We start from the raw sequence: 111,103 nt of genomic DNA on the forward strand, positions 1-111,103 counted from the left end.
CGACGACAGTGGGGATCGACGCTGTGCGCGTCATGAGGCACCTCTCAGGATCTTCTGCGGCTCAGTTACTGAACCGTCCAGATGGTATAGTAACAGATATGCCCCGACCTCCTCTCGCCCGAGAACGCGTCCTGGACGCGTTCGAGTCGATCCTCATCGCCGACGGAGAGCGGGCGGCGACCCTCGATGCGACAGCGAAAGCGGCTGGAGTGTCGAAGGGCGGCCTGCTCTACCACTTCGGCTCGAAGGAAGAGCTCGCGGCGGGACTCCTCGAGCGGCTCGATGCGCTCACGACGGCGGATCTGGAGCGGATGACGGCGGCGGAGGAGGGTCCGGTGGCCTACTACGTCCGTACCTCGGTCATGGAGGACGATGCGCTGGACCGCGCTCTCATCGCCGCCACGCGCCTGGCCCAGGGCGGATCAGCAGCGGCAGCGGACATGCTGCGCCACACCCGTCTCCGCTGGGAGGACACGATCCGCCCTCACGTCCGCGACAGGGCGAGCCTCGACCTCGTCATGCTGCTCAGCGACGGGCTCTACTTCAACAACTCCCTCGACGTGCACGGCCCCGAGCGCCTGGTGCCGCGCAGCGAGGAGCTCGCCGAGCTGATCGCGCTCGTGCTGAGCGCCACGTCACGCTAGTCCCCAGAGACGCGATGCGCCTCTCCAGGTGACGCCGCACCACCGGGTCAGCGATCCGCACATGCGAGAGGCGGGAGAGGCATCGCGCCTCCCCCGCCTCTCGTGGGCCCGGGTCAGACCTCGGTGAGCTCGATCTGACGGAACAGGTCGGCGTCGATCGCCGTGCGGACGTCGTCGAGGAGCTCCTCGGACACGGGCGAGTCGAGGGTCAGCACGCTGAGCGCCTGGTCGCCCGCCGCGAGGCGGCCGATCTGCATACCGGCGATGTTGATACCGGCCTCGCCGAACTTCTGTCCGTAGACCGCGACGATGCCGGGTCGGTCGGTGTAGAGCATCACGACGTGGTGCTTCTCGATCGGGAGCTCGAGCGCGTGGTCGTTGATCCCGACCAGCTTCTCGGTCTGCTTCGGGCCGGTCAGCGTGCCGGAGACCGAGAGCTGCGTCCCGTCGGAGAGCGCACCGCGCAGCGTGATGACGTTGCGGTACTCGTCACTGACGTCATCCTTCAGCAGGCGCACCGCGATGCCGCGCTGGTCGGCGAGCAGCGGAGCGTTCACGTACGACACGGTCTCGCTGACGATGTTGGTGAAGACGCCCTTGAGCGCGGCGAGCTTCAGCACGCTCACGTCGTAGTCGTTCAGCTCGCCGTGCACCTCGACGTCGAGGCTGGTGAGGGGCGAGGTCGCGAGCGCCGAGAAGATCTGGCCGAGCTTCTCGACCAGGGAGATGCCGGGGCGCACATAGGGATCGATCACGCCGCCGGCGACGTTCACGGCGTCGGGGACGAGGTCGCCGCCGAGGGCCAGGCGCACGGAGCGGGCGACCGAGACGCCCGCCTTCTCCTGCGCCTCGTCGGTGCTGGCTCCGAGGTGCGGGGTGACGACGACGTTCGGCAGCGCGGTGAGGGCGCGCGCGGAGCTGCCCTCCGCCGGGGGCTCCGAGGTGAAGACGTCGAGTCCGGCGCCGGCGATCTCGCCGGCGTTGAGCGCCTCGATGAGCGCCGCCTCGTCGATCAGGCCGCCGCGGGCGACGTTGACGACGTAGGCGGTCTTCTTCATGGCCTGGAACTGCTCGGTGCTGAGCATGCCCGTGGTCTCGGGCGTCTTGGGCATGTGGATCGTGATGAAGTCGGACTCGGCGATCAGCTCGTCGAGCGACAGGAGCTGCACGCCCAGCTGCTGGGCGCGCGCCGACGTGACATAGGGGTCGTAGGCGACCACGCGCATGTCGAAGGCCGCGAGACGCGCGGCGACGAGAGCCCCGATGCGCCCGAGGCCGATGATGCCGACCGTCTTCTCGAAGAGCTCTGCGCCGGTGTAGGAGCTGCGCTTCCACTGCCCCGCGGAGAGCGAGGCGTGCGCCGCGGGGATGCGACGGGCGAGGCTGAGGATGTGCCCGATCGTGAGCTCGGCGGCGGAGACGATGTTCGACGTCGGCGCATTGACGACCATCACGCCCGCGGCCGTCGCCGCCTTGATGTCGACGTTGTCGAGGCCGACGCCCGCGCGGGCGACCACCTTGAGCTGCGGCGCGTGCGACAGCGCCTCCTCGTCGATGCGGGTCGCCGAGCGGATGAGAACGGCGTCCGCCTCCGCGAGCGAGGCGAAAAGAGCCTCACGGTCGGTGCCGTCGACGTTGCGGACGTCGAAGTCGGGGCCCAGAGCCTCGATCGTGGCGGGAGACAGTTCTTCGGCGATGAGCACAACAGGCTTCGGCACAGTGGATCCTTCGGGGCAGCGCGACATGCGGGAGAGGGCCGATGCGCCGCACACCATCGGGGGCGCGATCACGTCAACTGTACCGGAGCAGGATCGCTGCCCCGTGCCGTGTGACGGCAGGATCAGGCAGCCACCAGCTGAGACATGTTGAGGATGCTGTAGCCGAGCAGGCTCAGCCAGAACACCGCCACGACGCCCAGACCGGCGAGCAGCACGAGGCTGAGCTCACCCACGCGGCGCCGACGGCCGATCACGAGGGCGAACACGAAGACGAGGGCAGGGAACACGACCCCGAAGAGCAGCGTCGCCCACCCCGTCGCCGTCAGGCCGCTCTGCGCCATGGACACCAGGTGCGCCACGGCGTTCCACACCGCATAGGCGTAGAAGAGGCCGCTGAGACCGATGACCAGCCAGACGATCCACCGCGGAGAACCCGCCGAGATCGAGGGCGTCGTCGTGGATGCGGTCATGATCCGATCACCCCCACGGTGACGAAGGGCCAGGGAACGAGGAGCACCACGCCCAGGAGGAGAACGAGCACGCGGATCCACGCGGCCCTGCCGCGCGTCAGCACCCACGTCGCGAGGAACCACAGGGCGGGGGCCGCGACGGCCAGCACGAACCAGGGCACGTACATGCTGTCGGCGACGATCAGGTTCGCCAGCGGCTTGAGACGGAGCCCGCCGACGACCCAGCCCACGGTGTACAGCAGGTAGACCCCGCCGACCACTCCCAGGGTGAGGAGCATCCCGGTGCCCAGTGCGGCGGGCGCCTCGTCAGCCTCGGTCGGATCGTCGGATGCCGCGGCATCCGACTCCCCACCCTCCTCGACGACCCTGTCGCTGCCCTTGCCGACGGCGTTCCAGCCCGCGGGCAGCGCGGGTTCCTTCGGCGACGTGCCGTCGTCGCCCTCCCATGTCAGGGCGTCATCGGGATCGGTGCTCATGTCCTCCAGCGTAGGACACCGCGTCCACTAGGCTCAGGGGTGCAAATCGGCTGGGCACGCGGGTGCGCAGGGGGAAAGGGTGTTGATCGTGGCAGAGAGCAAGAGCGGCGAGTCCGTCGAACCGGCGGCGAACTGGAAGCCGACGGCCGAAGCCAAGTCTAAGGCGACCACCTTCCGCTGGATCGCCGCCGTGCTGTGGGCGGTCGCCATCGCGAGCGAGGCCGTCGCGATCTTCTGGCTGCTGCGCCAGCGCGACTACGTCGGCGAAGACGGCGTGCTCGTCCGTGATCCCGACACGGGGCTGCTCTCCGACCCCGGCGTGACCGCGCAGTTCCCGCAGTGGGCCTTCATCACCCTCCTCGTGATGCTCGTCGTCATCGCCGCGCTGTCGATCACCGGTTCCCTCCTCTGGAAGAAGGCGAACCGCCTCGACCCCGCGCGCAAGTCGGAGACCCTCCGCTTCTTCGTGCAGAACCAGCTCGGCGCGATCATCGCGATCGTCGCCTTCCTCCCGCTGATCATCCTCATCTTCCTGAACAAGGACATGGACAAGGGCCAGAAGGCCACGGCGGGCATCGTGGGCATCGCGCTCGCGGTCCTGGCGACCGTGATCGGCGTCGACTTCAACCCGCCGTCCGTCGAGCAGTACACGGCCGATCAGTCGGCCGTCATCCAGCTGCTCGGCAAGGACGAGGTCGTGTGGGTCGACGGCGGCTCGGTGTACCACGTGTGCGACCAGGTCTCCGACATCCAGACCGGCAGCGAGAAGCGCACCGGCACCACCGCTCAGGCGATCGAGGCAGGCAAGATCCGCCTCACCCTGAAGTTCGCCTCCGAGCTGAAGACCTGCGGCCTCGCCGTGCCCGACAACGCCGACGCGATCACCGAGGCGCTGCGGTCCATCCAGGCCGGCCAGGTCGACACGCCGCTGCCGGCCCCGGTCTGGGCCGACCCGACCGACGCCCCCATCGAGATCGAGGACGCCGCGCCCGCGAACTGAGCGCTCACCGGGCGCCGAGCGCCTCCACGAGCCGCTGCTCCGCGGCGGAGAGATGGGCGTGGAGCAGCTCGGCGGCCCGTTCTCCGTCTCCCTCGGCGACGGCGTCGAGAATTCCCGCGTGCTGCTCGGCGATCGCCGAGGCGTCCAGCAGCTGCCTCCCCTGCACCTGCGCCATGCACAGCCGCACCTCGTCGATCACGCTGCGGTACATGCGCCCTGTGCGTTCGCTCTCCAGCGCGTCGATCAACGCCGTGTGGAATCGCAGATCGGGATCGACGGTCGCTGCGTCCGGTCCCGGCGGCATCGCCGCGATCTCCTCGTTCGCGGCGACCGCAGACGCGGGGACCGTCCGGGAGAGCGCGAGCTCCCGAAGCGCGGCGCTCTCCAATCTCGCCCTGGTGCGGTAGACGTCGCGCACGGTCTCCGGGTCGATGCCGACGACCCGGGCGCTGCGATGCGCAGTCCTGGCGAGGAGGCCGGAGGCCACGAGCTGCTCGATCGCGGCCTTCGCGCTCGGACGCGCGACCCCGTAGGCCATCGACACCGCGGCCTCGGTGAGCGGCGCCCCCGGGCGGATGTCTCCGCTGAGGATGCGGGAGCGCAGTCGCGCCGTCACGGCATCCACTACGCCGATCACTCCGAGGTCGGCATCCGTCGTCGTCATGCGGCCATGCTATCGAGACCTGCGCCTCTCGGTACACTTGTCAGACAATCCGTCCCGCACTGTCGAGGAGCACCGTGCCCACCACGCTCGCCGAACCCCTGAATCCGGAACTGCTCGGCCCGTCGACGGCGGTGCACCTCCGCTCGATCGACCGCTTCGCCCGCGCGCACGACGCCTCCCACTACCTGCTGGTGCCGGATGCGGTCCTGTCCCCCGTCGATGCCGCCGGGGTCGCTCGCGCCTTCGATGCCGTACGAGCGGCCGGGCGGACGCTCACGTTCCGCTCCGGCGGCACGAGCCTGTCGGGCCAGGGCGGGAGCGGCGACATCCTCGTCGACACGCGCAGCGGCTTCCGCACCATCGCGATCGAGGACGAGGGGCGCTCGGTCCGGGTCGAACCAGGGGCGACCGTGCGTCAGGTCAACACCCGACTGGCACGGTACGGCCGCAAGCTCGGCCCCGACCCCGCGAGCGAGATCGCCTGCACCATCGGCGGAGTCGTCGCGAACAACTCCAGCGGCATGGCCTGCGGCATCGTCGAGAACTCGTACCGGACGATCGAGTCCCTGCTGCTGGTCCTGCCCAGCGGCACGATCCTCGACACCGCCGCCCCCGATGCCGAGGACCGGCTGCGCGCGGCCGAGCCCGAGATCGCCGACGGTCTTCTCGCCCTGCGTCGACGACTCCTCGACTCGCGGGAGAACGTCGAGATCGTGCGTCGGCAGTTCTCCATGAAGAACACGATGGGCTACGGGCTCAACGCGCTGCTCGACTTCGACGACCCCGTGCGGATCCTCGAGCACCTGGTCATCGGCTCGGAGGGCACGCTCGCCTTCGTCGCCGAAGCACGGTTCCGGACGATCGAGATCAAGCCGGCGATCGCGACGGGACTCCTCGTCTTCGACACGCTCTCCGACGCGATGGCCACCCTGCCCGGGCTCACCGCGCTCGGCCTCGCCACGATCGAGCTGCTGGATGCCGCGTCCCTCCGCGTCGCACAGGGGCTCAGCGATGTGCCGCCCGCGATCGCGTCGATCGAGGTGCGCGACCACGCCGCCCTCCTCGTCGAGGTGCACGCGCAGGACGCGGAGGCGCTGGCCGTGGACACGACGACGGCCCTCGGACGCTTCGCCGCGCTCCCGCTCGCGATCGACGCGACCCTCACCACCGACGCGGCCGAGCGCGCCGCCCTGTGGCACGTGCGCAAGGGCCTCTACACCGCGATCGCCGGGGCCCGCCCTTCGGGCACGACCGCCCTGCTCGAAGACATCGTCGTCCCCGTGGAGCGTCTCCTCGTCACCTGCGAGCGGCTCATCGAGCTCTTCGCCGCACACGGCTACGAGGACTCCGTCATCTTCGGGCACGCCAAGGACGGCAACGTGCACTTCCTGCTCAACGAGCGCTTCGACGATCCGGAGAGCCTCGCCCGCTACCGCCGCTTCACCGACGATCTCGTCGAGCTGGTGCTGGAGCAGCAGGGCTCCCTGAAGGCGGAGCACGGCACCGGTCGCATCATGGCGCCCTTCGTGCGCCGCCAGTACGGCGACGAGCTCACCGACCTCATGTGGGACGTCAAGCGGCTGCTCGACCCCTCCGGCATCCTCAATCCCGGCGTCGTGCTCTCCGACGACCCCGATTCCTACCTGCACGATCTGAAGCGCGTGCCGACGGTGGAGAAGGAGGTCGACCGCTGCGTGGAGTGCGGGTACTGCGAGCCGTCATGCCCGAGCAAGAGCATCACGCTCACACCGCGGCAGCGCATCGTCCTCCGCCGCGACATGGCCTGGGCGGAGGAGCGCGGCGATGACGAGCTCCTGGCCGAGCTGCGCGCCGACTACGACTACGAGGGCGTGCAGACGTGCGCGGTCGACGGCATGTGCGGCGTCGCCTGCCCCGTCGACATCAACACGGGCGATCTCGTACGGCGCCTGCGCGCCGAGCAGGCCTCGACGATCGAGGACGGCCTGTGGGACGTCGCCGCGAAGAGCTGGGGCACGGTCACGAAGGTCGGCGCCGTCGCCCTCACGGTGGCCGATGCCCTGCCCGCGCCTCTCGTGACGGCCGCGACCCGAGTCGGCCGCGCGGTGCTCGGCGCCGACACCGTGCCGCTGTACGACGCCGGGCTCCCCCGAGGCGGCTCGACGCCTCCGCGTCCGGACTCGCCCGCCGATGCCAGGGCGGTCTTCTTCGGGGCGTGCATCGGCACGATGTTCGGCGCCGAGGGGCACGGGGAAGGATCGAGGGATGCCGTATCGGCGCTGCTCGACCGTGCGGGCATCCCCGTCGTGATCCCCGACGACGCCGGGGGCCTGTGCTGCGGAACGCCGTGGAAGTCGAAGGGGCATCTCGCCGGATACGACCGCATGACCGAGCGCGTGCTCGCATCGCTGTGGGCCGCGAGCCGGCAGGGCGCCCTTCCCGTCGTGTGCGACGCCGCCTCCTGCACGGAGGGCCTGCACGTCATGCTCGCGAAGGGCGTGGACGCGCACCCCGAGTACGCCGGACTCGTCATCGAGGACGCGACGACCTTCGTCGCCCGCGAGGTGCTGCCCCGCCTGGACGTGCGGAGGAAGCTCGACCGGATCGCGGTGCATCCGACCTGCTCCACCACCGCGCTCGGTGCGACGGGGGCGCTGACCGCGCTCGCATCCGCCGTCGCCGAGGACGTCTACGTTCCCGACGGCTGGGGATGCTGCGCGTTCGCCGGCGACCGCGGCATGCTCCATCCCGAGCTCACCGCCAGCGCCACGGCGGCCGAGGCCGCAGAGCTGCGCGACGCCGAGAGGGAGCGCGGTTTCGACGCCTTCGTGTCGGCGAACCGCACGTGCGAGATCGGGATGACCCGTGCCACCGGCCGCGGGTATCGACACGTGGTCGAGGTGCTCGAGGAGCTCACGCGCCCCTGAGACGCGGCGATCGGCGCCGAACGTCCCCGCCCGACGCGGGCAGCGCGGCCGGCGCCGACCGCGAGATCAGCGTTCCGCGTGGAGGGCGGCCGCAGCGCGCGCGACGATCCCGCCGTCTGTGATGTCGAAGCCGGTGCCTCCACCGCCGGGACCGCTGGGCGCGAGGTCTCCGGACGACGTCTTGGCGGAGAGGTGGACCGCGTGCACACCGCACGCGCGCAGGGCGGCGATGTCCTCCACCCGCACTCCTCCGCCCGCCATGATCTGCAGGCGTCCGGCGGCCTCGTCGACGAGGCCGGCGAGGACTCCGGCGCCGTCGATGCTGCGTACGGCTCCCCCGCTGGTGAGGATGCGATCCACGCCGCAGTCGACGAGCTCTCCGATCACCGATCTCGGGTCGCTCAGGGTGTCGATCGCCCGATGGAACACGAACTCGGCGGTGCCCGCGGCGCTCTTCCACAGATCGAGCGCGCGACGGTCCACGCCGCCGTCGCGAGTCAGCGCGCCGACGACCACCGCACCGGCACCCCGGCGCACGACCTCGGCGACATCCGCCGCGACGAGCGCCACGTCCTCGTCGTCGTAGACGAACCCTCCGGTGCGCGGACGGACGAGCACCGCGAGCCGATCAGAGCGACCGACGGCGGCGAGGACGGCATCCACGGTCGCAGGCGACGGCGTCAGCCCGCCCGTCGCGCTCAGCGCCTGGCACAGCTCGACGCGATCGGCGCCCGCCGCCCGCGCGACCCGTGCGCCCGCGGCATCCTGCACGGCGATCTCGAGGGCGGGAACGGACATCATGGCGTCACGGTGACCGTGGCCACCGGGGACTCGCGCAGGGCGTCGGGGATGCGCACGCTCGTGGAGCCGTCCGCCGCACGGATCACCTCCGCGTGGGGCCCGTCGGCCCACCGCGCCTCGCCCGCGGACAGCTCGGACGGGAGCGGCAGCTCGCCGGCGCTCGGATCGAGCGCGTGCACATGGACACCCGCATCCGACCGCGTGTAACGGACGGGCGCGCCTGCGGCCTCGCCGAAGCGCACCCACGGACGCGTGCCGTAGATCGCCGAGCCGTTGACCCGGAGCCAGGCGCCGAGCTGCTGCATGGTCTGGCGCTGCAGCTCGGGGATCCGTCCTGCCGCGTCGGGTCCGACGTTGATGAGGAGGTTGCCGTTCTTCGACACCACGTCGACGAGCATCCGGATGAGGTCGGGACCCGACAGCGTGTGGCGCGTGTCCTCCGCGCTGTTGTAGCCGAAGGAGTAGCCGAGTCCCCTGGTCGACTCCCACGGCTGCGGGATGATCTCGTCGATGTGGGTGTACTCGCGGGTGAGGAAGCCGTGGTAAGGGACGCCCCACCGGTCGTTGACGACGCCGCCGGGGACCGCGGCGAAGTACCGCGACAGCGTCTCGGCGACGCCGTAGTCCTCACGGCCCTTGCCGCCGTCCGGCCACTCGATGTCGTTCCACAGGAGGTCGGGCGAGAAGCGCTCGACGAGCTCGTCCAGCTGCGCGGTGGCGTAGCGGGCGAAGTGCTCGTCGTTGCGACGGTAGCGGAAGAGGTCGGTGTCGGACTCGATGGCCGGGAAGTCGCTCACGTGCCAGTCCAGCGCCCCCGAGTAGTACACGCCGAACTTCGCCCCCGCCCTGCGGGTCGCGTCGTGGAACTCCGCGATCAGGTCGCGGCGGGGCCCGCGTGCGACCGCGTTGAATCCCGTCGTCCCTGTCCCCCAGAGGCAGAACCCCTCGTGGTGCTTGGTGGTCGGGACGACGTACTTCGCCCCCGCGTCGACGAGCTCGCCGACGAACGCATCCGCGTCGAAGGCGGAGGCGTCCCACAGGTCGGCCAGGTCCTCGTAGGACGTGCCCGGTCCGTAGAGCCGCTGATGCCGCTCCCAGGTCGGGCTGCCCGCGATGCGCACGGTGTTGCCGTACCACTCCGCGTACTGGTGCCAGGCGTAGGCGTCCTCGGTGGGGATGTCCACTCCCTCGCCGTGCTGCACGGCCCATGCGGGCACCGAGTACAGACCCCAGTGCACGAAGAAGCCGAGCTTCGCGTCGCGATACCAGTCGGGAACGCCGTTGGTCGGGTAGACGGGGGCCTCGGCGCCGAAGTCGGGTCCGGTGCGCTTCTCGAAGTTCATCATCAGCGGATCTCCTCGCCGCGTCGCACGACGACGGCGGTCAGGTCGGGGGCTCCCGACGTGTCGAAGGGGAAGACCCCCGGCGCGAGTCGGTGGTGGCCGAGGCGCAGCAGGTCCTGGTCCACGCCGCCGGGGGTCAGCGCGAGGGTCCAGTCGGCGGCGAGGTCGTACAGCTCTGGCTCCAGGTAGCCGATCTTCACGACGACGATGTCCGCCGTGGTCGGCTCCAGACCGAGCATGCGGAAGTCGTCGAGGTGATGGAACGGCTTGCGGCGCTCCGTGATGATCGCGTGGAGTCCGCCGACCGCGATCACGACCTGCGTCCCCGCATCGTGGTCGTCCTCGGTGATCGAGAAGACGGAGCCGGTGATCTCGACGGGACCGTGGGGGCCGTCATCCACCCGCGCACCCGCCGAGAGGGTGACGGTGGCGCCGACTCCCGCCGCGACGGCTTGCGCGACCGCGTCCCTGTCGAAGATCGAGGCCACGAGGGTCGTGCGAGAACCGTCGGTCAGCTCTGCACGGCTGAGCAGCTGCGCGAGCGTCCAGGTCACGTCGCCCGCTCCCCCTGCCGTCGGGTTGTCTCCGGAGTCGGAGATCAGATAGGGATGCCGGGCCTCCGGCGCGAGCGCCTTCGCGAGGGCCTCGTCGAGCGAACCGGTCTCCGCGACGAAGACGAAGTCCTCGCGTGCATCCCAGAACGAACGCGCGACGCGCTCGGCCTCGCGCGCGATGAGGTCCCGGTCGTCGCCCGTGACCACCACGTAGGCCTGGCAGCGCGGCTCATCAGCCCAGGCGTAGCCGATCCACACCGAGGCGTCCACGACGCCGTCGAGGGCCTCGATGCCGGGCAGCTCCGCGTAGATGCCGCGGGCGGGCTCGAGGCGTGTGCTCGTCTTCTCGCCGGGGAGCAGGACCGGAACGGGGACCCAGGCGCTGAACGGGCGACGACGCAACGGGTCGGCGCCGTGCTCGCCGCGGAGTCGCGCCAGCAGATTCCAGACCGCGCGCTCCTTCGTGTTCAGCCAGTCCTCGTGGGGGGCCATGCGGTAGCAGGTGAGGAGGTCGACCGCATCGCGGAGCGTCTCGGACACGTTCCCGTGGAGATCCATCGAGGTGGACACGAGCGTGTCGGGTCCGAGGGCCTCGCGCACGGCCAGGGCCAGGTCGCCCTCGGCGTCGTCCATGCCCACGACGCTCATCGCGCCGTGGATGTCGAAGAAGAAGCCGTCGAACGGCCCCTGCTCGCGGATGCCCGCGACGATCGCCTCCTTCATGCGCCGATACGTCGCCGCATCGACCGCGCCTCCTGGCAGTGAGCGCCCGTGGGTGAGGGGGATCCACTCCGCGGCCTCCGCGAGCTCGCGCCCCGCATCGAGGAACGGGTAGTACGCGCGCAGATTCTCGCCCGTGCGGATCGTGAACGCCTCGTCGCCGGAGACGTGCGGGGAGAAGGTGCTCGATTCGATCGAGATCCCGCCGATGCCGATGCGCGGCGTCGCGAGACCTCCGTCGGCGACGGGCGGGAGGGCGCCCATCCAGATGTCCCTGGCTTCGGGGCGTTCGGTCACGTGCTGCTCCTTGGTCTGTGTCGTCGTCTTCAGTGTGCGTCGGCGGGGACGAGGGCGCGACGCACGGCCTCGATGGCACCGAGTGCCACGGCATCCCCGCCCAGTGTCGCGGGGACGATGCGCAGAGGCAGCCCGGACACGGGGGCGTCGGTCCGCAGGGTCTCCGCGATCGTCGGCGCCAGGAGGTCCCAGGCTTCTGCGACTCCCCCGCCGACGATCGCGCACGGGAGGTCGAGAAGGGTGGCCGCGCTCGCGCAGGCGAGAGCGAGCGCGCGGCCCGCCGCCCGGAACACCGCAATGGCGTCGGGATCGCCGCCGCGCGCACGGTCGGCGACCGGGCGGGCGTCCAGCGGCGTCGCGCCGATCCGCTCGGCGTAGCGCCGCCCGATCGACGTCCCCGACGCGAGGGTCTCGAGATGGCCGATCTGGCCGCACGTGCACATCAGATCGCTGTACCCGGGCGTGTGACCGATCTCCCCCGCGGCGCCGTGCGGTCCGTGGCGCAGTGCGCCGTCGATGATGACCGCTCCGCCCACGCCGGTGCCGAGCATCACGCCGAGCACATCACGTTCGCCCGGGGCCGTGCGCGCCGCTTCGCCGAGGAGGAACGCGTTGACGTCGTTCTCGACGCGCACCGGCACGGAGAGTCGCGCGGAGAGCTCGTCTCCGAGCGGGAACCCGGCCCAGTCGACGAAGGTCGCGGAAGCGGCGCGCACGACACCGGTCTCGTGATCGATGACTCCCGCTGCGCCCACGCCCACCGCGGTCAGCGGAGAGCCGGAGCGGGCGGCGATGTCGAGGGCGAGGGCGGCGGCGGCATCCGCCATCGCTGCCCCGCCGACGCTCGCCGGCGCAGGCACGCTGCCCCGCGCCAGCACGGAGCCGTCCTCTGCCACGGCGATGCCGGCGATCTTCGTGCCGCCGATGTCGATGCCGATCACGCCGTCGGCCGACGCGATGGGCAGGGCTGTCCCCTCTACCTGCACGCGCATGGTCAACGGCCGCCGAGCCCGGCCATGGCGATGCCCTTGACCAGATGCTTCTGCAGCACGATCACGAGCACGGTCGTCGGGACCATCGAGATGATCGCCGCGGCCATCTGGAGATCCCACCGCGTGCCGGTGAGTCCGGAGAAGCTCGCGAGCCCGACCGGCAGCGTGCCGTGGGCGTTGTAGTCCACGGTCACGATCAGCGGCCACAGATAGCTGTTCCAGAACGACAGGAACGTGAACACCGACAGCACGGCCACGGCGGACTTCGCCAGCGGAAGGATGATCTGCACGAAGGTGCGGACCGGACCCGCACCGTCGACGCGTGCGGCCTCCTCCAGCTCGTAGGGGATGCCGCGGAAGAACTGCCGCATGAGGAAGGTGCCGAACGCGGTGAAGGCGAACGGGAAGATCAGCGCCTGATAGGTGTCGACCCAGTTGAACCACTGCATGACCTGGAACATCGGGATGACGAGGACCTCCGCCGGCACCATGAGGGTGGCGAGGAAGAGCACGAACACGGCGTCCCTCCCCTTCCAGCGCAGGCGCCCGAACGCGTACCCGGCCGTCGTCGAGACGAACAGCACCACCAGGGTGCCGGCGATCGCCACGAAGAACGAGTTCCCGATGTAGGTGAGGAACGGTCCGTAGGCGAACACGTCGAGGAAGTTCGTCCACCGCACCTCGGACGCGATCAGCGACGGAGGCATCGTGAACATCTCGGAGTTGGGCTTGAGCGCCGAGAAGAACGCGTACACGATGGGCGACACGAAGATCGCGGCGGCCAGATACACGAGCACGTGCGCGATGACCAGGCGCACGCGCTCCGGCCCGCTCAGCGGCGCCTTGGTGCGTCCGGTGCGCTCGGTCTCGACGTGGTCGTCGTCGAGGACGACGGATGCCGTCGACAGGTCAGTGCTCATAGTGCACCCACTTCTTCTGCGCGCCGAACTGGAGCGCAGTGATCACGATGATGAGGGCGAAGAGGATCCAGGCGCCGGCTGCGGCGAGTCCCAGCTCCTGGAACTTGAAGCCCTGGTTGTAGATGAACTGCACGAGCGGCTGGGTCGCGTTGCCCGGGCCGCCGCCGGTGAGCAGCTGCGGCTGCACGAAGACCTGGAGTGCGGTGATCATGGTCATGATGGTCGCGAAGAAGATCGCCGGGGAGATCATCGGGATGACCACGCTGAGCTGCATGCGCAGTCCGCTCGCACCGTCGATCCGGGCCGCCTCCATGACAGACTCGGGGAGCTGCTCGAGCGCAGCCGAGAAGATCAGCATGTTGTAGCCGACTCCCTGCCACACGCTCATCACGACGACCATGATCATGGCCCACTGCGGGTCGGCGAGGAAGTTCGGGAGCGTCACGCCGAACCAGGTCTCGGAGACGCCGTTGAAGAGACCCTGCGGCTGCAGGAGCATCTTCCACACCAGCACGTTCGCGACCATGGGGGTCACGACCGGGATGAAGAAGAGTACCCGGAGCGCCCCGCGTCCGCGGATGCGCGGACCGAGCGCCATCGCGAGGACGAGCGAGAGTGCCACGTTCAGCGGGACGTAGAGGATCGTGAACACCGCGGTGTTCCGCAGCGCCGGCCAGAAGTCCGGGCTGGAGGTGAACAGTCGGATGTAGTTGTCGATACCGATGAAGGTCTTCTCGCCGAACGTCGGCCAGTCGAAGAAGCTCATCACGATGGAGAGCACGACGGGCACGACGGTGAACACGGCGAGGCCCGCCAGGGCCGGGGTTGCGAACCCCAGCGCCTGACGGCCCTCAGCCTTGGCGAGAGACCCCCGACGTCGCGCGTTGGTGGTCATCACTCGTCTTCCTGGATTGCTTACTTGCCGAACTGCTGCTGAGCGGAGTCGAGGACGTTCGCCATCGTCTCCTGCCCGTTGTACACGCTGACCAGCTGCGGCTGGACGTACGTGCCGACCTTCGCCCAGTTGTCACTGACGTACTGGCCCTGGACGTTCTCGAAGGCCGCGGTGAAGACCTCCTTCACCTGCTCGCGGTACTTCTCGTCGATCGAGTCGAAGTAGAGCGGCTGGCTCTCGGCGCGTGCCGGGTAGCTGCGGCCGGAGGAGGCGATGTAGTCCTGCGCGTCCTTGCTCAGCAGGGAGCCGAGCACCTTGAGCGCGGCGTCCTTGTTGTCGCAGGTCTTGGAGATGCCGAAGCCCGAGCCGAGGATGAGGCTCAGCGAGGTGCCGCCCTCGGACGGGAGCGGGGCCATGCCCGCCGTGAAGCCGGACTCGTTGTTGAGGTAGCTGACCGCGTTCCAGGTGCCGTCGACGGCCATGGCCGCGTTGCCGCTGGAGTACTGGTTCTCGCCCCAGCCGGTGTCGGATGCCGATGCGACCGGGAGAGCGACCTTCTGATCGGTGACGAGGCCGGCGTACCAGGTCGACGCCTCGACGAACTTCTTGTCGGTGAGCTGCAGGGTGCCGTCCTCCGTCACCGGCTGCAGGCCGGACTTGGCGATCGGCAGCGCCTGCCACTGGAAGTCGCCCATGCCCACGGCGAACCCGGACTTGCCCCCGGTGGTCGCTGCCTTGGCCGTCTTCTCGAAGTCCTCGAAGGTCCAGCCCGCGGCGGGGGTCTCAGCGCCGGCGGCGGTCAGCTGATCGGCGTTGTAGTAGACGAGCATCGTCGCGACGTCGAACGGCAGGCCGTAGAGCTCGCCCTTGTTCTTCAGGATCTCGGTCGCACCGGGTGCGAAGTCGCTCTCGGCGAGGCCGGCCGCCTTGAGGTCGGCGGCGGTGAGCGTGGCGAAGCCGTCGGTGTAGCTGGAGAGCATCCCGCTGTTCATGCCGGTGATGCAGGCCATGTTGCCGGACGCCATGTTGGTGGTGAGCTTCGTGAAGAAGTCACCCCAGGGCGCCGTGCGCAGCTCGATCTTGAGGTCGGGGTTCTGCTCCTGCGCGACCTTGATCTGCGCCTCGAGCGCCTTGGTGTCATCGGCGGAACCTGCCCACATGTCGACGACGATCGTGTCGTCCGAACCGGAGCCGGTCGAGCCGGTCGTTCCGGCGCAGCCCGTCATGGCGACTGCGACGCCGGCGACGGCGACGACGGCTCCCATACGCATCTTCTTCATTGAATGACTCCTAGCGGATCGGGAAGGTTGCTTCGCGGGTCGAAGCAACCTAGTAGGATTTCGTATGAAGTTACCGTGTCATACTTCACGGGCCGCCGCAAGCGGAACATCCGATGTTTATAGATCCTTGACCTTCCGCGTCATGACCGAGATCACGACCCGACACCGGTAGCCTGACGAGATTCGCCGACGAAGGAACGACATGCCCCGTACCGCCGATCGCTCTGCCGAGGATCTCCACTCGCGACGCATTCTCGACCTCGTCGCCCGCGGGGAGGCGCGCTCCCGCAGCGAGCTCGCCGCTCGACTCGGCATCGCCGCCTCCACCATCGGCCTCCGCGTCCAGGCGCTGCTGGATGCCGGGATGCTCGAGGAGGCGGGAGACGGCGTCTCCCGCGGCGGCCGACGACCTCGTGTGCTCCGTGTGGCCGAAGAGGGTGGGATCGTGCTGTCCGCCGACCTCGGCGGCGGGCACGCGCGCATCGGGCGCCACGGTCTCGACGGCCACCTCCAGGAGGTGCGGACGACACGCATCGACCTGACGGACGGACCGCAGGCGACGCTCGCGACGGTAGCCGCGGTCTTCCGGGAGCTTGCGGACGGCTCGACCCTCCGCGCGATCGGGGTGAGCCTTCCCGGTCCGGTCGACATCGAGTCTGGATCCGTCGAACAGCCGTCCCGGATGCCGGGATGGCCGGGGTTCCGGGTCGGCGAGCATCTGCGGGAGGCCTTCGGCGTGCCGGTCGCCGTCGACAACGACGCCAATCTGGCGGCGCTCGGCGAGCATCGCCTGCAGCTCGGCTACACGCAGCACAGCATCACTGTGAAGGCGGGCACCGCGATCGGCAGCGGGGTGATCGTCGAGGGGCACGTGCACCGCGGCGCCACCGGCGCGGCAGGAGACATCACCCACACGCGCATCGACGGGAGCGGGGACATCCCCTGCTCGTGCGGGAACACGGGGTGCCTCGAGACGGTGGCGAGCGGCGCCAGCCTGGTCAGGCAGATGCGAGAGCGCGGACGCACCGAGGTGACCACGACGGCCGACGTGCTCGCGCTGGCGCGCGACTCCGACCCGGAGGCGACCATGCTGGTGCGGACGGCGGGCACGCACCTCGGGCAGGCTCTGTCCGGCGTCGTCAACTTCTTCAACCCGAACGCGGTGTTCCTCACCGGGAGCATGAGCGCATCGGAGCCGTTCATCGCCGCCGTGCGCAGCCGCGTCTACGAGGCCTGCCACCCGCTCGCGACGCAGCGCCTGCGCATCGAGGCAGCCGCGACCGGCGCCGACGCGATCCTGCACGGAGCGGCCAGGCTCGCCCTCGACGACCTCGAGCTGCCGGTCGCCTGAGCGGCGCTATTCCCCCGTCAGAACCAACTCGATCACGGGGAGCACCACGTCCGGCCTGCGGACCGGGAGGTGCACGGTGAGCGTTCCCTCCGCCTCCCCCGCCGGAGTCATGTGCGAGGCGCGCTGGTCGGGATCCGAGACGGACGTGCGCAGCCAGGATCCGTCGCTCAGCAGGCGCGCATAGGAGACCTTCCCCGCGAGTCCGGGGAGATGCACGAAGCCGAGCGGCCAGGCGAGCAGATGCAGATACAGGCGGTCCCCTCGCTGCGTGTACACGCCCTCACGGGGCGGGGCGAACGGGGCGTGCCCGGCGCCGACCACGGAGCCACGGTGCAGGCGCATCCACTCCCCGATCTCCGACAGGGTCGCCGCATCCCGCGGTACGACGGCGCCGCGGCCGTCAGGACCGATATTGAGGAGCATGTTTCCGTCCATCGACACCGAGTCGACGAGCATCTGCACGAGCAGCTGCGCGGACTTCTGATCGGTGTTGTCGCGGTCGTAGCCCCATGAGCCGTTCAGGGTCTGACACGCCTCCCACACCACGGGCCGGTCGTCCCTCATGAGGGGCGAGGTGGGTTGGTACTGCTCGGGCGTGACGAAGTCCGCGGGGATGCCGAGTCGGTCGTTCACCAGCATCCCCGGCTGGAGCTCGCGGCACATCGCGAGCAGCGCCTCGGCGTCCCAGTCCTGAGGGCCCTTGCCCAGCCACCCCTGCTTCTCCTCCGGATACGTGAAGTCGAAGAACAGGTAGTCGATGTCGCCGTAGCCGGTGAGCAGCTCGCGGATCTGCCCATGCAGATGGTCGCGGTACCTCGACATGTCGCGGCCCGCGTTGAGGGCCGCTGCATCGGGGTCATCCCGACGGGGATGGTTCCAGTCGATCGTGAAGTCGGGGTGATGCCAGTCGATCAGCGAGTGGTAGAGCCCGACCTTGAGCCCCTCGCCCCGCATGGCGTCGACGAACTCCCGCACGAGATCGCGCGAGACGGCGGTGGCCGAGGTGAAGTCGGTCAGTGCAGAGTCCCACAGGCAGAATCCGTCGTGGTGCTTGGTGGTCAGAACGACGTACCCCATCCCCGTCTCCTTCGCCCGCCGGGCGATCGCGCGCGCGTCGAAGAGATCGGGGTCGAAGTGGTCGAAGTAGGTCCGGTACTCGGCATCCGTCAGCCGTTCGCGATTCTGCACCCATTCGTGTCGCGCGGCAGCGCTGTAGAGGCCGAAATGCACGAACATCCCGAAACGGGCGTGGTCGAACCAGTCCTGTCGCATACCCTCATCTTAGCGTCAGACATCGGATGTCTAAGGCTCTGAGCACGAAAAAGGGCGCCCCCGAAGGGGCGCCCTCTCACGATGCTCGTCGTCAGCGCGCAGCGCTGCCGTCGACGTAGTCCTCGTCCTGCTGCTTCCAGGCGAAGAGAGCGCGAAGCTCCTTGCCGGTCGCCTCGATGGGGTGCGTCTCCTCCTTGGCGCGAAGCGCAAGGAACTCCTGACCGCCGTTGTCCTGGTCGTCGATGAAGCGCTTCGCGAAGGCACCCGACTGGATGTCCGCGAGCACGGCCTTCATCGACTCCTTGACCTCGGGGGTCACGATGCGCGGGCCGGAGACGTAGTCGCCGTACTCCGCCGTGTCGGAGACCGACCAGCGCTGCTTGGCGATGCCGCCCTCCCACATGAGGTCGACGATCAGCTTCAGCTCGTGGAGCACCTCGAAGTAGGCGATCTGCGGCTGGTAGCCCGCCTCGGTGAGGGTCTCGAAGCCGGCCTGCACGAGGTGGCTGACGCCACCGCAGAGCACGGCCTGCTCGCCGAACAGGTCGGTCTCGGTCTCCTCGGTGAAGGTCGTCTTGATGACACCGGCGCGGGTGCCTCCGATCGCCTTCGCGTACGAGAGAGCCGTGGCCCACGCGGTGCCGGAGGCGTCGCGCTCGACGGCGATGATGTCCGGGATGCCGCGGCCGGCGACGAACTCGCGACGGACCGTGTGACCGGGCGCCTTCGGGGCGACCAGGATCACATCGACGCCCTCGGGCGCCTCGATGTAGCCGAAGCGGATGTTGAAGCCGTGCGCGAAGGCGAGGGTCTTGCCCGCGGCGAGGTTCGGCGCGATCGACTCGCTGTAGATGCCGCGCTGGTGCTGGTCGGGAGCGAGGATCATGATCAGGTCGGCCCACTGGGTCGCCTCAGCAACGGACTTGACCGCGAAGCCGGCCTCCTCAGCCTTGGGCGCGGACTTCGAGCCCTCCTTGAGGGCGATCGCGACCTCGACACCCGAGTCGCGCAGGTTCTGCGCATGGGCGTGACCCTGCGAGCCGTAGCCGACGATCGCGACCTTCTTGCCCTGGATGATGGACAGGTCGGCGTCTGCGTCGTAGAAGATCTCGGTGCTCACTTGTTTCTTTCTCCTTGATAGTTGCGTTTCGTCTCGCTTCGCTCGCTCAACGAACGGCGAAGGTCTTGTAGGTGCTCAGCCGCGCAGGACGCGCTCGGTGATGCTCTTGCCGCCCCGGCCGATGGCGAGGAGACCGGACTGCGCGATCTCCTTGATGCCGAAGGGCTCGAGCGCCCGCAGCATCGCATCGACCTTGCCCTTGTCGCCCGTGACCTCGATCACCAGCGCGTCGGCGGCGTAGTCGACGACCGAGGCGCGGAAGAGGTTCACGACCTCGATCACGTTCGATCGGGTGGTGTTGTCCGTGCGCACCTTCACGAGCATGTGCTCGCGCTGCACGGAGGTGGCGAAATCGAGCTCGACGATCTTGATCACGTTGATCAGCTTGTTGAGCTGCTTGGTGACCTGCTCGAGCGGGAGCTCGTCCACGTCGACGACGACCGTGATGCGGGAGATCCCCGGCACCTCGGTCACCCCCACCGCGAGCGAGTCGATGTTGAAGCCGCGTCGGGCGAAGAGCCCCGCGACACGGGTCAGCAGGCCGGGGGTGTTCTCCACCAGCAGGCTCAGCACGTGAGTCGACATGGTCAGATCTCCTCGTCGAAGGAAGGCGCGTGTTCGCGGGCGTACTGGACGTAGCTGTTGCTCACGCCCTGCGGAACCATCGGCCACACCATCGCGTCAGCCGACACCACGAAGTCGATCACCACGGGGCGGTCGTTCGTGTCGAGGGCGAGCTGGATGGCGGCATCCACGTCCTCCTCCTTCTCCACTCGGATGCCGAGGCAGCCGTACGCCTCGGCGAGCTTGACGAAGTCGGGGATGCGGACGGTGCCGTGGCCCGTGTTCAGGTCGGTGTTGGAGTGGCGTCCGTCGTAGAACAGCGTCTGCCACTGGCGCACCATGCCGAGCGAGGAGTTGTTGATGATCGCGACCTTGATCGGGATGTTGTTGATCGCGCAGGTGGCGAGCTCCTGGTTCGTCATCTGGAAGCATCCGTCGCCGTCGATCGACCACACCACCCGGTGCGGCTCGGCGACCTTCGCGCCCATCGCGGCGGGCACCGAGTAGCCCATGGTGCCTGCGCCTCCCGAGTTCAGCCAGGAGTTCGGACGCTCGTACTTGATGAACTGCGCCGCCCACATCTGGTGCTGGCCGACGCCGGCCGCGTACACGGCCTCGGGGCCGGTGAGCTCGCCGATCCGCTGGATCACGTGCTGCGGCGAGAGGTGTCCGTCGGTCGTCGGCTGGAACCCGAGCGGGAACTCCTTGCGGAGGCCGTCGAGGTAGGACCACCACTCCTCGATGTCGGGCGTGGTCTGCGCCGTCGCACCGCGGAAGGCGGTCTCGAGGTCGACGAGCACGTCGCGCACATCGCCGACGATCGGCACATCGGCCGTGCGGATCTTCGAGATCTCGGCGGGGTCGATGTCGACGTGCACGACCTTCGCGTTGGGCGCGAAGAGCGCGGCCTTGCCGGTCACGCGGTCGTCGAAGCGCGCGCCGAGCGCGACGATGAGGTCGGACTCCTGCAGCGCGAGCACGGCCGGCACGGTGCCGTGCATGCCGGGCATCCCGAGGTGCTGCGGGTGCGAGTCGGGGAACGCCCCTCGCGCCATCAGCGTGGTCACGACGGGGGCGCCCGTGAGCTCGGCGAGACTCTTCAGCTCCGCCGAGGCGCGGCCGCGGATGACGCCGCCGCCCACGTACAGCACGGGCTTCTTGGACTCGGCCAGCATCGCGGCCGCGGCCTGGATCTGCTTGCCGTGGGCCTTCGTCACCGGGCGGTATCCGGGCAGGTCGATCTTCGGCGGCCAGATGAACGGCGCCTTGGCCTGCTGAGCGTCCTTGGTGATGTCGACCAGCACGGGACCGGGGCGACCGGTCGAGGCGATCTCGAACGCGGCGGCGACCGCGCCGGGGATCTCGGCGACGTCCTTCACGAGGATCGAGTGCTTGGTCACCGGCATCGTGATGCCGACGATGTCGGCCTCCTGGAAGGCGTCGGTGCCCATGAGAGTGGAGAACACCTGTCCCGTGATCGCGACGATCGGGATCGAGTCCATGTAGGCGTCGGCGATCGCGGTGACGAGGTTCGTCGCTCCGGGGCCGGAGGTGGCGATCGTGACGCCGACGCGCCCCGACGCGGTCGCGTAGCCCTCGGCGGCGTGCCCGCCGCCCTGCTCGTGACGCACGAGGATGTGGCGCAGCTCGGTGGAGTCGAGCAGGGGGTCGTATACCTCCATGATCGCCCCGCCGGGGATGCCGAACACATCGGTCACGCCGATGAGCTCGAGCGAGCGGACGAGCGCCTGCGCTCCGGTGAGCACGGGAGCCGCAGTGTTCTGGGCCGGAGGCCTCGGCACGGCCGAGACGGAGTCAGTGGTCATGGGACTTCCTTCTGGTGGTCTGTGGGCGACGTCGGATGCCGGGGGCAGCCGACGCGATTCAGCCGGTCGTCGCGCCCTCGGCGGCGGACCGCACGAGACGCGAATACTTGGCAAGTACGCCACGGGTATAGCGCGGGGGAAGCGGCTCCCAGCCAGAGCGGCGGGAGGCGAGCTCCGCCTCGTCGACGAGTAGGTCGAGAGAGCGAGCTGCGATATCGACCCGTATCAGATCACCATCGCGCACGAAGGCGATGGGACCTGCGTCCACCGCTTCGGGTGCTATGTGGCCGATGCACAGGCCGGTTGTGCCGCCTGAGAATCGTCCGTCCGTCAAGAGTAGTACATCTTTTCCGAGCCCCGCGCCCTTGATGGCCGCGGTGATCGCGAGCATCTCGCGCATCCCGGGTCCGCCCTTGGGGCCTTCGTAGCGGATCACGATGACGGTGTTCTTCTCGATCTCGCCGTTCGCCACGGCATCCATCGCCGCCCGCTCACGTTCGAAGACGCGCGCGGTGCCCTCGAAGACTGCGGCGTCGAAGCCGGCCGTCTTCACGACGGCGCCCTCGGGTGCGAGCGATCCGTGCAGGATCGTCAGGCCGCCGGTCGCGTGGATCGGGTTGTCGAAGGTGTGGATGACCTCGCCGTCGATCGGCATGGGATCGAGCTCCGCGAGGTTCTCGGCCAGCGTCTTGCCGGTCACGGTGAGCGCGTCGCCGTGCAGCAGCCCCTCGTCGAGCATCGCCTTCATGATCACGGGGATACCGCCGTGCCGGTCGACGTCGTTCATGACGTACTTGCCGAAGGGCTTCATGTCGGCCACGTGCGGGACGCGGTCGCCGATGCGGTTGAAGTCGTGCAGGCTCAGCTCGACCTCCGCCTCGCGCGCGATGGCGAGCAGGTGCAGCACCACGTTGGTCGAGCCGCCGAGGGCCATCGCCAGCGCGATCGCGTTCTCGAACGCCTCCTTGGTGAGGATGTCGCGGGTCGTGATGCCCTGACGGAGCAGGTTCACGACGGCCTCCCCCGAGCGGTGGGCGAAGTAGTCGCGGCGGCGGTCAGCCGCGGGCGGAGCGGCCGAACCGGGAAGGCTGAGACCGAGGGCCTCGGCGACCGACGCCATCGTGTTCGCGGTGTACATGCCGCCGCACGCGCCCTCACCGGGGGCGATCGCGCATTCGATGCGCTTGAGGTCCTCTTCGCTCATGAGCCCCGCACGGCACGCGCCGACGGCCTCGAACGAGTCGATGATCGTGACGTCCTTCTCGGTGCCGTCCGACAGCTTCACCCAGCCCGGCGCGATGGAGCCGGCGTAGAGGAAGACGCTGGAGAGGTCGAGACGGGCGCTGGCCATCAGCATGCCGGGGATCGACTTGTCGCAGCCGGCGAGCAGCACGGAGCCGTCGAGGCGCTCCGCCATCATGACGGTCTCGACCGAATCGGCGATGACCTCACGCGACACGAGCGAGAAGTGCATGCCCTCGTGCCCCATCGAGATGCCGTCGGACACCGAGATCGTGCCGAACTGGAGCGGATAGCCGCCCCCGGAGTGCACGCCCTCCTTGGCGCCCTGCGCCAGGCGGTCGAGGCTCAGGTTGCAGGGGGTGATCTCGTTCCAGCTGGACGCGATGCCGATCTGCGGCTTGTCCCAGTCGGCGTCGCCCATGCCGACGGCACGGAGCATGCCTCGGGAGGTCGTGGCCTCGATGCCGTCGGTGACGACACGGCTGCGGGGTTTGATGTCGATGGGCGCGGGAGACTCGGGATCAAGCGAGGTCATGACGGAAGTCTATTCCCGTCGCGCCGCGCGTTCGTCCGCCAGTGCCTCCAGAAGCTGGGCGATCTCTTGTGGGTTGCGCACACGGAGCCCGGCTGCTGTCTCACCCTCGCCCACTCGCACGCCGAGATCGCCGTCGACGAGCACGCGCATGGCGTCCTCGTCGGTGACGTCATCGCCGGCGAAGAGGATGCCGGTGGCGTCGTAGCGCTCGCGCAGAGCAGTCATCGCGGCGTCCTTGCCCTCGAGGCGCGACGAGAACTCGAGCACGTGGTGGCCCTTGCGGCGCCTCCAGTGCGGGAACCGCTCCGCGACGAGAGCGTCGATCTCGGCGAACAGCTCGCGCTCCACCTCGGGCGTCGCGGCTCTGGTGTGCACGCCCATCCCGAAGGTCTTGGGCTCGAGCTCGGCGCCGTCGAACCGATCGATGATCGGACGCGCGGCCTCCCACAGCTCCTCCTTCGTGCCGTCCTCCTCCGCGGCCGCGGACTCGACATCGGACTCGCCCGAGCCGGGGTACCAGTACTGGGCGCCGTGCGACCCGGCGAGGGCGACCGGGGACTCGTCGGTGTGCTCGGTGATCTCGCGGAGATCGTGCATGCTGCGCCCGGAGACGTACGCCACCACCGTGTCGGGCATCGCGCTCAGACGCTCCATCTGCGCGGCGACCTCCGGAATCGCGCGCGCGGCCATCGGGTCGAGCACGAACGGCGACGCCGTGCCGTCGAAGTCGAGGGCGACCACGAGTCGAGGGGTGGCTGCGATCGCGCTGAGCGCGGCATCCGTCGTTCCTGGCGTCCAGCTGCGGGTCACGAGATCTCCGATCGGGGGGAAGGGTGCCCTTCCAGTATGGCCGCCGGTCTCAGCGCCCATGCACCTCGGCGAGGGCCCGGAGGAACGACGACGACCACGCGTTCACGTCGTTCTCCAGAACACGGCGACGCAGCGCCCGCATCCGTCTCCCCTGTTCGCGCGGCGTCATCTCCACCGCCTGCATGATCGCGTCCTTCAGTCCCTCGATGTCGTGGGGGTTCACCCGCACCGCCTGGCGAAGCTCGTCGGCAGCGCCGGTGAACTCGCTCAGCACGAGCACGCCCCGGTTGTCGGCCCTCGTCGCGATGTACTCCTTCGCCACGAGGTTCATCCCGTCTCGCAGCGCGGTGACCAGCATGACGTCGGCGGCGAGGTACAGCGCGACCATCTCCTCCCTGGGGTAGCCCTGGTGGAGGTAGCGGATCGCCGTGTGGCCCATCGTGTCGGTGTCGCCGTTGATGCGGCTCACCGCGAGCTCGATCTCATCCCTGAGGTGGACGTAGGCGTCCACGCGCTCGCGGCTGGGGCTCGCGACCTGGACCAGCGTCACGTCCTCGACGTGCAGCCGACCCTCGGCGAGGAGCTCGCCGTACGCCTTGATCCGGTGTCTGATGCCCTTGGTGTAGTCGAGGCGGTCGACCCCGAGGAAGATGCGCGCCGGATTGCCGAGGCTCTCCCTGATCTCGGCGGCCCGCGCCTGCACGTCAGGACGCGCGGCGAGCTCGAGGTAGGGCGTCGTGTCGATCGAGATGGGGAACGCCTTCGCGACCGCTGTGCGCGTCTCCCCCGGCGCACTGGGCACGGCCACGGCGGAGCCCTTGACCTCGTACCGCAGGCGGCGCCGCACGGCGGTGAGGAAGTACGTCGCGTCCTGCGCGCGCTGGAACCCGATCACATCGGCGCCCAGCAGCCCGCGGAGCACCTGATCCCGCCAGGGCAGCTGCGCGTACAGCCCGTGAGCCGGGAACGGGATGTGATGGAAGTAGCCGATCGTCACATCGGGGCGCAGCTCACGCACGAACTGCGGAACGAGCTGCAGCTGGTAGTCGTGCACCCAGACCGTCCCGTTCTCCGACACGGCGGATGCCGCGGCCTCGGCGAAGCGGCGATTCACCGTGACGTAGGCGTCCCACCACTCGCGGTGGTACTGGGGCGGGGCGATCACGTCGTGGTACAGCGGCCAGATCGTGTCGTTCGAGAACCCCTCGTAGTACTCGGCGACCTCCTGGGCGCTCAGCGTGACGGGGATCAGGTCGATGCCGCCGATCTCGAAGGGTGCGAGCTCGAGGTCGGCCTGTCCCGGCCAGCCCACCCACGCTCCGTGGGCGCTGCGCATCATCGGCTCCAGAGCGGCGACGAGGCCGCCGGGCGAGGTCCGCCATTCCTCCTCGCCGTCGGGTCCCTCGATCCGGTCGACCGGAAGGCGGTTGGCGACGACGACGAAATCTGCGACGGCCATGATGGGTCTCCTCACACGAGCGGTTCGGTGTCCCCAGGCTATCGAGGTCGACTACGCCGTGGCGGCAGCGGCGGGTCGGATCGCGCTGAGCCGCCAGTTGAGCAGGCCCGCCGCGAACGTGACGAGAGCGGCGACGATCGGCAGCACCAGCGCCGCGGACGTGCCGACGCTCTCCGCGAGCTCCCCGGCGACCGCCGCGCCGATCGACTGTCCGACCACCACTCCTGAGCCGAGCATCGTCATGACGGTGGCCGAACGGCCGAGCGGGCTGCGCGCCGCGCCGAAGCTGTACTGCGTCACGAGCGTGGGGCCGATGCCGACGCCCATGATCGCGAGGGCGACCATCATCGCCGCTGGCGAGTCGACGAACGGCAGCAGCAGGGTCCCCGCCAGCAGGATGCCGGCGAAGACCAGCCACCGCGCGCGCATCGAGAAGCGCGGGGGCAGCCAGGCGACGCCGAGCGCGAGCACGGCGGAGCCGACGCCCATGACGCCGTAGAGCAGACCGGCCTGCTCCGGCGCGTCGCGGTCGGCCATGAACGACGTGAGCGCGGTCAGCATGGTGCCGAAGAAGATGCCGACGCCGAGGATGCCCAGCACGACGATGAGGAGCTGCGGCCGGAAGAGCTCGGACACGGCAGACGGCGCTCTGCCGTCGGCGTCGCGGTGCAGGGAGACCGCGCGTGCGCTCGGATGCAGGGCGAACGCGCCGACGAAGAGCACGGTGAGTCCGGCGGCGACGACCAGAGGCGCCCACGGGGCGATGGCGGAGGCCAGGATGCCGACGAGGAAGGGACCGAACACGAACACGGTCTCGTCGGCGGCGGACTCGTACGCCATCGTCCCTGAGATCGTGCGGGAGCGGCCGACCTCCGGCATCCGATCGGTGATCATGGTGACGAGACGCGAGCGTGACAGCGGCGCGACCTGCGGTGCCGTCGCGCCGATGCCGAAGGCGCTCAGGAGCACGAACGGGTCGGCGGCGGCCCCGTAGACGACGACGGTGAACAGCACCAGCATCGCCGCGTTCGCGACCGCGAGCAGCGTGAGCACCGCGCGCTGACCGAATCGGTCGGCCGCGGCGCCCAGGAGCGGGCCGAAGCACGCGGTGCCGAGGCCGACGGCCGCGGAGGTGAGGCCGCCGAGCGACAGCGATCCGCGCGCGGAGACGACGACGGTCAGGACGCCGACCACCATCATCGCGAACGGGAGACGCGCGATGAACGCGATGAGGAAGTAGGGAAGACCGGCGATGCGGAGCAGGGTGGGCTCTGCGGAGGAGTGCGTGTGTGTCATGGCTCTCGCGCGCCCAGAGGACGCGGGGTGGGGTGCCGCCGCTGTCCGTCGGAGAGCCGACGGCCGGTAGATACACGGGTGCGACTGCGGCGGACCGCAGCCCCTCCAGGATACCGCGTCATGGAGAATCCGGCAGATCCCGCGGCGCAGTAGGGTGGTCGTCACCCGCGCACCCAGGAGGTCCCATGCCCCGTCCAGAGACGCTCGTCGCGCTGCCCCGCCGCTCCGAGCGCGCCGGATCCGCGAAGACCTCCCCTGTCCGGGATCTGCTCGCGCTCACCGAACGCCCCGAGGTCATCTCCTTCGCCGGGGGGCTGCCCGCACCGGAGCTCTTCGACCTCGACGGCATCCGCGCGTCCTTCGACGAGGCCCTCGGCGCACCGACTGTGCTGCAGTACTCGACGTCGGAGGGCAATCACGCTCTGCGCGAGATCGTCGCCGGGCAGTACACGGCCGACGGTCTCCCGACGGATGCCGGTGACCTGATCATCACGACCGGTTCTCAGCAGGGCCTCGGACTCCTCTCCACGGCTCTGCTCGACCCGGGCGACGTGATCCTCGTCGAGGAGCCCTGCTATCTCGCCGCGCTGCAGACCTTCGCTCTCGCGGGAGCACGCGTGGTCGGCGTCCCCTATCTCGGAGACGAGCTCGACCTCGACGCCCTCGATGCCCTCGCCTCGGCGCATGCCCCGAAGTTCTTCTACACGGTGCCGACGTTCCAGAACCCCACGGGGCGGACCCACGGCCTCGCCGCCAGACAGCGGATCGCGGATGCCGCGATCCGCCACGGATTCCGCATCATCGAGGACGAGCCGTACCGGCAGCTGCGGTACTCCGGAGACCCGCTCCCCTCGCTCGCGACCTTCGCACCCGATCATGTGCTGAGCCTCGGCAGCTTCTCGAAGGTCATCGCACCCGGACTGCGCATCGGCTGGGTTCGCACGACCGCTGACATCCGCCCCACCGTGACGATCGCGAAGCAGGCCGCGGATCTGCACACGTCGACCATCGATCAGGCCGCCGCGGCGCACTACCTGGCGTCGGGTCGAAGCGATGCCGCCCTCGCGCGGATCCGCGCGGCCTACGCCGATCGACGGGACGCGATGCTCGACGCTCTCGCGACAGCGCTCCCGGCGGGCAGTTCCTGGAACAGCCCAGACGGGGGCATGTTCGTGTGGGCGCGACTCCCCGAGGGAATGGACGCCACCGCAGCCCTCGCGCACGCCCTCCGTCATGACGTGGCTTTCGTCCCCGGAGCGCCGTTCTACGCCGGGCCTGCCGACGCCCGGGCGATGCGGCTGTCGTTCACGACGTATGCTCCCGATCGCATACGCGAGGGCATCGCTCGCCTCGGCATGGGTCTCGCGGGGGTAGCGTAGAGGTATGCGCTACCTGTTCAGCACGGGACTGTTCGCCGCGATCTCCGCGGGGATCTCGCTGCTCCGCGGCACTCGAGAGGCGCCGATCACCTGGCGCGCGGTGCTCGCGTGGGTGAGCTGGGGCATCACCCTGGCCTTGGCCATCGGCGCCGTGATCGACACCAGACGCGACGAGCGCGGCGACATCGTCGCCCCCGACTCGCCGCTGGCGTCGACGCAGGCGAAGCGCGCCAAGAAGGCGGAGAAGGCCGCGGCGAAGGCGCTCAAGCGCTGATCGACCGCACGGCCCTCGCCGACCGACGAGACGACGAGGCCGGAACGTCCCTCACCTCGTGAGGATGAGGGCTTCTCCCTGTCCCCCGCCTCCGCACAGCCCGACCGCGGCCGTGCCGTGCCCACGCCGGGCGAGTTCATGCGCGGCGTGCACGACCAGGCGTGTACCCGAGGCGCCGATCGGGTGACCGATCGCGATGCCCCCGCCGTGAATGTTCACGATGTCGCTGTCGAGGCCCAGCTCCTGCTGCGAGCGGGCGACGACCGCTCCGAAGGCCTCGTTGATCTCCACGAGATCGAGCTCCGACGGCGTGATCCCCTGCTTCTCGCAGGCGCGCTCGATCGCGCGCGCCGGCTGCGCCTGCAGCGAGTTGTCCGGCCCTGCGGTCTGACCGCTCGCCCCGACGGTGACCAGCACGTGCCAGCCCTTGGACTCGGCGTTGGCGCGGGTGGTCACCACGACCGCCGACGCACCGTCGGAGATCTGCGACGAGTTTCCCGCGGTGATCGAGCCGCCCTCGGCGAAGGCGGGGCGAAGACCCGCGAGGGATTCGACGGTGGTGTCGGGGCGGATGCCCTCATCCGCCGTCACCTGCACGGCAGGTCCACGGCGCTGAGGCACCTCGACGGCGACGATCTCCGCGTCGAACACACCAGCGCCCTGCGCGGCGGCGGCCCTCTGGTGAGACAGCGCGGCCACGGTGTCCTGCGCCTCTCTCGTGAGCTCGTACCTCGCGTTGTGCCGCTCGGTGGAGGCGCCCATGCTCTCCCTGTCGTAGGCATCGGTGAGTCCGTCGAACGCCATGTGATCGAGCACCTCGACGCTGCCGTAGGTCCAGCCGTCACGCGAGCCCATCAGCATGTGCGGGGCGCGGGTCATGGACTCCATCCCGGCGGCGACGACGACCTCCGCGTCACCGGTGCGGATCATCCTCGCGGCATCGATGATCGCGGTCAGCCCCGAGAGACAGACCTTGTTCACGGAGTGCGCGGGCACATCCCAGCCGATCCCGGCCCCGATCGCCGCCTGACGGGCGGCGTTCTGCCCTGACCCGGCCGCGAGGACCTGGCCGACGATGACCGCGTCCACCTCGGCCGGGTCGATCCGGGCCTGCTCCAGAGCGCCGCGAATCGCGAACGATCCGAGCTGCGGAGCCGTGAACGACGCGAGCTGACCTTTCAGGCGCCCCTGGGGCGTACGGGCGGCGGCGACGATGACGATGTCGGTCATGGGTTCACTCCTTCGTGAGGATCAAAACGGGTTCGGTGGCGGCGATGACGTCGGCGGCGGTGACTCCCGGCGCGGTCTCGACCAGGACCAGGCCCGCATCCGTCACGTCGATCACCGCCAGGTCGGTGATGATCCGGTCGACGACGCCGCGGCCGGTGAGCGGCAGAGAGCAGTCGTTCACGAGCTTCGCCGAGCCGTCCTTGGCGACGTGCTCCATCAGCACGATCACGCGGGCGGCTCCGTGCACCAGGTCCATCGCGCCGCCCGGGCCCTTCACCATCTTGCCCGGGATCATCCAGTTCGCGAGATCTCCCGACGCCGACACCTGCATGGCGCCGAGGATCGCCGCGTCGATCTTGCCACCGCGGATCATCCCGAAGCTCGCGGCCGAGTCGAAGAACGCCGCGCCGGGAAGCGTGGTGACCGTCTCCTTGCCCGCGTTGATCAGGTCGGGGTCGACCTCCTCCTCGCGCGGATACGGCCCCACGCCGAGGATCCCGTTCTCGGACTGCAGGACGACGATGACGCCCTCGGGGACGAAGTTGGGGACCAGCGTCGGCAGGCCGATGCCGAGGTTCACGTAGGAGCCGTCCTGCAGCTCGGCGGCGGCGCGCGCGGCCATCTGCTCTCTGCTGAGTGCCATGTCAGGCTCCTTCCGCGGCGACCGTGCGTCGCTCGATGCGCTTGGGGATGTCGGTGCCGACCTCGACGACGCGGTGCACGTACACCCCGGGGAGATGGATGCGATCGGGGTCCAGCTCGCCCGGCTCGACCAGTCGCTCGACCTGGGCGATGCACACCCGCCCCGCCATCGCGGCGAGCGGGTTGAAGTTGCGGGCGGCCTTGTTGAAGACCAGATTGCCGTGACGGTCGCCCGCCGCGGCGTGCACCAGCGAGAAGTCAGTCCTGATCGCCTCTTCGAGCACGAACTCGCGGGGCGCGCCGTCGATCTCGAAGGTCCGCACGTCCTTGACCGGCGAAGCGACGGCGATCGACCCGTCCGAGGCGTAGAGGCGGGGCAATCCGCCCTCGGCGACCTGAGTGCCGACGCCCGTCTGCGTGTAGAACGCGGCGATGCCCGAACCGCCCGCGCGCAGCTTCTCGGCGAGCGTGCCCTGCGGGGTGAGCTCGAGCTCCAGCTCCCCGGAGAGGAACTGCCGTTCGAACTCCCGGTTCTCCCCGACGTACGAGGAGGTCATCTTGCGGATGCGCCGCGCCGCCAGGAGGACGCCGAGGCCCCAGTCGTCGACGCCGCAGTTGTTGCTCACGACGCTGAGCTCCTTCGTACCCTGCGCGAGCAGCGCCTCGATGAGCGCGATCGGGTTGCCGGAGAGTCCGAAGCCGCCGACCGCGATCGAGGCCCCGTCGGGGATGTCGGCGACGGCCTCGGCGGCTGTGGCCCAGTTCTTGTCGATCACGCGTGCTCCTTCGAAGACGTGTACCTCTCCAGCATCCGCCCGCCGACCACGAGGCGACAGCAGGCTCTTGCGATGTGGGCGAACTCGGCGATAGCGTCCACATTATGGAATCCTCCCGCAGCGTTCCGGGCGCGCAGGCGATCGCCCGCGCAGCCCGCCTGCTGCGCCTGGTGACAGCGGGCGGGTCCGACGGCGCGACCCTGCAGGATCTCGCCCGGAGCGCGGATCTCTCACGTTCGACGACCCACCGGCTGCTCAGCGCACTCAAAGCCGAAGGACTCGTCGATCGCGACGGTGAGAGCACGAGATGGATGCCTGGGCCCGAGCTCTTCCTCATGGGAACCGTGGCAGCCGCGCGCTACGACGTGACCGCGCTCGCCCGAGACATCGTCCGATCCTTGGCCGTGAAGACGGAGGAGAGCGCGTTCTTCTCCGTGCGCAGGGCCGACGAGACCGTGTGCCTGCTGAGAGAGGAGGGGTCGTTCCCGATCCGCTCCTTCGTGCTCAGCGAAGGGGTCAGATTCCCGCTCGGCGTCGCGAGCGCAGGGCTGGCCATCCTGGCCTTCCTTCCTGACCACGATGTGGATGCCTATCTCGACCGGCATCCCGAGCTCGCACAGGAGTGGGGGCGGCAGCACGCTCCCGACCCGCTGCGGGCACGGCTCGCCGACACGAAGGAGCGCGGCTACGCGGTGAACCCCGGTCTCATCGTGGAGGGCAGCTGGGGGCTCGGCGCCGCGGTCTTCGACCGCAGCGGACGGCCGGAATGGGCGCTGAGCCTCACGGGGGTCGAGTTCCGCTTCGGTCCTGAGCGCCTCGCAGACCTCGGACGCACGCTGCTGGCGCACGCCCATCAGCTCTCCGCGCGCATCGCGAACGGTCGCCGCTGACATTTACATACCATCGGGTATATACTCATTGGTATGCAACGCGTGGATGTCATCCCCTCCCTCGTCCTCTCCGGGTACGCCCTGGGCAGAATCGCCGCACAGGATGCCGGAAACGACGCCCCGGCGGCGCAGTGGCGCGTGCTCAGCCTCCTCGATCAGAACGGCTCTCGCCGGGTCGGGGAGCTCGCAGCGGCGTCACGCACCACGCAGCCGGGGATGACCCGCCTCATCGGAGGCCTGGAGCGAGAAGGACTCGTGCTCCGCTCCCCCGATCCGGAGGATTCCCGAGCGATCGTCGTCGACATCACCCCTCAGGGCTCCCAGGAGCTGAGCGCCTGGCGCGAGGAGTTCCGCGACACGCTCGCCCCCCGCTTCGCCGATCTCGTCGACGAGGACTGGGCCGCCCTGACCCGCGCCGCGGAGATCCTCGCCGCGCACACCGCCACCGAACCGACAGGAGCACTACGTTGAACACCGCCGCACCATCCGTGTGGAAGCAGCCCGCACAGGTCTGGGCCGTCGCCTTCGCGTGTGTCGTCGCCTTCATGGGCATCGGCCTCGTCGACCCGATCCTCCCCGCCATCGCCGAATCGCTCGAGGCGACCCCGGTGCAGACCGAGCTGCTCTTCACGAGCTACCTCGCGGTCACGGGCATCGCGATGCTGGTCACGAGCTGGATCTCGAGCCGCATCGGCGCGAAGAAGACGCTCCTGATCGGCCTCGCGCTCATCGTGGTGTTCGCGCTCCTGTGCGCCCTCAGCGGCAGTGTCGATGCTGTGATCGGCTTCCGCGCCGGCTGGGGCCTCGGCAACGCCCTCTTCATCTCGACCGCGCTCGCGACGATCGTCGGCGCCGCCTCCGGAGGCAGTGGAGCGGCGATCGTGCTGTACGAGGCCGCCCTCGGACTCGGCATCGCGATCGGCCCGCTCCTGGGCGGGCTGCTCGGAGAGCAGAGCTGGCGCGCCCCGTTCTTCGGCGTCGTCGTGCTGATGGCCATCGCTTTCGTCGCCATCCTCGCGCTGCTGCGCGGTCCGAGCGAGAAGCGCGAACCCGTGCCCTTCTCCGCCCCCTTCACGGCGCTCCGGCGGCCGGCACTCGCCGTTCTCGCCGTCGCGGCCCTCTTCTACAACATCGGCTTCTTCGTGCTCCTGGCGTTCTCGCCGTTCCCCCTCGGGTTCGGCGCCATGGGGATCGGCTTCACGTTCTTCGGGTGGGGCGTCGCGCTCGCGGTCACGAGCGTCTGGGTCGCTCCGCTTCTGATGCGCCGCATGAAGCGCACGCACATCATCCTCGTTGTGCTGCCGCTGCTGGCTCTGGATCTGGTCGCGGCGGGTCTGCTGGTGTCCTCCGCCACCGCCCTGGTCGTGTGCATCATCGTGGGCGGACTGCTGCTCGGCGTGATGAACACCGTGCTCACCGAGGCCGTGATGGAGGCGACCGACCTGCCGCGCTCCGTAGCGTCCTCGGCGTACTCGGCGGTGCGTTTCCTCGGTGGAGCCATGGCGCCGCCGATCGCGGCGGCACTGTGGCACGCGTTCAACGCGACGGTCCCGTACCTCTTCGCCGCCGTGTCCGTGCTCGTCGCGGCGCTCACGATCCTCCTCGGTCGAAAGGCTCTCGCGCACATCGACGACGAGTCTGAGGGCGGTGCCGCCGAGGACGCGGAGGCGATCCTCCTCGGGGACGCCGCGTAGCACGTCGCCTCCTGTCACACGAGCCTGCCGCGTTCGATACGGTGGGGCGATGACCGCCCTCGACCTCCCTGAACGCAGCAGGCTCGTGCTACGTCACCTCGAGGATGCCGGTGTCGACACCGTCATCCGTGTACTCCCCGACTCCGCTCGCACGGCCGCAGAAGCCGCGGCGGCGATCGGATGCGACGTCGCCGCGATCGCGAACAGCCTCGTGCTCCTCGCCGACGGTGCGCCGATCCTCGTCATGACGAGCGGTGGTCATCGCGTCGACCCGACAGCCCTCGCTCGGAACGTCGGAGCGCAGGAGGTCGTGATGGCTCCCGCCGCTGTCGTCCGGGAGTCCACCGGGCAGGCCATCGGCGGCGTCGCTCCTGTCGGACACCCCGCGCCCCTGCGCACCTACATCGACGCCGACCTGGAGGATCACGGCGAGATCTGGGCGGCCGCCGGCCACCCGCACACTGTGATGCCCCTCACCTTCGACACGCTGAAGGCCCTCACCGGTGGAAAGGTGATCTCCGTCGTCTGAGCGGAACTGCGCTGCGGTCGGAACCACCACCGGCATCCCCGTGACGAGGTGCACGACGGCCCGTTCCCCGCTCGATCTCGGCGATGGGGAACGGGCCGCGCACCTCAACGACGTCGACGGCGCAGAGTCGCACCCGTCGTCATCGCAAGACCGAGCAGCAGGGCCGCAGCGCCTGCCAGGAGAAGCGGAGTCGGCACGTCCGAACCCGTCGATGCGAGCGAGCCGGTCAGCGGCAGCTCCTTCGGCGGCGCGGGCTTCTCCGGCGTCGCCGGGGTGGGCGGGGTCACCGGCGGCGTTGCGGTCGCCGTGTTGGTCAAGGTGATCGACGCCGCAGCGCCCTCCCCGATGGTGAGCTGTGCCTTCCCACCGTCGAGTACGCGCACTCCGGTGCCGCCGAACACGGGCGTGTTCCACACGACACCGTCCACGACAGGAGGAGCCGCCTCCTCGAGCGTCACGACCGTACCGAGGGGAAGCGCGATGCTCTGCACCGGGGTGCCCGGAACGAGCGTGATCGTCTTCGTCACGACGGGGTCGCCGTACGAGTACGTCACCGTGTACGCCGCATCTGCGGGCACCTTTCCGGCGCCGTCTCCGGCCACTGCCTTGACGAGCGTGAAGGCGCCGGTCTCCTTGCCCGTTCCGGCGCCACCACCCGCGGTCGTCCACACCTGGTTGTCGTGCACGGTGATGCCGTTGACCGTGGCGGTGTTCGCGTAGGTCGCGCCCTCCACCGGGTTGGTCGGCTCCGTCGTGTACTTGACCATGTAGTACTTGGTCGCATCGATGGGACCCGGGATCTCGAGATGGAACGCCGTACCCGTGGCGTTCCACTCCCCCGTCCATCCCGGCACGGTGAAGGGCTTGGTGTTCGTCTCGTCCGTGCCCCACACCGTGAGCACGCCGTCGACGTTGTGGTGCTCCGCGGTACCAGCACCCGCCGGGGTGAGCTCGTCGTCGACGGTGATCTTGCCGGCGTCAGCGAAGGCCGAACCGGGAATCGCGACCACCCACGCGATCTTCCCGTCATCGGTCAGCGACGACCACTTCGCCGGAGTCCCCGGCAGCGGCTTGCCCGGGATGATGCCGCCCCCGGGAATGTCGACGGGTGTGATCTTGCCGTCGACCACGAAGTCGACCGTGGTGTCGGTCGTGGCCTTGTCGGTCTTCGCGACGAACCAGAGCGTTCCTTCGATGCCGGTGCGCCCGGTGACGTAGTCGGTCAGCGTGCAGGTCACGACGGGCGCCGCGTCGGATGACACGGTGCAGTTCGCGACGGTCTGACTCGGATCATCCTTCGACGGGATGGAGAACGTGCCGTTGAAGCCGGCGAACTCCTCCGGAAGCGTGAACCCGAACGTCTGTCCTGCGGCGGCGCCGTCGGGCACGGACCAGTCCGCGTCGATCCTGATCTGCTCGCCGACGTTGACCCCGCCGGTGCCGTCGACCGTGGTCACCGTGATCGACCCAGGGTCGATCGCCCCCGGATAGTCGTACTCCGCGGCGGACGCGGGCGCGATTCCGAGCCCGATCGTCGCCCCGAGAGCGATGAGAGCGCCGATCGCGGCGCGCACGCCGAAGCGCTTTCTGTTGCTGAGCATGGTGTTGTCCTCCAGTCACCGTTGCTCCCTCGCGTCCCCACGCGAAGGTCCCCATACGTAAGTAGACCGCAGAAGGCGCGATCCGTTACGCGGAATACCAGCATCTGGTTCAGATCAGGCATTTCTGCCGGTGAAACCCGTCGGTCGGACCTTCACGGACGCGCGCTGAAACCGCCGCGGAGGGTCCTGAACAGACCGCCGCTAGCGCCCTTCGGAGACGAGCACCGCAGCGCGTCGCGTTGAGACCCCGAACTTCCGGTAGATCGCGCGGATGTGGGACTTCACCGTGGGGTAGGCGACTCCGAGGCGCGCGGCGATCTCCTCGGCGGTCATCGTGGTGCGCAGGAACGCCAGCACCTCCCGCTCGCGGTCCGTGAGGATCCCGGCGAGCGCTGCCGCGTGCGCTCCACGCCTCTCAAACACGGCGAGCAGGAAAGACTGCTCACTCGATCCCCAATGGGCATGGGCGCTGAGAAGGTCGGCGATCACCGGGTCGTCCGTGAGGAACGGCGCGAAGACGTTCTCGGACGCGGCGGTCTCCAGTGCTCTCTCGAGCTGCTCGTGGGCATGGGAGCCGCGCCCGGCGACGGAGTGCAGTGCGGCGGAGGTCACCAGCGTGCTCACCCTCGCGTACCGGGGCATCCCCGCAGCGGCGGCGAGCCGGAAGGCCTGGCTCGACATCACCGGCTCACCCATCACCCGATACAGCTCGGCGAGAAGAGCGTGGGCGACGGCGGCGCCGGTCCGCGTGAGCACGGGCGCCGAGAGAGCGCGGGCGCGTTCGTCCTGCCCCTCTGCGTGCGCGAGCCAGGCCGAGACCACGCGACGGAGGGTGTCCCAGGGAATGCCGTGCTTGTCGGCCTTGCTGATCCCCCTGAGAAGGCCCGCCGCCGTGTGATAGCGGTCCTCGCGCTTCGTCGCCACGAGGCTCATCACGTAGTACAGGCGCGCCAGCGCCTCGAAGTTGTTGCCGGGGCTCTCCTCGACGATGACCGATTCGAAGAGCACGATCGCCCGTTCGAAGTCGCCCCGCCAGTAGGCGATGCATCCGCGATTCGTTTCGGGGAGGCCCCCCTCGAAGCGATCCCAGTCAGACGGATGCTCCGACGGCGGGAGCGCATCGAGCACCCTCTCGGCATCCGAGAACAGCCCGGCCTGAGTGAGTGCGAACGCCAGGTTTGACTGGGCGAGCCGATGGGTCTCCGGCCGGTTCCGCAGACGAGCCTCGTCGGCGGCGGAGCGCAGGAGCGCGATGGCCCTGGCGAAATCCCTGCGGAGCCTGACCTCGGTCCATCCAAGCAGGAACAGCGCTGACGGATAGTCATCGTCCGCACCGCATTCGGCGAGCGCGACGTGGGCGCGATCGGCGACGGCGGCCTTGGCTGAGGCGTCCGGGGCGAGCAGGAGGTCGGTGAAGCACGCGACGAAGTCGTCCTGAGCGACGCGCAGGCCCTGACCGCGCAGGTACTCCGCCCCGTACGAGTCGCCGGCGAGGTCGCGGCAGCAGGCTCTGATGAGGAGGATGTGCGGGTCGTGCGGGTCCTGGTGATCCACGCAGAGCTGCTCGAGCTCTGCGGAGTGGGACTCGATGATCAACCGCAGCCAGTTCTTGCGCAGGATGCTCCGGGCAGCCTCGGGGTCCGCGAGCGCCAGTTCCTCGCGAATCGCCTCGATCATGCATCCACGATAGCGGCGTCCGGAATATCGGAGCGGGCCGGCGTCTCATCCGCTGAGGATGAGACGCCGGCCGCAGCCGCCATCCGCACGCCAGGCTGGCAGCGATGAACCGTCTGCTCCCCGGCCTGAGTCGCCGGAACCTCGGCCGAGAGCTGCGCGCCGGGGTCACCCTGATCGCGATCTCCATCCCGATCAACATCGGCTACGCGCAGATCGCCGGTCTGCCCCCGGTCGCTGGCCTGTACGCGCTCGTGCTTCCGACGATCGTGTGGGCGATCGTCACCTCGTCGCGTCAGCTCGTGGCCTCGCCCGATGCCTCGGCGGCGGCGCTGGTCGCATCTTCCATCGGCGGACTCGCGGCGGCCGGGTCACAGGGCTATGCGACGATGGCGCTCGCGCAGGCGATCATCTGCGGAGTGCTCTTCCTCGCGATGTCCGCGTTCAAGCTGGGCTTTCTCGCGAACTTCCTCTCCACGCCCATCCTCGTCGGATTCATCGCGGGCCTCGCCCTCGACGTGCTCGTCTCCCAGGTCGCGAAGATGCTCGGCATCCACATCGACTCCGGCGCCGAGTTCTCGGAGAAGTGCGTGGCACTCGTCACCGGTCTCCTCGGCGCGAACGTCTGGTCGATCCTGATCTCGGCAACCGCTGTCGTCGTGCTCCTCCTGGGGCGAAAGGTGCTCCCCATCGTCCCCTGGGCGCTGGTCGTGCTCGTGGTCGCGACGGCAGTCGTCGCTCTCACGCACGCCGGTGATGCGGGTATCGCGGTCCTCGGCGCCGTGCCCTCAGGGCCGCCGGTGATCACCTGGCCGGTGCTCGACTGGCATCAGTGGATCGCTCTCGTTCCTTCGGCCCTCGCCCTCACGGCCGTGGCGACGACGGAGGGGCTGCTCGTCTCCCGCTCCTACGGGGAGCAGCACCGCTATCCGACACGACCGAACCGCGACCTCCTGGCGTTCGGGGTGGCGAACATCGCCGCGGGCGCGAGCGGCTCCTTCTCCGTCGGCGCATCCACAAGCCGGACGGCGGCGATGGATCAGGCCGGATCGCGGACCCAGCTCCCCTCTCTCGTCCTGGCCGCCGGCACCGTCCTCCTGCTCCTCTTCGGCACGGCTCTGCTCGCGGAGATCCCCTCGCCCGCGATCGGGGCGATCGTCGGCGTCGCCGTGGTCCCGCTGCTCGGCGTCTCGGAGTTCCGCGGGCTCTGGCGCCTGTCGCGCTTCGAGTTCTGGATCGCGGCCGTGTGCCTCCTGGTCACCGTGCTGGTGGGGGCCATCGCCGGGATCGTGGTCGCCTTCGTACTGGCCCTGGTGAACCTCGTCCGTCGCGCCGCGAATCCCGCGATCGATGTGCTCGCCGAGAACGACGACCCCGGTGCGTCCCTGCTGGACGAGGCGCCGACCGGTGTCCTCACCGCAGACGGGGTGATCGTCGTGCGGATGTCCGCTCCCCTGTTCTTCGCCAACGGCACGGTCTTCGCACAGGCCGTCGAGAGAGCCGTCGAGGCCGCAGGCTCCGAGCAGGTGCACAGCCTCGTCGTGGACATGGAGGGCATCACCGATGTCGACGTGACGGCGGCGCACGCCTTCGACGGGCTCCGCACGTGGTTGCGGGACAGGGAGATCGTTCTCGCGTTCAGTCGCACCCGCGTCGGCGCACGTCCTCGCCTCAGCCGCTTCGGGATCATCGGCGACGACGACCCCGTCTACTCGACGAACCGTGCGGCGGTGAGCGCGCTGACCGGCGTCGACCATGGCCCCACCACTACGGAAAGGTCCTGACCATGCTCGCCACCGTCATCGGGGAGATACTGCCCCTCACTCTCGCCATCGCCATCAGTCCGCTCCCGATCGTCGCCGTCATCCTCATGCTGCTCTCGCCGAATGCTCGACGCACGGGGATCGGCTTCCTCCTGGGGTGGGGCATCGGCATCGTGGTGCCCGTGACCGTCTTCGTGCTGGTGGCGGGCACACTGCCCCCGAAGACCGGTTCCGATGGACCGGACCCGATACGGGCGATCATCCAGTTCGTGCTCGCGGCGCTCCTGCTCCTCCTCGCCGTCGTGCAGTGGCGCAGGCGGCCGGAGCCCGGCGCAGAGCCCGCGCTGCCGACGTGGATGTCGGCGATCGATTCCTTCACCTTCGCGCGCGCCCTGGGGCTCGGCCTGCTGCTCTCGATCCCCCGTCCGAAGAATCTGCTGATCGCCGCCAGCGCGGGAATGCTCATCGGCGGCGCCGGCCTCTCCTCGGCACCCGCCGCGATCGCGACCGCGGTGTTCGTGCTCTGCGCGGTCTCCACGGTGCTCATCCCGGTCGTCGCCTACCTCCTGGCCGCGGAGCGCCTCCGCGCGCCCATGGAGGCGCTCCGCGAGTGGCTCGCGCGGGAGAACGCGGTGATCACGACCGTTCTGCTCGTCGTCATCGGCGTGCTCATGATCGGCAAGGGCCTCGGCTCGCTCTGACTCATCCATCCGTCGGGCCGCGACCTGCGCGCCCGCTCCTCAACGAAAAAGGGAATCACACATGTACTTCTGGGAAATCCTCAGCTGGATGCTCTGGGCCGTCGTCTTCATCAGCTACCTGTTCGCCCTGTTCGCGATCATCACCGACCTGTTCCGGGACCGCGCGCTCAACGGCTGGTGGAAGGCGGTGTGGATCGTCTTCCTGATCTTCCTGCCCTTCCTCACCGCCCTGGTCTACCTCATCGCCCGCGGAGGGGGCATGGCCGAGCGCGGCCAGCGGGCGGCAGCGGACGCCGAGGACTCGGCACGGGCCTCACTCCGAGAGCTCGCCGGAAAGAGCCCCAGCGACGAGATCGCCGCCGCCTCAGCGCTCCTGCAGGCCGGCACGATCACCCAGGACGAGTTCGCTCTGCTGAAGTCGAAGGCGCTGGCATGAGCGCGGCCTCCGGTCTCGGCCCCGGCACGGCGGGCCCCTCGTCCACCGCGGGCAAGACGTCCCCCATCGAGGTCAACGTCCTGAACTTCGCCAGGGCGGAGACCGATCTCATGTTCTCGCGGCTGGATGCAGGCTCGGGCCTCGGCGTGTGGAACCACACCTACCAGCTGAAGCCGCTCGACGATCAGCCGATCATCCGCCAGAATCGCGACACCCTGTACAGCAGTTCGATCGTAGACGTCCGCGATGGCGTGACGATCACGATCCCGAACACCCGTGGTCGGTACATCTCCGTGTTCGTGATCAATCAGGACCACTACGGCCAGGCGATCCTCCGCGACCCCGGTGAGCACGTGCTGACCCGCGAACTCGTCGGCACGGACTACGCGGGCATCATCGTGCGCATCCTCGTGGACCCTGCGGACGACGAGGATCTCGCCACGGTGAACCGCCTGCAGGACGCCCTCCGCATCGTCGGAGGCGGCACAGGACCGTTCCCGATGCCGGTCTACGATCAGGAATCGCACACCGCGACGCGCGCCGCGATCCTCGACCTCGCGCGCGGCGTCAGCAAGTATGACCATTCCTTCGGCACGGTGGAAGAGGTGGATCCGATCATGCACCTGCTCGGCACGGCATCCGGCTGGGGCGGGCTCCCCGAGTACGAGGCCACCTACATCAGCGTCGATGAGAACCTCCCCGTCGACGAGTACCGACTCCGCCTCGCCGATGTACCCGTCGACGCGTTCTGGTCGGTGTCCCTCTACAACGCAGCGGGCTTCTTCGAGGAGAACGCCCTCGGAGTCAACAGCATCAACAGCCTCACGGCGATTCCGGATGCCGACGGCGGCGTGACCGTGCGCTTCGGCGTGCGGGTGGACGGCGTCGCGAACGCCCTGCCGATCATGCCCGGCTGGAACTACGTGCTGCGCCTGTATCGTCCGCGGCCGTCCGTCCTCGACGGCTCCTGGGTCGCGCCCCGTCCGGAGGTTCTCTGAGAAGGACGGGTGGGGGCGGCCACGCCCCCACCCGTCTTCTTCCCTCCTCTTCTCCCCCATCCCCCGTAAGGACTCGAAGAATGGTCCAGCAGACAGCCGAAGAGCTCACAGAGGAGCTCGCGCGACTCACCGCGGCCAACGCCGAACTCACCCGGGCGCTCGATCAGGAGCGCGAGCGGAGCGCCGCAGCGTCGGAGGAGCCCGCCGAGGCTGTTCCGCTCACCAGGCCACCGCGTCGCTGGGGCCGGACGCTCCTGGCGGCCACGTTGATCGCGGTCGGCGTGCTGTTGTCCCCCGTCGCCGTGGTCTCGACCTGGGCGCACAGACAGCTCACCGACACCGCCTACTTCGTCGACACGTTCGCACCGCTGGCGAAGGATCCGGCCGTGCAGGCCTTGGTCGCCGACCAGGTCATCGCCGCGATCGAGTCCCAGGTCGACATCGACCGCATCGCGGACGACCTCTTCGCCGGTCTCCAGGATCTCGATGTCGGGCCGAGGGCCCAGGAAGCGCTGGCGCTTCTGCAGGCTCCTGCCGTCTCCGGCATCCGATCCCTGATGGAGACGACGGTGACGGGCTTCATCACGTCGGACGCCTTCGCGGCGATCTGGGCCGACGCACTGGAGTTCACGCATCGGCAACTGGTGAACACGGCCACGGGCAGGGAGGACGCGGCGATCACGATCGGCGCCGGTCAGGTCGAACTGCAGCTCGAGCCGATCATCCGGGCGGTGAAGGACGAGCTCGTCGCCGATGGCTTCCCGCTCGCCGACCGTATTCCGACGATCTCCCGGTCGATCGTGATCGCCGAGGGCGATTCCGTCGGCCTCTACCTCGCCGTGTACCACCTCGTCGTCGCGATCGGCGTCTGGGTGCCCTGGCTCATGCTGATCACCCTCGTCGCTGGCGTGCTGTCGGCTCGCAGCCGGGCGCGCGCGGCGGCCTGGGCCTCCGGAGCCGTCCTGGTGATGATGCTGCTGTTGGGGGTCGGCGTCGACGCCGGGCGGAACGTGTTCGCGCTGGCCGTCGCCTCCGCCGTCCCGCACGACGCGGCGCTGGCCGTCTACAGCGAGGTCCTCGGGTTCGTCGCGAGCATGACTCTCGCGCTGGGCACCCTCTCCGCCGCCGTGCTGGTGATCGCGCTCCTCGCCGGTCCGTCGCGCTGGGCTCTCGGTCTCCGACAGCACGCGCGCCGCGCGATCTCCGCGATCAGGAGCAGCGCGGAAGCGCACGGCTACACCACAGGAGTCGTCTGAGAGCGCGTGGAGCGCGGCAAGAGGCCGCTTCGGATACTCATCGGCGCCGCCTGCGCCGCGTTCATCCTGCTCATGCGACCGCTCACGCCTGGGATGATCGTGGGCACCGCGATCATCGGCGTCGGCGCACTCGCGGTCCTCGAGCTCCTCTCGCGTCCGGCACCCGTCCCGACGCGATCAGCACCGTCCACCAGCGAAGACCTCTCGAAGGAGATAAGAGCATGAATGACACCCACGACCGCACGATCCCCCTCGCCAGCGCGCCGAACCTGCGCGATCTCGGTGGGATCCCCACCGAGAACGGGATCGTGAAGCGCGGTCTCCTGTATCGGTCGGCGACGCTCTCCTCGCTGACCGATATCGACCAGCACTGGTTCGCCACGGCCGACGTGCGCACGGTGTACGACCTGCGCACAGCGGACGAGGCCGCCGCATCACCGGATAACCTCCCGGCCGGCACGATGGGCCGCAACCTGGACGTGCTCGCCGACAGCCCGACCAGCGTGGCCGCGGGCCTCGCAGAGCTCGCCGCCGATCCGGGAGCCTTCGCGTCGACTCTCGCGAACGGCCGCGGTGAGGAGCTGTTCGAGGAGACCTATCGCGACCTGGTCCGGATGCCGTCGGCCCTGAGCGCCTACCGCTCGTTCTTCCTGAGCCTGATCGACGGCGACCGTCAGGGTGCTGCCCTGTTCCACTGCACCACCGGCAAGGACCGTACCGGGTGGGCGGCGGCGTCAGTGCTCTCGCTTCTCGGCGCCGACATCGACGACGTGTACGACGACTACCTCCAGACCAACACCGACCTCCTGCCGGCCCTGGAACCGCTGCTGCAGCAGGCGGAGGCACACGGTGTGGAGCGCGAGGTGCTCCTTCCCGTCCTCGGTGTGCGCGAGAGCTACCTCGCCGCGGCCTTCGCGGAGGTCGATGAGCGCTTCGGCGGCATGCGCGCCTATGCGGCGGAAGGGTTGGGGCTGACCGACGAGGAGATTCACGCGCTCTCGGTGCTGCTCACCTGAGCCGCGCGCTCCCGCGCGAATCCAAGCCGTAGAGTGCGCGTCTGCGGGTGCAGAGAATGTAGCTGACCATGTCTTTCCCCCGGGGCACCGATGTTCGGACTTCTTCGGCTCTGCGCGGCACTTGGACGAAGGAAGATCTCACCCAGCACGTGACGTGCTGGGCCCATCTGCAGCCCCTGCGGAGCGCCGGGAAGCTCTTTCCTCCATCGAATGTCCGATATGCCGATAGCATTCGGTCACCGGTCTGAGGCGACCGGACACAGCACCGAGAGGAACTCCCATGACCGATCCGACCCCTGCCCCCGGATGGTACCCAGCGCCGCACGCGAACAACGAGCAGCGCTATTGGGATGGCGCCCAATGGCTCGAATCTGCCCCTCAGGCCACGGCGCTGGGCGAGAAGAAGCTCAACATCTTGGCTCTCGTGAGCATGATCGTGGCCGTGGTCGGGTTCATCTTCGCGTGCATCCCAGGAGCGTTGATCGTCGGGTGGATTCTGCTTCCGATCGCGTTCGTCCTCAGCATCGTCTCCCTCTTCCTAAAGGGCGACAAGAAGTGGTTCGGCATCGTCGGCCTGATCCTCTCCATCGTGGGAACGATCGTCGGCGTCATGGTCTTCATCGGAGTCATCGCGACCGCTGCCGATGAGGCATTCGGTGGCAGCGATACCACGGTCACTGCGCCCTCTGATCAGCCTTCCGGCGATGAAGGCGAGCAGTCCAGCGTTGCTCCCACCGCCGAACAGGGCACCCGAGAAAGCCCCTATCCCGTCGGATCCGAGATCAGCACGAACGACTGGACCGTCGTCATCAACTCCGTGAATCGCGACGGCAACGCGGTGGTTTCAGAAGCCAACCAGTTCAACTCACCCGCTGCGGCCGGCACGCACTACGAGATCGTCAACTACACGGTCACGTACAAGGGCGCCGAGTCTGGCTACTCCGCCGAAGTCGCGCTCGCCGCAGTGACCTCCTCCGGGAATGTGGTCAACTCATACGACTCCCTCGTCTCCCTCACCGACGACATGGGGCTGGATGAGCTCTACGCCGGAGGCACCCTCACAGGCTCGGCTGCATTCGCTATCCCGGACGGTGAGACGTACACACTGCGCGTCCGACCCGGCATCATTGCTGATGAGGTCTTCGTACAGCCCTAGCCACACGACGCCTAACCGACCCCGCCGATCGATGCTCCAGCCCATCCGTCGGCGGGGACGTCTATGCCTGGGCTTCGGCGTGGCGTCGGATCTTCCGTGGAGGGCACGATGATCGTCGCGTAATGCAGAAAAGCCTCGGAGACTGGCGAGAGTCTCCGAGGCTTATCCGTGCACCCCCAGGGACTTGAACCCTGAACCCACTGATTAAGAGTCAGTTGCTCTGCCGATTGAGCTAGAGGTGCGTGGCCCGGTGAATCCCCCGGCCGAGGAATTACATTACCAGCGGATGGGCTCCATGTGAAATCGAGCGCATCCCTTCACTCCCGCCGCGCGTGTCGCACAGCGTCCAACGCGCCGGAGGCCGCTCGCTCCGCCGACTATCCTGGACTGGTGACCGCCTCCCCCAGCGCCGACAGCCTCTCCGCCGACCTCGAACTCGCCCTCCGGCTCGCCGACGCCGCCGATGCGCAGGCGCTGCCACGCTTCGACAGCGCCGACCTCGAGATCTCCACCAAGGCGGACAACTCGCACGTCACCGACGCCGACCTCGCGACGGAGCGCGCGATCCGCGCGATCCTCGAGACCGAGCGCCCGGAGGACGGCATCTTCGGCGAGGAGTTCGGCGCCCAGGGCGACACGCACCGCCAGTGGATCGTCGACCCGATCGACGGCACCGCGAACTTCCTCCGCGGAGTGCCCCTCTGGGGCACCATGATCGCGCTGGCCGTCGACGGCGTGCCGCAGGTCGGCGTGGTCAGCATGCCGGCGCTCGGGCGTCGCTGGTGGGCCTCGACGGGAGCCGGAGCCTGGACGGCGACGGATGCCGGCCCGCGCCGCCTCCGCACGTCCGCCGTGGCCTCCCTCGACGATGCGAGCGTCAGCTTCCAGAGCATCGCGCAGTGGTCGCAAGCGGGCCGCCTCGACACGCTGCTGACCCTGGCCGATCGCGTGTGGCGCGACCGCGCCTACGGCGACGTCTTCGCATACATGCTGCTCGCGGAGGGGCGCCTGGACATGGTCGCGGAGTTCGACGTCAAGGAGTACGACATCGCCGCCGCCGTGCCGATCGTGCGCGAAGCCGGTGGACGCATGACGGCCTTCGACGGAGCCGAGACGATCTCGGCTCGCTCGACACTGGCAACCAACGGCATCCTTCACGATGCCTTCCTGGAACTCCTGCACGACTGACACTCGACGAGGCCACGAGATGACCCCACGCATCCCCATCGCCGCCGCCGTAGCGCTCCTTCTCGCGGCGACGCTGACCGCGTGCTCCGGCGGCCCGGATTCGGACGCCACCCCCACCCCGAAGGGCACGAAGCCTGCTGCGGAGTCGACGGCCGAGCCCGCGGCGACCCATGCTCCGGAGACGCCCGTTGCCGATCCCACGTGCGAGACGATCGTGACAGAGGGAACGGTCGCAGGCCTCACGGACGCGGGATGGACGTCCGAGCGCAAGGACTTCATCATCGGCGACGTGGCGCTCCCCGACGGCATCCTCTGCTTCTGGGCCGACTTCTCGACCGGCACCGATCACGGCCAGCTGTACGGATGGTCGCCGATCTCCTCCGACGATGCCAACACGGCGCAGTCCTCCCTCCTCGCGCAGGGGTGGACGCGCGAAGACGGACCCGAGGGCCGCTACTTCACGGAAGACCCCGAGTTCTCCCTGGGCACCGACGAAGAGGGATACGGCATGACCTATCTCTTCGGCGATGGCTGGGTGAAGCTCGCCGACACGAAGCAGAGTCTGATCCTCATCGACTGGGCGGGCTGACGGCTTTCAGCCATCCAGCATCTTGCCCGGATTGAGGATCCTCCTCGGATCCAGAGCATCCTTGATGGCCCTCATCACGCCGATACCCGAAGGATGCTCCTCGATCAGGTCCTGCATCTTGCCCACGCCGATTCCGTGCTCGCCCGTGCAGGTGCCGCCGACCGCAAGCGCTCTGCGGATCATCCTCGAGGTGAGCGCCGCAGCGCGCTCCCTCTCGTCGTCATCGCCGTTCCTGAGCACGAACGCGAGATGGAAGTTCCCATCTCCCACGTGACCAGCGATCGGCGCCACGAGACCGCTCGCATCGATGTCCGCCTGCGTCTCCGTGATGCAGTCGGCCAGGTGAGAGATCGGCACGCAGACATCGGTCGACCAGGTGTATGAATCCGGTCTCAGCGCCTGCGCGGCCGGAAGAGCATCATGCCGGACCTTCCAGAACCGCTCGGGATCGTCGCCCTCGATCCGTCGACGCTCGAGCATGCCCTGCGCGGCCATGATGACCTCGAGCCGCTCCGCGTGATGCGCGATGATGTGCGGATCGCCGCTCAGCTCGACGAAGAGCGTCGGCGCGGCCCGGAAGTCCGTGTGCGAGTACGAGTTCAGCGCCTCGATCTGCACCGTGTCGAGCAGTTCAGCGCGTCCGAGGTCGATCCCCGCATGCAGCGCCCGCTGCACGACGAGGGCGGCGGCTCTCACCGACGGGAAGGAGTACACGGCGAGCTCATGCGCCGCCGGCACGGGCGTGAGGCGCAGAGTCAGCTCGGTGATGATGCCGAGCGTCCCCTCCGATCCGACGAAGAGATGGGTCAGATCGTAGCCGGCAGCGGACTTCCGCGCCCGGCTGCCGGTACGGACGACCGAGCCGTCCGACATGACGACGGTGAGACCGCGCACGTTGTCGGCCATCGTGCCGTGCTTCACCGCATTCGTCCCGCTCGCACGCGTCGCCGCCATGCCGCCGATGGATGCGTCGACCCCCGGTCCCGCCACGAACTGCAGACCGTGGACGGCGAGCGCCGGATTGAGTTCGCTCCGCCTCACCCCCGCCTCCACGGTCGCGTCGGCCGAATCCGGATCGACATGCAGGACCCGATTCATCCGCATCAGGTCGACGACGACGCTCGCGGATCTCGTCGTGTCGTCGCGATCGCCCATATCCTCGCGCACGGAGAGGGCGTTCGCTCCGCCCTCCAGACCGGTGCCCGCTCCCCTGGCGATCACCGCTACGCCCGCCGTTCCGCAGATCCGCACGGCGGTGGCGACGTCATCCGTCGACTCCGCCAGGACGACGGCCAGCGCGGGCGCCCAACGGTGACGGGACCGGTCATGCGAGTAGGGGCGAACGTCGGAGAGATCCCGCAGCACGCGTCCTGGCAGCGCGAGCTCCAGGTCCCTGATCGTCTTATCGGGATCCTTGTCAGCGAGCACGCCGCCACGGAGTTCGTGCGCGTCCATCGCCGCCCCCGTCACCGCGCACCCCGGGAACGCAGGTACGTGCGTGTGAGCGCGAGCAGGCGGTCGTGCGCCTCGGGAAGCCCGATGGACACGCGGACCCCCTCTCCGGCAAAAGGCCGGACGGCGAGCGCCTGAGCGCTGCACAGAGCCGTGAACTGCTCTGCCCCTGCCCCCAGGGGCAACCAGACGAAGTTCCCCTGCGCATCGGGGACACTCAGGCCGAGAGTCAGAAGCTCGTCCCTGACTCGCGTTCTCTCCCGTACCGTCCACTCGACGCGATCCCGCACCGCCGGCAGTTCGTCGAGTGAGGCGATCGCCGCCATCTGTCCTGCCTGAGACACGGCAAAGGGGACGGCGACCGTCGTGAGGTGGCGGGTGATCTCCTCCCGGGCCACGCAGTACCCCACCCTCAGCGCGGCGAGTCCATGCGCCTTGGAGAAGGTGCGCAGGATGAGCGCATTCGGGAACTCCCGCTGCAGCGCGAGAGAATCGAGCCGGTCCGCGGTCCGAACGTACTCGATATAGGCCTCATCGATCACCACGAGCACGTGCGCGGGCACCCGAGACAGGAACTCGCGCACCTCGGCGTGGCCCAACGCCGGTCCCGTCGGATTGTTGGGCGTGCAGAGGATCACGATCTTCGTCCGCTCCGTGATCGCGGCGAGCATCCCTTCCAGGTCGTGCGTCAGATCCGGTCTCAGCGGCACGGGCACGGCCCGCGCTCCCGTCTCTCCGATCGAGATCGGGTACGACTCGAAGGACCGCCAGGCGTAGACGATCTCATCCCTGCTGCCGTCCGGTCGCCGTCCGGCGAACACGCGCAAGATGTCGTTCAGGACCGCGAGACTTCCCGCCCCCGCGACGATGCAGGACGCCGGCACCTGGAGGACCTGGGAGAGCTTCTCGCGGAGCGGAAGCGCCGTGGGATCCGGATAGACGTTGTGTCGGTCGGCGCGACGAATCGCGTCGACGACCGCGGGCAGCGGCTCGAACGGGTTCTCATTGGACGAGAGCTTGAATCCGCTGAGCCCTGCTCTCTGCTGCGCCGGTACACCCGGGCGGTAGTGGGGCAGCTCTTCGATCTCGGGACGCGGCTGCACCGCTCCCTTCGCGGCTGAGACGGACACGTCAGCTCACAGCGATCTGGCCGGTCTGCGCCGCCGTGTACTCCGGTGGATAGATCATGTCCGCCGGAGGTTTCATCGTCTTCTTCGCCCAGGGATAGTAGACGGCGAACGTGACGACCATCGAGACCGCCCAGGAGATGTCGATTCCGCCGAGGACTCCCGCGAGCGGTCCGTGGAAGTCGCCGAGCATGCTGTAGGTGTCGCTCGTGAGGAAGGGGATCTGCACGAGGATGCCGATGCCGTAGGAGACGATCGCCGTGAGGTTCACGGCGCCGTAGCGGCCGCGACGATCGTAGAGGGCGGGGATGTCGATGCGCTCCTTCGAGATCAGGTAGTAGTCGACGAGGTTGATGATGCTCCACGGGATGAAGACCGCGAGGAGCAGCAGCACGAAGTTCTTGAAGTTGTTGAGGAAGTCGGCGCTGGCGGCGATCGCGATCACCATCGTCAACGCGACGAAGACGATGATGTAGATCGATCGGGCTCGACGCGAGATCCTCGTCTCGGCATTGAAGCTCGTGATCACCGTCACCGTGCTCATGATGCCTCCGTAGGCGTTGAGTGTGTTCGCGGTGAGCTTGCCGACGATGATGACCAGGTAGATCGCGAAGGCCGCGTACGCCGGCCCTGCGAGGTGCCCGACGAAGCCGACGGGCCCCTCCAGCAGCGCGCCACCCGACACGGCGCCGATCAGGATGCCCAGAGTCATCGAGATCTGCGTTCCGGTCACGCTGCCGAGGAAGGTCGACCAGAACGTCGTCGCGACCGACGTGTCGGCCGGGAGGTATCGGGAGTAGTCGGCGACATACGGCGCATAGGTCATCTGCCAGCTCGCCCCGAGCGTGAGGCAGACCATGAAGGTGGCAGGATCCGTGGCCCCGGTGCCGAGCGTCGCGCCGACGTCGTAGTTCGCGAAGAGCTGGATGAACAGGTACGTGAACCCGAGGATGCCCGCTGCCGTGGCGATCCGGCCCAGCACGTGGATCAGCTGATATCCGAAGATCGAGACGATGACCGTCAGCACTCCGAAGATCAGGATGCCGACGATCGGAGCAGATCCTGCGGCGGTCGGGATGCCGAGCAGGTGATTGATCGCGCTTCCGGAGAGAGCCGCACCGGTCGAGGCGAACCCGAGGTACATGCAGATCACGAGGACGAGCGGGAGCGTCGCGCCGAGGACGCCGAACTGCGCTCTGCTGGAGATCATCTGCGGCAGCCCCATACGAGGCCCCTGGCCTGAATGCAGTGCCATGGTCACGCCGCCGATGACATTGCCCACGAGGACCGCCAGGATCGCCGTGAGCGGTTCGGCGTGGAAGATCGCAACGGCGATCAGGCCGGTGACGATCGCCGTGATCTGCATGTTCCCGCCGAACCAGAGCGTGAACTGGTTCAGCGGAGTGCCGTGCCTCTCGTCCTTCGGCACCATGTCGATGGTGCGGCGCTCGACGGCGAGGGTTCCGGTGTTGGTCGTCTGTTGACTCGTCATCGGGTCAACTCCTTTCGTGTGGGGAGAACGGGCGTCCGTCATTCGCGCGGATCCGGATGCGAATCCGCGCGCCGACGCACGGCGGGTCCTCTCTGTCAGATGTTCAGCTGGTGCCTCGACAGAGCCTGGGCAGCCGAGACGGTCGCGGAGACGGCGGTGCGCATGAGGCGGGCCGCCCGCAGCACCGGTGCCATGGTCGCCACGGCGCCGACCACGCCCCCATCCGCGAACACCGGTGCTGCGACCCCCCAGACTCCCTCGTCGACTTCGCCTGCGCTCATCGCGAATCCCCGCTCGCGCACGTCGGGCAGCAGCGACAGGACGCCGGACGCGGTCGACCCCGCGACTCCATTGCGGGCGAGGATGCCGTCGACCTCTCCCCGCGGCGTGTGCGCGAGGATCGCTTTCGCGCTGGCGCCCGCCACGAGCGGCACGACCTCGCCGACGACGAAGGAGCATCGCAGCACGCTGGACCCGTCCGCCGTGTCGACGCACACCATGTCATCTCCGCGACGCACGAGGAGTGCCGCGAACTCCAGCGTCCGACCGGCGAGCGTGTGCAGGACGCGCGACGTCGCATCCCCACTGAGCACGCTGCGCCGGTAGCGCTCAGCAAGAGAGATCGAGACGATGCCCGCGTGGTATCTGCCTCGCGACGGCCCCTCCTCGATGAGGCCGGCCTCGAGAAGAGACGTGATGCAGCGGTAGACCGCGCTCGACGGCAGACCGGTGTGCTCGCTGATCTGGGCGACGCGCGGAGCGTCCATTCGCGACATGGCCAGAAGCACCTGCGCGACGCGATCGAAGCTGCCGCTGGGCGGCCCCGCGGGCAATGCGACCTGAGACATACGTCGGATGCTACAAGGGCGTCATGCTCCCAGAAAAAGGGGATTTGCGCTCAGTGAGAATTCATCGGAGTGCATTTCAGAAGGCATAATCCAGGAAGGCATTCTTTGCATCTCGCATATCCCCATTAGTGACGGAATCCTCGCCGATTCGTTCTTCGGACACGAAGGTCGACGAGCACCGCGTCTCGCGCACCCCATCGCCCGGGCCGTGGACGTCGGCACCGGATCAGCGTCCAGAGACGACAGAAGCCCCCGCGGATCCGGGGATCCACGGGGGCTTCTTCTCGCGACAGCGACCTGGTGGAGCTGGGGGGAATCGAACCCCCGTCCAACGCTGAGTCTCCACGCCTTCTCCGGGCGCAGTCTGTGAAGACGTTCTACTCGGCTCCGACCTTTGTCACAGACACCTAAGTCGACAAGCCCAGCCTGGGAAGAGTCCCACGTGACGTCCAGACGCCGTCACGCAGCAAGATTCCTAGATGACGCCAGGATCCGTATCGGAATCACATACGGCCTGACGGACTATCGGGCTCGCTTATGCAGCGAGGGCGAAGTCGTTGCGCTTGGTTTCGGCAACTATTTTTTTGCAGAGAGCGTTTACGAGATAACTCTGCATCCTCGGCCCGCTTCTCGTGGATTCACAGGCGCTGTCGAAACCGATCAGCCCCGTGGTCCTTCTCTCGAAGGAGCCGCTGTCGCACTGTTGACTTTTCAGTTCGGGAGCCGCAGCACCCAAGCATCACAGACTACAACCATTTCGCCTCGTCCGCCATTCCGGCCCCTGGCGTAGAGTCGGCGCATGAGCGAAGTCACGATCACCGTCCGCGGCGAGCACGAGGCTCGTGTCGCCCCCGAACGCGCCACCATCCACGTCGCCGTCCGTGCCGAGGGTTCGGAGCGGACGGAGGTCGTCGACCGACTCACCCGTCTCGCCGACCCGGTTCGCGCCACGCTCGCGGAGCGAAAAGCCGCAGGCACGCTCGTCGATTGGTCGAGCACTCGTCTCTCGGTGCGTGCCGAGCGCCCGTGGAACAACGAGGGCAAGCGTCTCGCGCCGGTCTACTACGCGAGCGTCGACCTCGCCGCGACGTTCTCCGAGGCATCCGAGCTGTCGATCTGGGTGAGCGACATCTCCCCCTGGGACGGTGTCGAGGTCGGCTGGGTCGACTGGCACCTCACGCCTGACACGCGCTCTCGCGTCGAACAGGAGGTCGCCGCATCCGCGGTCGGCGTCGCCGTCACGCGTGCTCTGGCGTACGCGGGCGCACTCGGGCTGAGCGATGTCGTCCCGACCGCGATCGCCGACAACGGGCTGATCTCCGCGGGCCAACCGGTGTCGTCCGCTCCGATGATGATGAAGGCCGCCGCGGCCGACAGCGGCGGCGCAGCACAGTACGAGCCAGAAGAGATCGTCGTGGCGGCCACGGTGGAGGCGCGCTTCGTGGCGCGCTGAGATCGCAACACCGTCCCGAAGGCGGCGCTGCTAGCGTCGGACCATGTCAACGACGGCTACGAGCGGGATGCCGCTGCGCGATTACCGCATCCACCGCTACGTCAACGCGTTCTGCCCCGAGTGCCATGCGGAAGACCCTGACCGCCCGCTCTCCGAAGTGAAGCGCCTGTCGGGTTGGCTGGCCGATCGAGACGGCACGATCTGGCTGGAACGCGGTTGTCGCACGCACGGACTGCAGCGCACGCTGTACGACGAGTCCGCGGAGATCCTGCGGTATCTGGAACAGTGGACGGCTCCGACGAAGGTGCACGAGGCCGACCTCACCGGCAACTTCGCCCCTGTGCCCGAGGCCTACCTCTACGGGCTCCCCGAGATGCAGACGCAGCACACCTGCATCCTGCTCGCCGACATCACCGACCACTGCAACCTGCGCTGCCCGACCTGCTTCGCGGAGTCCAGCCCCGCGGCGACGGCGGTCGCTCCGCTCGACGAGGTGCTCGCGTCCGTCGACGCGAAGCTCTCGCGGGAGAACAACCGCATCGACGTGCTGATGCTCTCCGGTGGTGAGCCGACCCTGTACCCGTGGCTCGAACAGCTGCTCGAACAGCTCATCGCCCGACCGATCGTCCGCATCCTCATCAACTCGAACGGGTTGCGCATCGCGAACGACGACGAGTTCCTCGCCGTGCTGAAGCGCCACCGCGAGCGCGTGGAGATCTACCTGCAGTACGACGGCGAGGAGCCGGAGACGTCGCGTTTCCACCGAGGCGCCGACATCCGCCACTTCAAGGAGCGGGCGCTCGCCCGACTGTCGGGCGCAGGGATCTTCACGACCCTGACCATGACCGCCGCCCTCGGTGTGAACGACCATGAGATCGGCACCGTCATCCGCCGAGCCATGGTCACTCCCTACGTCGGAGGCGTGACGATCCAGCCCGTCTTCGGATCAGGACGATCGAGCGGGATCGACGTGATGGAGCGTCTGACCCACACGGGCGTGCTCGCCCGTCTCGGACCGCAGACCGAGGGCGAGGTCACCTGGCAGGACCTCACCGCCCTCCCCTGCAGTCACCCGCACTGCTGCTCTGTCGGCTATCTGCTGCGCGACGACTCCGACTCCTGGCGCTCGCTCACCTCGCTCGTCGGTCACGAGCAGCTGAAGCAGTTCCTCGATCTGAACCCCGATCTGATCGCGAACCGGATCGCCGACAGCAACATCAACCAGGCGCTCAAGGACAGCGTGAAGCAGTCGCTTCTCGACCTCCTCAGCGAGCAGTCGTCGCTCTCCCATCCGTCGATCGGGTCGCTGTGGAAGGACATCTGCGCCGGCTGCGATCTCGGGATCGGCACGCTCACGAAGCTCGCCACGGCAGCGCTGCCGGGGCAGCACAAGCGTCTGCGGCAGTTCCTCGGCGAGCGGGTGAAGCGCATCACGGTCAAGCCGTTCATGGACATCAACACCATGATCGAGGAGCGCCTGACGCAGTGCTGCGTGCACGTGGCCACGGTCAACGACGACACCGACGCACACCAGTGCGCACCGTTCTGCGCCGTGCAGGCGTGGAAGCCGCTGTCCGATCAGAAGCTCTCGACCGCGACGGGCCGCACCTCGCTGCCGCTGATCGCGTCTGCCTCGGCGTCATGACCGACTGGCCTCTGAACCAGCGCGACCCGAGCGTCGGAGATCCTCCGAACGCTCGTGATCCGCTGCGGCTGTGCGTCAATGCGACGGTCGCGCTGATCACGTGCATCCTCGGGCCGATCGCCCTGTTGGGCTTCGCGGGCATGGCCATCGTCGCCTACGCCCAAGCCCGCCGTGCAGGCCTCCTGCGCTCACGATGCAAGCTCGGCGACACACGCAACGTGCTCGCCTACCTGATCGTGCTCGCGGTTCTCGCGGCGGTGGCCACCCCGTTCTGGGTGCTCCTGTGGATGCGGATGCTGGGATAGCGCGTGTTCCCGACACTGAACGACCTGTTCGGCTTCGGCCCGCCCATCGAGACCCACGGGTTCTTCGAGGGGATCGGGATGCTCGCCGGCGGCGTCGTCTTCTGGATCGAAGCGCGCCGGCGAGGAGCGAAGGATCCGCGGATCCCCTACCTCGTGCTCGGCGCGCTGGTCGGAGCCGCGATCTTCGCGCGGCTGGGCACCTGGGCACAGCATCTGGACCCGTCGAAGAACCTCAGCCTGGGTGAGCAGTTCCTGTCGGGCAACGCCTCGATCCTGTCGGCGCTGGTCGGCGCGTGGGCCGGAGTGCATGTGACGAAGCGGATCGTCGGCTACCGCGAACGCAGCGGTGATCTGTTCGCCCCTGCCGTCGCGCTCGCACTCGCCATCGGCCGCTTCGGGTGCCTGTTCACCGAGAAGCCCGGAACGCCCACCGGCGGAGACTGGGGCATCGTCCTGACACCCGAGCAGGCGGCGCGAGTGGGCGCGCCGCCCGGAGTGGGGCTGCATCCGAGCTTCGTGTACGAGATCGTGTTCCATGCCGCCGCCTTCGCCGTGCTCTGGTTCTGGCTGCGTCATCTCGGCATCCGCAGCGGAGAGACGCTCACGCTGTACATCGCCGCGTATGCGGTCTTCCGCTTCCTCGTCGAGTTTGTCCGCGGCAACGAGGTCGCCTGGCTCGTCTTCACCCGTCCGCAACTGTTCCTGCTCCTGACCCTGCCGCTGCTCGCCATCAGGCTTGCCTGGCTGTGGCGAAAGGGCGCATTCACCCCTGCCGATCGGAGGATCCAGAATGAGCATCAACCCGCCTGACGGCCTTCCCGAAGACCCCAATCCGATCGTTCCGCCGGAGCCGGTCGTGCCACCCGGGCCGGTCGTCCCACCCGAGCCCGTCGTGCCGCCGGCACCCCCGTCGGCACCGCCCTATCCCGGCCCCGCGCAACCGTACTCGGGAACGCCGGCGCCGTACCCCGGCCCGCCGCCGTACCCTGGCCCTCTGCCACAGCCGGGAACAGCCGGTCAGCCTGCCCAGCCTCCCTACGATCCGTACGCCTACCCGCACCACCCTCAGCAGGAACGAGGGTTGGGAAACGGCGCGAAGGTCGGAATCGGCACCGGGATCGGATGCCTGTCGTACATCGTCGCCTTTGTGCTGTTCCTCAGTGTGATCTCAGCGCTCAGTTTTGCGGGCACCGCCGCGTACTTCGTGATCTTCGGGCTCCCGGTCCTGATCGGAATCGGGCTGCTGTTCTCCCCGAGGTCACGAGGCATCGGGGTCGGGATGCTGATCGTCTCGGCGGCCGCATGGCTCATCGTGATCGGGCCGTGCATCGGCCTGATATCGGGCTAGTCCGTTCAGTCCTCGTCGGCGAACGGCGCGAGATCTGCCGCGAGCCGCTCCGACACCCGCGCGCGCACGGCGGTTCCTGCCTCGCGGTGCTCGACGGAGAGCAGCATCCCGGTCTCATGGATCGCAGCGACGAGGTCTCCCCTGTCGTACGGGATGACGGCGTGCACCTCGATCGCGGGCTGCGGCAGCGCCTCCTCGATGGCGGCGCGCAGCTCCTCGATGCCCTCGCCGGAACGCGACGACACGAAGTGCGCGCGCGGCTCCAGGCCGCGGAGCACGAGTCGGTCGTCCTCGCTGATCAGATCGGCCTTGTTGAAGACGACGATCTCCGGCATGTCGCGCACGCCGACGTCGCCCATCACATCGCGGACGGTCTGCAGCTGTCCTGCCGGGTCGGGGTGCGAACCATCGACCACGTGCAGAACGACATCGGCGTCGCCCACCTCTTCGAGCGTCGAACGGAAGGCCTCGACGAGCTGGTGCGGCAGGTTGCGCACGAAGCCCACGGTGTCGGTGAGCGTGTACACGCGACCGTCCGAGGTCTCCGAGCGTCGCACGGTCGCGTCGAGCGTCGCGAACAGCGCGTTCTCGACGAGCACTCCGGCGCTGGTGAGCGCATTCAGGAGACTGGACTTGCCCGCGTTCGTGTAGCCCGCGATCGCCACGGAGGGGATCGTGTTGCGCTTGCGTTCGGCTCGCTTCGCCTCTCGGGCGGGTCCGAAGTCACGGATCTGACGGCGCAGCAACGCCATCTTCGTGCGGATGCGGCGGCGATCGAGTTCGATCTTCGTCTCACCGGGGCCACGCGAGCCCATACCCGCGCCGCCGGCGCCGACCTGTCCACCGGCCTGCCGGCTCATGGACTCGCCCCAGCCGCGCAGACGAGGAAGGAGATACTCGAGCTGAGCGAGTTCGACCTGGGCCTTGCCCTCACGGCTCTTCGCGTGCTGGCTGAAGATGTCGAGGATGACCGTGGTGCGGTCGATGACCTTCACCTTGACGACGTCCTCCAGGGCACGACGCTGGCTCGGTGCGAGCTCGGTGTCTGCGATGACGGTGTCCGCGCCGGTCGCGGCGACGATGCCCTTGAGCTCCTGGGCCTTGCCGCGGCCGATGTACGTGGCGGCATCCGGGTGCGGCCTGCGCTGCAGAACCCCGTCGAGCACGACGGCTCCAGCCGACTCCGCGAGTGCTGCGAGCTCACGCAGGGAGTTCTCGGCGTCCTCCTGCGCTCCCTGCGGGTACACCCCGACGAGCACGACGTTCTCGAGTCGAAGCTGCCGGTACTCGACCTCGGTGACATCCTCGAGCTCGGTGGAGAGGCCGCCCACACGACGCAGCGCATGACGATCCTCGAGATCCCACTGATCTCCGTCCGAACGGGTGTGCGCGGCGGTCGATTCATCCTGCAGCGCCTGTGCGGCGCCGAACACGCGCACCTCCGTGCGCTTCTCGGCGTTCGCGAGAACGCGGTCGACGGCTTCGTCGTCGGTGGAGGGGGTTGTGGTGTCCGTCATCCGTTCCTGATCTCTGGGTTTTGTTGCGAGTCTTAACCTTAGCCCGCCCTGTCCGGTACGCTCACGGTATGGGGTCCGACCATTACTTCACTGCGGCCCCGGCAAGCCCCGAGAACCTGCGGACGATCAGTGTGTCGCTCGCAGGCCGTGAGGTCGACGTCACCACCGCCGGCGGCGTCTTCAGCCCGGATCGGCTGGATGCCGGAACTGCGGTTCTCCTCGCCAACATGCCCCCGGTGCCGCCGGGTGGCCATCTTCTCGACCTCGGCAGCGGCTGGGGTCCCATCACGCTGTCGATGGCATTGGCCGCTCCGCACGCGACCGTGTGGGCCGTCGACGTGAACGAACGCGCCCTCGACCTCGTGCGGCGCAATGCTGCAGCGCTCGGGCTCACCAATGTCAACGCATCACTGCCCGATGATGTTCCCGAAGACGTGACGTTCCGCACGATTCGCTCGAATCCTCCGATCCGGGTCGGCAAGAACGAGCTGCACGGACTTCTGGAACGGTGGATCCCCCGGCTGGACGAGCGCAGCGATGCATGGCTCGTCGTGCAGCGCAATCTCGGGGCAGACTCGCTGCAGCGTTGGATCGCCGCATCCTTCCATCCCGGGTACAGCGTGTTCCGCACGGCGACCGGCAAGGGCTACCGGATCCTCAAGGTCCGCAAGCACGGGACGCCCCCCACGGAGCCGATCGCACTCACGGGGCTGTGACCCGCGACGGTCACCGCTGAGCGGTCATCCCGAGCAGGCCGGGAAGATCGGCCATGTCCGCGAAGACGGTCGTCCCCTCGCCGTCCAGCCAAGAAGGCGGTGTGAGCCCGCCGACGTAGCCGAATGATCGCATTCCGGCCGCACGCGCCGCCGCCACGCCGAAGCGGCTGTCCTCGATGACGACGCATCGAGACGGCTCGACTCCCATGCGCGCCGCCGCGTGCAGGAAGAGGTCCGGCGCGGGTTTTCCCTCATCCACGTCGTCGGCGCTGAAGATCCGCCCGTCGAACGTCGGCAGCAGTCCCGTCAAGCCCAGATTCCGTCGGATCTTGTCGTGCGAACCGCTCGAGGCCACGCACATGGCGCCGCCTATCGCGGCGATCGCCGCTTCGACGCCCTCCACCGCGGTGAGGTCGCTCTCGAAGACCTCCAGATACCACTGCTGGTAGGGCGCCTCCCAGTCGTCCGGCAACGGGCGCCCGAGGTGTGCTTCGACGTCGGCGCGGAAGTGAGCAGCAGAGCGCCCGACGAAGCGATGCACGATCTCCTCCGTGGTCAGCGTCCACCCGAGGTCCGCCAGAACCCGCCGATCGATCTCCACCGACAACCGCTCGCTGTCGACGAGCACGCCGTCGCAGTCGAAGATGACCAGCTCGATCGGCTCCGCCACCGACATCAGACCAGATCGACCTCGCCGTGGAACACGAGCGTCGCGGGACCGGACAGCGCGACGTGCTCGCCATCCTCCGCGGGGAACATCCGCACTCCGAGCGTCCCGCCCGGCACCTCGACACGCCAGTTGTTCGGGGCCTTCTCCCCCGCCCAGTACCGGACGGCGAGAGCTGTGGCAGCCACCCCTGTCCCGCAGCTCAGCGTCTCGCCCACACCGCGCTCGGAGACCCGCATCTTCACGTGACCGATGCCGTCGCGGACGAGCGGCTCACCTGGGACGACGAACTCCACGTTCGCTCCGGCCGGCAGCGCGGGGTCGAGCTCGGGAGTGCGGTGCAGCTCGAGCGAGGCCAGCTCGGCATCCGATGCCAGCGCGACGACGACGTGGGGATTGCCGACGTCGATGCCGAGGCCGGGGCGGGTCACGGAGAGCCCGCCTGCGGTGACCAGGGGATCGTCTCCGGAGAGCTTCCAGAGTCCGAGATCGACCTGGTATCCGCTCTCGCTGCGCGTCACATCCCGTACTCCGGCGCGCGTGCCGATCGGCAGCGTGGATCCCGGTTCGATCGCGGCGAGTCCCGAACGCACCAGATAGTGCGCGAACACGCGGATGCCGTTACCGCACATCTCCGCGATCGAACCATCGGCGTTGCGGTAGTCCATGAACCACTCTGCGGCGGGCTCCTCCGCCAGCGCCGCAGCACCGTCAGGGATCGCGGAGGACCGTACGACCCGAAGGATGCCGTCTCCGCCGATGCCGAAGTGGCGATCGCACAGAGCCGCGACCTGTTCGCTCGTGAGGTCGAGTTCCCCATCGGGGTCGGCGATGATGACGAAGTCGTTGCCGGTGCCGTGCCCTTTGGTGAATGCGACCATGTCCCCAGTCTAGGGAGGTCGGCTATGCGTCGGCGATGAGCCGCTTGCCCGTGTTCGCGACGGAGAAGCGTTCGTACCCGAGGCTGTCGTAGAACCCCAGGACGCCCTCGTTGCCCTCGCGCACCATGAGCTGCACCTTCGGGCAGCCCATGTCGAGAAGTCGTGCCTCTGCGTCCTGGACGAGGGCACGAGCGACTCCCCGACCGCGATGAGAGACCGCGGTGGCGAGGTAGTACAGCCACCCTCGATGACCGTCGTAACCGGCCATCACGCTGCCGACGGGGACACCGGGCATCGACGGATCCTCGGCGACAAGGAAGAGCTCCGGCTGCACCGAGAGCTTTCTCTCTATGTCGAGCCTGGGGTCGTTCCATGGTCGCGTGAGACCCGCTTCCGCCCAAAGGGCGATGACGCCGTCGGTGTCGTCGCGTCGGAAGGGTCTCACATGCCAGGTCATGTCCTCCACACTATTGCGCGCGCTCACTCGCCCTTCAGCACCCTGTACCGCCCGCAGAGGAAGTTGCCGTTGCGGGCGACGTCGATCAGCTCGAGGTCGAGCGCGCGCGGGAGGAGCGGGGCACCGGAGCCCAGGGTCACCGGCGCATACTGCACCCAGACCTCGTCGAGGAGACCGGCATCCGCGAACTGACCCGCCAGGCCGCCGCCGCCGACGATCCACAGGTCCTTCCCGTCGGCAGCCTCGATCATCTGGGCGTGCACGTCCCGCACGTCGGACGAGGTGAGGCGCACGTCGCCCGTCTCGGGAAGCGCGAGCTCGCGATGAGTGAACACCCATGTCGGCTGCGCGTAGCCCCACCGGCCTTCTTCGGCGCGTATCACCCACTCGTAGGTCGACGCCCCCATAGCGAGAGCCCCGATCGTCTCGACGAAGCCCGGATAGGCCATCGGCCCGTCCATGTCGATGTCCTGCTTCAGGAGCCAGTCCAGCGAATGGTCTGCGGTCGCGATGAAGCCGTCGAGGCTGGACGCCGTGTAGTAGTGGGTGGTCATGCCTCCAGCATGCCGCGGACGTCAGACATCGGCTCGCGCCACTCGATCCCCGGGTACCGCTTGAACCACGACACCTGCCTCCGGGCGTAGCGTCGAGTCAGGGCCTGGGTCTCGGCGACGGCCTCCGCCGGCGTGAGCCGACCGTCGAGCTGTCCGAGCGCCTGTGCGTAGCCGATGGCCCTGCTCGCCGTGACCCCACCCTCGAGGCCCCGAGCGCGCAGTTCGGCGACCTCGTCGACGAGACCGGCCTCCCACATGCGGTCGACGCGCGCGTCGAGACGCTCGACGAGCGCGGGCCTGTCGACGTGGAGCCCGACGAGCCTGGTCTCGGAATGCCAGAGGACCGGGGCCTCCGGCAGCGCAGCGCCGTGTGTGGTGCCGCCCTGCTCCAGCACTTCGAGGGCACGGACGATACGGCGACCGTTGTGCGGATCGACACGTGCTGCCGTCTCGGGGTCGGCTTCGCGCAGCCGTGCCATCAGCGCCGCGCCGCCGAGTGACTCCAGCTCGCTCTCCAATCGGGCTCTGAGCGCGGGATCGCGAGGCGGGAATCGGAAGTCGAAGACGACGCTCGACACGTAGAGGCCCGATCCTCCGACGAGGATCGCATCACCGCCGCGCGAGTGGATCTCTCCGATCGCTGCGCGGGCGAGCGGTTGGTACCACGCGACAGCCGCCTCCTCGGTGACGTCCCTCACATCGAGCAGATGGTGCGCGATGCCGCGGCGCTCTTCCGGGGAGAGCTTCGCGGTGCCGATGTCCATGCCGCGGTAGAACTGCATCGCGTCGGCGTTCACGATCTCCGCGGGGTTGCCGCGTGCGCGGAGCTCCTCGGCGAGATCGAGAGCGAGGTCGCTCTTCCCGGTGCCGGTCGCGCCGACGACCGCCCAGAGACGCGGTCTCGTCACACGCCCACGCGCAGCGTCGGCAGCCCCAGCGAGACCGCGCGCGGCCCGCCGTCCGCCGCCGGAGCGGGCACTGCGCACGATTCGGCCTGCGAGCGGTCCCAGGCGTCTCCGCCGCGGGTGCGCCGGATGCGCAGCGGCCGTCCAGAAGGATCGTCGGCGAGCAGGTGGAAGGGAGCAGCGTGCGTGATGGTCACGGTGACGACGTCGCCCGGACGCGGGAGCTCGGAGCCGGGGGTGACTTCGAAATGCACGAGACGGTTGTCCTCGCCGCGACCGGTGAGCCGATGCGTCTCGGCATCCTTCTTGCCTTCGCCGACGGAGACCAGCACCTCGACCTCTCGGCCGACCTGCTTCTGGTTCTCCTCGAGGGAGATGCGCTCCTGCAGGGCGATCAGCCGTTCGTAGCGCTCCTGGACGACGGCCTTGGGAACCTGGTCTGGCATGGTCGCCGCAGGCGTGCCCTCGCGGATCGAGTACTGGAATGTGAACGCCCCCGAGAACCGGGACTGCTCGACGACCCGCATGGTGTCTTCGAAGTCCTCGTCGGTCTCGCCGGGGAAGCCCACGATGATGTCGGTGGTGATCGCCGCGTGCGGAATGCGCTCCCGTACGCGTTCGATGATGCCGAGGAACCGTTCGCTGCGGTACGAGCGACGCATCGCCTTGAGGATGCTGTCGCTGCCCGACTGGAGCGGCATGTGCAGCTGCGGCATGACGCTCGGAGTCTCTGCCATGGCGTCGATCACGTCATCGGTGAACGCGGCGGGGTGCGGACTGGTGAAGCGGATGCGCTCGAGCCCCTCGATCTCACCTGCGGCGCGGAGCAGCTTGCCGAACGCCTGCCGGTCGCCGAACTCGACCCCGTAGGAGTTGACGTTCTGACCGAGCAGCGTGACCTCGATCGCGCCGTCCTCGACGAGCAGTCGGATCTCGTTCAGGATGTCGCCGGGCCGGCGGTCCTTCTCCTTGCCGCGCAGATGCGGGACGATGCAGAAGGTGCAGGTGTTGTTGCAGCCGACCGAGATCGACACCCAGCCGCTGTGTGCCGAGTCGCGCTTCGTCGGGAGCGTCGAGGGGAAGACCTCGAGCGACTCGAGGATCTCGAGTTCAGCCTCGCCGTTGTGACGGGCCCGCTCCAGAAGACCTGGGAGAGAGCCCATGTTGTGCGTGCCGAAGACCACGTCGACCCACGGCGCCTTGTCGAGCACGGCCTGCTTGTCCATCTGGGCGAGGCATCCGCCGACGGCGATCTGCATACCGTCCTTGCGACGCTTGACAGAAGCGAGCTGGCCGAGGGTTCCGTAGAGCTTGCCTGCCGCGTTGTCGCGGACCGCGCACGTGTTGATGATCACGACATCGGCCTCTGCGCCATCGGCCGCCCTGACGTAGCCGGCGCTCTCCAGTGAGCCCGAGAGCCGCTCGGAGTCGTGCACATTCATCTGGCACCCGAAGGTGCGCACTTCGTACGAGCGCTGCCGCCCGTCGCTGTCGATTGCTGCCGACGAGGCATCGATGATCGTCGGTTCACTGCGCGGGATAGTCATGATGGGTCAATTCTACGTTCGAGTGGCGTCTTCTCGCGCTCAGGAAAGCCTCGTCCCTTGACCGCGTCGGAACGTCGCCGAGGCGTGGGCCCGGAACCCGTTGGGATCATGCTCGAAGGGCACGCCGTCGAACTCGACTACTCGAAGCGCACGCCCGAAGAAGGCCGCCGACCGCCGAACTGCTCGGCAGTGACCGTCCGAACCACGTTCGAGACCACCCCTCCCGGATAGCCACGACGAGCGAGCTGGCCGGTGAGTCGGCGCTTCGCGGTCTCCGGATCGAGCCGCGCCAGCGACCGCATCTTGGTGCGAGCGAATTCGAGCGCCCGCTCGATGTCGTCGTCGGGGAGCTCGTCGAGCGCCGCATCGATCACATCGCGAGAGAGGCCGCGCTGGGCGAGAGCCCGTGAGACGGCGACCCTCCCCTGCTTCTTCCGCTCCACTCCGGAGGTGACGAGCTGGGCGGCGAGCACCGCATCGTCGAGGTAGCCACGACGGCAGAAGTCGTCGATCACGTCGTCGATCTGCGCCGCGTCGAGCCGGTGCCCCTGCACCTCGACCCCCTTCAGCACCATCTGCGCCTCCGAGATGGAGAGCGATCTCGCACGCAGCTTGCGCACGAGAAGCTCCTCCGCCGACTCTCGGATCTCGGCAGGATCGGGGCCGTCGCCGGCGTTCTCCACCGCATCCGGAGACTGCAGGGCACGCAGTCTCGGAGCGGACCTCGCCAGACCGCCCCGAGCCGGATGACGGTCGCTGGGACGGCCTGCGTCAGCGACGCGACTCGTCGCCGAACGATCGCTCGACGCATCCCAGGTCGACCGCCATGCACCGTCACCGGTGCGGTGAGAGAAGACGTCCTCGACGTTCTCCCCCACCGCACCGGACTCAGGAGCATCCACGGCAACGGCCTCATGTTCGACCGTCGCCCCGAATCTGTCGCTGCTCGCTGCCGCAGGGCCGCCGAACAGCGGGATCACCGGCGCAATCCGCTCAGATTCGTCCATGGGTCACTCCGATCTTTGAGCAGGGCGGCACGCGACCTCGGGCCGATACCGCAGCACGATCACGCCGGGCGACGCTCGGCGAGCTCGTCGGCCGGGGCCACCGCGGCCTGCACACCGATGCCGAGCTTCTGCTTGATCTGGGTCTCGATGGCCAGCGCGATGTCGGGGTTCTTGAGGAGGAACGACCGCGCGTTCTCCTTGCCCTGGCCGAGCTGGTCGCCGTCGTAGGTGTACCAGGAGCCGGACTTCTTCACGATGCCGTGATCGACGCCGAAGTCGATCAGGCTGCCCTCGCGAGAGATGCCGATGCCGTAGAGGATGTCGAACTCCGCCTGCTTGAACGGCGGAGCCATCTTGTTCTTGACGACCTTGACGCGCGTACGGTTTCCCACGGCGTCGGTGCCGTCCTTCAGCGTCTCGATACGACGAATGTCGAGGCGGACCGACGCATAGAACTTGAGCGCCTTTCCACCGGCGGTGGTCTCCGGGGACCCGAAGAAGACACCGATCTTCTCGCGCAGCTGGTTGATGAAGATCATCGTCGTGTTGGTCTGGTTCAGGCCACCCGTGAGCTTTCGCAGCGCCTGAGACATGAGTCGGGCCTGGAGACCCACGTGCGAGTCGCCCATCTCGCCCTCGATCTCCGCGCGAGGCACGAGCGCCGCCACGGAGTCGATGACGATGAGGTCGATGGCACCGGAACGCACGAGCATGTCGGCGATCTCGAGCGCCTGCTCACCCGTATCGGGCTGCGACACGAGAAGAGCGTCGATGTCGACACCGAGCTTCGCCGCGTAGTCGGGGTCGAGCGCGTGCTCGGCGTCGATGAACGCTGCGATGCCTCCCGCACGCTGCGCGTTGGCGATCGCGTGGAGGGTCAGGGTCGTCTTACCCGAGGACTCAGGGCCATAGATCTCGACGATGCGGCCACGCGGCAGACCACCGACGCCGAGCGCGACGTCGAGAGCAATGGAACCGGTCGGGATGACGGCGACGGGAGCGCGCTCGTCGCTCCCCAGCCGCATGACCGAGCCCTTTCCGAACTGGCGGTCGATCTGAGCGAGTGCAGTCTCGAGGGACTTCTCGCGGTCTGCGGGTGATGGCATGATGTGTTCCTTCTGCTCGCGTGTTGCCGTCTGTAGGCTGTCGCGGCTCCCCCAGGCTGGGCGAACTCTCCGACAAGACGTATGGCTCCGTGGCCATGTCTTCACCGTACGGGGGGCCTCCGACATAGAGTCGGAACACCCACGAACTGTGCAGAACACGGTTCCTGAACCACTTGTGCAGAAGACTACGCGGCATCGAACAGATATTCGAGCAGGTCGCGCTCTCGGCGTGTCGGAATGCGGAGCACTCGAACACTTGTCATCGGTTCAACGCTTGCGCGGTTCCAGACGTCCGGCGCCATGTCGACGCGCCAACGGGACGTCGGTCTCATCGCACAGCGCGAGCCAGATGTCGCGCGGAGGAACACCGGCATCCAGCGCTTCGAGCGCCGTACGACCCGCGAGCTGGGACAGGACGAGGTCGTTCACCAGAGAGAGGGCTCTGCCCCGGAACTCCGCATCGACCGCACGGAGGAACTCGCTACGGCGCATGGAGATGTGGGAGACCGATCAGCGCAGCGAGAGCTGCGGCTCGATCGACGCGACCAGATCGTCGGGAACGACGTCGGGGAACACCTGGAGACCCTCGAGCACGGAGATGCGATCTCCGACCTCGCGCATGATGATCGAGATGGGAACGTCGAGCGCATCGGCGACCGACGCGAGGATCTCGCTCGAGGCCTCCTTCTGCCCGCGCTCGACCTCACTGAGATAGCCGAGCGCCACAGACGCCTTGCTTGCGACCTGCCGAAGGGTGCGCCCCTTCTGCAGACGGAAGTCCCTCAGCACATCGCCGATTTCCTGCCTGACAAGAATCATCGGAACCTCCTCCCCGTTCGGTCCGCCGGAGTCTCCTCCGACGAGATCGCCAGTCTAATACCACTGGCATGCACAGAATCTACTCTTTCACCCTGTGGTTTGAATGTGAGCACACTCATGTCAACTTTGCCCTGGGGATTTCTATTCCCCGACGAGCTCTCGCAGGATCGCAAGCGCAGCGTCGACAGTCTGGGCTCTGATTGCAGCGCGATCGCCCGTGAACACGACCGCGCGGCTCACCTCCGCGATGGGCGTCGCCACGCCGATGTGCACCGTTCCCACAGGCTGCCCGTCCGGCGAGTCCGGCCCGGCGATGCCCGTCGTCGACACTCCGACATCGGCGGAGCGTCCTCCGACGGCCACGGCGCTCCTGACGCCCCGCGCCATCTGCGCCGCGACCTCCGGATGCACGGCCCCGTGCGTGTCGAGCAGGTGTGCGTCGACGCCCAGGAGGGTGTGCTTGACCGGCGTCGCATAGGCGACGACCCCGCCGAGCAGTACGGCGGACGCGCCGGGGACGCCGACCAGCGCCGAGCAGAGGGCGCCGCCGGTGAGGGACTCCGCGACACCGAGGGTCCACCCTCGCGCGTCGAGCGCGGCCAGGGCGTCGGAGGCTGCGCTCACGACGCTCGCCGGGCTCCGCGGACCTGCGCGATGATGTAGTCGATACCGCTGGAGACCGTGAGCACGAGGACGATGACCATGAGAACAGCGGTCACGAGCGTCCACGGCTCTCGTCCGATCAGCACGTGCAACGGGAGCAGCGCCCACGACAGGGCGACGCCCTGCACAGCCGTTTTGATCTTCCCCATCCAGGCCGCGGCGACCACGTGTTCGTTCACGATCATCAGGCGGTGGACAGTGATGCCCCACTCGCGCACGAAGATGATCGCGACCAGCCACCAGTTCACCTCGCCGAGGATCGCGAGTCCGATGAACCCCGCCCCCGTGAGGAGCTTGTCGGCGATCGGGTCCCACAGCTTGCCGAAGTCGCTGACGATGTCGTACCGGCGAGCAAGGTAGCCGTCTACCCAGTCCGTCGAGATCGCGACGATGAACAGCGCCGCCGCGACCCAGCGCAGAACGATGTCGCCATCGCCGTACGTGCCACCGAGCAGAAGAAGCACGAAGAAGACGACGGCGAGCGGGATGCGGGCGATCGTGATCGCATTGGGCAGCTGCCGGGGAATGGACATCAGTCGCGCCCCGTCAGGCCCCAGGCGTCTTCATCGCCCTCTGCTTCGACGACCGGCAGTCCTTCGAACTGCGCCTCGATCGGGTCGTAGGAGTGCGCCGGCACCGCAGGCGCCTGCGCGACCGGAGCCGCCGGCGCGGCCGAGGCCGAGGAAGCTGCGGGCGCGTCGACTCCCCTGAGCTTCGCGAGCACCTGCGGAAGCTGCTCTGCGGTGGCCAGTACGTCGCGGGCTTTCGACCCTTCGGACGGGCCGACGATCTCGCGCGATTCGAGGAGATCCATCAGGCGTCCCGCCTTGGCGAAGCCGACGCGGAGCTTGCGCTGGAGCATCGAGGTGGATCCGAACTGAGAGGACACGATGAGCTCCGCAGCGGCGAGCAGCAGCTCGAGATCGTCGCCGATGTCCTCGTCGACGTCCTTCTTCTTGGCCGGGTCCATCGCCTCCTGCACGTCGGAGCGGTACTCCGGGCGCGCCTGGCGGGTGACGTGCTTGACGACGGCGTCGATCTCCTTCTCATCGACCCAGGCGCCCTGCAGACGGAACGGCTTCGACGAACCCATCGGCGAGAACAGGGCGTCGCCCTGGCCGATCAGCTTGTCGGCGCCGGGGCTGTCGAGGATGACGCGGCTGTCCGTCACGCTGGTGACGGCGAAAGCGAGGCGCGACGGCACGTTGGCCTTGATCAGACCGGTCACGACGTCGACGCTCGGCCGCTGCGTGGCGAGCACCAGGTGGATGCCGGAGGCGCGAGCGAGCTGCGTGATGCGCACGATCGAGTCCTCGACGTCTCGCGGGGCGACCATCATGAGATCGGCGAGCTCGTCGACGACGACGAGGAGGTACGGGTACGGCTTGAGCACCCGCTCGCTGCCGACGGGCACCTCCACCTCCCCCGCGCGCACGGCCCGGTTGAAGTCGTCGATGTGGCGGAAACCGAACGACGCGAGGTCGTCGTACCGCATGTCCATCTCCTTCACGACCCACTGCAGCGCCTCGGCTGCCTTCTTGGGGTTCGTGATGATGGGCGTGATGAGATGCGGCACGCCGGCGTAGCTGGTGAGCTCGACGCGCTTCGGGTCGATCAGCACCATGCGCACGTCGGAGGGGCGCGCGCGCATGAGAAGGCTGGTGATCATCGAGTTCACGAAGCTCGACTTACCCGAGCCGGTGGAACCGGCCACGAGGAGGTGAGGCATCTTCGCGAGGTTCGCCGTGACGAAGTTGCCGCCGACGTCCTTTCCGACGCCGATCGTGAGCGGATGGGTGTTCTTCAGCGCCGCCTGCGATCGCAGGACGTCGCCGAGCGCCACCGTCTCTCGGTCGGTGTTGGGGATCTCGATGCCGATCGCGCTCTTGCCGGGGATCGGCGAGAGGATGCGCACGTCGTTCGACGCCACGGCGTAGGCGAAGTTGTTGCTCAGCTGGAGGATCTTCTCGACCTTGACGCCGTGGCCGACTTCGACCTCGTACTGCGTGACCGTCGGACCCCGCGAGAAGCCGGTGACCTTGGCGTCGACGTTGAACTGCGACAGCACGCTCGTGATCTGCTCGACGATCCGGTCGTTGGCCTCTGAGCGCGCCACAGAGGGCGGGCCCTCGGCGAGCACGCCGGGAGACGGAAGGATGTAGGGAGCGAGCGGCGCCTGCGGGCCGCCCTCCCCCGGGCCTTCGGTGCCGAAGCCGTCGAGGCCGGGGAGCTCGGGCATCTCGCCCGTGTCGGAGTCGTCGAGGAGCGCGGTCGTCTGCTGCTCCGCCAGCGCGTCGGTCACGGAGCGCACATCGGACAGCACCTCGGTGGCGGCGTCGTAGGGGTCGGCGACGGTGATCGCCTGGTCGTAGGCGGGTGTCGCGTCGGTCGTGGTGAGCAGCGCCGTGATGTCGTCGGAGTCGAGCGATCCCTCATCGGGATCCTCCTCGCGACCGGTCTTGTTGCGGCGCCACCACGGCAGGACATCGGGGTCGTCGACCTTGTCGGCCTCGTCGATCGCCGCGGCGTCCTTCGCCGGCTTCTCGGCGCGCTCCGCGTCGAACATCCAGGCGTACAGGTCGCCGAGGCGCTGCCCGATGCGGTTCGGCGGCGTCTTCGTGAGGATGAGGATGCTGAGGCCCGCGAGCAGCGCGAGGACGATGTAGGCGGGGATCGTGGTCAGGTAGCTCAGCGGCTGCCCGACCATCCAGCCGAACAGACCGCCCGCAGCGCTCAGGGAGACCATGCCCTCCTTGGGCTGCGGCATGCCGCCGGCGATGTGGCAGAAACCGGCCATCGTGATGGCGAAGAGGCCGAAGCCGATGCCGATGCGCCCGTTGTCATGCACCGACGAGGGGTGCCGGAAGAGCCATCCGGCGAGCAGGAGCAGCAGCACGGGCATGACGAAGGCGACGCGCCCGACGAGGAGTCCGACCGAGTAGGCGCTGATGTTGCCCGCGACCTCGTTGCCGATGAAGAACCACTCGTTCACGGCTCCGGCGATGGCGAGCAGGACCAGGAGGAACGGGAATCCGTCGCGCCGGTCGTCCTTCTCCAGCGTCTCTGGACCGAAGGCGCGGAACATGCCGCCGACGCCGTGTGCGATGCCGTTCCAGGCACGAACGACGACGGGAGGCTTCTCTGCCTCGTCGATGTACTTCTTCGGCGTGGCCTGGGCGCGCGGCGCGGCCTGCCGCTTCGGAGCGGCCTGCCGCTTCGGGCGCGACGGCGCGCTCTCCGATGCGCGCTCGGACTTCGTGGTGCTCCTGGCCATGGGACTCACGTTACGGCCAGCAACCGACAAAGCCGCGTAATGACGCGGCATTCCGGTGATCCGGGCGCTCAGGACAGGCGATGCACCATGGTGTCGCGATCGGGCAGAGCGTGCGTGACCACGAAGCCCTCCGACCGGTAGAGAGTGCGCGCGAAGTTGTCGCGCTCCACGCTCAGGCTGAGCCGCCGGTGCCCCTGCTCGCGTGCGCGACTCAGAAGCCGTCGCAGCAGGGCTCGCCCTGCGCCGTGAGCCCGCCAGATCGGCTGCACGCCGATGATCAGCTCGGGAACAGCCGTCTCGACGAAACCGAGACCCGGATCGCTCGGCGGCAGCATCCGGTACCAGGCCGCCCCGATCGGTCGATCATCGGAGTCGACCGCGACGAAACCGGCATCCGCGGGCCTCATCCACCCGGCGATGTACCGGCGATGCTCGACGGAGGTGAGGATCTCATGCCGAGCACGAGGTGATCGCCCCCGCCAGTTCGCGGCTTCGACGACCATGTCGCCGAGGAAGCTGCCGTCGCTCTGGACGGCGGCGCGGATCGTGAAGTCCTCTGGCATGACCAGAGCCTAGGCCGGTCCCGTTACAGCCGGATGACGCGCTCCTGTGAGTCGGAGCCCGCCCTCACGCCTCGATGACGAGAGGGACGATCATCGGACGACGACGCAGCTTCTGGTTGACCCAGCGCCCGATCGTGCGTCGCACGACCTGCGACAGCGCGTGCGTGTCGCGTACGCCGTTACCCGAGGCCTCCTTCAGCGCAGCGACGATCTTCGGCACGACGTCGTCGAACACGGAGTCGTCCTCGGCAATGCCGCGCGCGTGGATCTCGGGACCCGAGATGATGCGACCGGTTCCGGCATCCACCACCACGATGACCGAGACGAAGCCCTCTTCGCCGAGGATCCGACGGTCCTTCAGGTCGGCGTCCGTGATCTCTCCGACCGTCGAGCCGTCGACGTACACGAATCCGAGGTCGAGCTGTCCGACGACCTTGGCGTCGCCGTCCTTGAGGTCGATCACCGTGCCGTTCGAGGCGATGATCGTGCGCTCCTCGGCGATCCCGGTGTCCTGCGCGAGCTTGGCGTTCGCGATCAGGTGGCGGTACTCGCCGTGCACGGGGAGCACGTTCTTCGGCTTGAGGATGTTGTAGCAGTACAGCAGCTCTCCGGCCGCGGCGTGCCCTGACACGTGCACGCGGGCGTTCGCCTTGTGCACCACGTTCGCGCCGAGCTTGGTGAGGCCGTCGATCACGCGGTACACCGCGTTCTCGTTGCCGGGGATGAGGCTGGAGGCGAGGATGACGGTGTCGCCCTCGCTGACCTCGATCGCGTGGTCCATGTTGGCCATGCGGCTGAGCACGGCCATCGGCTCGCCCTGAGAACCGGTCGACATGTACACGATCTGCTCGTCGGGAAGGTCGCGCGCCTTCTTGAAGTCGATCAGCACGTTGTCGGGCACCTTGAGGTAGCCCAGCTGCTCGGCGATGGTCATGTTGCGCACCATCGAGCGTCCGAGGAACGCGACACGGCGCCCGTGCGCGTGCGCGGCGTCGATGACCTGCTGCACGCGGTGCACGTGGCTGGAGAAGCTCGCGACGATCACTCGACGAGGAGCCTTGCCGATCACCTGATCGAGCACGGGGCCGATCGACCGCTCGGTCGGAGTGAACCCCGGCACGTCGGCGTTCGTCGAGTCCACGAGGAAGAGGTCGACGCCCTCTTCACCCAGGCGCGAGAACGCACGGAGATCCGTGATGCGTCCGTCGAGCGGGAGCTGGTCCATCTTGAAGTCGCCGGTGGCGAGCACCATGCCCGCGGGCGTGCGGATCACGACGGCGAGTGCATCGGGGATCGAGTGGTTCACCGCGACGAACTCGAGGTCGAAGGGGCCGACCTTCTCCTGCTGCCCCTCCTTCACCGTCAGGGTGAATGCCTTGATCCGGTGCTCCTTGAGCTTCGCCTCGACGAGGGCGAGGGTCAGCCCCGAGCCGATCAGCGGGATGTCGCTCTTCATGCGCAGCAGATAGGGGACGGCGCCGATGTGGTCCTCGTGGCCGTGCGTCAGCACGACGCCGACGATGTCATCGAGGCGGTGCCTGATCGGCTCGAAGTCGGGAAGGATCAGGTCGACGCCTGGCTGGTGCTCCTCGGGGAAGAGCACACCGCAGTCGACGATGAGGATCTTGCCGTCGAACTCGAAGATGGTCATGTTGCGACCGATCTCGCCGAGACCGCCGAGCGGCGTGACGCGCAGGGTCCCCTCGTCGAGTGCGGCAGGATCTGCGATGGGGATGGACATGCTGTCTCCTCAGTCGGACACTGTGCGCGTCCGTTCGTTCATGGCGACGCGGGTCAGCGCGTCGTGCCGTGCACCTTGGGCAGGGCGCCGCCCGCAGCCGCGTTGCGGTCGGGGCGGAAGTTCGAGAAGTCTGCGCCCGGCACGTCCGTGACGAGAGCGAGCTCGTCCTCGATGAGGGCGGCCTCCCACTCCTCCGGACCGACCAGGGGCAGACGGACGCGCGGGCTCGAGATGCGGCCGAGTCCGTGCAGGATGTACTTCGCCGCCACTGTGCCGGGCACATGCGTCATCGCGGCGCGCACGAGCGGCTCGAGGCGCTTGTGCTCTGCGGTCGCCGTGGCGAGGTCGCCGCGGTTCACCGCGTCGACGATGGTGCGGTACGGGGTGGAGGTGATGTTCGCGGTGACGCCGATGAGGCCCGTCGCGCCGATCGCGAGGTGCGGGAGCACGTTCGCGTCATCGCCCGAGAAGTACATCAGGTCGGTCTGGTTGAGCACCCTGCTGACCTCGGAGAAGTCGCCCTTGGCGTCTTTCACGGCGAGGATGTTGGGGTGCTTCGCGAGGCGCAGGATCGTCTCGTACTTGATGGGCACGCCGGTGCGGCCGGGGATGTCGTAGAGGATCACCGGCAGGTCGGTGGCGTCGGCGACGAGCCGGAAGTGCGTGAGGATGCCCGCCTGGGTCGGCTTGTTGTAGTACGGCGTGACGATCATGATGCCGTCGGCGCCGGCCTTCTCGCTGGCCTTGTACAGCTCGATCGCGTGCGCGGTCTCGTTGGACCCGCCGCCGGTGATGATCTTCGCGCGTCCCGCCGACACGGACTTGCCGACCTCGACGAGCTTGAGCTTCTCAGGGTCGGTCAGAGTGGAGGTCTCGCCGGTCGTTCCCGTCACGACGATGCCGTCAGCACCCGCGGTGATGACGTCATCCATGTGCTTCTCGACGGCGGGCCAGTCGACTTCGCCGTCGGCCGTCATCGGAGTGACGAGCGCGACGAGAACCTGTCCGAAGGGGTTGCCCGAGTGCGTCATGCCTCCAGCGTATCGGTTCGGATGCCGCTCACGCTGACGAACGAGCCCGGATGACGTCGCCTCGGGCGATGTCGAGCTTCCCTCGGAGCAGGAGCCCTGCCATCGTCCCGACGGTCGCCTCGTTCGCCTTCTTGCGGAACATCTCGATGCCGGTGATCTCCGAGACCGCGACCTCGGACGCGCCGCGGTGCACGGTCACCGCGTCACCGACATGTAGCACGCCTGACGAGACCGTGCCGGTGGCGACCTGTCCGCGGCCGGTGATGGTGAAGACGTCCTCCACCGCGAACTCCGCCACAGATCCCGCTGCGGAGAACGACGGCCGTGCGGCATCCGCTGACGTGCCGTTCGCCAGCCCGGCCAGACGGGCGGCCTCCGCGTCGTTGTACCGCCGCAGCATCTCGTTCGCGTCCTGGGGATCGCGCTTCCTCCCGAACCAGCCCATGAGTCGATCCTAGGCAGACCGGGCGCCTAGGCTCGTCCCATGGTCTGGGAGACGCACGAATCGACGACGGTCTACGCGAACAGCTGGATCTCGGTCAGGGAGGACCGGGTCACGGGTCCTGCGGGCGACGGCATCTACGGCGTGGTGACGATGAGGAATCCCGCCGTGTTCGTGGTGGCCGTCGACGACGAGGACCGCATCTGCCTGGTCACGCTCGACCGGTACACCACCGGAACATCGATCGAGGTCCCCGCGGGCGGCAGCGACGGCGAGGATCCGCTGGTCGCCGCACGCCGGGAGCTCCTCGAGGAGACGGGGCTCGAGGCGTCGGAGTGGACCGCGATCGGCACCATGAACGCCCTGAACGGCATCGCGGATGCGCCGGAGCACGTGTTCCTCGCCCGTGGCCTCCGGCGTGCGGCCGATGACCCGATGCACAGTCAGGCCGAGGAGGGCATCGCAGCCGTCACGCGGGTTCCGTTCACGGAGGTGCTGTCGATGATCGCGGACGGACGCATCACCGATGGCGAGACGGTCGCCGCGATCGCGTACGCCGGGATCCGCCTCGGACGCTTCCGCTGATCCCCGTCCTCAGACCCGTCCTCGGCGCGCGACACCCGAGGTGAGCCCACGCGGGAGGATGCGCGTCAGAGCGACGACGGCCTTGTAGCGCAGGGACGGGATCGAGACCGCCCTGCCGCGCGCCGCGTCGCGCAGACCCGCGCGCACGACATCGGGAGCCTGCAGCCACAGGATGCTCGGCACGCCCTCGTGCCCCTGTTCGAGTCCCATGCGCTCGTGGAAGGTCGTGTGCACGAATCCCGGGCACAGGGCCGTCACGGTCACTCCGTCGCGTGCGTACTCCGCGTTCGCCCAGCGGCTGAAGCCGATCAGCCAGCTCTTGCACGCCGAGTAGGTGGAACGGGAGATGAAGCCGGCGACCGAGGCGACGTTGATGATCCTGCCGCCGCGACCGCGCATCGTCTGCAGGGCGGCGTGCATGAGGCGCATGGAGGCCTCGACGTGCACACGGAGATGGCGCACCTCGTCGGCGATGTCGTTGTCGGCGAACTGCAGCGGAAGGCCGAAGCCGGCGTTGTTGACGAGCAGATCGACGGGGTCCGCAGTGTCGACAAGCCGGGCGGCCACCCGCTCGACGTCCCCCTCGACGGCGAGGTCAGCGGGGAGCACCTCGACGGCGACGCCGTGCGCTCCTCGCAGCTCGGTCGCGAACTCCTCGAGGGCGTCGACGGAACGCGCGACCAGGATCAGGTCGGCACGACGACGGGCCAGCTGGCGGGCGAACTCGGCGCCAAGGCCGGCGCTGGCTCCGGTGATCAGTGCGGTGGGCATCTCAGCGCTCGTATCCGAGGAAGCGGTAGCGGATGCCGGTGCGGGAGGTCTGCCACTCCCCCTCGTCGACGAGACGCCACCCCGCCTTCGACGGAGCGTAGGCGTCGCCCGCGACGTCGACGTCGAGTTCCGTCACCTCGAGACGGTCGGCATCCGCCGACACCTGGCGGAAGATCTCGGCGCCGCCGATGACCCATACCCGCTCCTGGCCGCGGACCGCCTCGGCGACGGTGGCTGCTCGCCGCGCACCCTCCCCCGCCCAGTCCTGCTGTCGCGTGATGACGATGTTCTCGCGCCCGGGAAGCGGACGGAACCGCTCCGGCAGCGAATCCCAGGTCTTGCGGCCCATCACGACGGGCGCGCCGAGCGTCACGTCCTTGAAGTGCGCGAGGTCCTCGGGAACATGCCACGGCATCCCCCCCTCGGCGCCGATGACGCCTCCGTGCGCCTCCGCCCAGATCAGGCCCACCCACGTCATACGGCCACCGCCGCGCGGATCGGAGCGTGGTGCTGGTAGTCCTCGACGACGAAGTCCTCGTATCGGTAATCGAGGATCGACTCGGGCGTCCGCGCGAAGCGGAGCGTCGGATAGGGATACGCCTCGCGCGAGAGCTGCTCGCGCACCTGCTCGACGTGGTTGTCGTAGATGTGGCAGTCGCCACCGGTCCAGACGAAGTCGCCGGGCTCGAGGCCGACCTGCTGCGCGACCATCAGCGTGAGGAGCGCGTAGGAGGCGATGTTGAACGGGACTCCGAGGAAGAGATCGGCGCTGCGCTGATACAGCTGGCACGACAGCTTGCCGTCGGCGACGTAGAACTGGAACAGGGCGTGGCATGGAGCCAGCGCCATGTCGGGGATGTCGGCGGGGTTCCAGGCCGACACGATGAGCCGACGCGAGTCAGGGGTGGCCCTGATCTGCTCGATCACCTCGGACAGCTGGTCGATGCTCTCGCCGTCCGGCGTCGGCCACGAGCGCCACTGCACTCCATAGACAGGACCGAGGTCGCCCTCGGCATCCGCCCATTCGTCCCAGATGGTGACGCCGTTCTCCTGCAGCCATCGCACGTTCGAGTCGCCGCGCAGGAACCAGAGCAGTTCGTAGGCGATGGACTTGAAGTGCACGCGCTTCGTGGTGATGAGCGGGAAGCCCTTCGCGAGGTCGAAGCGGATCTGCCGTCCGAACACGCTCGTCGTGCCGGTTCCGGTGCGATCCGACTTGTGCGTGCCGGTCTCCAGCACGTCGCGGAGCAGGTCTTCGTACGGCGTCAGGACGGCTTCGCTCATGACAGCCAGACTACCGTCCCCACGCGGAACGAGCTCGGGCGTCTTACTCCGAAACATCGACCCTGTCGGGGGCGGGACGGACGTACGCTCTTCGCATGTCGCCACTGCTCGCCCTCGCGATCGCGGGAGTCCTCCTCGTGGTCGCCGTGCTCGTCGGAGTGGTCCTGCGCGTGCTCGACGGGCGCCGGAGAGGGGGCGGACATCTGCGATTCGACCCCGCGGATGCCGCCGCAGAGCTGGGCGCCAAGGCCACGCTCGTGCAGTTCAGCACGGAGATGTGCGCGCGGTGCCCGCAGGTCAGGCGGATGCTCAGCACGATCGCCACGCAGGACGACGGGCTCGCTCACATCGAGGTCGACCTGACCCATCGCCCCGACCTGTCCACCCGCTACCGGGTGCTGCAGACGCCGACGACGTTCCTCGTCGACGGCTCGGGAGCCGTCCGCGCACGATTCAACGGCGTACCGCACCGGCACGCCCTCACCGAAGCCCTCGCCGCCGTCTGAGGCGCAGTCTGGAGTCCCCCATGTCCACTCCCGCCGGCATCGACCCCCGCGGCCCCCGCTTCGCCGCGACGATCACGACCGTGCTGCTGCTCGCGGCCACGTTCCTCGGACTCATCGGGATATCCACCGCCCGGGCGACCACCGCGACCTTCGGCTGGTTCGCCTATCAGCCGCTGGCGGACGCGACGTTCCCCTCGGACGGGTGGGCGCTCTCATCCGCGTCTCTCGTGCAGCGTGCTCTCGACCCCGCGTTCCTGCTCACGCTCGTGATCGCCCTCCTCTTCCTGTGGAGCGTCGTGTCGCCGTCGACCGCCCCCTGGGGCGTTCTCTTCCGCAGGGCCGTGCGCCCTCGCCTCGCTCCCCCGACCGAGCTCGAAGACCCGCGCCCTCCGCGATTCGCTCAGGGAGTGGGTCTCTTCGTGGTCACGATCGGACTCGTGCTCCACCTGCTCGGCGTGCCGTGGGCCCTCCCCATCGCGACGGCCGCCGCCTTCGTCGCCGCCTTCCTGAACGCCGCGTTCGGACTCTGCCTGGGCTGCCAGCTCTACCTGCTGCTCCAGCGCGCAGGACTCGTCGGCAGGGCCGCCTCCCCCGCCTGAGCGCGCTGTTCCGCAGGGTCGCCCCGGTAGGTAGGCTGGCCGGGACGCGACGCTGCCGCTCGGGCAGTGCGAGAACCGGAGGTCACCATGCCCGTCACCAGCGAAGCCACCAGCACCTGGACCGGATCGCTCATGGAAGGCTCGGGCACCGTCGCGTTCTCGTCGTCGAACCTGGGCACCTTCCCGATCGACTGGAAGGCCCGCAGCGAAGGCAGCGACACCACCACCACGCCGGAGGAGCTCATCGCGGCCGCCCATGCGTCCTGCTTCAGCATGGCGCTCTCGCACGCCCTCGCCGAGAACGGCACCCCGCCGGAGCGCGTGAACACGAGCGCATCGGTCACCTTCAAGCCCGGCACCGGCATCACCGGCAGCCACCTCAACGTGAACGCCTCCGTGCCGGGGCTCACCCCCGAGCAGTTCCAGGAGATCGCCGAGGGCGCCAAGGTCGGCTGCCCCGTCTCTCAGGCGCTCGCGGGCATCGAGATCACCCTCGAGGCGACGCTCGCCTGATCAGGCGCGTTCGAGGCGGATCGCCTCGCGGATGCTGGCCCGGGCGTCCTTGCGGCGCCCGGCGGCATCCTGCACCACACCGAGCCGATAGCGTGCACGCCAGTCGTCCGGCGCCTCCTCGGCGGCCGCGGTGTACTTCGCGATCATCGGCTCCACGTCCTCGCGGGGCAGACGTCCGCTCGCGCTGACCTCGCCCTCCGCCTCCGGCATCCCGCCCTCGGCGTCGAGCGCACGACCCAGCCGATCAGCGGCGAACCCGAAGCGCGTCTCGCGATAGAGCGCCCATGCGCCGATCAGCGGCATCACCAGGAGCGCAACGCCGATCGCGATGGCGATGGGCTCGCCCGTCGTCAGCATGACGATGGCGCGCTGCCCCACGACGACGAGATACAGCGCCAGGCAGGCGCCCATCACGGCGACGCCGATGCGCGACATCATGATCGGATGCCGATGTCGATCATGTTCTCCAGCCCCACGACCACGCCGGTCGCGGTCAACGCATGCGGCACGGCCAGGCGGATGCCGGGGGCGTAGGCGAGAGCGGAGTCGACGGTGTCGTGCGTGAACGTCAGCGACTCCCCCGGTCCGGAGAGGATGACCTCCTGCTTCGCGATGACCCCGGGGCGCCGCAGCGAGTGGATCGGCACACTGCCGACCTGCTGGCCCCGGGCGCGCTGGTCGGCGTGCGGGGCGCTCACCGGCCCCTGCTCCGCACGCGCAGCGGCGATCAGCTCCGCCGTGCGCACGGCGGTGCCACTGGGGGAATCGATCTTCGAGGCGTGGTGAGCCTCGATGATCTCGGCAGAGCCGAAGAACGGGGCGGCCGCCGCGGCGAGAGCCGAGCCCAGCACCGACCCCAGCGAGAAGTTCGGGATGAACACGGTGCCCGTCCCCGCGGCCTCGACGAGCGGACGGACGAGAGCGATGCGCTCCGCCGACCAGCCGGAGGTGGCGACGAGCACGTTGATGCCGCGTTCGACCGCTGCGCGCACGACGTCGATGCTGATCTGGGGCGTCGTCGCGTCGATGACGAGATCGACGCCGTCCATCTCCGAGAGGTCGCTCGACGACGTCAGCACGCGGCTCACCTCGATCCCGTCGAGCTCGTCGATCACCGCGTGGATGATCTTCCCGAGCTTTCCGGTTCCGCCGACGAGTGCAACGTGCTGGGTCATGGGTCCAGTCTATTTCGGGTGGAGCAGCGCCCGGTCCGCAGCGGAATCCGCCCGCAGTTCGCGTCTCCTGCTCAGACGGGCATGCCGTCGGGGATGCCCGTGCGGAGCTCCACCGGGAGGTGCCCGGTGTCGTTGTGCGTGAGGAGCGTCCAGGGACGCCCCTGCTTCTGAGCGATCACGGTGAGCCCGCAGTGGGCCTGGTTGAGGGTCATCCAGCGCCACTCGGGCGCGCCCAGCACCTCCCGGACGAACCAGGAGATCACGAAGTTGTGCGTGATGAGCACCTCGTGCACGTCACCGGTCTTGCGCACGAGGAACTCGTTGACCGCGTCTGCCATCTGCGCACCGCCCGCCTCGATCTCCGCCTCGGTGACCGAGCCGAAGAAGGGCTCGAACGCCGCAGGCGTCTCCTCCGTCATGCCGGTGGGTACGCAGTCGAAGAGCAGCGCCGTCGGCTCGGGGTCGACGGACGGGAGGCGCTCGGCGACCGCACGCGCCGTCTCGTTCGCCCGCAGCAGCGGCGAATGCCACACCGCGTCGAGAGGGAGCCCGGAGAGGCGGTCGGCGATCAGCTCCGCCTGACGCTGCCCCCTGGGCGAGAGGGGTCCGTCGGCGAGGCCGTGCTCGGCATCCTGATGTTCACCGTGTCTGACCAGATATATGTAGTGCGTCACAACTCGCTCGCTTCATCGCCAGCATCTGCCGGGCTTCACTCCACCATATGCCAGGTATGTGACGGTCGCGTGACGACGCTCAGTTGCCCGCTCGAGTGAGGTCGGCGACCTGCGCGCGGGACAGCGTGACCCCTGCGCCCTGCATGAGCTCGTCGACGTGATCGGTCGCGAAGGTGTTCACGATCGGCGCCGCGATGGTGCGCTGAGCGAGCAGCCAGGCGATCGAGACGGCGGCGACGGGCACCGACAGCTCGGTCGCGACCTGGTCGAGCGCCCGCAGGATCTTGATGCCCCGACGGTTGAGGTGGCTCCTCAGCTGCTCGCCCCGAACCCCCTGGGATGCGAGCGCCTTGCTGCGGTGGCGACCGGACAGGAAGCCGTGCTCCAGCGCGTGCGACGGCGTGACCGCCAGGTTCTGCGCGCCGGCGACCAGACGCAGGTCGCCCTCGAACGGCTGACGGCGGACGAGGTTGTACGGCGCATCGATGACCTCGATGCGCGGATAGCCCGCGGAGGCGAGGATGCGCGCTTCGACGAGGCGCTCCGGCGAGAAGCCGAAGGCGCCGACCGAACCGATCTTCCCGGCCTCGACGAGCCACTCCACCGTGGCGAGCGTGTCTTCGAGGTTGGTCGTGACGTCGAGCGTGGCGTCGAGGTACAGCACGTCGATGCGCTCGACGCCGAGTCGCGTGAGCGAACCCTCCACGGCGCGCACCAGGTTCACCGAACCGAGGCCGGGGTTGTCGGCGTGAGCGCCGATGCGGACGCTCAGCAGGGTGCGGTCGCGGAGCCCGCGAGAACGCAGCCACTGGCCGATGATGTGCTCGCTGCGACCGCCGGAGAACCCGTCGGCGGTGTGGATCGCGTTGCCGCCGAACTCGATGTAGCGGTCGAGGATGCCGTGGCTGGTCTCGAGATCGACGTTCCAGCCGAACTCGGCGGCTCCGAGCATGAGGGGGAACGTCTCGAAGCCCGTCTCGCCGAGCGAGACGCGAATGTTCTCGCCGACGCCTGGGCCGACGATCGGAATGGGCGCGGACGGGTGCTCAGCGGTCTCGTGCTGTGCACGCTCGACCGGCGCCCCTGCGCCTACGCTGAACAACCGCATACTTTCACCCCCGCGTCGATCGGTGCGTTCCGACCTGCGTCACTGCTTGTGTGTGCACCCCCCGGTGCGTACTTCGAGGGTAAGCGACATCTGGGAACGGGCCGTCCATTCCGGCGAACGCCGCGGAAACTTCCCGTAACGTTTTGGTCACATCGAATACGACGGAACCCGGCCCCTCCACGGAGGAGGAGCCGGGTTCCGTGCGAGCATCGATGCTTACTCGGCGGCGGTGTCCTCCGCAGGAGCCGCGTCGGCCGCCGGAGCGTCGTCGAGGACGGGCTCGAGCGACAGCTTGCCGCGGTCGTCGATCTTCGTGATCTTCACGAGGATCTTCTGGCCGACGGACAGGACGTCCTCGACGTTCTCGACGCGCTTGCCACCGGCGAGCTTGCGCACCTCGGTGACGTGCAGCAGGCCATCCTTGCCCGGGAGCAGCGAGATGAAGGCGCCGAAGGTGGCGATCTTCACGACGGTTCCGAGGAACTGCTCGCCGACCTCGGGGTTGGTCGGGTTGGCGATCGCGTTGACCTGGGCGCGGGCGGCCTCGGCCGAGGGGCCGTCGGTCGCGCCGATGTAGACGGTGCCGTCCTCCTCGATGGAGATCTGAGCGCCGGTCTCGTCCTGGATCGCATTGATCGTCTTGCCCTTCGGGCCGATCAGCTCGCCGATCTTGTCGACCGGGATCTGGACGCTGATGACGCGAGGCGCGGTCGGCGCCATCTCGTCGGGAGCGTCGATCGCGGCGTTCAGGACGTTGAGGATCGTCAGACGGGCCTCGCGGGCCTGGGTCAGCGCGCCCGCGAGCACCGACGACGGGATGCCGTCGAGCTTCGTGTCGAGCTGGATCGCCGTGACGAACTCGCTCGTGCCGGCGACCTTGAAGTCCATGTCGCCGAGAGCATCCTCAGCACCAAGGATGTCGGTCAGCGCCGCGTAGCGGGTCTCGCCGTCGACCTCGTCGGAGACGAGGCCCATCGCGATGCCGGCGACGGGGGCGCGCAGCGGCACACCCGCGTTCAGCAGCGACAGGGTGGACGCGCAGACGGAGCCCATCGAGGTCGAGCCGTTGGAGCTGAGCGCCTCGGAGACCTGACGGATCGCGTAGGGGAACTCCTCGCGGCTCGGCAGCACCGGCACGAGTGCGCGCTCGGCGAGGAAGCCGTGCCCGATCTCGCGACGCTTCGGCGACCCCACGCGGCCGGTCTCACCGGTCGAGTAGGGCGGGAAGTTGTAGTGGTGCATGTAGCGCTTGCTCGTCGTCGGGGACAGCGAGTCGATCTGCTGCTCCATCTTGAGCATGTTCAGCGTGGTGACGCCCAGGATCTGGGTCTCACCGCGCTGGAAGATCGCGGAGCCGTGGACGCGCGGGATGACCTGCACCTCGGCGTCGAGCGGACGGATGTCCGCCAGGCCGCGACCGTCGATGCGGACGCTCTCGGTCAGGATGCGACCGCGGACGATCTTCTTCGTGACCGACTTGTAGGCGGCGGAGAACTCGCCCAGTGCCGACTCGGGCAGCGTGCCCGCCTCGACCGCTGCGGTGAGCTCGGCCTTGACGCGGTCCTTGATCGCGTCGTCGGCGTTCTGGCGCTCGACCTTGTCGGCGATCTGGTACACGTCGGTGAGTTCGGCGAACGCGCGCTCGGAGACGAAGTCGAGGACCTCGTCGGCGTACGGCGGGAAGACCGGGTACACGCCCGGCTCCTTCGACGCCGTGGCGGCGAGCTCGGCCTGAGCCTTGACGAGCTGGGCGATGAACGGCTTCGAGGCCTCGAGGCCCTGGGCCACGATCTCCTCGTTCGGCTTGGTGGCGCCGGCCTTGATGAGGTTCCAGCTGCCCTCGGTGGCCTCAGCCTCGACCATCATGATGGCGACGTCTTCCGTGCCATCGGACTTGGTGACGACACGACCGGCGACGATCAGATCGAACACGGCCTCGGACACCTGCTCGGCGGTCGGGAACGCGACCCACTGGTCGGCGTGCTCGCCGTGACCCGGGATGAACGCGAGGCGCACACCGGCGACGGGGCCGGAGAACGGCAGACCCGAGATCTGGGTCGACGCGGAGGCCGCGTTGATCGCCAGAGCGTCGTAGAACTCTCCGGGAGCGATCGACAGGACGGTGATGACGATCTGGACCTCGTTGCGCAGGCCGTCGACGAACGACGGACGCAGCGGGCGGTCGATCAGACGGCAGACCAGGATCGCCTCGGTGGAGGGGCGGCCCTCGCGACGGAAGAACGAGCCGGGGATCTTGCCGGCGGCGTAGGAGCGCTCCTCGACGTCGACCGTCAGCGGGAAGAAGTCGAAGCCCTCGCGCGGGTGCTTGCCTGCGCTGGTGGCCGAGAGGAGCATGGTCTCGCCGTCGAGGTACGCGGCGACTGCGCCCTGAGCCTGCTGCGCGAGGCGGCCGGTCTCGAAGCGGATGGTGCGGGTGCCGAAGCGGCCGTTGTCGAGAACGGCCTCGGTGGCGGTGATTTCAGGACCTTCCAAGAGGTCTCTCCTTCTTTGTTTAGACTCGCGAATCCGTATGACGCGCGAGCGTGTTCATGAAGGAGCGGAAGGGCAGGGTTCGGGCGCGCGGGCACTCCCGCGAATGTCGCCTGCGCTGGCCACCAGTAGAAAGCCACCCGACGATCGCCGAGGAACCCACCACAGGGGACCAGCTTCTCCGCCGATCGCTCCATGAGTCGATATGAAGTTGTGGGGTTGACACACGTCAACTCCTCCACCCTACCAGCGAGGGGCGGATTCCGACGTGGCGCCGGGGGCATCGCGGATCGGACACTCCCCGGTCATCGACCGTTCAGCCGGCGGACGCCGCGGCGTGGCCGGCATCCGCTGGTCTGTACCCATGCGCATGTCAGTGATCGGCTGCGGGTACCTCGGTGCCGTGCACGCCGCGGCGATGGCCTCGATCGGACACGACGTCATCGGCATCGACGTCGACGAGCGGAAGATCTCCTCTCTCTCCGACGGCGTCGCCCCCTTCTTCGAGCCGCAGCTGACCGAGCTGCTGCAGGAGGGACTCGCGTCAGGGCGCCTGCACTTCAGCGCGCGCATGGCGGATGCCGCAGGCTCCGCCGTGCACTTCCTCGCCGTCGGCACCCCACAGGTCGCGGGTGGGCAGGCCGCCGACCTGCGGTTCGTGGATGCCGCGGTCGACTCGCTCCTCCCGCACCTCCGACCCGGGGACGTGCTCGCCGGCAAATCCACCGTCCCCGTCGGCACCGCGACCCGCCTCGCCGCGAAGGTCGCGGAGACCGGGGCCACCGTGGTGTGGAATCCGGAGTTCCTGCGCGAGGGATGGGCCGTGCACGACACCATCTCGCCCGACCGCATCGTGGCGGGAGTGCCGGACGGCGCAGACGGGGAGAGCGCCGCCGATCTGCTCCGGGAGGTGTACCGCCCCGCCGTGGATGCCGGGACGCCGTTCCTCGTGACGGATCTCGCCACCGCCGAGCTGGTCAAGGGAGCCGCCAACGCGTTCCTCGCCACGAAGATCTCCTTCATCAACGCGATGGCGGAGATCGCGGAGGCCGCCGGCGCGGATGTGGCGCTTCTCGCCGACGCCCTCGGCCACGACACGCGGATCGGGCGACGCTACCTCGGCTCGGGCATCGGGTTCGGCGGCGGCTGCCTGCCCAAGGACATCAGGGCCTTCGCCGCACGCGCGGAGGAGCTGGGCCGCCGCGAGGCCGTGGGCTTCCTGCACGAGGTGGACGCGATCAATCTGCGGCGGCGCGAGCGCGCCGTCCGTCTCGTGGTCGATGCGCTGGGCGGGCTCGTGTTCGGCGCCCGCATCGCCGTGCTCGGAGCGGCCTTCAAGCCGTTCAGCGACGACATCCGCGATTCCCCTGCCCTCGACGTCGCCATACGGCTGCGGGGTCTCGGCGCGGACGTGATCGTCACCGACCCCGCCGCGACCGAGAACGCCGCCGCGGTGCATCCGCAGCTCTCCTACACGCGGGAGAGGGACGAGGCTCTTCGAGACGCCGATGCGGTCGTCATCGTGACCGAATGGGACGAGTACCGCCGCGATCTCACTCCTGAACACGCCGGTGCGCTGGTCTCGAAGCGCATCGTCATCGACGGTCGCAACTGCCTCGACTCGGCCGCATGGCGTGCCGCCGGGTGGACGTACCACGGCATGGGCCGCCGCTAGCGAGAAAGCCCCTGCCCCGCGAGCACGTGCCGCGGGGTACAGGTCAGCGCACCTCCACCGCGCTCTGCACCGACGAGCGTCCGAGGTACACGTAGTCGTCGTGCTTCGCCGACCTGCCGTCTCCCGCGGCGCGTCCGTGAAGCCGACGCCAGACCCAGGGCAGCGCGTGGCGGCGCCACCAGACCCCTGCACCGATCGGCTCGTGCTCGTGCAGAGCGGCGTCCAGCGTTCCGAGCGCCTCCGCGTGCGGCACGCCGAGCACCTCACCGGCGCGGTACGCGAGGAACCGGTGCCCTCTGCTGCTGAGGTGCACGAGGTCCTCCCCCCAGTTGGGCCGGTCTCGCAGCGACGGATGCAGATCGGTGTCGATGAGGATCGCGCCCGTGCGCGCGGCGACTCCGCTCAGCGCGGTCGCGAAGGCGGCGAACCGTCGCGTGTAGATCGCCGCCGCGCGGCGTCCGGGGAGGAAGGGGGTGACGAGCACCACGTCCGCGCCGCACGCTCTGAGGCGCTCCACCGCGTCCTCGACCCGTCGTGCAAGGCCAGGGACGTCGACGTTCGGCTTCACCAGGTCGTTCGCCCCGACGAGGATCGACACGAGGTCTGGGCGGAGCTGCAGCGCTCGCTCCAGCTGGGGGCCGCACACGTCCGACACCCGCTTCGAGCGGATCGCGAGGTTCGCGTAGTGCAGTCCTCCGCGGGCCGCGAGCAGCAGCGCGAGGCGATCCGCCCAGCCCCGCAGTGCGCCGTCCGGCGCCGGATCGCACAGCCCCTCGGTCAGGGAGTCGCCGAGGGCGACGTAGCGCCGCCAGCGCGTCTGCGGGGCCGGCGTCGACCGCTCCGGCCTGACCACGCGGCGAGCGCGCAGGCCGCGGTCCACTGCCCCCAGGAGCATCGCGTCGTCGAAGTGCGAAAGCAGCTGGTCGCATACGCCGGCCCAGCTGCGCCCCTGTACGGCCTCGTGCCCGGCTTCCCCGAAGGCTCTGCGCTTGCGGACGTCGCCGGCGAGATCGGCCACGCGCATCCGCAGATCGTCGAGGTCGCCGGGTCGGTAGAGCCATCCGTCGATGCCCATGCGCACGAGGTCGAGGGGGCCGCCGCGCCCCGTGGCGACGACGGGGACGCCGCTCGCGTGGGCCTCCTGAAGGGTCTGCCCGAACGTCTCGCTCTCCCCCGGGTGCACGAAGACGTCGAACGAGGCCAGCGCCGCGGCGAGCGCATCGCCGTCGAGATGGCCGAGGAACAGCGCCTCGGGAAGGAGAGCCTCCAGCCGCTGTCTGCTCGGACCGTCGCCGACGACCACCAGTCGGGTGCCGGGGATCCCGCGCAGCGCGACGAGGTCCTCGACCTGCTTCTCCGGGGCGAGCCTGCCGACGTAGCCGATCACGGTCTCCGCACCCCAGGACCCCCGCAGGGCGGGGTCGCGTCGCAGCGGCTGGAAGCGCTCGGCATCCACCCCTCTCCCCCATCGCCGTACCCTGTCGACGCCGAGCCTCGCGAGCTGATGGGCGGAATCCGCCGATGGCGCGAGCGTGAGCGTGGCCCTGCGATGCAGCCGTGCGATGTGCGTCTGCGCGATGCCGGTGGTGGCGGCGATGCGGTAGCGCTCCGTGTACGCGGCGACATCGGTCTGGTAGGCGGCGACCGAGGCGATGCCCAGACGCTCGGCCGCGAGCACTCCGCGCCACCCCAGGGCGAACGGCGAGGCCAGATGCACGACGTCCGGCTGGAACCGGCGCAGGGATGCCGCGACGCGGTGCGCCGGGGACGTGCCCACCCTGACGTTGCGATAGCCGGGCAGCGGGAGGCTGGGGATCGACTCGACGATCGCTCCGTGCACGGAGTCGGGGATGCCGACGGCATCCGGTGCGATCACGTGCGCCTCATGGCCCGTGCGCTCGAGGTGCCTCAGGATCTGCAGCACGGATCCGGTGACACCGTTCATGTGCGGAAGGAAGGACTCTGTCACGATCGCGACTCTCACACGCTCAGGATGCCGTCGTCTCGAGGGCCTCGGCGCCCGAAACAGCTCTGGGCACCAGATGTTCACCGGATGCTGGAGCGCCCGTCACCGGCTATCCCGCCGTTGGTTGCCGTTCACCTGAGCCGCGCACTCTGGAGCCGTGCCGCTCGATCTGCTCTCCACCCCGTGGGCCCTCGCCGTGATGAGCCTCCTCGTCCTGGGCGATGCCTTCTTCGTGGTGATCCCCGGGGAGATCGCCGTCACCGCGCTCGGTGCGATCTCCGCGTCGTCCGGCACCCCTCCCCTCTGGGCGGTGATCGGCTGCGCGGGCATCGCCGCCGCGGCCGGAGACGCCGCCTGCTATCTGATCGGGCGCACGGTCGGCACGGAGCGCTGGCGGTGGATGCGCGCCGCCAGGGTGCAGCAGGCTCTCGCGTGGGCTCGGCGCCGGCTCGACACGGGAACGGCCACGGTGCTCTTCACGGCGAGGTTCGTGCCCTTCGCCCGACTCGCGATCAATCTCGTGGCCGGAGCCTCGCGCATCCACCCTCCCCGCTACCTGGCCCTCGTCTTCCTCGCCGCACTGGGGTGGGCCGCCTATCAGGCCTCGGTCGGGGCGATCGTGGCCACGCTGATCCCCGGCGGCCCCGTGGCGGCGGTGCTCGTCTCGATCGTCGTCGCGGTCGGTCTCGGCGCGGCGATCGACCTGTCGACCCGCAGACTGCGGAAGTGAACAGCCGACCGGCGGGGGCGTGCCCTAGGCTGGCGGACATGAGCACCGAAGAAGGCGCGTCCTCGACCGAGGACATGAAGCGCAAGTTCAAGGAAGCGCTCGAGAAGAAGAACGCGCACCACCGGCAGGGCGAGGCCCACCTCGACGGCGACTCCGCCGTCCATGGCGCGCCCGCCCCGCAGACGCGGCGCGAGTTCCGACGCAAGAGCGGTTGACCACACGGATGCGGGAACCGGCTTCCACCGGCTCCCGCATCCCTCACAGGCCGCTCAGCCCTGGGAGGCGCGTGCTCTCGCTCTCTCCTCCTTCGCCGACATCTCGGCCACGGCGGCATCGTTGAGCTCGGTCAGATCGGCGGCCTGAGGTGCGGGAGCATCTCCGTGAGCGTCCACTCCGTCGAGCACCGACTCATCGAACGGCAGCTCGCCGCCGAGCACCTGCCGCACACGATCGCGATCGATCTGGCGGGTCCAGGTGCCGATGAGGAGCGTCGCGACCGCGTTGCCCGTGAAGTTCGTCAGCGCGCGTCCCTCCGACATGAACCGGTCGATCCCGACGATCACGCCCACGCCGTCGACGAGGTCGGGACGGTAGGCCTGCAGTCCTCCGGCGAGAGTCGCGAGGCCGGCCCCGGTGACGCCCGCGGCCCCCTTGCTCGCGATGATCATGAACACCAGGAGGCCGATCTGCTCGCCGATCGACATCGGCTGTCCCATACCCGTGGCGATGAACAGCGACGCCATCGTCAGGTAGATCGCCGTGCCGTCGAGGTTGAACGAGTAGCCGGTGGGGACGGTGATGCCGACGACCGGCTTGGAGACGCCGACGTGCTCCATCTTGGCGATGAGGCGGGGCAGCGCGGACTCCGAGGACGAGGTGCCGACGATCAGCAGGTACTCCCGAGCCAGGTACTTCATCAGGCTGAAGATGTTGACCCTCGTCACAGCCCACAGCAGAGCACCGAGGACGACGACGATGAACACGATGCATGTGATGTAGAACGCCACCATCAGCACGCCGAGGCTCCAGATCGCCGCGATCCCCGTCTTGCCGACGACGGCGGCGATGGCGCCGAACGCGCCGAGCGGGGCGAGCCACAGGATCATCCCGAGGATGCGGAACACCAGCTTCTGCAGCTGCTTGACGGCGTCCATGATGCCGGCACCGCGCTCGCCGAGCCCCTGCAGCGCGAACCCGACCAGGAGAGCGATGAACAGCACCTGGAGCACGCTCTCCCCCGTGAACGCCGCGAAGAAGGTGGGCGGGATGATGCCGAGCACGAACTCCTGAGTCGTCTTCGCCTCGGTCGAGGTGGCGTCGTAGGTCGCCCCCGCCATGTTGAGGCCCTCGCCGGGGTGGATGATGTTGCCGACGACGAGGCCGATGGCCAGGGCGAACGTCGACATCACCAGGAAGTAGGCGAGTGCGAGCCCGCCGATCTTGCCGACGGTGGCGGCCTTCGCGATCGAGCCGATGCCGATCACGATCGTGCAGAAGATGATGGGGGCGATCATCATCTTGATCAGCGAGACGAAGCCCTTGCCGATGGGCTCCAGCGCCTGTGCGAACTCCGGCCAGACGAGTCCGACCACCGCGCCGAGAACGACGGCGATGATCACCGACACATACAGCCAGGTGTGCCGGTCCCAGGCCTGCTTTCCGCGTCGCCAGTGGAATCCCGGCAGTGTGAATCCGGTCGTGATGGCCATGTGTCCTCCTCGGTCATGAACGTCGTCGTGTCATGCGTCTCCCCGCGTCGTCGCGGGGCGTGACATCACCGTCGCCGACTTCACAGACGGGCGCCATTTGTGGTCGTATTGGTCACGACCAGGCCGACGAGGACCGGAGGATGCCGATGACGCAGCGCCGCACGCTCAGCGCCGCCACCCGCGTCTTCCTCGTCCTCATCTCGGCCGCGGCGGTGATCGGCATCCTCGTCGCCGCGTTCCTCGTCGCGGAGACGCAGCGCGCCGTGCAGGCGGAGGCCGAGCGCGCGACCGGGGCCACCGCGGCGGCGATCGCCGCATCCGGTGCGGTGTCGAGCGCCCTCCGAGACGAGGATGCGGACGCGGCGACCGCCGCCCTCGAGCCGTACGCGCTCTCCGTCATCGATTCCGCCGGGCTGGACTTCGTGACGATCATGACGACCGACGGCATCCGCATCACCCATCCCGACCTGTCGCAGATCGGCGGACGCTATCTCGGGACGATCCCCGAGCGGCCGGTCCCGTTCACCGAGACCTTCACCGGCACGCTCGGCCCTTCGGTCCGGACGATCGTCCCCGTGATCGACGCCGACGGCGTGCTGAGGGGCTGGGTCTCCGCGGGGGTGACGACAGAGACGATCTCCGAGACGCTCGTGCGGCGCCTTCCGCTGTCGCTGGCGATCACCCTTCTGCTCGTGGCGATCGGTGCGCTCGGAGCCTGGGCCGCCCGGCGCTTCACCCGGCGCATCGCCGGTGACCTGCCGCCGGGCACGGTCCGCGACGCCGTGTCATCGTACGAGTCGATCCGCACCCTGGGCGAGGCGCTGCGGGCGCAGACGCACGAGCATGGAAACCGGATGCACACCGCTGTCGCGCTGCTGGAGCTGGGGCGCACGGGCGAGGCGATCGACATCCTCACCGAGACCTCCCGGCAGAGTCAGTCGCTGGTCGACCAGGTCACGGCGCGCCGCCACGGGGATCCGGCGGTGGGCGCACTCCTGCTCGGCAAGGCCTCGCAGGCGAAGGAGCGCGGCATCGACTGGAGGGTGCGCATCGAACCGGAGGCGCCGCGGTCGCCCCTGTCGACCGTGGACAGCGTGTCCGTGCTCGGCAACCTCATCGACAACGCGATGGACGCGGCCTCCGCGGCGGAAGACCGATGGGTCGAGGTGTCGCTGAGCACGTCCGACGCCGGTGGGATCGTGCTCGACGTCGCCGACAGCGGCGCAGGAGTGCCGGCAGAGATCAGGGAGAGGATCTTCGAGCACGGCTTCTCCACGAAGCCCGCCGACGCCCAGGGGCGCGGCGTCGGACTCGCTCTCGTCCGCTCGGTCGTGACGGATGCCGGGGGCACCGTGGAGATCCTCGACGATCCGACGACCTTCCGCGTCACGCTCCCCGCCGCAGGCAGGAGAAGGTCGTGATCCGTACGCTGATCGTCGACGACGACGCCCTGACGCTCGAACTGCACCGCACCTACGTGGAGCGCCTGGAGGGTTTCGTCGTCGGCGGCGAGTGCACCGGAGCCCGTGCGGCCCTCGCCGCGGTGCTCGATCAGCCGCCCGCGCGCGCGTTCGATCTCGTGCTCCTGGACATCACGATGCCGGACGGAACGGGTCTGGATGTGCTGCGGACGCTCCGCGCTCGTGCCGCCGCGATCGATGTGATCGCCATCACCGCCGTACGCGACGCGGAGACCGTGCGGCAGATGGCCGCGCTCGGGGTGTTCCAGTACCTGGTCAAGCCCTTCCCGTTCGCGGTGTTCGCCGAACGCCTCACCGCGTACCGGGAGCATCGCGATCAGGCCCGGACGACCGACGGGGAGGCGACCCAGGCGGAGATCGACGCCCTGCTCGGGCGGACGACGGGCAGAATCGCACTCCCGAAAGGGCTGTCCGGCGGCACACTCGACCGTGTCGCCACGATCCTGCGTTCGACCGGCCCGCTGTCGGCGACCGAGGCCGCAGACGCCCTGGGAATGTCGCGCGTCGCCACGCGGCGCTACCTCGAACACCTCGTCGCGGAGGGCGTCGTCGCCAAGGCCGCGCGCTACGGAACGCGCGGGCGCCCGGAGACCGAGTACGCGTGGAGCCGGAACCGGCCCGACATCGGCTGAGCACCGGCGCCATCACCGCACCAGGGCTCGGGGGCGGCGGCGCGCGCTCGGTGTTCCCCGACACCGCGGCGAGCCCCGGCGATCAGCCGTCAGCGATCAGTCGTCAGCCGCGAGGCCGGTCAGCCGCGAGGCCGTCAGACCGCGAGGCCGTCAGCCGCGAGGCTGCGCGTTGAGCCAGTCGGCGAAGGTCACGGTGCCGAGGTCGGCATCCGCATCCGGGAGGATGCTGCCGTCGCGGATCGCACGCCCGAAGGCCCCAGGGAGCGAGAGAGCCGGCATCCAGCCGCTCCTGCCTGCGTGCGCGGCCCAGGAGCGCATCATGTCGACGAGCTGCTCCTCCTGCGGGCCCGCGATGTCCCGCGCCCGCTCCGACGGTCCTGCCTCGGCGAGGTCGACGAGCCGCGTCGCGACCTCCACGATCGCGATCGGCTGCGTGCGCATCCTGAGGGCGAGATGCAGCGGTCCGACTGCCGCAGTGCGATAGGTCTGCGCGGCGAAGTCGTGGAACTGCGTCGCTCTCTGGATCGTCCACGGCACCTGCCCAGAGCGGACCGTCTGCTCCTGAGCGAGCTTTCCGGCGTAATAGCCGTGGGGCGCCCGATCGACGCCGACGATCGACAGCGCGAGATGGTGTCCCACCCCGGAACGGTGTCCTGCCGCGAGGAGGTGCGAGGAGGTCTCGGTGAAGAACTCCGTGGCCGCACGGGCGCTCTGCGTCGAGGTGCTGAGCACGTCGATCACGACGTCCGCGCCGGACAGCGCCTCATCGAGTCCGGCCCCGGAGCGCACATCGACGCCGTTGCCACGGGTGAGGACGCGGACTCGGTGACCACGCTGCTGAGCGATCTTCACGACCTCGGATCCTGCGATGCCTGTTCCGCCTGCGACTGCGATCTCCATGGCTCTCCATCCGAAGCTGGTGGGTGATGTCGGTTACGACGCTACCCCGAGAGCGGGCGACATCAGCGGGGCAGCCGCCCTTCGTGCAGGAGTCCGTTCGGATCGACCTCGGCGCGAAGTGCTCTGAGGCGCTCGATCTCCGCCGGTGTGGCGCAGAGGTCGAGCGTCTGCCCCGGGGTGAGGAACGTCGGGATCGTGCGCCCCGCGGCGGCCGGTGCGAGAAGGTCGCGGAACCCCGCGATGCTGGCATCTCCCGGCTCCCTCGGCGCGCCCGGGAACAGCGGCGAGAGCGCGTGCAGCAGCCAGCCGGCCGATTCGAGCGAGGCCAGTCCGGACCGACGAGGACGCGCGAGAGCCCCTCCGAGCATCCGGATGTCGATGCCGATGATGGGCCACTGCTCCGGCAGCTCACGGAAGGCAAGCAGCTCGTCGATCATGCTGTCGTCGAGGTCCGTGAGCGCCGCGGAGGCGCCCCGACCAGGCGTGGGATCTGTCGGTTCGTTCGACCCCGCAGCGAGAGCGGCGGGCGACGTCGGACCGGACACCTCCCTGCGTACCGTGCCCGCACGGCGGATGCCGTCGATCAGCCCCTCTGCGGCGCCGTCGGTGGACAGCGCCTGCACGGTGAGGAAGCTGCGCCCGCGGATCTCCTCCGGCAGCTGCGGAGCGTCGGGCATCCGCATCGAGTTCATGAAGACGTTGAGCGAGGAGGGCGCGGTCGCGGCGAGGTCGCGCACCGCTCGCATGACTGCCGCGGCATCCGCGACGTCGAAGGTCAGCCCGCTGCCCCACAGGTCAGGGGTGCGGACGAGGTCGATCTCGAGCGCCGTGACGATCCCGACGATGCCGCCGGCGCCGCGCAGCGCCCACATCAGCTCGGGGTCGCTGTCGTCGTCGACGCGCCCGTGCGTGCCGTCCGGGCGCAGGATCCACGCCGCACGGAGACCGTCGGATCCCAGGCCTGCCGTTCGACTGAACCAGGAGTGACCTCCGCCGAGCGTGTAGCCCGCGACCGTGACGACGGGGCTCGTGCCTGCGGGCGCCGACCAGCCGGTGCCCTCCAGGGCATCGACGACGGCTCCCCATCGAACTCCGCTTCCCACGCGGACGACGCCGGCGTCGAGATCGACGTCGAGCGCGTCGAACGCGCCCATCCGGACGATCACGGCGCCCGCGAGGTCTCCGGACGCGCCGTGCCCGCTCGGCTGCACCGCGAGGCGCACGCCGGTGTCTTCGGCCATGCGCAGCAGAGACCGCAGATCGGCGACGTCGACCGGGGCAGCCACGCCTTCTGGCCGCTGCTCGACCGCCAGGTTCCACGGCCGGCGCTGGGCGTCGAAGCCGTCATCGGACGGCAGGACGAGCGCGCCGTTCAAGCCGGCGCGGACGGACTCGAGTGCAGAGGTAAGGGGCATGACGCCACCGTACGATGCCCCACGGACATTGTCGACGGCGCCTGCCCTTGCCGCTCACTCCCCCGCGAGACCGCCCAGCATGTGGCCGAAGGAACGCCCTTCGCCCAGGTAGGTCGCGGGGTCGAACGGGTCGGCCGCCTCGGCCGTGTCCCGAGCGGCGACCGCATCTGCGAGCTCACGTGCGCCCTTCTCCACGCGCTTGGCGAGCGGGGCGACGTCGTCACCCGCACCGCCCCAGTCGCTGGAGGCGGCGAACACGCCGGTGGAGACGGCATCCGCGTGGAGGTAGGCGAACAGCGGACGGATCGCGTAGTCGATCGCGAGGGAATGCCGCGCCGTCCCCGCGTTCGCGCCGATCAGGACCGGCTTCCCCGTCAGCGAATCGGGATCGAGCACGTCGATGAACGACTTGAACAGACCCGAGTAGCTCGTCGAGAAGATCGGCGTCACGGCGATCAGCGCGTCGGCGGACACGACCGTGTTGATCGCCGTCTCCAGCGCCGGCGGGGCGAAGCCAGTGAGCATGTTGTTCGTGATGTCGTGCGCGTAGTCGCGCAGCTCGATCACGTCGATGCTCGCCTCGATGTCGTGAGCGGCGAGCGCCTTCACGGTCTCGGCGGCCAGGCGATCCGCCAGCATCCGCGTGGACGAGGGGTTGGAGAGCCCGGCCGAGACGACGGCGATGCGACGCGTGGTGGTCATCTCACGCCTCCTTCCGGCCGAGGCCGAACGCGGAGCCGGCGGGCGCCGGCGTGTCCTGATAGGGCGAGTCGCCGGTGAGGTTGTCGCCGCGGTTCGCACCGGGGCGCGCCTGGCGGGTCGGGCCGTCGCCGTACACCGCAGTGACGCGCGCGGCGTGGGTCGGGGCGTCGGGCACCGACTCCGGGCGGTCCTTCGCGAGCTCCCTGCGGAGCACGGGGACGACCTCGGAGCCGAGGATGTCGAGCTGCTCGAGCACGGTCTTCAGCGGCAGCCCCGCGTGGTCGATGAGGAAGAGCTGACGCTGGTAGTCGCCGTAGTGCTCGCGCATCGCGGCGTAGCGGTCGATCACTTGCTGCGGCGAGCCGACGGTGAGCGGGGTCATCTCGCTGAAGTCCTCGAGGCTCGGGCCGTGGCCGTACACGGGGGCGTTGTCGAAGTACGGGCGGAACTGCGTCACCGCGTCCTGCGACTTCGCCGCCATGAACACCTGGCCGCCGAGCCCGACGATCGCCTGCTCGGGTGTGCTGTGTCCGTAGTGCGCGTAGCGCTGGCGGTACAGCTCGATCAGGCGCTGATAGTGCTCCTTGGGCCAGAAGATGTTGTTCGCGAAGAAGCCGTCGCCGTAGTACGCGGCCTGCTCGGCGATCTCCGGGGTGCGGATGGAGCCGTGCCACACGAAGGGGGCGATGCCGTCCAGCGGGCGCGGCGTCGAGGTGAAGCCCTGCAGCGGCGTGCGGAACTTGCCCTCCCAGTCGACGACGTCCTCGCGCCACAGCTTGTGCAGCAGAGCGTAGTTCTCGATCGCCAGAGGAAGGCCCTGACGGATGTCCTGCCCGAACCAGGGGTACACGGGACCGGTGTTGCCTCGGCCGAGCATGAGGTCCATGCGTCCGCCGGACACGTGCTGCAGCATCGCGTACTCCTCGGCGATGCGGACGGGGTCGTTCGTGGTGATGAGCGTCGTCGACGTGGACACGATGAGACGCTGGGTCTGCGCCGCGAGCGCGGCGAGGAACGTGGTGGGGCTGGACGACCAGAACGGCGGGTTGTGGTGCTCGCCGATCGCGAAGACGTCGAGGCCGACCTCCTCCGCGTGCTTGGCGATCGTCGTCGTGGCCGCGATCCGCTCCTGCTCGCTGGGCGTGACGCCGGTGGTGGGGTCGCGGGTGATGTCGCTGACCGACATGATGCCGAACTGCATCGCCTGTGCGCCTGACTGCTCGCTCATGATTCTCCGTGCTCTCCGAAGCGGACGACTCGGCATCCGTTTCTATTCATTTGAATGTATCTGAGTCAACGCGACCGCACCAACTTTATTCCCGGGGGTAGCCTCGGAGGATGAACAGCGCCGGAGCGGATGCGACAGGCCCCGTCACGGGGGCCGTTCCCAGGCCTCGACGCCGCGTGCCGTTCTGGGACAACGCGCGCTACATCTGCATCGTGCTGGTCGTGCTCGGCCACGCCATCCAGCGTCTCATCTACGACTCCGACATCGCGCTCGCCTTCTACCTGGCGCTCTACGCGTTCCACATGCCGGCCTTCGCGATCATCTCGGGGTACTTCTCGAAGTCCGGATCGCCGACCAGGGTCCAGATGGCCCGCGTCATCACGGACATCCTGGTGCCGTACGTCATCTTCGAGCTCGTCTGGACCCTCACGAAATGGCTCGTCGAGGGGCAGGCGAACCCCAACCTCACCAAGCCGTCGTGGACGCTGTGGTTCCTGCTGGCCCTCGGCATCTTCCGACTGGTGCTCCCCTATCTCGCCCTGCTGCGCTGGCCGCTGCTGTGGACAATCGTCATCTCGATCGGCGTCGGCTACCTGCCGAACATCGACAGCACCTTCTCGCTCTCGCGCACGCTCGGTCTGCTGCCCTTCTTCACCCTCGGCTGGTGGCTGCGGGAGCGCGACATCGTCTCGCGCTTCCAGCTTCTGGCACACCGGCCGTGGTGGTCTCGGGTCATCGCCGTCGCCCTCCTGGCCGGAGCCGGCTTCGCGGCGTGGTTCTGGCTCGACGTGTGGGAGAAGATCGACCTGCGGCACTGGCTGTTCTACGAGGACTCGTACGCCGATCTCGGCGGAGAGCAGTGGTGGGCAGGCGGGGCGCGGATCGCCCTGATGGTGGTCGCGGTGCTCCTCAGCGCCGCCTTCTTCACGCTCATCCCGCGGGGGACCTACTGGTGGACCTCGTTCGGCCAGTACACGATGTACGTGTTCCTGCTGCACTCGTTCGTGCTGTACCCCTTCCGCGAGTCCGGCATCCTCCGCGATCTCGAGCCGACATGGCTCTGGCTCCCGCTCGTGACCGTCTCGTCGATCCTCGTCGCGCTCGTGCTCGCCACGAAGCCCGTGCGGCGCCTGTTCCGCCCCCTGGTCGAGCCGCGGCCTGCCTGGCTGTTCGCCGACCCGCAGCTCGCCACCCGCGAGGGGCACCGCAGCGACCCGACCGGCTCCCGGCGACCGCGGTAGCGACGATCGCTCTGGAGCATGTCGGCGACGGCGACTAGCATGCCCCCATGCCCATCACCCTGGAGAACGTCGGGATCGCCGTCAGGGACCTCGACGAAGCCATCGCCTTCTTCACCGATCTCGGTCTGACGGTCATCGGGCGCGACACGGTGAGCGGCGAGTGGGCCGACACCGCGGTCGGCCTCGACGGCAACCACGCGAAGATCGCCATGCTCCAGACGCCGGACGGCAACGGCCGACTCGAGCTGTTCGAGTACATCCACCCCGATGCCGTCGAGACCCACCCAACGCTCCCCCACGAGATCGGCATGCACCGTGTCGCCTTCTCCGTCGACGACATCGACGCGGCCCTGGAGACGGCGGCGACGCACGGATGCGTCCCGCTGCGCGGCGTCGCGGACTACAAGGGCGTCTACCGACTCACGTATCTGCGGGGTCCGAGCGGCATCCTGGTCATGCTCGCGCAGGACATGACGAAGAGCTGAGGCCGAGCCTCAGGCGAACAGCTCGGCGCCGACGTACGAGCCCGCTGCGGCGCCGCCGGGGATCGCCCAGATCCCCGATCCGACGTGGCGGATGTACTCGTTCATCAGGTCGGTCGAGAGGCGCTTCTGCAGGGTGATGAACTGCTGCGGGTCGCGCTGGTACGAGAGGAAGAACAGTCCGGCGTCCAGGCGTCCGAGTGCGTTGTTCCCGTCGACGTAGTTGAACCCGCGGCGCAGGATGCGGATGCCGTCGTTCTGGTCGGGGTGCGCGAGCCGCACGTGCGAGTTCCGGTCGATCGCCGACCCCGAGAACGTCGGCTCGGTGAACTCGTCGCCACCCGACAGCGGAGCGCCGCTGCCCTTCTCCCGACCGATGATCGTGTCCTGCTCGCTGAGCCGCACACGGTCCCACGTCTCGATGAGCATCGCGATCTTGCGCGCGACGAGATAGGAGCCGCCGGCCATCCAGGCGGGCTCGGCGGACGCAGGCACCCAGACGTTCTCCTCCAGCGCCTTCGAATCGTCGGCGAGGATGTTCGCCGTGCCGTCCTTGAACCCGAAGAGGTTGCGCGGCGTCGCGCCGGCCGATGTGGTGCGCGAGGTCTTGCCGAAGCCCAGCTGCGACCATCGGAGGCGGGCGCGTCCGAAGGCGATCCGGCTGAGATTCCGGATGGCGTGCACGGCCACCTGCGGATCGTCTGCGCACGCCTGGATGCACAGGTCTCCGTGCGAATGCGCGGGGTCGAGGTCGTCGCCGAGGAAGGCGGGAAGACGCTCCAGCCCCTCAGGGCGCAGCGCCGCGATGCCGTATCGATCGCCGTCCTCGTTCTCGAAGAGGGTCGGCCCGAAGCCGATGGTGATCGTGAGCCCGGCCGCGGGAAGCCCCTGCGCCTCGCCGGTGTCGTCCGGCGGCTGCTCGGCGTCGCCGCCCACCGCTCCGGTCGCGCTCACCTCGAGCCCCTGCGTGATGCGAGAGGCCGCGTACGACCAGTCCTGCAGCAGCGAGATCAGATCGTCGCGGTCGGTGCGGGGCATCATGTCGAAGGAAGCGAAGTGCAGGTGCTCCTGCACAGGGGTGGTGATGCCCGCCTGGTGCGCGCCGAAGAAGTCGTAGACGCTCTGCGCGTCGGCATCCGCCCTCGCCCGTCCGAGCGCGACGCCTCCGGCCAGTCCCCCGCCGACGCCGACAGCGAGTCCGGCCACGCCTCCGCCGAGGGCCAACCCCAGCAGCCCACGCCTGCTCAGACCCGGAGAAGCGGATGCCGCGGCCCCCGCATCGTCATCCGACACGGGGACAGCGGCATCCGTCTTGCTTTCACTCACCTCGGGATCGTACCTGTTCCGTGAGTCAGTCGAGGACCGTGCCGGTGAGCTGGGACAGCGGCTCCGCCAGCGCGTTGATCAGGTCGGTGAACTCGCGCTTGTCGTCCTCCGTGAGCTGCGAGTAGTTCACGAAGCCGTCGGTGAGCGAGCCGTGCTTCGCGAGCGCCGCCTCGAGGGCCGCGTAGCCGTCCTCGATCTCACCCACGAGCTTCTTGCCCTCGGCGCCCTGCGCCTCGGCGAAGTCCTGCACGAGCGAGAAGGCCATCTTCGACCCCTCGACGTTGGCGGCGAAGTCGTAGAGGTCGGTGCCGGACCACCAGTCCTCCTCGCCGGAGATCTTGCCCGTCGCGACCTCGTCGAGCAGCGCGATCGCGCCGTTCGAGATGCCGCCGATGCCCTGGTCGTCGAGCGCCGTGGTGAAGTCCTTCGAGTGCACGTAGTCGTACAGCTCCTGGGTGTCGGCGATCAGCTGATCACCGTAACCCGCGCGCTCCTCGGGCGTGGACGGCGCCCAGTCCTGCCAGGCGGGAGTCTCTCCGTCGGCGTTCAGCGCGTCCTGCGCAGGCACCCAGAGGTCCTTCTCGATGCGGTGGAATCCCGTCCAGTCGAGCCCTTCGGCGACGGCGTCGACCTCGCGGTAGTCGATCCTCGGGTCGAGGTCGCCCAGAGCCTCGGCCACCGGCTCGATGCGCTCGTAGAACGCCCGGGTCTGCGGGAAGAGCGTGCGCGCGGTCTCGTCGTCTCCCGACTCGTACGCGGCCACGAGGGCGTCGACCGCGGGGACGAGCTGACCGACCTGGTCCTTCACGAAGGCCGCGTAGAGGTCGACGGCCTTCTGCTTCTGCTCGGCGTCCTCTCCGGTGACGGCGACGCGGTCACCCGTGACGGTGAACTCGGCCTTGCCGACGCCGTCGCCGATCATGCCGGGCTTGCAGAGCGTGTAGTAGGTGCCGGGCTGCGCGACGACCGTGAGGGTGCGCGACGCGGCGGGGGCGATGTTCTCGACCTCTCCGACGATGCGGAGGCCGTCCTCGGCCAGCAGGTAGAACTCGCTGGTCTGGCCGCTGGTGTTCTTGACGTCGAAGACCAGCGTGCCGCTCTTCGCGGTGGCGCCAGAGACGTCACACGCGCTGTCGGTCGAGGAGACGTCGAACGAGGCGCCAGCGGCGACGTCGGCCTTGGCGACGCAGCCGCTCAGGACGAGCGCTGCCGCGCCTGCGGCGACGAGGGCACCGAGGATCCGGCGAGAGGTGGTCATGCTGCTCCTTGCTGTGTGAGTGAAGACGTCGCGGCGTTCTCGACGGGCGCGACCGCCGCACGAGCGGTCCTGCGGCCGCGTAGACCGCGGAGGAAGAAGAATCCGACGACGAGGATGTAGACCGCCCAGACCACGACCTGAAGCCAGGACATCTGCGGGCGGAAGCCGATCGTGGCCTGGAGGATCGTCGCCCACGTGCTGTCCGGCGCGATCGCCGAGCTGACGTCGAACGCCCACCCGAACGGGAAGGCGGTCCAGCCGATGCCGACCGCGCCGGTGACGGGATCGATGGGAGCGAGCGGACTGAACGGGCCGGGGAGCGCGCCGGCCTCCTGCAGGTCCATGATCGCGTAGGCGAGGACCCCCGCGGCGACGATCACCAGGAATGCACCTGTCCAGGCGAAGAAGCGCCTGGTATCGAGGCGGACGGCGCCGCGTGCGAGGAGCCAGCCGACGACGACGGCGACCAGGAGACCGAGAAGGGCGCCGACGACGGCCAGCGGGGCATCCCCGAACGACTGCACCATCGACCACAGCAGCAGCGTCGTCTCGATGCCCTCCCGCGCCACGGAGACGAAGCCGATCGCGACCAGCGCCCAGAGCCCGCCCTGGGTGAGCGCTCGATCGATGCCGCCCTCGAGCGTCGCCTTCATCGCCCGCCCGGCCTTCTGCATCCAGAAGATCATCCAGGTGACCATCGCGACGGCGAGGAGCGACATCAGCCCGCCGATGAGCTCCTGTGCGCCCGGGGCGAGCGCGTACGCGCCGAACGTGAGAACGGCGCCGAAGACGATCGCCAGCGTGATCGCGAGACCGATGCCGATCCACAGCCGAGGCAGAGCGTCGCGGCGACCGAGCCTGCGGAGATAGGCGACGAGGATGCCGACGACGAGCGCGGCTTCGAGGCCCTCACGAAGGCCGATCAGAAAGCTGGCGAGCACGGGTGGAGACTCTCTCGATGCGGACGAAGGTAAGGCATCCCTTACCGATGAGACTTTAGCACCTGCGCATCACCCTCTCGAATGCCGTCACGCTCGGTAATGCTCTGAAACACTCGGCACCGGTGTCGCACAGCCGATCTACTCTCGGGACATGGCTGAACTCTCGCTCCCGATCCTCGACCTCTCCCAGCTCGATGCAGGCCCGGAGGCGGCCGCACGGTTCCGCGACGACCTGCGGAAGGCGACCCACGACGTCGGCTTCTTCTACCTCACCGGCACCGGCGTCTCGCCGGACCTCGAAGCCCGGCTCCACCGCGCCGCCCTCGACTTCTTCGCTCTGCCGGAGGACGACAAGCTCGCCATCGAGAACGTGAACAGCCCGCACTTCCGCGGCTACACCCGCATCGGCGGAGAGCGCACGCAGGGGAAGGTCGACTGGCGCGAGCAGATCGACATCGGCCCCGAGCGCCCGGCGGTCGACGACGGCCCCGCCTTCAACCGACTGATCGGACCGAACCTGTGGCCCGATGCCCAGCCGGAGCTCCGTGACGTCGTCGGCGAGTGGCACGAGACCCTCTCCGATGTCTCCCGCAGGCTGCTGCGCGCCTGGGCGCAGGCCCTGGGAGCCGAGGAGTCGTACTTCGACGAGCACTTCGGCGAGCCCTCCACTCTCATCAAGATCGTCCGCTACCCCGGCACCCACGAGCCCGAGCCGCAGCAGGGGGTCGGAGCGCACAAGGACTCCGGCGTGCTGACCCTGCTCTGGGTCGAGCCGGGCAAGGGCGGCCTCCAGGTCGAGCGGGACGGATCGTGGGTGGACGCGCCTCCCGTGCCCGGCGCCTTCGTCGTGAACATCGGCGAGCTGCTCGAGTACGCGACAGGAGGCTACCTCAAGGCCACGAATCACCGCGTCGTCTCCCCGCAGGCGCCGGACGAGCGCATCTCGATCCCGTTCTTCTTCAACCCCGCGCTGGACAAGCGGCTGCCGCTCATCGAGCTGCCTGCCGACCTCGCGGCCGAGGCGACCGGGGTCACCGAGGACCCGAGCAACCCCATCCACGCGCTCTACGGAGAGAACGCGCTGAAGTCCCGGCTGCGCGCGCACCCCGACGTGGCGGCGATCCACCACGCGGACCTGGTGGCGGCGACCGTCTGACCCGACGGCGCTTCCGTTCCGTCGGTACCGCCGCCCCCTTGCAAGGCTCGGCCGGCCTCCAAAGGCGTGCCGGCGGGGTCGGCGCCGTGCAACGTGCCCGCCGTCGGCATCCCCGCCGAGGTCGTCCGTCGCCGCGGCGAACTCGCGAGAGACGTCAGAACCCGACGTGCCCGCCGAGCTCGACGATCTCGCGCAGCGCCCGCAGATGCCCGGAGAAGGCACTCATTCCTGCCGGAGTGGAGCGCACCCAGGTGCGAGGCCGGCTTCCCGCGCTCCCCTTGCGTGCTCGCACGTAGCCGGCGGCCTGCAGGTGCGAGATCGCTTTGCTGAGGGCGGAGTCGTTCGCCTGGAGGATGTCGGCGAGCGTCGCGAAGTCGAGTTCGACGCCTTCTCCGAGCGATGCCATCAGCGAGAACCTGATGGTCGAGGCGAAGTTGTCGTCGAGACGTGTCCGCGGGTGGGCGTCACGGTCGGTCATCTCCCCTCCGAAGGGGCCTCGGCCGTCGTCTCCGGCGCGGCGACCGGCGCGGGCAGACACGCAGCGATGCACAGCAGCGCCGAGGCTGCGGCGGCCGCTCCCAAGGCCATCGGCAGGGTCACGGCGTCGGAGTACGCACGCTGGAGCGCGAGCCAGGTGACCACGCCCATGCTCGACAGGTAGGCCGCGATCTGAGGCCACCGCCAGTACCGTCCGAGCGCCTGCGGGCCGGCATCCGTCGCCCACAGGAACAGCCACACGACCACGGCCATCATCACGAGGATGCCGACGATCGAACCGAGCAGCGCGTTCTCGATGCCGATCGACAGCGCGGCGACGCCGATCAGGATGCCGAGGCCGGCGGTGGCGGCTCGAGTCTGGCCCGGCAACGGCTCCCGCGGTCTCGCGGGTCGCCGTTCCTGACCTCGCTCGCGCCACAGCAGGGCAGCGCCGTAACCGCCGAACCCCAGAAGAATGGCGAGGCCGGGGATGAAGTTCATCCACAGCGGGCGGTTCTGCGCGTCGATGAGGATCAGCAGGAAGAGCGCGACCATCGCGACGCCGTAGACGACCACCGCTACGACCGACCACGGCCTCGGGCCGAACGCCCGCCACTGCACGCCCGCGCGCTCGGCGAACCCTGCGCTGATCTGACCCGTGACGATGATCAGGAAGATGAACGGCTGCGTCGACGTCGCGTCCGCGCGATTGACCAGCAGCAGGGCGGTGATGAGGATGGCGATGGCGATGCCGCTGAGAACGGCCTGCCACGACGACGCACGCCGGTCGACGCGCTCGTCACGACGACGGTGCACCTCCTCGACCTCGTCGAGGTACTGGCGCGCGACGTCAGCGGACGGCGGAGCGAGCGGTGCGGTGCCGTCGATCGGCTTCTGTTCCATGATGACCCCCGGTTTCCATCGGGAAAGCTTCTTACTTTCCTACGGGAAAGAAGCCGGGTCGTCAACCTGGACATGACGAAGGCCGCCCACACCGTGGGCGGCCTTCTCAAGAATGTTCTGCGCGATTGAACGCTGGGCTCAATGCCTTATCGACGCAGTCCGAGACGCTCGATGAGCGAGCGGTAACGGTTGATGTCGATGTCCTGGAGGTAACCCAGGAGACGGCGGCGCTGACCGACGAGCAGGAACAGGCCACGACGCGAGTGGTGGTCGTGCTTGTGCTCCTTGAGGTGCTCGGTGAGGTCCTTGATGCGCTGCGTCAGCATTGCGACCTGCACCTCGGGGGATCCGGTGTCACCGGGGTGCGTCGCGTACTCTTCGATGATCGCCTTCTTGACGTCTGCTTCCAGTGCCATAGATTCGATCCCCTCTCTGCTTGTTGCGCGGTGCCCGGCACCTGATGTGCGAGCTCTCTTTATCCGCGGCCGATCAAACGGCAACCTGAAGAGTCTACCAGCCATCCGGCCCCGCGGGCGACCATGCGCGGCGCCCGCTCCCCCGCCCCTCGGATACGCTCGGAGGGTGCAGGACCGAGAAGAACAGTGAGCGCGACGCGCGGCCATCTCATCGATCTGACCCCGCTGCGGCGGAGCCCGGCGTTCGCCAGGATGTGGATCGGATCCACACTCACCGGCATCGGCGGGCAGCTCACCATCGTCACCGTGATGCTGCACGTGTTCTCCCTCACGCACAGCACCTTCGCCGTGTCCATGATCGCGGTGGCAGGGCTCGTGCCGATGATCCTCGCGGGCCTGTACGGCGGCATGCTCGCCGACGCCTTCGACCGCCGTCTCGTCGCGTTGATCGCCGCCACCGTGACGTTCGCCTCGACAGCCCTCCTCGCCGCACTCACCTGGACCGGCATGGAGACGATCTGGTGGCTCTACGCGCTCAGCATGATCAACTCCGCCGCGAACTCGGTGGGCATGGCCACCCGCACCGCGATCGTGCCCCGTCTGATCCCGAGAGATCAGCTCGCGGCGGCATCCGCGCTGAACGGCGTCGCGTTCGGGCTCACCGTCATGGCAGGGCCAGCGCTGGCCGGCATCCTCGTCGCCCTGACCGGATACGGCTGGACGTACTCGATCGACGTCGTGCTCATGCTGTCGATGTTCCTCGGGCTGTGGACGCTCCCGGCGCTGCGCCCCGAGGGCGAGACCGTGCGGCCAGGCCTCGAGTCCCTCAAGGACGGCTGGCGCTTCCTCCGCAGGGCCGGGAACATCCGGATGCAGTACATCCTCGACATCGTCGCGATGACCTTCGGGCAGCCGCTCGTGCTCTTCCCCGCGCTGGGCACGGTGATCCTCGGCGGAGGCGCCGTCACCACCGGCCTGCTCACCGCGGCCGTCGCCGTCGGCACCTTCGGATCGAGTCTGCTCTCCGGCCGTGTTGTGCAGTACCGGTGGCACGGACGCGGCATCGCGAGAGCCGTCGAGGCGTACGGAGCCGCGATCGCCCTGTTCGGCCTGGTCCTGCTCATCGGCGCCCTCACCGGCTCGGCCACCGAGAGATCTCCGAGCATCCCCCTCATCGTGGCTGCCTGCGTCGCGCTCGCCCTCTCAGGAGCCTCCGACAACGTGAGCTCGATCTACCGCAACACGATGATGCAGGCCGCCGTGCCCGACACGATGAGAGGACGCCTCCAGGGGGTGTTCATCATCGTCGTCGCGGGCGGGCCTCGGGTGGGCGCGCTGTACGCCGGCACCCTCGCCACCTTCACGGCGCTGTGGTTCCCGCCATTGCTGGGCGGGTTCATCGTGATCGCCCTCGTGGCGCTGCTGGCCCGGAGGAATCCGCAGTTCCGCGCATACGACGCGGAGAGCCCCGAACCCTGAGCCCTGGGTTCTGACGGCAGACCACAGCGATGTCGGAGGTCGGGTGCAGAGTGTGGGCATGAGCACCTCCATCCGCACGGCCACGCTGCCGCTCACCGGGCCTTATGACCTCCGCGAGGTCGCACTCATGGGTTTCGGGCACCGCGACGAATCGTCCTTCGACGGCGTGATGCGCCTGGCCTTCTGCACGGACGCGCTCGACACGCAGGTCGGCGTCGAGGTGCGCCAGACCGATGGCGCGCTCACGCTCACCGTGCACGGCGACGGAGATCTCGGAGCGATCTCCGCTCAGGTCGCGCGCGTCGTGTCCGCCGATCAGGACGGAGACGCGTGGTCCGCGGTCTGCGCGGCGGATCCGGTCCTCACGCGGGTGCACGCCGAGGCTCCCGGCTTCCGTCCGTCGAACTTCTACAGTCCGTACGAGGCGGCGGTCTGGGCGACGCTCTCGGCGCGGCGCTCGCGACGCCAGGGCATCGGCCTCCGCCAGCGGCTCTCACTCGCGCACGGCGCCGCTTTCGAACTCGCCGGCCGCACGGAAGCCGCCCTTCCCCTGCCGCATCAGCTGCTCGCCCTCGATGCGGTGCCGGGGCTGCCTGCCGACCGCATCCCGCGGCTGCACGCGATCGCCCGCGCGGCGCAGGAGAGCCTGCTCGACGTGGCGCGCCTCACCGCCATGGACCCCGCTGAGGCCATGGCCGACGTGCAACGGCTGCCTGGTATCGGCCCCTTCTACAGCGCGCTCATCGTCATCCGCGCGTGCGGGCTGACCGATGTCCTCTCGACTCAAGAGGACCACTCGCGGGCCGCCGTCCAGAGCCTCTACGGCCTCGACCACACGCCGAGCGATGACGAGCTCGCGCGCATCTCCGAGGCCTGGAGGCCCTTCCGCACATGGGCGGCGGTGTCGCTGCGAGCCGTCGGTTCGCGTCTCGCTTCCCCGGCCGACGGTTGACGGCCGGCTACTGACCGCCGACGGCTGGCAGCAGGCGGCCCGCGGCTGACGACCGGCGACTCGCGGCTGGCGACTGGCGACCGACGGCTGGCGACCAGCGACCGAGAGTCGGCCTGCAGGCATCCGACACACCCCGGACTCCGGATACGCCGACGGCGGGCGCCGAGAGTGTCGACGCCCGCCGTCGGGGATGCGAGTGCGGGATCGATCAGTCCTGCTGCAGAGCGCCCTGCAGGTCGAGGTTGATCGTGATGTCCTTGCCGACGAGCACCCCACCGGTCTCGAGAGCGGCGTTCCAGGTGAGGCCGAAGTCCTCGCGGTTGATGACGGTGGTCGCGGAGGCACCTGCCTTGTACGAACCCCACGGGTCGGAGCCGAAGCCGCCGAAGTCGAACGCGAAGCTCACGGGCTTCGAGACGCCGCGGATGGTGAGGTCGCCGTCCACGAAGAAGTCGCCGTCCTCCACACGGGTGCCGGTCGACACGAACTCCATGGTCGGGAAGTTCTCGGTGTCGAAGAAGTCCGCGGAGCGGAGGTGGGTGTCGCGGCCCTCATCCTTGGTGTCGATCGAGGAGACGTCGACGCTGGCGGTGACCTTGGCCTCGAGCGGGTTCTCCGGAGCGACGAGTGTCGCGGACTTGATGCCGAACGTGCCGCGCACCTTCGAGATCATCATGTGACGGACGCTGAAGGTGACCTCGCTGTGCGCGGGGTCGAGCACCCAGGTGCCGGAGCGGTAGCCGGGGATGTCGATGCTGGTCATGGTGTCTCCTCTGAGGATCTGACGAAAAGTCCGGCCGCGTGCGCGGCGTCAGAGTGGTGCAACTTGCATTCACAGACATGTATTCCCGTGAATGAAGATTCTTCTTCGAAATGACGAAGGCGCCCCGCCCCCGAGGGAGCGAGACGCCTTGCGCAGAAGTGCGGATCAGCCGACGGCGACCAGATCGATGATGAAGATCAGGGTCTTGCCGGAGAGGAAGTGCCCGCCGCCGACCGGGCCGTAGGCCAGGTGCGGAGGGATGACCAGCTCACGGCGTCCGCCGACCTTCATGCCCGGGATGCCGTCCTGCCAGCCCTGGATGAGCCCGCGCAGCGGGAACTGGATGGTCTCGCCGCGACCCCACGAGGAGTCGAACTCCTCGCCGGAGTCGAACTCGACGCCGGCGTAGTGGACGGTCACGGTGTCGCCGGGCTTCGCCTCGGCGCCGTCGCCCACGATGATGTCGCGGATGACGAGCTCAGCGGGAGCGGGGCCGGCGGGTGCGTCGAACTCAGGCTTCGTACGATCAGTCATGACTCCATCCAACCCGAGCCCCGACCCCCGGTCAACGCGAGCGCACCTGCTCACAGCGAACACTCCGGCGACCGCCGAACGAGGTCTCAGTCCCTGTCGGCGAGGTCCCTCCCGAGGCGCTGCGACACCCACACCGGGATGAACGAGGCGAGGATGACGACGGTGGCGACCACGTTCACGACGTTCGCCTCGTTGGGCCTCGCCATCTGGTTCATGATCCACAGCGGAAGGGTGTCCACCCCGGGAGGGGCGGTGAAGATCGTGACGTAGACCTCGTCGAAGCTCAGCGCGAAGGCGAGGATGCCGCCGGCGATGAAGGCACTGCGGAACTGCGGGAAGGTGACCAGACGGAAGGTCTGCCACGGCGTCGCCCCCAGGTCTCTCGACGCCTCTTCGATGCCGGGGTTCAGCCGGCGCAGGCGGGCGAGCACGTTGTTGAACACCATCACGATGCAGAACGTGCCGTGGGCGATGATCATCCCGAAGAAGCCGACCTGGATGCCGATGGGCTCGAGGATCTGGTTGTAGGTGTTGCTCAGGGCCACTCCGGTGACGATGCCGGGCAGCGCGATCGGCAGAACGACGAGCAGGTTGACCGCACGCTGGCCGAAGAACGAGTACCGCTGCAGCGCGAAGGCGACGAGCGTTCCGAGGACGAGGGCGATCGCCGTGGCTCCCGCCGCGACCAGGATCGAGTTCAGGAGAGCCGCGCGCACGGGTTCGCTCGCGAACGCCTTGCCCCACCACTCCAGGGAGAAGGAGCTCACCGGCCAACTCGCGATCCGCGCCCCGTTGAAGGAGTTCAGCACCACGAGCAGCAGCGGCACGTACATGAACACGAGGATCGCGGCGACGAGGATCCCGAGGATCGTCTTGGAGGTCCTGGACAGTCTCAGCATGGCTGCCTCACATCCTTTCCAGTGCGCCGGTGCGCTGGACACCGACCAGGTAGATCACCACGAAGGCGATGGGCACGAGGGAGAACGCCGCGGCGATGGGCGGGTTGAGGTTGATGTTGGATGCGATCACGCTTCCGATCATCTGCGTCGACCCCCCGACGAACTTGGCGACGAGATAGTCGCCGAGACTCAGCGAGAACGTGAAGACCGAGCCGGCGATGACGGCCGGCTTGATGAGCGGCAGGACGACCGTCCTGATCGTGCGCCACGACCCTGCGCCGAGGTCGGCCGACGCGTCGAAGAGATTCGGAGGCAGCTGTCGGATCGCGGTGTACACGGGCACGGCCATGTAGGGCAGCCAGAGATAGGTGAGGGTGAGGATCACGGTGAAGGCGCTGAATCCAGGCCCGCGCCCGCCGACGGGGCCGACCAGCCAGTTGAAGAACCCGTCCTCCGTGAACGTGATCCTCATGGCGAGGACCTTCACGAGATAGCCCGCCCATAGCGGCAGAGTGATCGACGCCGCGAGCACACCGCGCAGCCATGGCGAAGCCACCTTCGCCATGAAGATCCCGAGCGGGATGGAGATGAGGATGCACACCGCGGTGACGGCGAGGGCGATCCCGAGAGTGCGCAAAGACGTGGAGAGGTAGGCCGGATTCGCGATGAGCTGTTCGAAGTTGCGGAGCGTGAACCCCGGTTTCACCTTCGAGGTGAAGGGATCGGTCACCCAGAAGGCGGTCACCAGCAGCATCACGAGGGAGAAGATGTAGACGCCGATGAGCCAGGTCATCGGCAGGGCGAGCAGCCCCGCGATCCGTGCGCGTCGCTTCATGGTCAGTCCTGTCTCGAGAAGTCGAGTGCGGTGGGGCGGAGCCCGAACGGGCTCCGCCCCCGGTGGATCAGTTCTTGACCGTCAGCCAGGCGTCGGTCCACTGCTGGAAGTTGGTGCAGGTCACGTCAGTCCGCCCGTCGATGCACTGCTCGATCGGGGTCGTCCAGAACCAGACCTTCTTGAAGTACTCCTCGTTCGTGGCGTTGTAGTACTCGCAATGCGCCTTCGCCTCGTCGCTCGTGTCGCAGAACGCCGCGTTCGCCGGCGCCATGCCGAAGTTCATCGCGATCGCGCCGTTGACCTCGGGCGAGGACGCGTAGTCCATCCACGCGTACGCGCAGTTCGGGCTCTTCGCCTCGGCAGCGAGCATCCACGCGTCCGACCATCCGGTCGACCCTTCCTCCGGCAGCACGCTCTTGAACCTGTCGTCCTCGGTGAGCTTGCGCAGCACCTCCCACGACGTGCCCAGCACCGTGGTGCCGCCGGCGAACGAGGTGATCTGAGCCGCAGGATCGGCCCAGTACTCCGAGACGATGCCGTTCTGCTGCTTCAGCAGGTCGACCGCGGCGGCGAGCTGCTCCTCGTCCAGGGCGTACGGGTTCTTGATGCCGAGCTCCGGTTCGTGCGCCATGAGGTAGACCGCGGCGTCGGCGATGTAGATCGGCGCGTCGTAGGCGATGATCTTGCCCGCATACGGACTGTCCTTCTCCCAGGCCACGTCCCAGCTGGTGGGCTCCTCGGTGACGACCTCGCTGTTGTACTGCAGGATGTTCGCGCCGCGGCCGATCGGG

Annotated in this window: 111 protein-coding genes, 1 tRNA gene and 1 other RNA gene (2 of these 113 cut by a window edge); 39 read left to right on the forward strand and 74 right to left on the reverse strand. The window is 68.7% G+C overall.

The window, feature by feature from the left end; translation table 11 throughout:
• Positions 1 to 34, reverse strand: the beginning of a protein-coding gene (locus LC438_RS10540) for an MFS transporter (protein WP_223586525.1). 1,514 nt of this gene lie to the left of the window's left edge; only the first 34 of its 1,548 coding nucleotides appear in the window; the start codon lies at positions 32 to 34; the stop codon falls past the left edge of the window.
• A 64-nt stretch (positions 35 to 98) separates the two neighbouring features.
• Between LC438_RS10540 and LC438_RS10545 the strand changes: the two genes are divergently transcribed.
• On the forward strand, positions 99 to 644 hold the full coding sequence (locus tag LC438_RS10545) for a TetR/AcrR family transcriptional regulator (protein ID WP_223586526.1): 546 nt from the start codon (positions 99 to 101) through the stop codon (positions 642 to 644).
• Between the two features lie 113 nt (positions 645 to 757).
• Here LC438_RS10545 and serA read toward each other — a convergent pair whose 3' ends face one another.
• The 3 genes from serA to LC438_RS10560 form a co-directional block, all read right to left on the reverse strand.
• A complete protein-coding gene (serA, locus tag LC438_RS10550; protein WP_105673289.1) occupies positions 758 to 2,362 on the reverse strand; it encodes a phosphoglycerate dehydrogenase in 1,605 nt (534 codons plus the stop codon).
• Between the two features lie 122 nt (positions 2,363 to 2,484).
• On the reverse strand, positions 2,485 to 2,832 hold the full coding sequence (locus LC438_RS10555) for a hypothetical protein (RefSeq protein ID WP_223586527.1): 348 nt from the start codon (positions 2,830 to 2,832) through the stop codon (positions 2,485 to 2,487).
• Positions 2,829 to 3,308, reverse strand: a complete 480-nt coding sequence (locus tag LC438_RS10560) for a hypothetical protein (RefSeq protein WP_105673287.1) — start codon at positions 3,306 to 3,308, stop codon at positions 2,829 to 2,831. The genes LC438_RS10555 and LC438_RS10560 overlap by 4 nt, the downstream gene beginning before the upstream one ends.
• Before the next feature lie 88 nt (positions 3,309 to 3,396).
• Between LC438_RS10560 and LC438_RS10565 the strand changes: the two genes are divergently transcribed.
• On the forward strand, positions 3,397 to 4,308 hold the full coding sequence (locus LC438_RS10565; RefSeq protein ID WP_223586528.1) for a hypothetical protein: 912 nt from the start codon (positions 3,397 to 3,399) through the stop codon (positions 4,306 to 4,308).
• Positions 4,309 to 4,312: 4 nt separating this feature from the next.
• Here LC438_RS10565 and LC438_RS10570 read toward each other — a convergent pair whose 3' ends face one another.
• Positions 4,313 to 4,972: a GntR family transcriptional regulator gene (locus tag LC438_RS10570; protein ID WP_105673286.1), complete on the reverse strand. Its 660-nt coding sequence runs from the start codon at positions 4,970 to 4,972 to the stop codon at positions 4,313 to 4,315.
• A 74-nt stretch (positions 4,973 to 5,046) separates the two neighbouring features.
• Between LC438_RS10570 and LC438_RS10575 the strand changes: the two genes are divergently transcribed.
• A complete protein-coding gene (locus LC438_RS10575) occupies positions 5,047 to 7,878 on the forward strand; it encodes an FAD-binding and (Fe-S)-binding domain-containing protein (RefSeq protein ID WP_223586529.1) in 2,832 nt (943 codons plus the stop codon).
• A gap of 66 nt (positions 7,879 to 7,944) precedes the next feature.
• Here the strand turns inward: LC438_RS10575 and LC438_RS10580 are convergent, their stop codons facing one another.
• The 7 genes from LC438_RS10580 to LC438_RS10610 all read right to left on the reverse strand — a co-directional run bounded on the left by LC438_RS10580 (position 7,945) and on the right by LC438_RS10610 (position 15,680).
• On the reverse strand, positions 7,945 to 8,679 hold the full coding sequence (locus LC438_RS10580; protein ID WP_308116179.1) for a copper homeostasis protein CutC: 735 nt from the start codon (positions 8,677 to 8,679) through the stop codon (positions 7,945 to 7,947).
• A complete protein-coding gene (locus tag LC438_RS10585) occupies positions 8,676 to 10,025 on the reverse strand; it encodes an alpha-L-fucosidase (protein ID WP_223586530.1) in 1,350 nt (449 codons plus the stop codon). Before LC438_RS10585 ends, LC438_RS10580 begins: the two co-directional genes overlap by 4 nt.
• A complete protein-coding gene (locus LC438_RS10590) occupies positions 10,025 to 11,560 on the reverse strand; it encodes a M81 family metallopeptidase (RefSeq protein ID WP_263295086.1) in 1,536 nt (511 codons plus the stop codon). Before LC438_RS10590 ends, LC438_RS10585 begins: the two co-directional genes overlap by 1 nt.
• 62 nt (positions 11,561 to 11,622) lie before the next feature.
• Positions 11,623 to 12,585 carry an ROK family protein gene (locus LC438_RS10595; protein ID WP_223586532.1) on the reverse strand — a complete coding sequence of 321 codons (963 nt, stop codon included), beginning with the start codon at positions 12,583 to 12,585 and terminating at the stop codon, positions 11,623 to 11,625.
• 2 nt (positions 12,586 to 12,587) lie between these two features.
• Positions 12,588 to 13,505 carry a carbohydrate ABC transporter permease gene (locus LC438_RS10600; protein WP_105673281.1) on the reverse strand — a complete coding sequence of 306 codons (918 nt, stop codon included), beginning with the start codon at positions 13,503 to 13,505 and terminating at the stop codon, positions 12,588 to 12,590.
• On the reverse strand, positions 13,495 to 14,400 hold the full coding sequence (locus LC438_RS10605; RefSeq protein WP_105673280.1) for a carbohydrate ABC transporter permease: 906 nt from the start codon (positions 14,398 to 14,400) through the stop codon (positions 13,495 to 13,497). Before LC438_RS10605 ends, LC438_RS10600 begins: the two co-directional genes overlap by 11 nt.
• 20 nt (positions 14,401 to 14,420) lie before the next feature.
• A complete protein-coding gene (locus tag LC438_RS10610; protein ID WP_223586533.1) occupies positions 14,421 to 15,680 on the reverse strand; it encodes an ABC transporter substrate-binding protein in 1,260 nt (419 codons plus the stop codon).
• A 202-nt stretch (positions 15,681 to 15,882) separates the two neighbouring features.
• On the opposite strand from LC438_RS10610, the gene LC438_RS10615 reads away from it, so the two are divergent.
• Positions 15,883 to 17,031, forward strand: coding sequence for an ROK family transcriptional regulator (locus tag LC438_RS10615; protein WP_105673279.1), 1,149 nt, complete (start codon positions 15,883 to 15,885; stop codon positions 17,029 to 17,031).
• Between the two features lie 6 nt (positions 17,032 to 17,037).
• On the opposite strand, the gene LC438_RS10620 is transcribed toward LC438_RS10615, so the two are convergent.
• The 8 genes from LC438_RS10620 to LC438_RS10655 form a co-directional block, all read right to left on the reverse strand.
• Positions 17,038 to 18,303 carry an alpha-L-fucosidase gene (locus LC438_RS10620; RefSeq protein WP_223586534.1) on the reverse strand — a complete coding sequence of 422 codons (1,266 nt, stop codon included), beginning with the start codon at positions 18,301 to 18,303 and terminating at the stop codon, positions 17,038 to 17,040.
• A gap of 91 nt (positions 18,304 to 18,394) precedes the next feature.
• Entirely contained in the window at positions 18,395 to 19,423 is a 1,029-nt protein-coding gene (ilvC, locus tag LC438_RS10625) for a ketol-acid reductoisomerase (RefSeq protein WP_105673277.1), read from the reverse strand.
• 75 nt (positions 19,424 to 19,498) lie between these two features.
• Positions 19,499 to 20,008 (reverse strand): acetolactate synthase small subunit, encoded by a 510-nt coding sequence (gene ilvN, locus LC438_RS10630; protein WP_105673276.1) that lies wholly within the window; start codon positions 20,006 to 20,008, stop codon positions 19,499 to 19,501.
• Positions 20,009 to 20,010: 2 nt separating this feature from the next.
• On the reverse strand, positions 20,011 to 21,813 hold the full coding sequence (locus LC438_RS10635) for an acetolactate synthase large subunit (RefSeq protein WP_105673275.1): 1,803 nt from the start codon (positions 21,811 to 21,813) through the stop codon (positions 20,011 to 20,013).
• A gap of 58 nt (positions 21,814 to 21,871) precedes the next feature.
• A complete protein-coding gene (gene ilvD, locus LC438_RS10640; RefSeq protein ID WP_105673274.1) occupies positions 21,872 to 23,590 on the reverse strand; it encodes a dihydroxy-acid dehydratase in 1,719 nt (572 codons plus the stop codon).
• Positions 23,591 to 23,599: 9 nt separating this feature from the next.
• Entirely contained in the window at positions 23,600 to 24,400 is an 801-nt protein-coding gene (otsB, locus tag LC438_RS10645) for a trehalose-phosphatase (protein WP_223586535.1), read from the reverse strand.
• Positions 24,401 to 24,449: 49 nt separating this feature from the next.
• Positions 24,450 to 25,859, reverse strand: coding sequence for a trehalose-6-phosphate synthase (locus LC438_RS10650; RefSeq protein WP_105673272.1), 1,410 nt, complete (start codon positions 25,857 to 25,859; stop codon positions 24,450 to 24,452).
• Positions 25,860 to 25,910: 51 nt separating this feature from the next.
• The gene (locus LC438_RS10655; RefSeq protein WP_223586536.1) at positions 25,911 to 27,155 is read right to left on the reverse strand and encodes an MFS transporter; all 1,245 of its coding nucleotides are present in this window, start codon (positions 27,153 to 27,155) and stop codon (positions 25,911 to 25,913) included.
• Positions 27,156 to 27,340: 185 nt separating this feature from the next.
• On the opposite strand from LC438_RS10655, the gene LC438_RS10660 reads away from it, so the two are divergent.
• Complete coding sequence (locus LC438_RS10660) at positions 27,341 to 28,534, forward strand: PLP-dependent aminotransferase family protein (RefSeq protein ID WP_223586537.1); 1,194 nt, start codon at positions 27,341 to 27,343, stop codon at positions 28,532 to 28,534.
• A 4-nt stretch (positions 28,535 to 28,538) separates the two neighbouring features.
• The gene (locus LC438_RS10665; protein ID WP_105673269.1) at positions 28,539 to 28,808 is read left to right on the forward strand and encodes a hypothetical protein; all 270 of its coding nucleotides are present in this window, start codon (positions 28,539 to 28,541) and stop codon (positions 28,806 to 28,808) included.
• 51 nt (positions 28,809 to 28,859) lie between these two features.
• Here the strand turns inward: LC438_RS10665 and LC438_RS10670 are convergent, their stop codons facing one another.
• Genes LC438_RS10670 through LC438_RS10680 form a run of 3 tightly spaced genes read right to left on the reverse strand, consistent with a single transcriptional unit; the run spans position 28,860 to position 31,456 of the window.
• Complete coding sequence (locus LC438_RS10670) at positions 28,860 to 30,038, reverse strand: acetyl-CoA C-acetyltransferase (protein WP_223586538.1); 1,179 nt, start codon at positions 30,036 to 30,038, stop codon at positions 28,860 to 28,862.
• Positions 30,039 to 30,042: 4 nt separating this feature from the next.
• The gene (locus LC438_RS10675; RefSeq protein ID WP_223586539.1) at positions 30,043 to 30,681 is read right to left on the reverse strand and encodes a 3-oxoacid CoA-transferase subunit B; all 639 of its coding nucleotides are present in this window, start codon (positions 30,679 to 30,681) and stop codon (positions 30,043 to 30,045) included.
• 1 nt (position 30,682) lies between these two features.
• A complete protein-coding gene (locus tag LC438_RS10680) occupies positions 30,683 to 31,456 on the reverse strand; it encodes a CoA transferase subunit A (protein WP_105673267.1) in 774 nt (257 codons plus the stop codon).
• A 104-nt stretch (positions 31,457 to 31,560) separates the two neighbouring features.
• Between LC438_RS10680 and LC438_RS10685 the strand changes: the two genes are divergently transcribed.
• The 4 genes from LC438_RS10685 to LC438_RS10700 are packed head-to-tail and all read left to right on the forward strand — an operon-like array spanning position 31,561 to position 34,569.
• Positions 31,561 to 32,346: an IclR family transcriptional regulator gene (locus LC438_RS10685; RefSeq protein ID WP_105673266.1), complete on the forward strand. Its 786-nt coding sequence runs from the start codon at positions 31,561 to 31,563 to the stop codon at positions 32,344 to 32,346.
• 33 nt (positions 32,347 to 32,379) lie between these two features.
• Positions 32,380 to 32,817, forward strand: a complete 438-nt coding sequence (locus LC438_RS10690; RefSeq protein ID WP_223586540.1) for a MarR family winged helix-turn-helix transcriptional regulator — start codon at positions 32,380 to 32,382, stop codon at positions 32,815 to 32,817.
• Positions 32,814 to 34,040 (forward strand): MFS transporter, encoded by a 1,227-nt coding sequence (locus LC438_RS10695; RefSeq protein WP_223586541.1) that lies wholly within the window; start codon positions 32,814 to 32,816, stop codon positions 34,038 to 34,040. The genes LC438_RS10690 and LC438_RS10695 overlap by 4 nt, the downstream gene beginning before the upstream one ends.
• Positions 34,041 to 34,089: 49 nt before the next feature.
• Positions 34,090 to 34,569, forward strand: a complete 480-nt coding sequence (locus tag LC438_RS10700) for a YbaK/EbsC family protein (protein ID WP_223586542.1) — start codon at positions 34,090 to 34,092, stop codon at positions 34,567 to 34,569.
• Between the two features lie 104 nt (positions 34,570 to 34,673).
• Here the strand turns inward: LC438_RS10700 and LC438_RS10705 are convergent, their stop codons facing one another.
• Positions 34,674 to 36,170 carry an Ig-like domain-containing protein gene (locus LC438_RS10705; RefSeq protein ID WP_223586543.1) on the reverse strand — a complete coding sequence of 499 codons (1,497 nt, stop codon included), beginning with the start codon at positions 36,168 to 36,170 and terminating at the stop codon, positions 34,674 to 34,676.
• 201 nt (positions 36,171 to 36,371) lie between these two features.
• Complete coding sequence (locus LC438_RS10710) at positions 36,372 to 37,847, reverse strand: LuxR family transcriptional regulator (RefSeq protein WP_223586544.1); 1,476 nt, start codon at positions 37,845 to 37,847, stop codon at positions 36,372 to 36,374.
• A 104-nt stretch (positions 37,848 to 37,951) separates the two neighbouring features.
• On the opposite strand from LC438_RS10710, the gene LC438_RS10715 reads away from it, so the two are divergent.
• The 7 genes from LC438_RS10715 to LC438_RS10745 all read left to right on the forward strand — a co-directional run bounded on the left by LC438_RS10715 (position 37,952) and on the right by LC438_RS10745 (position 45,170).
• A complete protein-coding gene (locus LC438_RS10715) occupies positions 37,952 to 39,628 on the forward strand; it encodes a SulP family inorganic anion transporter (protein ID WP_223586545.1) in 1,677 nt (558 codons plus the stop codon).
• A 2-nt stretch (positions 39,629 to 39,630) separates the two neighbouring features.
• Positions 39,631 to 40,308, forward strand: a complete 678-nt coding sequence (locus LC438_RS10720) for a GAP family protein (RefSeq protein WP_223586546.1) — start codon at positions 39,631 to 39,633, stop codon at positions 40,306 to 40,308.
• 61 nt (positions 40,309 to 40,369) lie between these two features.
• On the forward strand, positions 40,370 to 40,744 hold the full coding sequence (locus LC438_RS10725) for a PLDc N-terminal domain-containing protein (protein WP_223586547.1): 375 nt from the start codon (positions 40,370 to 40,372) through the stop codon (positions 40,742 to 40,744).
• Complete coding sequence (locus LC438_RS10730) at positions 40,741 to 41,742, forward strand: DUF1214 domain-containing protein (RefSeq protein ID WP_223586548.1); 1,002 nt, start codon at positions 40,741 to 40,743, stop codon at positions 41,740 to 41,742. Before LC438_RS10725 ends, LC438_RS10730 begins: the two co-directional genes overlap by 4 nt.
• Before the next feature lie 80 nt (positions 41,743 to 41,822).
• Entirely contained in the window at positions 41,823 to 42,998 is a 1,176-nt protein-coding gene (locus LC438_RS10735; RefSeq protein WP_223586549.1) for a hypothetical protein, read from the forward strand.
• A gap of 221 nt (positions 42,999 to 43,219) precedes the next feature.
• Positions 43,220 to 44,014, forward strand: coding sequence for a tyrosine-protein phosphatase (locus tag LC438_RS10740; protein WP_223586550.1), 795 nt, complete (start codon positions 43,220 to 43,222; stop codon positions 44,012 to 44,014).
• Between the two features lie 280 nt (positions 44,015 to 44,294).
• Positions 44,295 to 45,170, forward strand: coding sequence for a DUF2510 domain-containing protein (locus LC438_RS10745; protein WP_223586551.1), 876 nt, complete (start codon positions 44,295 to 44,297; stop codon positions 45,168 to 45,170).
• Between the two features lie 169 nt (positions 45,171 to 45,339).
• Here LC438_RS10745 and LC438_RS10750 read toward each other — a convergent pair.
• Positions 45,340 to 45,412 (reverse strand) — tRNA-Lys (locus LC438_RS10750).
• A gap of 148 nt (positions 45,413 to 45,560) precedes the next feature.
• On the opposite strand from LC438_RS10750, the gene LC438_RS10755 reads away from it, so the two are divergent.
• Positions 45,561 to 46,358 carry an inositol monophosphatase family protein gene (locus tag LC438_RS10755; RefSeq protein ID WP_223586552.1) on the forward strand — a complete coding sequence of 266 codons (798 nt, stop codon included), beginning with the start codon at positions 45,561 to 45,563 and terminating at the stop codon, positions 46,356 to 46,358.
• Positions 46,359 to 46,377: 19 nt separating this feature from the next.
• Positions 46,378 to 46,947: a hypothetical protein gene (locus LC438_RS10760; RefSeq protein ID WP_105673253.1), complete on the forward strand. Its 570-nt coding sequence runs from the start codon at positions 46,378 to 46,380 to the stop codon at positions 46,945 to 46,947.
• A 6-nt stretch (positions 46,948 to 46,953) separates the two neighbouring features.
• Here the strand turns inward: LC438_RS10760 and LC438_RS10765 are convergent, their stop codons facing one another.
• The 5 genes from LC438_RS10765 to ssrA form a co-directional block, all read right to left on the reverse strand.
• Positions 46,954 to 48,402 (reverse strand): FAD-binding oxidoreductase, encoded by a 1,449-nt coding sequence (locus LC438_RS10765; RefSeq protein WP_223586553.1) that lies wholly within the window; start codon positions 48,400 to 48,402, stop codon positions 46,954 to 46,956.
• An 11-nt stretch (positions 48,403 to 48,413) separates the two neighbouring features.
• Entirely contained in the window at positions 48,414 to 49,529 is a 1,116-nt protein-coding gene (locus tag LC438_RS10770; RefSeq protein ID WP_223586554.1) for a histidinol-phosphate transaminase, read from the reverse strand.
• A 1-nt stretch (position 49,530) separates the two neighbouring features.
• On the reverse strand, positions 49,531 to 51,018 hold the full coding sequence (locus tag LC438_RS10775) for a cytosine permease (protein ID WP_105673250.1): 1,488 nt from the start codon (positions 51,016 to 51,018) through the stop codon (positions 49,531 to 49,533).
• Between the two features lie 95 nt (positions 51,019 to 51,113).
• On the reverse strand, positions 51,114 to 51,866 hold the full coding sequence (locus LC438_RS10780; RefSeq protein WP_223586555.1) for an IclR family transcriptional regulator: 753 nt from the start codon (positions 51,864 to 51,866) through the stop codon (positions 51,114 to 51,116).
• Positions 51,867 to 52,164: 298 nt separating this feature from the next.
• Positions 52,165 to 52,534, reverse strand: a transfer-messenger RNA (tmRNA) gene (gene ssrA, locus LC438_RS10785).
• 131 nt (positions 52,535 to 52,665) lie between these two features.
• On the opposite strand from ssrA, the gene LC438_RS10790 reads away from it, so the two are divergent.
• From LC438_RS10790 to LC438_RS10810, 5 genes are read left to right on the forward strand one after another with little or no spacing between them, the layout of a single operon-like run.
• Positions 52,666 to 53,319, forward strand: a complete 654-nt coding sequence (locus tag LC438_RS10790; RefSeq protein WP_223586556.1) for an SIMPL domain-containing protein — start codon at positions 52,666 to 52,668, stop codon at positions 53,317 to 53,319.
• Positions 53,320 to 53,362: 43 nt separating this feature from the next.
• On the forward strand, positions 53,363 to 54,964 hold the full coding sequence (locus LC438_RS10795) for a radical SAM protein (protein ID WP_223586557.1): 1,602 nt from the start codon (positions 53,363 to 53,365) through the stop codon (positions 54,962 to 54,964).
• On the forward strand, positions 54,961 to 55,269 hold the full coding sequence (locus LC438_RS10800; protein ID WP_223586558.1) for a hypothetical protein: 309 nt from the start codon (positions 54,961 to 54,963) through the stop codon (positions 55,267 to 55,269). Before LC438_RS10795 ends, LC438_RS10800 begins: the two co-directional genes overlap by 4 nt.
• Positions 55,270 to 55,272: 3 nt before the next feature.
• Positions 55,273 to 56,079 (forward strand): prolipoprotein diacylglyceryl transferase, encoded by an 807-nt coding sequence (locus tag LC438_RS10805; RefSeq protein WP_223586559.1) that lies wholly within the window; start codon positions 55,273 to 55,275, stop codon positions 56,077 to 56,079.
• Positions 56,060 to 56,617: a hypothetical protein gene (locus tag LC438_RS10810; protein ID WP_223586560.1), complete on the forward strand. Its 558-nt coding sequence runs from the start codon at positions 56,060 to 56,062 to the stop codon at positions 56,615 to 56,617. Before LC438_RS10805 ends, LC438_RS10810 begins: the two co-directional genes overlap by 20 nt.
• A 5-nt stretch (positions 56,618 to 56,622) precedes the next feature.
• On the opposite strand, the gene hflX is transcribed toward LC438_RS10810, so the two are convergent.
• The gene (gene hflX / locus LC438_RS10815; protein WP_223586561.1) at positions 56,623 to 58,134 is read right to left on the reverse strand and encodes a GTPase HflX; all 1,512 of its coding nucleotides are present in this window, start codon (positions 58,132 to 58,134) and stop codon (positions 56,623 to 56,625) included.
• 68 nt (positions 58,135 to 58,202) lie between these two features.
• On the opposite strand from hflX, the gene LC438_RS10820 reads away from it, so the two are divergent.
• The gene (locus LC438_RS10820; RefSeq protein ID WP_223586562.1) at positions 58,203 to 58,850 is read left to right on the forward strand and encodes a class I SAM-dependent methyltransferase; all 648 of its coding nucleotides are present in this window, start codon (positions 58,203 to 58,205) and stop codon (positions 58,848 to 58,850) included.
• A gap of 10 nt (positions 58,851 to 58,860) precedes the next feature.
• Here LC438_RS10820 and LC438_RS10825 read toward each other — a convergent pair whose 3' ends face one another.
• The 17 genes from LC438_RS10825 to LC438_RS18925 form a co-directional block, all read right to left on the reverse strand.
• Positions 58,861 to 59,526, reverse strand: a complete 666-nt coding sequence (locus tag LC438_RS10825; protein ID WP_223586563.1) for an HAD family phosphatase — start codon at positions 59,524 to 59,526, stop codon at positions 58,861 to 58,863.
• Positions 59,526 to 60,398, reverse strand: coding sequence for a diaminopimelate epimerase (gene dapF / locus LC438_RS10830; protein WP_223586564.1), 873 nt, complete (start codon positions 60,396 to 60,398; stop codon positions 59,526 to 59,528). Before dapF ends, LC438_RS10825 begins: the two co-directional genes overlap by 1 nt.
• 22 nt (positions 60,399 to 60,420) lie before the next feature.
• On the reverse strand, positions 60,421 to 60,855 hold the full coding sequence (locus LC438_RS10835; RefSeq protein WP_223586565.1) for a GNAT family acetyltransferase: 435 nt from the start codon (positions 60,853 to 60,855) through the stop codon (positions 60,421 to 60,423).
• A gap of 23 nt (positions 60,856 to 60,878) precedes the next feature.
• Positions 60,879 to 61,409: a dihydrofolate reductase family protein gene (locus LC438_RS10840; RefSeq protein ID WP_223586566.1), complete on the reverse strand. Its 531-nt coding sequence runs from the start codon at positions 61,407 to 61,409 to the stop codon at positions 60,879 to 60,881.
• A complete protein-coding gene (gene miaA / locus LC438_RS10845; RefSeq protein ID WP_223586567.1) occupies positions 61,406 to 62,317 on the reverse strand; it encodes a tRNA (adenosine(37)-N6)-dimethylallyltransferase MiaA in 912 nt (303 codons plus the stop codon). Before miaA ends, LC438_RS10840 begins: the two co-directional genes overlap by 4 nt.
• A complete protein-coding gene (gene miaB / locus LC438_RS10850) occupies positions 62,314 to 63,861 on the reverse strand; it encodes a tRNA (N6-isopentenyl adenosine(37)-C2)-methylthiotransferase MiaB (protein ID WP_105676577.1) in 1,548 nt (515 codons plus the stop codon). Before miaB ends, miaA begins: the two co-directional genes overlap by 4 nt.
• 137 nt (positions 63,862 to 63,998) lie before the next feature.
• Positions 63,999 to 64,868, reverse strand: a complete 870-nt coding sequence (locus LC438_RS10855; protein WP_223586568.1) for a regulatory protein RecX — start codon at positions 64,866 to 64,868, stop codon at positions 63,999 to 64,001.
• Between the two features lie 59 nt (positions 64,869 to 64,927).
• Positions 64,928 to 65,974 carry a recombinase RecA gene (gene recA / locus LC438_RS10860; RefSeq protein ID WP_223586569.1) on the reverse strand — a complete coding sequence of 349 codons (1,047 nt, stop codon included), beginning with the start codon at positions 65,972 to 65,974 and terminating at the stop codon, positions 64,928 to 64,930.
• A gap of 267 nt (positions 65,975 to 66,241) precedes the next feature.
• Positions 66,242 to 66,466 carry a DUF3046 domain-containing protein gene (locus LC438_RS10865; protein WP_105676580.1) on the reverse strand — a complete coding sequence of 75 codons (225 nt, stop codon included), beginning with the start codon at positions 66,464 to 66,466 and terminating at the stop codon, positions 66,242 to 66,244.
• Between the two features lie 18 nt (positions 66,467 to 66,484).
• Positions 66,485 to 66,793: a helix-turn-helix domain-containing protein gene (locus tag LC438_RS10870; protein WP_105676581.1), complete on the reverse strand. Its 309-nt coding sequence runs from the start codon at positions 66,791 to 66,793 to the stop codon at positions 66,485 to 66,487.
• Between the two features lie 141 nt (positions 66,794 to 66,934).
• Positions 66,935 to 67,417 carry a CinA family protein gene (locus LC438_RS10875; RefSeq protein WP_223586570.1) on the reverse strand — a complete coding sequence of 161 codons (483 nt, stop codon included), beginning with the start codon at positions 67,415 to 67,417 and terminating at the stop codon, positions 66,935 to 66,937.
• Positions 67,414 to 67,989: a CDP-diacylglycerol--glycerol-3-phosphate 3-phosphatidyltransferase gene (pgsA, locus tag LC438_RS10880; RefSeq protein ID WP_223586571.1), complete on the reverse strand. Its 576-nt coding sequence runs from the start codon at positions 67,987 to 67,989 to the stop codon at positions 67,414 to 67,416. The genes LC438_RS10875 and pgsA overlap by 4 nt, the downstream gene beginning before the upstream one ends.
• A complete protein-coding gene (locus LC438_RS10885) occupies positions 67,989 to 70,730 on the reverse strand; it encodes a DNA translocase FtsK (RefSeq protein ID WP_223586572.1) in 2,742 nt (913 codons plus the stop codon). The genes pgsA and LC438_RS10885 overlap by 1 nt, the downstream gene beginning before the upstream one ends.
• 68 nt (positions 70,731 to 70,798) lie before the next feature.
• Positions 70,799 to 71,293, reverse strand: a complete 495-nt coding sequence (locus LC438_RS10890; RefSeq protein ID WP_105676586.1) for a GNAT family N-acetyltransferase — start codon at positions 71,291 to 71,293, stop codon at positions 70,799 to 70,801.
• 64 nt (positions 71,294 to 71,357) lie between these two features.
• Positions 71,358 to 73,034, reverse strand: coding sequence for a ribonuclease J (locus LC438_RS10895; protein ID WP_105676588.1), 1,677 nt, complete (start codon positions 73,032 to 73,034; stop codon positions 71,358 to 71,360).
• A 53-nt stretch (positions 73,035 to 73,087) separates the two neighbouring features.
• The gene (gene dapA, locus LC438_RS10900; RefSeq protein WP_223586573.1) at positions 73,088 to 74,065 is read right to left on the reverse strand and encodes a 4-hydroxy-tetrahydrodipicolinate synthase; all 978 of its coding nucleotides are present in this window, start codon (positions 74,063 to 74,065) and stop codon (positions 73,088 to 73,090) included.
• Positions 74,066 to 74,093: 28 nt separating this feature from the next.
• Positions 74,094 to 74,510 carry an EF-Tu/IF-2/RF-3 family GTPase gene (locus LC438_RS18925; RefSeq protein WP_374197876.1) on the reverse strand — a complete coding sequence of 139 codons (417 nt, stop codon included), beginning with the start codon at positions 74,508 to 74,510 and terminating at the stop codon, positions 74,094 to 74,096.
• Between the two features lie 39 nt (positions 74,511 to 74,549).
• Here LC438_RS18925 and LC438_RS10910 point away from each other — a divergent pair, with 39 nt between their 5' ends.
• Complete coding sequence (locus LC438_RS10910) at positions 74,550 to 75,092, forward strand: NUDIX hydrolase (protein WP_223586574.1); 543 nt, start codon at positions 74,550 to 74,552, stop codon at positions 75,090 to 75,092.
• Between the two features lie 9 nt (positions 75,093 to 75,101).
• Here LC438_RS10910 and LC438_RS10915 read toward each other — a convergent pair whose 3' ends face one another.
• From LC438_RS10915 to LC438_RS10925, 3 genes are read right to left on the reverse strand one after another with little or no spacing between them, the layout of a single operon-like run.
• Positions 75,102 to 75,863 (reverse strand): SDR family oxidoreductase, encoded by a 762-nt coding sequence (locus tag LC438_RS10915; protein WP_223586575.1) that lies wholly within the window; start codon positions 75,861 to 75,863, stop codon positions 75,102 to 75,104.
• A 1-nt stretch (position 75,864) separates the two neighbouring features.
• Positions 75,865 to 76,341, reverse strand: a complete 477-nt coding sequence (locus LC438_RS10920) for a dihydrofolate reductase (protein WP_223586576.1) — start codon at positions 76,339 to 76,341, stop codon at positions 75,865 to 75,867.
• Positions 76,338 to 77,147: a thymidylate synthase gene (locus LC438_RS10925; protein ID WP_223586577.1), complete on the reverse strand. Its 810-nt coding sequence runs from the start codon at positions 77,145 to 77,147 to the stop codon at positions 76,338 to 76,340. Before LC438_RS10925 ends, LC438_RS10920 begins: the two co-directional genes overlap by 4 nt.
• Positions 77,148 to 77,242: 95 nt before the next feature.
• Here LC438_RS10925 and LC438_RS10930 point away from each other — a divergent pair, with 95 nt between their 5' ends.
• The 3 genes from LC438_RS10930 to LC438_RS10940 all read left to right on the forward strand — a co-directional run bounded on the left by LC438_RS10930 (position 77,243) and on the right by LC438_RS10940 (position 78,765).
• The gene (locus LC438_RS10930) at positions 77,243 to 77,653 is read left to right on the forward strand and encodes a thioredoxin family protein (RefSeq protein ID WP_223586578.1); all 411 of its coding nucleotides are present in this window, start codon (positions 77,243 to 77,245) and stop codon (positions 77,651 to 77,653) included.
• 20 nt (positions 77,654 to 77,673) lie between these two features.
• On the forward strand, positions 77,674 to 78,252 hold the full coding sequence (locus LC438_RS10935) for a DUF4395 domain-containing protein (protein WP_223586579.1): 579 nt from the start codon (positions 77,674 to 77,676) through the stop codon (positions 78,250 to 78,252).
• An 87-nt stretch (positions 78,253 to 78,339) separates the two neighbouring features.
• Positions 78,340 to 78,765, forward strand: coding sequence for an OsmC family protein (locus LC438_RS10940; RefSeq protein WP_105676601.1), 426 nt, complete (start codon positions 78,340 to 78,342; stop codon positions 78,763 to 78,765).
• Here the strand turns inward: LC438_RS10940 and LC438_RS10945 are convergent, their stop codons facing one another.
• From LC438_RS10945 to LC438_RS10965, 5 genes are all read right to left on the reverse strand, one after another.
• The gene (locus LC438_RS10945) at positions 78,766 to 79,203 is read right to left on the reverse strand and encodes a hypothetical protein (protein WP_181155963.1); all 438 of its coding nucleotides are present in this window, start codon (positions 79,201 to 79,203) and stop codon (positions 78,766 to 78,768) included.
• Positions 79,200 to 79,940 (reverse strand): 4-hydroxy-tetrahydrodipicolinate reductase, encoded by a 741-nt coding sequence (gene dapB, locus LC438_RS10950; protein ID WP_223586580.1) that lies wholly within the window; start codon positions 79,938 to 79,940, stop codon positions 79,200 to 79,202. The genes LC438_RS10945 and dapB overlap by 4 nt, the downstream gene beginning before the upstream one ends.
• 71 nt (positions 79,941 to 80,011) lie before the next feature.
• On the reverse strand, positions 80,012 to 80,614 hold the full coding sequence (locus tag LC438_RS10955) for a histidine phosphatase family protein (protein ID WP_105676605.1): 603 nt from the start codon (positions 80,612 to 80,614) through the stop codon (positions 80,012 to 80,014).
• 79 nt (positions 80,615 to 80,693) lie between these two features.
• Positions 80,694 to 81,722 (reverse strand): aldo/keto reductase, encoded by a 1,029-nt coding sequence (locus tag LC438_RS10960; protein WP_223586581.1) that lies wholly within the window; start codon positions 81,720 to 81,722, stop codon positions 80,694 to 80,696.
• Between the two features lie 216 nt (positions 81,723 to 81,938).
• On the reverse strand, positions 81,939 to 84,215 hold the full coding sequence (locus tag LC438_RS10965; protein WP_105676606.1) for a polyribonucleotide nucleotidyltransferase: 2,277 nt from the start codon (positions 84,213 to 84,215) through the stop codon (positions 81,939 to 81,941).
• Positions 84,216 to 84,576: 361 nt separating this feature from the next.
• Here LC438_RS10965 and LC438_RS10970 point away from each other — a divergent pair, with 361 nt between their 5' ends.
• Positions 84,577 to 85,887 carry a UDP-glucose/GDP-mannose dehydrogenase family protein gene (locus LC438_RS10970; protein ID WP_223586582.1) on the forward strand — a complete coding sequence of 437 codons (1,311 nt, stop codon included), beginning with the start codon at positions 84,577 to 84,579 and terminating at the stop codon, positions 85,885 to 85,887.
• A 43-nt stretch (positions 85,888 to 85,930) separates the two neighbouring features.
• Here LC438_RS10970 and LC438_RS10975 read toward each other — a convergent pair whose 3' ends face one another.
• A complete protein-coding gene (locus tag LC438_RS10975) occupies positions 85,931 to 87,856 on the reverse strand; it encodes a GDSL-type esterase/lipase family protein (protein WP_223586583.1) in 1,926 nt (641 codons plus the stop codon).
• A 154-nt stretch (positions 87,857 to 88,010) separates the two neighbouring features.
• Here LC438_RS10975 and LC438_RS10980 point away from each other — a divergent pair, with 154 nt between their 5' ends.
• Complete coding sequence (locus tag LC438_RS10980; protein WP_223586584.1) at positions 88,011 to 88,583, forward strand: DedA family protein; 573 nt, start codon at positions 88,011 to 88,013, stop codon at positions 88,581 to 88,583.
• 38 nt (positions 88,584 to 88,621) lie between these two features.
• The gene (locus LC438_RS10985) at positions 88,622 to 88,798 is read left to right on the forward strand and encodes a DUF5302 domain-containing protein (protein ID WP_181155964.1); all 177 of its coding nucleotides are present in this window, start codon (positions 88,622 to 88,624) and stop codon (positions 88,796 to 88,798) included.
• Between the two features lie 54 nt (positions 88,799 to 88,852).
• Here the strand turns inward: LC438_RS10985 and LC438_RS10990 are convergent, their stop codons facing one another.
• Positions 88,853 to 90,292, reverse strand: coding sequence for a cation:dicarboxylate symporter family transporter (locus LC438_RS10990; RefSeq protein WP_105676609.1), 1,440 nt, complete (start codon positions 90,290 to 90,292; stop codon positions 88,853 to 88,855).
• A 146-nt stretch (positions 90,293 to 90,438) separates the two neighbouring features.
• Between LC438_RS10990 and LC438_RS10995 the strand changes: the two genes are divergently transcribed.
• Entirely contained in the window at positions 90,439 to 91,713 is a 1,275-nt protein-coding gene (locus tag LC438_RS10995; RefSeq protein WP_105676610.1) for an ATP-binding protein, read from the forward strand.
• Positions 91,710 to 92,405, forward strand: a complete 696-nt coding sequence (locus LC438_RS11000; RefSeq protein WP_223586585.1) for a response regulator — start codon at positions 91,710 to 91,712, stop codon at positions 92,403 to 92,405. Before LC438_RS10995 ends, LC438_RS11000 begins: the two co-directional genes overlap by 4 nt.
• Positions 92,406 to 92,555: 150 nt before the next feature.
• On the opposite strand, the gene LC438_RS11005 is transcribed toward LC438_RS11000, so the two are convergent.
• From LC438_RS11005 to LC438_RS11020, 4 genes are all read right to left on the reverse strand, one after another.
• Positions 92,556 to 93,305, reverse strand: coding sequence for an SDR family oxidoreductase (locus LC438_RS11005; RefSeq protein ID WP_105676613.1), 750 nt, complete (start codon positions 93,303 to 93,305; stop codon positions 92,556 to 92,558).
• A gap of 62 nt (positions 93,306 to 93,367) precedes the next feature.
• Positions 93,368 to 94,720, reverse strand: a complete 1,353-nt coding sequence (locus LC438_RS11010) for an FAD-binding oxidoreductase (protein ID WP_223586586.1) — start codon at positions 94,718 to 94,720, stop codon at positions 93,368 to 93,370.
• Between the two features lie 54 nt (positions 94,721 to 94,774).
• Positions 94,775 to 95,422: an FMN reductase gene (locus LC438_RS11015; protein ID WP_105676615.1), complete on the reverse strand. Its 648-nt coding sequence runs from the start codon at positions 95,420 to 95,422 to the stop codon at positions 94,775 to 94,777.
• Between the two features lies 1 nt (position 95,423).
• Entirely contained in the window at positions 95,424 to 96,650 is a 1,227-nt protein-coding gene (locus tag LC438_RS11020) for an LLM class flavin-dependent oxidoreductase (RefSeq protein ID WP_223586587.1), read from the reverse strand.
• 110 nt (positions 96,651 to 96,760) lie between these two features.
• Between LC438_RS11020 and LC438_RS11025 the strand changes: the two genes are divergently transcribed.
• Entirely contained in the window at positions 96,761 to 97,891 is a 1,131-nt protein-coding gene (locus tag LC438_RS11025; RefSeq protein ID WP_223586588.1) for an acyltransferase family protein, read from the forward strand.
• 47 nt (positions 97,892 to 97,938) lie between these two features.
• Positions 97,939 to 98,376: a VOC family protein gene (locus LC438_RS11030; protein WP_223586589.1), complete on the forward strand. Its 438-nt coding sequence runs from the start codon at positions 97,939 to 97,941 to the stop codon at positions 98,374 to 98,376.
• Positions 98,377 to 98,385: 9 nt separating this feature from the next.
• Here the strand turns inward: LC438_RS11030 and efeB are convergent, their stop codons facing one another.
• Genes efeB through efeU form a run of 3 tightly spaced genes read right to left on the reverse strand, consistent with a single transcriptional unit; the run spans position 98,386 to position 101,898 of the window.
• Complete coding sequence (gene efeB / locus LC438_RS11035; protein WP_181155966.1) at positions 98,386 to 99,666, reverse strand: iron uptake transporter deferrochelatase/peroxidase subunit; 1,281 nt, start codon at positions 99,664 to 99,666, stop codon at positions 98,386 to 98,388.
• A gap of 58 nt (positions 99,667 to 99,724) precedes the next feature.
• A complete protein-coding gene (gene efeO / locus LC438_RS11040; RefSeq protein WP_223586590.1) occupies positions 99,725 to 100,957 on the reverse strand; it encodes an iron uptake system protein EfeO in 1,233 nt (410 codons plus the stop codon).
• Positions 100,954 to 101,898, reverse strand: coding sequence for an iron uptake transporter permease EfeU (efeU, locus tag LC438_RS11045; RefSeq protein ID WP_223586591.1), 945 nt, complete (start codon positions 101,896 to 101,898; stop codon positions 100,954 to 100,956). Before efeU ends, efeO begins: the two co-directional genes overlap by 4 nt.
• A gap of 151 nt (positions 101,899 to 102,049) precedes the next feature.
• Between efeU and LC438_RS11050 the strand changes: the two genes are divergently transcribed.
• Positions 102,050 to 103,054 carry an isopenicillin N synthase family oxygenase gene (locus LC438_RS11050; protein WP_223586592.1) on the forward strand — a complete coding sequence of 335 codons (1,005 nt, stop codon included), beginning with the start codon at positions 102,050 to 102,052 and terminating at the stop codon, positions 103,052 to 103,054.
• 154 nt (positions 103,055 to 103,208) lie between these two features.
• Here LC438_RS11050 and LC438_RS11055 read toward each other — a convergent pair whose 3' ends face one another.
• From LC438_RS11055 to rpsO, 3 genes are all read right to left on the reverse strand, one after another.
• Positions 103,209 to 103,532, reverse strand: a complete 324-nt coding sequence (locus LC438_RS11055) for a transcriptional regulator (RefSeq protein WP_223586593.1) — start codon at positions 103,530 to 103,532, stop codon at positions 103,209 to 103,211.
• Positions 103,529 to 104,434, reverse strand: coding sequence for a hypothetical protein (locus tag LC438_RS11060; RefSeq protein ID WP_223586594.1), 906 nt, complete (start codon positions 104,432 to 104,434; stop codon positions 103,529 to 103,531). The genes LC438_RS11055 and LC438_RS11060 overlap by 4 nt, the downstream gene beginning before the upstream one ends.
• Positions 104,435 to 104,580: 146 nt before the next feature.
• Positions 104,581 to 104,850, reverse strand: coding sequence for a 30S ribosomal protein S15 (gene rpsO, locus LC438_RS11065; RefSeq protein ID WP_005048780.1), 270 nt, complete (start codon positions 104,848 to 104,850; stop codon positions 104,581 to 104,583).
• Positions 104,851 to 105,036: 186 nt separating this feature from the next.
• Between rpsO and LC438_RS11070 the strand changes: the two genes are divergently transcribed.
• Together LC438_RS11070 and LC438_RS11075 are read left to right on the forward strand one after the other, a co-directional pair.
• A complete protein-coding gene (locus LC438_RS11070) occupies positions 105,037 to 106,329 on the forward strand; it encodes an MFS transporter (protein ID WP_223586595.1) in 1,293 nt (430 codons plus the stop codon).
• A 58-nt stretch (positions 106,330 to 106,387) separates the two neighbouring features.
• A complete protein-coding gene (locus LC438_RS11075) occupies positions 106,388 to 107,281 on the forward strand; it encodes a DNA-3-methyladenine glycosylase (RefSeq protein ID WP_223586596.1) in 894 nt (297 codons plus the stop codon).
• 208 nt (positions 107,282 to 107,489) lie between these two features.
• Here the strand turns inward: LC438_RS11075 and LC438_RS11080 are convergent, their stop codons facing one another.
• The 5 genes from LC438_RS11080 to LC438_RS11100 form a co-directional block, all read right to left on the reverse strand.
• Positions 107,490 to 108,044: a YceI family protein gene (locus LC438_RS11080; RefSeq protein ID WP_223586597.1), complete on the reverse strand. Its 555-nt coding sequence runs from the start codon at positions 108,042 to 108,044 to the stop codon at positions 107,490 to 107,492.
• A 165-nt stretch (positions 108,045 to 108,209) separates the two neighbouring features.
• Positions 108,210 to 108,578, reverse strand: coding sequence for an FKBP-type peptidyl-prolyl cis-trans isomerase (locus tag LC438_RS11085; protein ID WP_105674561.1), 369 nt, complete (start codon positions 108,576 to 108,578; stop codon positions 108,210 to 108,212).
• Positions 108,579 to 108,664: 86 nt separating this feature from the next.
• Positions 108,665 to 109,477 (reverse strand): ABC transporter permease, encoded by an 813-nt coding sequence (locus LC438_RS11090; protein ID WP_223586598.1) that lies wholly within the window; start codon positions 109,475 to 109,477, stop codon positions 108,665 to 108,667.
• A 7-nt stretch (positions 109,478 to 109,484) separates the two neighbouring features.
• Complete coding sequence (locus tag LC438_RS11095) at positions 109,485 to 110,312, reverse strand: ABC transporter permease (RefSeq protein ID WP_105674565.1); 828 nt, start codon at positions 110,310 to 110,312, stop codon at positions 109,485 to 109,487.
• Positions 110,313 to 110,379: 67 nt separating this feature from the next.
• Positions 110,380 to 111,103, reverse strand: the 3' portion of a protein-coding gene (locus tag LC438_RS11100; protein WP_223586599.1) for an extracellular solute-binding protein. It continues 461 nt past the right edge of the window; the window shows 724 of its 1,185 coding nt (coding positions 462–1,185); its start codon lies beyond the right edge, outside the window — the gene reads right to left on this strand; it ends in the stop codon at positions 110,380 to 110,382.

Source organism: Microbacterium sp. OVT16B (genome assembly GCF_019969705.1).
In the GTDB taxonomy this organism is placed as follows: Bacteria; Actinomycetota; Actinomycetes; order Actinomycetales; family Microbacteriaceae; genus Microbacterium; species Microbacterium natoriense.

Excerpts from the sequence above, each read along its gene's own strand:
- LC438_RS11015 (WP_105676615.1), bottom strand. The coding sequence starts at position 95,422 with ATGACCACCACGCGTCGCATCGCCGTCGTCTCGGCCGGGCTCTCCAAC.
- rpsO (WP_005048780.1), bottom strand. The coding sequence starts at position 104,850 with ATGGCACTGGAAGCAGACGTCAAGAAGGCGATCATCGAAGAGTACGCG.
- LC438_RS10615 (WP_105673279.1), top strand. The coding sequence starts at position 15,883 with ATGCCCCGTACCGCCGATCGCTCTGCCGAGGATCTCCACTCGCGACGC.
- LC438_RS10970 (WP_223586582.1), top strand. The coding sequence starts at position 84,577 with ATGCGCATGTCAGTGATCGGCTGCGGGTACCTCGGTGCCGTGCACGCC.
- recA (WP_223586569.1), bottom strand. The coding sequence starts at position 65,974 with ATGCCATCACCCGCAGACCGCGAGAAGTCCCTCGAGACTGCACTCGCT.
- LC438_RS10780 (WP_223586555.1), bottom strand. The coding sequence starts at position 51,866 with ATGTCTCAGGTCGCATTGCCCGCGGGGCCGCCCAGCGGCAGCTTCGAT.
- LC438_RS10590 (WP_263295086.1), bottom strand. The coding sequence starts at position 11,560 with ATGGGCGCCCTCCCGCCCGTCGCCGACGGAGGTCTCGCGACGCCGCGC.
- LC438_RS10545 (WP_223586526.1), top strand. The coding sequence starts at position 99 with ATGCCCCGACCTCCTCTCGCCCGAGAACGCGTCCTGGACGCGTTCGAG.
- LC438_RS10665 (WP_105673269.1), top strand. The coding sequence starts at position 28,539 with ATGCGCTACCTGTTCAGCACGGGACTGTTCGCCGCGATCTCCGCGGGG.
- LC438_RS10910 (WP_223586574.1), top strand. The coding sequence starts at position 74,550 with ATGGTCTGGGAGACGCACGAATCGACGACGGTCTACGCGAACAGCTGG.
- LC438_RS10820 (WP_223586562.1), top strand. The coding sequence starts at position 58,203 with ATGGGGTCCGACCATTACTTCACTGCGGCCCCGGCAAGCCCCGAGAAC.
- pgsA (WP_223586571.1), bottom strand. The coding sequence starts at position 67,989 with ATGTCCATTCCCCGGCAGCTGCCCAATGCGATCACGATCGCCCGCATC.
- dapA (WP_223586573.1), bottom strand. The coding sequence starts at position 74,065 with ATGACGCACTCGGGCAACCCCTTCGGACAGGTTCTCGTCGCGCTCGTC.
- LC438_RS10660 (WP_223586537.1), top strand. The coding sequence starts at position 27,341 with ATGCCCCGTCCAGAGACGCTCGTCGCGCTGCCCCGCCGCTCCGAGCGC.
- LC438_RS10925 (WP_223586577.1), bottom strand. The coding sequence starts at position 77,147 with ATGAGCGAAGCCGTCCTGACGCCGTACGAAGACCTGCTCCGCGACGTG.
- LC438_RS10595 (WP_223586532.1), bottom strand. The coding sequence starts at position 12,585 with ATGCGCGTGCAGGTAGAGGGGACAGCCCTGCCCATCGCGTCGGCCGAC.
- LC438_RS10555 (WP_223586527.1), bottom strand. The coding sequence starts at position 2,832 with ATGACCGCATCCACGACGACGCCCTCGATCTCGGCGGGTTCTCCGCGG.
- LC438_RS10735 (WP_223586549.1), top strand. The coding sequence starts at position 41,823 with ATGGTCCAGCAGACAGCCGAAGAGCTCACAGAGGAGCTCGCGCGACTC.
- LC438_RS10685 (WP_105673266.1), top strand. The coding sequence starts at position 31,561 with ATGGAATCCTCCCGCAGCGTTCCGGGCGCGCAGGCGATCGCCCGCGCA.
- LC438_RS10605 (WP_105673280.1), bottom strand. The coding sequence starts at position 14,400 with ATGACCACCAACGCGCGACGTCGGGGGTCTCTCGCCAAGGCTGAGGGC.
- LC438_RS11010 (WP_223586586.1), bottom strand. The coding sequence starts at position 94,720 with ATGCCCCTTACCTCTGCACTCGAGTCCGTCCGCGCCGGCTTGAACGGC.
- LC438_RS10720 (WP_223586546.1), top strand. The coding sequence starts at position 39,631 with ATGCTCGCCACCGTCATCGGGGAGATACTGCCCCTCACTCTCGCCATC.
- LC438_RS10835 (WP_223586565.1), bottom strand. The coding sequence starts at position 60,855 with ATGACCTGGCATGTGAGACCCTTCCGACGCGACGACACCGACGGCGTC.
- LC438_RS10580 (WP_308116179.1), bottom strand. The coding sequence starts at position 8,679 with ATGATGTCCGTTCCCGCCCTCGAGATCGCCGTGCAGGATGCCGCGGGC.
- LC438_RS10990 (WP_105676609.1), bottom strand. The coding sequence starts at position 90,292 with ATGGCCATCACGACCGGATTCACACTGCCGGGATTCCACTGGCGACGC.
- LC438_RS10890 (WP_105676586.1), bottom strand. The coding sequence starts at position 71,293 with ATGCCAGAGGACTTCACGATCCGCGCCGCCGTCCAGAGCGACGGCAGC.
- LC438_RS11005 (WP_105676613.1), bottom strand. The coding sequence starts at position 93,305 with ATGGAGATCGCAGTCGCAGGCGGAACAGGCATCGCAGGATCCGAGGTC.
- LC438_RS10855 (WP_223586568.1), bottom strand. The coding sequence starts at position 64,868 with ATGGACGAATCTGAGCGGATTGCGCCGGTGATCCCGCTGTTCGGCGGC.
- LC438_RS10935 (WP_223586579.1), top strand. The coding sequence starts at position 77,674 with ATGTCCACTCCCGCCGGCATCGACCCCCGCGGCCCCCGCTTCGCCGCG.
- LC438_RS10995 (WP_105676610.1), top strand. The coding sequence starts at position 90,439 with ATGACGCAGCGCCGCACGCTCAGCGCCGCCACCCGCGTCTTCCTCGTC.
- LC438_RS10635 (WP_105673275.1), bottom strand. The coding sequence starts at position 21,813 with ATGACCACTGACTCCGTCTCGGCCGTGCCGAGGCCTCCGGCCCAGAAC.
- efeO (WP_223586590.1), bottom strand. The coding sequence starts at position 100,957 with ATGACCACCTCTCGCCGGATCCTCGGTGCCCTCGTCGCCGCAGGCGCG.
- LC438_RS10895 (WP_105676588.1), bottom strand. The coding sequence starts at position 73,034 with ATGTCCATCCCCATCGCAGATCCTGCCGCACTCGACGAGGGGACCCTG.
- LC438_RS10730 (WP_223586548.1), top strand. The coding sequence starts at position 40,741 with ATGAGCGCGGCCTCCGGTCTCGGCCCCGGCACGGCGGGCCCCTCGTCC.
- LC438_RS11095 (WP_105674565.1), bottom strand. The coding sequence starts at position 110,312 with ATGAAGCGACGCGCACGGATCGCGGGGCTGCTCGCCCTGCCGATGACC.
- LC438_RS10945 (WP_181155963.1), bottom strand. The coding sequence starts at position 79,203 with ATGATGTCGCGCATCGGCGTCGCCGTGATGGGCGCCTGCCTGGCGCTG.
- hflX (WP_223586561.1), bottom strand. The coding sequence starts at position 58,134 with ATGACGGACACCACAACCCCCTCCACCGACGACGAAGCCGTCGACCGC.
- LC438_RS10765 (WP_223586553.1), bottom strand. The coding sequence starts at position 48,402 with ATGGACGCGCACGAACTCCGTGGCGGCGTGCTCGCTGACAAGGATCCC.
- LC438_RS10705 (WP_223586543.1), bottom strand. The coding sequence starts at position 36,170 with ATGCTCAGCAACAGAAAGCGCTTCGGCGTGCGCGCCGCGATCGGCGCT.
- LC438_RS10725 (WP_223586547.1), top strand. The coding sequence starts at position 40,370 with ATGTACTTCTGGGAAATCCTCAGCTGGATGCTCTGGGCCGTCGTCTTC.
- LC438_RS10620 (WP_223586534.1), bottom strand. The coding sequence starts at position 18,303 with ATGCGACAGGACTGGTTCGACCACGCCCGTTTCGGGATGTTCGTGCAT.
- LC438_RS10690 (WP_223586540.1), top strand. The coding sequence starts at position 32,380 with ATGCAACGCGTGGATGTCATCCCCTCCCTCGTCCTCTCCGGGTACGCC.
- LC438_RS18925 (WP_374197876.1), bottom strand. The coding sequence starts at position 74,510 with ATGGGCTGGTTCGGGAGGAAGCGCGATCCCCAGGACGCGAACGAGATG.
- LC438_RS10825 (WP_223586563.1), bottom strand. The coding sequence starts at position 59,526 with ATGTCGGTGGCGGAGCCGATCGAGCTGGTCATCTTCGACTGCGACGGC.
- LC438_RS11075 (WP_223586596.1), top strand. The coding sequence starts at position 106,388 with ATGAGCACCTCCATCCGCACGGCCACGCTGCCGCTCACCGGGCCTTAT.
- LC438_RS10560 (WP_105673287.1), bottom strand. The coding sequence starts at position 3,308 with ATGAGCACCGATCCCGATGACGCCCTGACATGGGAGGGCGACGACGGC.
- LC438_RS10960 (WP_223586581.1), bottom strand. The coding sequence starts at position 81,722 with ATGCGGTTGTTCAGCGTAGGCGCAGGGGCGCCGGTCGAGCGTGCACAG.
- LC438_RS10940 (WP_105676601.1), top strand. The coding sequence starts at position 78,340 with ATGCCCGTCACCAGCGAAGCCACCAGCACCTGGACCGGATCGCTCATG.
- LC438_RS11090 (WP_223586598.1), bottom strand. The coding sequence starts at position 109,477 with ATGCTGAGACTGTCCAGGACCTCCAAGACGATCCTCGGGATCCTCGTC.
- LC438_RS10670 (WP_223586538.1), bottom strand. The coding sequence starts at position 30,038 with ATGACCGACATCGTCATCGTCGCCGCCGCCCGTACGCCCCAGGGGCGC.
- LC438_RS11025 (WP_223586588.1), top strand. The coding sequence starts at position 96,761 with ATGAACAGCGCCGGAGCGGATGCGACAGGCCCCGTCACGGGGGCCGTT.
- ilvN (WP_105673276.1), bottom strand. The coding sequence starts at position 20,008 with ATGTCGACTCACGTGCTGAGCCTGCTGGTGGAGAACACCCCCGGCCTG.
- LC438_RS10885 (WP_223586572.1), bottom strand. The coding sequence starts at position 70,730 with ATGGCCAGGAGCACCACGAAGTCCGAGCGCGCATCGGAGAGCGCGCCG.
- ilvD (WP_105673274.1), bottom strand. The coding sequence starts at position 23,590 with ATGACCTCGCTTGATCCCGAGTCTCCCGCGCCCATCGACATCAAACCC.
- LC438_RS10610 (WP_223586533.1), bottom strand. The coding sequence starts at position 15,680 with ATGAAGAAGATGCGTATGGGAGCCGTCGTCGCCGTCGCCGGCGTCGCA.
- LC438_RS10930 (WP_223586578.1), top strand. The coding sequence starts at position 77,243 with ATGTCGCCACTGCTCGCCCTCGCGATCGCGGGAGTCCTCCTCGTGGTC.
- LC438_RS10715 (WP_223586545.1), top strand. The coding sequence starts at position 37,952 with ATGAACCGTCTGCTCCCCGGCCTGAGTCGCCGGAACCTCGGCCGAGAG.
- LC438_RS10745 (WP_223586551.1), top strand. The coding sequence starts at position 44,295 with ATGACCGATCCGACCCCTGCCCCCGGATGGTACCCAGCGCCGCACGCG.
- LC438_RS10800 (WP_223586558.1), top strand. The coding sequence starts at position 54,961 with ATGACCGACTGGCCTCTGAACCAGCGCGACCCGAGCGTCGGAGATCCT.
- LC438_RS10840 (WP_223586566.1), bottom strand. The coding sequence starts at position 61,409 with ATGACCACCCACTACTACACGGCGTCCAGCCTCGACGGCTTCATCGCG.
- LC438_RS10760 (WP_105673253.1), top strand. The coding sequence starts at position 46,378 with ATGACCCCACGCATCCCCATCGCCGCCGCCGTAGCGCTCCTTCTCGCG.
- LC438_RS10600 (WP_105673281.1), bottom strand. The coding sequence starts at position 13,505 with ATGAGCACTGACCTGTCGACGGCATCCGTCGTCCTCGACGACGACCAC.
- LC438_RS11085 (WP_105674561.1), bottom strand. The coding sequence starts at position 108,578 with ATGACTGATCGTACGAAGCCTGAGTTCGACGCACCCGCCGGCCCCGCT.
- LC438_RS10790 (WP_223586556.1), top strand. The coding sequence starts at position 52,666 with ATGAGCGAAGTCACGATCACCGTCCGCGGCGAGCACGAGGCTCGTGTC.
- LC438_RS10570 (WP_105673286.1), bottom strand. The coding sequence starts at position 4,972 with ATGACGACGACGGATGCCGACCTCGGAGTGATCGGCGTAGTGGATGCC.
- LC438_RS10585 (WP_223586530.1), bottom strand. The coding sequence starts at position 10,025 with ATGATGAACTTCGAGAAGCGCACCGGACCCGACTTCGGCGCCGAGGCC.
- LC438_RS10740 (WP_223586550.1), top strand. The coding sequence starts at position 43,220 with ATGAATGACACCCACGACCGCACGATCCCCCTCGCCAGCGCGCCGAAC.
- LC438_RS10700 (WP_223586542.1), top strand. The coding sequence starts at position 34,090 with ATGACCGCCCTCGACCTCCCTGAACGCAGCAGGCTCGTGCTACGTCAC.
- LC438_RS10810 (WP_223586560.1), top strand. The coding sequence starts at position 56,060 with ATGAGCATCAACCCGCCTGACGGCCTTCCCGAAGACCCCAATCCGATC.
- dapB (WP_223586580.1), bottom strand. The coding sequence starts at position 79,940 with ATGACCCAGCACGTTGCACTCGTCGGCGGAACCGGAAAGCTCGGGAAG.
- LC438_RS11060 (WP_223586594.1), bottom strand. The coding sequence starts at position 104,434 with ATGGAACAGAAGCCGATCGACGGCACCGCACCGCTCGCTCCGCCGTCC.
- LC438_RS10985 (WP_181155964.1), top strand. The coding sequence starts at position 88,622 with ATGAGCACCGAAGAAGGCGCGTCCTCGACCGAGGACATGAAGCGCAAG.
- LC438_RS10795 (WP_223586557.1), top strand. The coding sequence starts at position 53,363 with ATGTCAACGACGGCTACGAGCGGGATGCCGCTGCGCGATTACCGCATC.
- LC438_RS10655 (WP_223586536.1), bottom strand. The coding sequence starts at position 27,155 with ATGACACACACGCACTCCTCCGCAGAGCCCACCCTGCTCCGCATCGCC.
- LC438_RS10710 (WP_223586544.1), bottom strand. The coding sequence starts at position 37,847 with ATGATCGAGGCGATTCGCGAGGAACTGGCGCTCGCGGACCCCGAGGCT.
- dapF (WP_223586564.1), bottom strand. The coding sequence starts at position 60,398 with ATGGTCGCATTCACCAAAGGGCACGGCACCGGCAACGACTTCGTCATC.
- LC438_RS10870 (WP_105676581.1), bottom strand. The coding sequence starts at position 66,793 with ATGATTCTTGTCAGGCAGGAAATCGGCGATGTGCTGAGGGACTTCCGT.
- LC438_RS11020 (WP_223586587.1), bottom strand. The coding sequence starts at position 96,650 with ATGAGCGAGCAGTCAGGCGCACAGGCGATGCAGTTCGGCATCATGTCG.
- LC438_RS10865 (WP_105676580.1), bottom strand. The coding sequence starts at position 66,466 with ATGCGCCGTAGCGAGTTCCTCCGTGCGGTCGATGCGGAGTTCCGGGGC.
- LC438_RS11080 (WP_223586597.1), bottom strand. The coding sequence starts at position 108,044 with ATGACCAGCATCGACATCCCCGGCTACCGCTCCGGCACCTGGGTGCTC.
- LC438_RS10920 (WP_223586576.1), bottom strand. The coding sequence starts at position 76,341 with ATGACGTGGGTGGGCCTGATCTGGGCGGAGGCGCACGGAGGCGTCATC.
- LC438_RS11050 (WP_223586592.1), top strand. The coding sequence starts at position 102,050 with ATGGCTGAACTCTCGCTCCCGATCCTCGACCTCTCCCAGCTCGATGCA.
- LC438_RS10650 (WP_105673272.1), bottom strand. The coding sequence starts at position 25,859 with ATGGCCGTCGCAGATTTCGTCGTCGTCGCCAACCGCCTTCCGGTCGAC.
- miaB (WP_105676577.1), bottom strand. The coding sequence starts at position 63,861 with ATGACTATCCCGCGCAGTGAACCGACGATCATCGATGCCTCGTCGGCA.
- LC438_RS10915 (WP_223586575.1), bottom strand. The coding sequence starts at position 75,863 with ATGCCCACCGCACTGATCACCGGAGCCAGCGCCGGCCTTGGCGCCGAG.
- LC438_RS10775 (WP_105673250.1), bottom strand. The coding sequence starts at position 51,018 with ATGACGAGTCAACAGACGACCAACACCGGAACCCTCGCCGTCGAGCGC.
- LC438_RS10675 (WP_223586539.1), bottom strand. The coding sequence starts at position 30,681 with ATGGCACTCAGCAGAGAGCAGATGGCCGCGCGCGCCGCCGCCGAGCTG.
- LC438_RS11030 (WP_223586589.1), top strand. The coding sequence starts at position 97,939 with ATGCCCATCACCCTGGAGAACGTCGGGATCGCCGTCAGGGACCTCGAC.
- LC438_RS11055 (WP_223586593.1), bottom strand. The coding sequence starts at position 103,532 with ATGACCGACCGTGACGCCCACCCGCGGACACGTCTCGACGACAACTTC.